The following is an 88,772-nucleotide window of genomic DNA, read 5'->3' as shown; positions in this document are numbered from 1 at the left end:
CGGCAGGCGCCCGCGACCTCGCCTGGGCCGCCGAGGAGCGCGTCGGCCCGTCCTGGCGGCGCGTCCGGGCCCATGCCCTGCTCGTGCAGGGGCGGTCCGGATGGGCGTTGGGCGACCGCGGCGCGGCCGACCGGTTCGAGGACGCGGCGGCCGAGCTGGCCGCCCTCGGCGCGGACCGCCAGGCGGCGAGCGTCCACCTGGAGCTGGCGGATCTGTACGAGGCCGACGGCGAGGTACGGGCCGCGCTCGCCTGCTACCGGCGCGCTTCCTCCGTGGCGGGACTGCTGCCGTCCGAGCGGCGGGACCGGGACGAGCAACGCGACGGCCTGCCCTCCTCCTGAGATCCCGGCGCCCGGCCGCCGGAGGACGAGACCGCGCCGACCACCGGCCGGGCGCCCGCCGCCCGGCCCGTCGGCCTGCCCGGCGCCCCTGTTCCCGTGCCACTCATGCCATCTGCCGATCCATTGATGCGTACCGGCTATAAGTGCGGCTCAAGAGCTATTTCTGTCTCTCCGCCGGGTCGGGCACCATGATCTGGATATGCGATGCACGGGGGAGATGCATGGCTTCACCGGGGTGTACCACGCGCCGCTCCAGGACCGGGAGCAGCCCCTCATCCGCTGCGCACACGGCGCGACCGGCGCCGCCGCGCACCGGCGATCCGCTCGACCACCGTGGCCCTCTCGCCCGGTGCACGTTCCGCCTTTGAGCACGTCCTCGCAGTACGGCACCGCTTACGGGTGCCGCTTCCGGCACGCCACCGGCACTCCCCCCTTGAGACCAGGAGATCTGGGTGAGCACGAGGATGAATATCGCCGTCATCGGTACGGGTCCGCGCGGGCTGTCCGTCCTGGAGCGGCTGGCGGCCAGGGTGGCGGTGGCACGGGACCGGCCGCGGTCGGTGACGGTCCATCTGATCGACCCGTACCCGCCGGGGGCCGGCGCCGTGTGGCGGACCGACCAGTCCGGCGCGCTGCTGATGAACACGGTCGCCTCCCAGGTCACGGTGTTCGCCGACAGCACGGTGGGGCGGGACGTGCCGGTGCTCAGCGGCCCGAGCCTGCACGAGTGGGCCGGCTTCTCGGCCCGCCCCGGCGAGGCCGCACCCGGACCCGACGACTACCCGACGCGCGCGTTGTACGGCCGGTATCTCTGCTGGGCGCTGCGGTACATCGTGAGCCGGCTGCCGCAGGGCATGACGGTACGCATCCACCAGGACCGCGCCGTACGGCTCTTCGAGGACGCGGCGGGGCAGGGCGTACGGCTGGCCGGCGGTCCGGTGCTCCTCGGTCTGGACGCGGTGGTGCTGGCCCAGGGGCACATACCGATGGCCCCGACGGAGGCCGGGACCGAGCTGGGGGTGTACGCCGAGCGCAACGGCCTTCGGTACATCGGCCCGGCCAACCCCGCCGACGTCGATCTGACGGGCATCGCGCCCGGCAGCTCCGTGCTGCTGCGCGGCCTCGGCCTCAACTTCTTCGACTACATGGCCCTGTTCACGCAGGGCCGCGGCGGATCCTTCGTCAGGGACGCGCAGGGCAGGCTGGTCTACCGGCGGTCCGGCCGGGAGCCGGTGCTGTTCGCGGGCTCCCGGCGCGGTGTCCCGTACCACGCCCGCGGCGAGAACGAGAAGGGCGCCCACGGGATGCACACGCCGCTGCTGCTGACCCCGGCGGCGATCGCCCGGCTGCGCCGGCGCGCCGCCGAGCGGCGCGATCTCTCCTTCCGGCGGGACGTGTGGCCGCTGGTCGCCAAGGAGGTGGAGACCGTCTATTACGGCACGCTGCTGCGGGCGCGGGGCACCGCCCCGGCCGGCGTCCGCGAGTTCCGGGGCCGGTTCCTGACGGCCGAGGGCGGCGGGCCGGGGGAGGGCGCCCTGCTCGACGCGTACGGGATTCCCGCGGGGGACCGGTGGAGCTGGCGGCGCATCGCCGAGCCGTACGCGGGGCTGTCCTTCGGCGGAGCGGCCGACTACGGCGTCTGGGCGCGGGAGTACCTGCGGCGGGACGCCGAACGCGCGGGGCGCGGCAATGTCTCCGACCCGGTCAAGGCCGCCCTGGACGTGCTGCGGGACCTGCGCAATGTGATCCGCCGGGTCGTCGACCACGCCGGGATCACCGGCGGCTCCTACCGTGCCGAACTGCGCGGCTGGTACACGCCGTTGAACGCCTTCCTCTCCATCGGGCCGCCCCGCCGGCGTACGGAGGAGGCGGTGGCGCTCATGGACGCGGGGGTGCTGCGGCTGCTCGGCCCGCGGCTGCGGGTCGAACCGGACGCCGACGGGCGGGGGTTCCTCGCCACCTCGCCCGTGGTGCCGGGGGAGCCGGTGCGGGCCGGCGCGCTGATCGAGGCGCGGCTGCCGGAGTCCGACGTCCGGCGCACCGCCGACCCGCTGCTGCGGGACCTCCTGGCACGCGGCGAGGCCACCTCTTTCGTTGTCCCCGACCCGGAAGGGCCGGCGTACGACACGGGCGCGCTGGCCGTGACCGGCCGGCCGGGGCGCCTGGTCGCGGCGGACGGCCGCGCGCATCCGCGAAGATTCGCGCTCGGCGTCCCGACGGAGGGGGTGCACTGGGTGACCGCGGCGGGGATCCGGCCGTGCGTCGGCTCGGTCACGCTGGAGGACACCGACGCGGTCGCGAGCGCGCTGCTGGGCCTGGGGGCCGCGCCGCGTCCGGTGGACCGCAGCGAGGTGGCCGTATGAGCGGCTCGCTCCCGCGGACGGTCCTCGCGGGCCGGGCGGGGCAGCCGTCCGGCGCCCGTGACCCGCGGCCCCGGGCGGGCCGCGGCCTCGGCACCGCGTGGCATGTGGCCGCGGTGACCACGCTCACCTCGATGCCGGTCTTCCTGCCGGGCGCCGCCGACAGCCTGATCTGCCGTGAACTGCACTGGACCACCGGCACGTTCGGTGCCCTGCTGGCGGTCTACTGGCTGGGGTCGCTGCTCGGCGCCTGCGCCAGCCGGTCGGCCAGGATCCCGGTGGACGCCGGGACGGTGGTCGCCGCGGCGCTGCTGGCCACCGCGGCCGCGCTCGCCACGGGCGCCGTGGTGCCGGGCACGGGCCTGTGGGCCGGTGCGGTGCTCGGCGGCTGCGCGTACGGCTTCAGCCAGCCGTACACCAACTTCTTGCTGATGCGCCGCTGTCCGCCGGGCGCGCAGGGGCGGGCGTTCGGCCTCAAGCAGGCCGCGGTGCCGGCCACGACGCTGCTGTGCAGTGTCACGGTCCCGCTGTTCGCGGTCCCGCTGGGCTGGCGGGCGGTCTTCGCGGGCGGCGCGGCCGTGTGCGGCGGCTACGCGGTGGTGCTGCTGGCGCGGGTACGCCGCGAGCGCACACCGGAGCCGCGGGGCGGCCCGCGGGGCGCGGTGCCGTGGGACCGGCGGCTGGTGGCACTGGCCGCGGCGGGACTGCTGGGCGCGGCGATCGGCAACAGCCTGGGCGGATTCCTCGTACTGACCCTGGAGGACGACGGGTTCGCCCTCGGCACGGCGGGCTTCCTGGCGGCCGGGGCCGCGGGACTGTCCGTACTGGCGCGGCTCGGCGCGGGCTGGCTGACGGACCGGGCGGGGCACCGGACGTGGCGGCTGCTGTGGGTGATGTTCGCGGTGGGCACGGCGGGTACCGCGCTGCTGGCCGGGGGCGGCGCGGTGGGCAGCGCCGCCGGGGCCTTCCTCGCCTACGCGGGCGGCTGGGGCTGGGCCGGGGTGCTGCACCACGTCGCCGGGGCCTCGTATCCGGGCCGTGAGAAGCAGGCCACCGCCGTGACGCAGATGGGCGTCTCGCTCGGCGCGGCGGCCGGTCCGTTCGCCTTCGGGCGGCTCTACGAGCAGTTCGCGGGCGGGGCGTGGGTGCTGCTGTCGGCTGCGGGGCTGGCGGCCGTGGTGTGCGTGGTCGCGGCCCGCCGCGACGGCCCCATGTGACAACTGAATCCCGGATTTTGACTGGCCCTGGTCTCTGTCAATGACAGTATTGACAGAGACCAGGGCCGACTGCTTGCATAACGGTCGACGGCGGCCCGTTCCCGGAGGGAAGCGGTATGAAATTCGGAACCGACGTGCAGATACGGGCAGTTGGGGCATGGACTCCGCCGGCCCTGGACACCGCCGCCCAGGCGGTGGCCGAAGGCCGGCTCCTCCCTGAAGTGGCCGAGCGCATGGGCATCACGGCGCTCCCGGTGGCGGCGGACATCTCCGCGCCGGACATGGCGGTACGGGCGGCCCGGATCGCGCTGGAGCGCGCCGGCTGGGACGGCGGCGAGCTGGACCTGCTGGTCCACAGCTGGATCTACCACCAGGGCCACGACATGTGGTCGCCCCCGCACTACATCGCCAAGCTGCTCGGCGCCGCCGACTGCCTGCCGCTCGCGCTCCACCAGGGCTGCGACGGCGGCGGGCTGGCCCTGCAGGACGCCGCCCTGCGGCTCACCGCCGACCCCGGCACCCGCAAGGCCCTGGTCGCCAGCTCCGACCGGTTCGTCCTGCCGGGCATCGACCGCTGGAACTTCCAGCCCTCCATGCCGCTCGGCGACTCGGGCACCGCGATCCTGCTCGACCGCACCGGGGAGCCCGGCGCCGCGTTCGCGCTGCGCGCGGTCAACACCTACGTCGCGCCGGAGCTGGAGATCCTGGTCCGCGGCGACCGGCCGTTCGCCGACATGCCGATGCAGGTCGAGCTGCCCTTCAGCGTCCTGGACTCCGCCCGCGCCGGATCGGAACTGCTGTCCTCGGTCGCGTACGACCACATCACGAGCCTGGTCAAGGCGACCCTGGACGACGCGGGGACCGGCCCCGGCGACCGCAGGCTGCGGTACGTGGTCCTGCCGCGCATCGGGACCTCCGGCGTGAACTCCCTCTACCTGCCCGCGCTGCGGGACCTGCTGGACGTCGAGTATCTGCGCTTCGACGACCTGACCGGGCATCTGGGCTGCGGCGACTGGGGCGCCGACCTCAACGACCTGTACGAGCGCCGGATCCTGGCGCCGGGCGAGATGGCGCTGCTCATCGGCGCGGGAGCCGGCCTCACCTGGGTCTCCGCGATCGTCCAGGCCCCCGAACACGCGACTGCGCAAGGAAGGTGACACATGCTCACTGATTCGACGGCCGGCCGGGCAGGCGCCCCGGCGGCGGACGGTACACCGGTCACCCTCGCCCACGGCTATGTGCCCGTGATCGACATCTCCTCGGCCCGCAAGGGCGACCCCTTCCGGCGGCTGGCGGTCGCCCGCGCGATCGGCGAGGTCTGCGAGAACAGCGGCTTCATGGCGATCACCGGACACGGCGTGCCCGAGTCCCGGATCCGCGAGGTGTACGAGGCGACCAAGCGGTTCTTCGCCCTCGCGCCGGAGGAGAAGCGCCGGCTGCTCGCCGACCCGGACGACCCGCTGATGCGCGGCTTCGGCGTCGAGGGCAACCTCGCGGCGGCGAACGACGGCGTGGACGCCGAGCAGGCCAGAAAGCTCGCCGACCTCTCCGAGACGTACACCTACAACCGGCTCGGCGACGTCGGCGCGACCGGCATCCCCGACGACGCGCGGCGCGGCCTGGTCAGCCTCAACAAGTGGCCGGTGCTGGACGGCTTCCGCGCCGCCTACCTCGCGTACTACCGCGAGATGGAACACCTCGCCCGGGAGCTGGCCCGGCTGATGGCGCTGGCGCTGGAGCTGCCCGAGACCTGGTTCGACGACAAGATCGACCACCACATCTCGAACATGACGGCCAACTACTACCCGGGCCAGGAGAACCCGCCGCAGCCCGGCCAGCTCCGCAAGGGCATGCACAGCGACTGGGGCCTGCTGACCATCCTGTACCAGGACGGCGCGCCCGGCGGCCTTCAGGTACGGGACAAGGCGGGCCGATGGCTGGACGTGCCGGCCGTCGAGGGCACCTTCGTGGTCAACATCGGCGACCTGATGGCCGTGTGGACCAACGACCGCTGGGTCAGCACCGTGCACCGGGTCGTCAACCCGCCCCGCGAGGTCGCCCACCGCGAGCGCTACTCCCTCCCCTTCTTCCTCCAGCCCAACTACACGGCGCCCATCGAGTGCATCCCCACCTGCACCGGCCCCGACAACCCGCCGCGGCACGCCCCGACCACGTCGGGCGCGTACCTCGTCGGCAAGCTCAGCGCCGCGTACGGCATATGAGCACCGGCACACGGAGCGCCCGCGTACGGCGGCCGGGGCCGGCGGTGCCCCGGGCCGCCACCGTCCGGGCGGTGGCCGTGGCCCTGGCGGTCGCGGCCGGCGCGGTGCTCTCCCTCCAGGCGTGGGTGAACGGCAGGCTGGGCGGCCGAGTGCACGACGGTGTGGCCGCCGCGGCCCTGTCGGACGGCGCCGGACTGCTGGTCCTGCTGCTCGTCTGCCCCTGGCTGCCGGCCTTCCGGGCCGGTGTACGCCGCCTGGCGGCCGCCCTGCGCACGCCGCCCGGCGCGCCCGGCAGGCTGCGCCCCCACCACTTCCTCGGCGGTCTCGTCGGCGGCGTCGTCGTCCTCTCCCAGGGCGTCAGCACCGGCGCCCTGGGCACCGCCGCATACACGGTCGCGCTGGTCGGCGGCCAGACTCTGAGCGGCCTGTGGGTCGACCACTTCGGGCTCGGGCCCGGCGACGCCTGCCGGGTCACGCCCCGCCGGATCGCCGGTGCCGCGCTCGCGCTGGCGGCGGTGGCCGTACCGCTGCTCGGCTCGCTGGCCACCGGCGCCGTATGGCTCGCCGCCCTCCCCCTGCTGGCCGGCATCGGGCTGTCCTGGCAGATGGCGGTCAACGGCCGGCTCAACGTCGAGGCCCGCACCCCCTACCCGTCCGTGACCCTGAATTTCCTGCTCGCGGCCGTGGTGCTCGGCGCCGCCCTGTGCGTCGACATCGCCCGCGCCGGCCTCCCGCGCCACTGGCCCGGCGACCCGCTGCTGTACTCCGGCGGGCTCCTCGGCCTGGTGTTCGTCCTCGCCTCGGTCCTCCTGGTGCGCCGCATCGGCGTGCTGGTGACGGGGCTGGCCATGGTGGCGGGGCAGACCGTGGGCGCGCTGCTCGTCGACGCGCTGTTCCCCGGGGACGCCGGCACCGGGCCGGGGGCGGTCCTCTCCTCCCTCGCTGTCCTGCTCGCCGCCGTGCTGGCGTGCCAGTCGCCGAACGCCACCGCACGCACGGCACGCGACGAGCGTCCTTCCCTCGAACCGGAGCTCACGGCTCCCTGACAGAAGCAGGCGGACAACCATGACGTCCATGACCGAAACCCCGGTGACCGTCCCGTCGCTCGACCTCGACACCGGTACCGACATCGAGCTGTGCAGCGACATCACGGTCGAGCTGGTGGACCACCGGGCCGACGACATCGGTGTCGTACGGGCCGCGCGGGTGTCCACCGCGGGCGAGCGGGCGCATCAGGAGGAGCGCGGCGACTCGTATGCCGCGGGGCTCATCAACTACCTGATGCGCAGCCGCCACGGCAGCCCTTTCGAACACAACTACATGACGTTCCTGATCCACGCGCCGATCTTCACGGTGCGCCACCTCATGCGCCACCGCACCTGGTCGTTCAACGAGGAGAGCGCGCGCTACCGGGAGATGAGCCCCGTCTTCTACGTCCCCGACGGCGCCCGGCTGCTCCGCCAGGAGGGCAAGCCGGGCCACTACCACTACGTGCCGGGCGCCCCGGGCGACCTGGAGGAGGTGGTCTCCTCGGCGCGGTCCGTGTACGGGGCGGCGTTCCGCGAGTACAGCCGGATGCTGGACGGCGGCATCGCCCGCGAGATAGCCCGCATGGTGCTGCCCGTGGCGACGTACTCCTCGGTGTACGCGACCTGCAACGCGCGGGCGCTCATGCACTTCCTGGGGCTGCGGACCAACCGGCCCGACGCCGCCTACCCGTCCTCGCCGCAGCGGGAGATCGAGCTGGTGGCGGAGGGCATGGAGACGGAGTTCGCGCGGCTGATGCCGCTCACGCACACCGCGTTCGAGAAGTTCGGCCGGGTCAGCCCGTAATCGCGGAAGAGACCGTACGCGGCCGGGACCGGTGCGGCACCGGTCCCGGCCGCGTACCCCACCAAGGAGGTCCAGATATGCGTGTCACCCTCTACGCCGGTTCCTCGTCGGGCAGCCGGCCGGCCTTCGCCGAGGAGGCGGGACGGTTCGCGGCCGGGCTCGCCCGGCAGGGCTGCGAGATCGTCTACGGCGGGGGCAGCGTCGGCCTGATGGGGGTGATCGCCGACGCCGCGCTGGCCCATGGCGGCAAGGTCACCGGCGTCATCCCGCAGTCCCTGGTCGACGCGGAGGTCGCCCACACGTCCCTCACCGACCTCCGGGTGGTGGACACCATGCAGGAGCGCAAGGCGCTGATGGCGGAGCTGGGGGACTGCTTCGTCGCACTGCCCGGCGGGGTGGGCACTCTGGAGGAGCTGTTCGAGGTGTGGGCGGGGCTGGTGCTCGGCCATCACCGCAAGCCGCTGATGCTGCTGGACACCGAGGGGTACTGGAACCGGCTGGTCTCGCTGGCGCTCAAGGCCGCGAACCACGGCTTCATGAGCGCCGAGGAGAGCCGGTCCCTGGTCCCCATCCGCACCGCGGAGGACTTCTTCGCGGCCGTCAGGGAGTGGACTCCGCCCCGGCCGCGCTGGTCAGCTCCGTCAGCGTCTGCCGCAGCCAGCTGAGCTCCGCCTTCGAAGTGGCCCGCGCGATGGTCAGGATGCCCTGGCGGAAGGGGTCGTCGAGGTCCTGGGCACGCAGCGGCCGGTCGCCCTCGTAGAAGTAACTGCTGGGCTCGCTCAGGAAGTCCAGCCGCCGCTGCAGCACCTCCGCCTGCGCCGCCGGGTCCGCCAGGTGACGCAGGAAGGCGAGCAGCACGAACCAGCGGTTCTCGTCGGTGATGAACGGCTCCTCGGGCTTGCGCAGCAGCTCCATGAGCCGTTCCTCGCCCTGCCCGGTCAGGGTCAGCACATGGCGGGGCGCCGCCGCGGCCCCCTGTTCCGGCGAGCGCCGCAGCAGCCCCGCCTTCTCCATGCGCTTGATGGCCGGGTAGAGCGTGCCCTGGCTGACGGCACGCACGTGCCCGGTCAGCCGGGCGAGGCGGACGCGCAGCTCGTACCCGTGCAGGGGCTCTTCGTGGAGGAAGCCCAGTACGGCCAGATCCAGTGTGCTTGACATGGCTCACGAGCATACGGCTAAACTCGCCATAGGTCGATACGACATACAAGGCTCGCGACATACAAGTTTCGCGATGTACTAAGTCAACGACATAGAGCGTGTCGACATAAACGCAGGCCGGGAACGACGGTCGAACCGAGCGACCGCGGCCGGCCTCATGGCTAGGAGGTCACCCCCTTGTCCGCCTCATCGAATCCGCAACCCACGGCCCTGGCCCCCGACGACGGGGCCGGCGGCCCGGCGGTGCCCGCGGCCTCCGCCACGGCTGCCGATCCGGCGGCCGAGCGGTTCTCCGTCGTACCGCTGCTCGCCCTCTCGCTCTCCGTCTTCGCCCTCTGCTCGGCGGAGTTCGCATTGATCGGGCTGCTCCTCCACGTCTCCCACGACCTGCACGTGACCGTGGCGACGGCGGGCCAGCTGCTCAGCGCGTACGCGTTCGCCGTCGCCATCGGCGGCCCCATCGTCACCGTGCTCACCGCGCGCGTCGCACCGAAGACCCTGGCCCTCGCGCTGCTCGCGGTCTTCGGCGTCGCCAATGTCCTCGGCGCGCTGGCGCCCACCTTCGGCATCCTGATGGGCGCCCGGACGATCGGCGCGCTCACCCACAGCACCTTCGCCGCCGCGAGCATCCTGCTGGCGGTACGGCTCTCGCCCCCGGGCCGGCAGGCGTCGGCCATCGCCTGGGTCGCCGGCGGCCTCGGCCTCGCGACCGTACTCGGCGGCCCCATCGGCACCGTGATCGGTGAGACGTGGGGCTGGCGGGCCACCTTCTGGACGGTGGCGGTGGCCGCCGTGGTCGGCGTGCTGGCCATCGGCTTCCTGGTGCCCAACGGGCTGGGCGGCGGCGCGAAGGTGTCCTTCCGCGCCGAGGTCGGCGCGCTCGGCAGGTCCCAGGTCCTGTGGGCGATGGGCGTCACCGTCGTCTCGCAGACCGGCTGGTTCCTGCTCTACAGCTACATCACCCCGCTGCTGCGCCAGGTCACCGGCTTCAGCGAGGGCGTGGCGGCCGCCATGCTCTTCGTCTTCGGACTCGGCGGCTTCATCGGCAACGCGCTGGGCGGCAAGCTCGCCGACCGGTCCCTGCGCGGCACGATCGCCGGGATGCTCGCCGTGCTCGCCGCGATGCTCCTGCTGATCGGCTTCGGCGCGGGCGCCGCGGTCCCCACCGTGATCGCGGTCCTGCTGATCGGCCTGGCCTCCGGCGCGCTCGTACCGCCGCTGCAGGCCTGGGCGCTGGGTGCGGCGGGCGGCGGCTCGACCCTGGTCCTCGCGGCCAACACCTCCGCCTTCAACCTCGGTAACGCCGCGGGCTCCTGGACCGGTTCACGGATGCTCGGCTCCGGCGCCGCCGTCAACACGCTCGCCTACGTGGGAGCCGCCATCGTCCTGGTCTCCCTGATCGGCGCCCTGGTCGCCCTCCGCGCCCGGCGCGCCTCCGCAGTAGCGGCCGACGGGTCCACCGCCTGACGGCCGCACCCGACGCCGCACTCCACGGCCCAAGACGGCCGCCTCCCGCGGCCCGAGAAGAGAGAAGCGACATGAGCGTTGACCAGTACGACGAGATCGGCGTGGCCTACGAGGGCTTCAAGTCGCTGCCGATGATCAGGTACTCCGAACTCCCCAGCTTCCTGGGCATGTTGGACGACGTGGTCGGGCGCTCGGTCCTGGACCTGGCGTGCGGCACCGGGTTCTACACCCGGCGGATCAAGGCGCTGGGCGCCGCTGACGTGCTCGGCGTCGACATCTCGCCGGCCATGATCGAGGCGGCCCGCGCCATCGAGGAACAGCGGCCCGCAGGGGTGCGTTACGCGGTCGCCGACGTGGCCGCCATGACGCTCCCCGACGCCCCCTTCGACCTGGTCACCGCCGCCTATCTGCTCAACTACGCGGAGAGCGGCACCGCCATGAAGCGGATGTGCGAGGGCGTACGGAGCGCCCTCGCACCCGGCGGGGAATTCCTCACCCTCACCCAGAACCCGGACTACCGCTTCGACGGCCCGTCCACCCGGAAGTACGGCTTCCTGCACGAGTTCGACGAGCAGGCCGAAGCGGGCCCCCGCGCCTCGATCACCGCGCTCCTGGAACCCCCTGTCACGATCACCGCGCACTTCCCGCGCCGCGACGTCTACGAAAGCGCCCTGAAGGCCACCGGCTTCACCGACATCACCTGGGAGCCGGTGCACATCGCCCCGGAGGGAGTCGCCGCCCTCGGCGACGCCTACTGGGACGACTGGCGTGCCAACCCCACACTCGTCCTGCTGCGCTGCCGCGCAGCGTAGGCCCGGGGTCCGCCCGGCCCATGCCGCGCGGCCACTGTCCCCGGCCCCCACAGACCGCCGGAGTGCTTCGCCGACCCCCGCGACGGAGCACTCCGGCCCACGGCCCACCCCGCACCTCCCTCTCCGCCACCGAGCCGGCAGCCGCCGCAACCCCTGGGAGCGCCATGTCCCGCCGTCTGTTCACCTCCGAATCCGTCACCGAGGGCCACCCCGACAAGATCGCCGACCAGATCAGCGACACCGTCCTCGACGCACTCCTCGCACAGGACCCGGCGTCCCGGGTCGCCGTGGAGACGCTGATCACCACCGGTCAGGTGCACCTCGCCGGCGAGGTCACGACGCGCGCGTACGCCGACCTCGCTGCCCTGGTCCGCGAGAAGATCCTCGCCATCGGCTACGACGCGTCGGACAAGGGCTTCGACGGGGCCTCCTGCGGCGTCAGCGTCTCGCTCGGCGTCCAGTCCCCGGACATCGCGCAGGGCGTGGACACCGCGTACGAGAAGCGGGTCGGCGGGGGCGGGGACGCGCTCGACGAGCAGGGCGCCGGCGACCAGGGCCTGATGTTCGGCTACGCCTGCACGGAGACCCCCGAGCTGATGCCCCTGCCAGTCCAGCTCGCGCACCGCCTCTCCCGCCGGCTCACGGAGGTACGCAAGGACGGCACGCTGCCCTACCTCCGTCCCGACGGCAAGACCCAGGTCACCGTGGAGTACCTGGGCAGCAAGCCGGTCCGGCTGGACACCGTCGTGGTCTCCTCGCAGCACGCCGCGGGCCTCGACCTCGACTCCGTCCTCGCACCCGACCTCCGCACGTACGTCGTCGAATCCGTCCTGAAGGACCTCGCCGAAGCGGGCCTGGACCTGGAGACGGACGGCTACCGCCTGCTGGTCAACCCGACGGGACGGTTCGAGACCGGCGGCCCGATGGGCGACGCGGGCCTCACCGGCCGCAAGATCATCATCGATACGTACGGCGGTATGTCCCGGCACGGCGGCGGCGCCTTCTCCGGCAAGGACCCCTCCAAGGTCGACCGCTCCGCCGCGTACGCGATGCGCTGGGTGGCGAAGAACGTCGTCGCGGCCGGGCTCGCGACCCGCTGCGAGGTGCAGGTCGCCTACGCCATCGGCAAGGCCGAGCCGGTCGGCCTGTTCGTGGAGACCTTCGGCACGGCCACCGTCTCCCAGGCCCGCATCGAGCGCGCCGTCACCGAGGTCTTCGACCTCCGCCCCGCCGCGATCATCCGCGACCTCGACCTGCTGCGCCCCATCTACGCGCAGACCGCCGCCTACGGCCACTTCGGCCGCGAACTCCCCGACTTCACCTGGGAACGCACCGACCGCGCCGAAGCCCTCCGCAAGGCCGCCCGCCGCGCCTGACCACCGCCACTACACAACGCCGAAAATCACCGGCACAAAACGCCGCAAAGGAAAGCACCCCATGCGCACCATGACCGACACCGAATGGAAGACATTCGTCTCGGCCGGCACCCGCACCGGGAAGCTCGCCGTGACCCGGGCCGCCGGCGAACCGCACGTCACGCCGGTCTGGTTCCTGCTCGACGAGGTCCCCGACGCCACCGGTACCGGGACCGTCACCGAGGTCGTCTTCACGGTCTGGGGCGACTCCCTGAAGGCCCGCGCCCTGCGCCGCAGCGGCCGCTTCAGCCTCTGCGTCGACGACCAGACAGCCCCGTACGCCTACGTACAACTCAACGGCACCGCCCGCCTGGCCCCCGCCCCCGCCCCCCTCCTCACCTGGGCCACCCGCCTCGCCGCCCGCTACATGGGCCCGCAGCACGCCGAAACCTACGGCCGCCGCAACGCGGTCCCCGGCGAATACCTCGTCCGGGGGCGGGTGGAGAGGGTGGTGGCACAGGTGGGCATCGCGGAGTGACCCCGGGGGCCGTCACCGCCCAGCAGCGTCCGGGGAGTTCCCGCTACTGGGTCCGCGTCCCGGCAAGGAGGGCTTGTGCCTGTTCGCGGGCATGGCGGATGGGGTCAGGAAAGATGCTCAGGCCGTGGGCGACGAGCGCTCCTTCGTGCAGCAGCATGAGCGTCCGGGCCAGCTGGTCGGCTCCGTCGGGGGCGATCTCCCCGGCGAGGCGGCTGAACAGGTCGAGCATCCACTGCTTCTGCCCGGTGATGACCGGATGGGCCGGGTGGGCCGGATCGCTGATCTCGGCGTGGGCGTTGACCATGCTGCACCCCTTGGAGCTGTGCTCCGACGACCACGCGTGCGAGGCGTCGAAGACGGCCAGGACACGTGCCGACGGCGCCGGGTCCGCGGCCGCCAGGCGCTCGGCGAGGAAGGCCCGCCAACGCTCGTCGCGGTCCGCGAGGTACTCCACGACGATCTGCTCCTTGGAGCCGAACCGGTCGTAGAGGGTCTTCTTGGTCACCCCGGCCTCGGCGGCGATCAGGTCCACGCCGACGGCATGGATCCCGCGCTCGTAGAACAGCCGTGCAGCGGCCTCCAGGACGCGCAGCGCGGCAGGCGTCATCCTGATCCGCCGCGACTTCTCCGTAGTACCCATGCCCAAAAGTATACCGATCTGTATAGTGAAGGGTGAAGGGGTATACCGATCTGTTTACTGGAGGGTGAGACGTGCACTTCCTGCTCTCGATCGCCTTCGTGCTGTGCTGGAGTTCCGGGTTCATCGGGGCCAAGCTCGGGGCCGGCAGCGCTTCCGCGGTCACGGTCCTGATGTGGCGGTTCCTGCCGCTGACCGTCATCCTGATCGCCGTCGCCGCGACCGCCGCCAGAGCGTCGTGGCGGGGCCTGGCGGTGCGGGACGTGGCCAGGCAGGCCGTGGTCGGCGTGCTGTCGCAGAGCGGCTATCTGCTCACCGTCTACTACGCGATCCAGCTCGGGGTCTCCAGCGGCACCACGGCCCTGATCGACGGTGTCCAGCCCCTCGTCGCCGGAGCGCTCGCCGGCCCGTTGCTGCGTCAGTACGTCTCGCGCACGCAGTGGCTCGGCCTGTGCCTGGGGGTGAGCGGCGTCGCCCTCGTCACCACGGCCGATGCCGCGGCGCGCACCGGCGTGGCCTGGTGGGCCTACCTCATCCCGTTCCTCGGAATGTTTTCGCTGGTCGCGGCCACATTCCTGGAAAGCCGTTCCCGCACGCGGGTCGCGCCTGCGGTGTCGATGACCGTCCACTGCGTCACCAGTACCGTCATCTTCACGGCGCTCGCCGCGAGCACCGGAGCCGCGAAGCCCCCCGCCGAGCCCTCGTTCTGGGCCGCGATCGCCTGGCTCGTGGCCCTGTCCACCTTTGGCGGGTACGGGTTGTACTGGCTCATCCTGAAGCGCTCCGGAGTCACCGAGGTCAATACGCTCATGTTCCTCATGGCCCCTGTCACGGCGGTCTGGGGAGCCGTCATGTTCGGTGAGACGTTCGGCCTTCAGACCTTGCTGGGCCTGGCCATCGGCCTCGCGGCAGTCGTCATCGTCCGCCGCGGCGGCACCTCGCCCACGAGGGCGTGTGCGCGGGACAGGGACGCGGACCCGGCCGGGGAAAGGGTCAGTGGATGTGTGACCCGCCGTTGATGTCGTAGGTGACACCGGTGAGGTAGCCGGAGGCCGGGCGGGCCAGGAAGGCGATGACGTCGGCGACATCGGTGACGCTGCCGGCGCGGCGCATCGGGATGTCGTCGATCATCGCGGCCTTGCGTTGCGGGTCGAGCTTGCCGGACGTGATGTCGGTGTCGATCAGGCCCGGGGCGACGGAGTTGACGGTGACGCCGGAGGGGCCGAGCTCGCGGGCCAGGGCGCGCGAGAAGCCGAGCAGGGCCGCCTTGGCCGCCGAGTAGGCCACACCGCCGAAGACGCCACCGCCGCGCTCGGCCGAGACCGACGACAGGTGGATGATGCGGCCGAAGCCGCGCTCGGCCATGCCGGGGGCCACCCGGCGGGTGAGGAGGAAGCTGCCGCGGACGTTGACGTCGAAGATGCGGTCCCACTCCTCGGCCGAGACATCGAGGAAGCGGGTCGGCGAGGTGATGCCGGCGTTGTTGACCAGGGCGCCGACCGGCGGCAGTGCGGCCTCGACGGATTCCACGGCGGCGTGCACGGCGTCGGGGTCGGTCACGTCGGCGGCCAGGCCCAGCGCCTGCACGCCATGGGCCTGGGCCACCTCCTCGGCGGCGTGCTCGGCGGCTTCCTTGTCCAGATCCAGTACGGCGATGTGGTAACCGTCCGCGGCCAGGGCGTGCGCGGTGGCCCGGCCGATACCGCGGAGGGATCCGGCGCCGGTGACAAGGGCGGTGCGAGGAACGGCGGCGGTGGGGTTGGCGATGGAGTTGGCGGTGCTGGTCATGGGTGCTTGCTTCCTTTGCGGCGGTCGAGTGGTACGGATGAAAGAGGAAAGGGCTCTGGGGACGGGTGGCGGAATTCAGTGGTTTCCGGGGCCGGGTGCGCACAACTCGTCCCGTACGCGCGCCTTGATGGCGGCCACGGACAGTCCGTACCGGTCGTGCAGCGTCGGCAGCGCGCCCGCGGCCAGGAAGGCGTCGGGGAGGCCGATCGGTACGATGCGTACCCCCGCTCCGGCGTAGGCGAGGCAGGAGGCCACGGACTCGGCCAGGCCGCCGATGACGGTGTGGTTCTCCAGTGTCACCACCAGCCGCCCCTTCGCCGTCTCGCGCAGAATCGCCTCGCTGTCCAGGGGCTTGATGGTCGGCACGTGCAGCACGGCAACATCGATGTGATCGGCCGCCAGTTCCCGCGCCGCGGTCAGGGCCCGTGTCGTCATCAGGCCCGTGGAGATGAACAGCACGTCGCGGCCGGTGCGCAGCTCCGCGGCCCGCCCCACCTCGAAGCGGTAGTCGTACTCGTCGAGCACGGTCGGCACGGCGCCGCGCAGCAGCCGCAGATAGGTCGGCCCCGGAGTGGCGGCCAGGGCCGGGACGGCCTGCTCGATGTCCACCGAGTCGGCCGGGTCGACGATGGTGAGGCCGGGGATGCCGCGCAGGATGGCCAGGTCCTCGGTGGCCTGATGGCTGGGCCCGTAACCGGTGGTGAGGCCCGGCAGCGCGCCGACGACATTGACGTTGAGTCCCGGCTCGGCGATGTCCAGGCACAGGAAGTCGTACGCGCGGCGGGTGGCGAAGACGGAGTACGTGGAGGCGAACGGCACCAGGCCCACCTCCGCCAGGCCGGCGGCGGCCCCCAGCATGGACTGTTCCGCCATGCCCATCTGGAAGAACCGGTCCGGGTGGGCCGCTCGGAAGACGTGCATGTCGGTGTACTTGGCCAGGTCGGCGGAGAGCCCGACGATCTCCGGGCGCTCCTCGGCGAGCCGGGCCAGCGCATGGCCGAAGGGTGCCTTGGCGGTGCGCTGCCCCTCCTCCGCGATCGAGGCGATCATGGCCGAGGTGGTGAGCTTGCGCGGTGCGGCCTGGGCCGCGGCGGGGGCGTTCATGCGTCGGTGTCCTTCCGGATGCGGTGGTGGTGTGTCCCGTCCAACTGGTCGCGGGCGACCTGCCATTCGTGCTCCTCGACCCGCATGAAGTGCGCCTTCTCCCGGGTCTCCAGCAGAGGCACGCCGCATCCGATCCGGGTGTCGCAGATCAGTACCGAGGGCGAGCCCCGGTGGGTGCGCAGGGTGTCGAAGGCGGTGAGGAGGGCATCGATGTCGTTGCCGTCCACCCGTATGGCGCGCCAGCCGAACGCCTCCCACTTGTCGGTGACGGGCTCGGTGCGCAGCACGCCCGCGGTGGGGCCGTCGGCCTGGAGGGCGTTGACATCGACGATGGCGGTGACGTTGTCCAGACCGTGGTGGGCACCGGCCAGGGCGGCCTCCCAGGTGGAGCCCTCATCCAGCTCACCGTCGGAGAGCAGGTTGTACACGCGTGCCGCACTGCCCTGGTGACGCAGGCCCAGCGCCATCCCCACCGCGACGCCCAGGCCGTGGCCGAGCGAGCCGCCGGAGATCTCCATGCCGGGGGTGTAGGAGGCCATCCCGGACATGGGCAGCCGCGAGTCGTCGCTGCCGTAGGTGGCCAGCTCCGCGACGTCCAGGGTGCCGGCCTCGGCCAGCGCCGCGTACAGGGCGATGGCGTAGTGGCCGATCGAGAGCAGGAACCGGTCGCGCCCCGGCCAAGTGGGCTCGTCCGGACGGTAGTTCAGTACGTCCTTGTAGGCGACGGCGAGAATGTCCGCGACGCCGAGCGCCTGGCCGATGTATCCCTGGCCCTGGACCTCGCCCATGTCCAGGGCGTGGCGCCGGATGCGATACGCCGAGTCGCGCAGCGCGCTGACCCGTTGGGTGCGGTCGGTGGCGTCGGTGGCGTCCGTAGGGGCGGGGCCGGTGCGGAGTGTGGTGTCGGTAGAGCTCACTCTTCGGTGCTCCTTGCTTACTGGGGGAGTGGTGCGGGTTCGGGCGTGCGCGTGTGATCGGCCGGCGTGCGGTCCCCGGGCCCCCACGTCTCGCGGGTCAGCAGCGTCGCCACGAGCCCCAGCAGGCCGTAGCAGCTGAACAGGACGGCGGGGCCGGCCCAGCCCGTGGCGGAGTACAGCGCGGTGGCGATCATGGGCGTGAAGCCGGAGACCACCGCGGAGAGCTGGTACGCGAGGGAGGTGCCGGCGGTCCGCGTCTTGGTGGCGAACAGCTCGGAGAACCAGGCGCCTTGCACGCCGGCCAGCGAGTTCTGGCAGAGGCAGTAGCTGACGACGAAGGTCAGCAGCACCAGCACCGCGCTCTCGGTGCCCACCAGCAAGAACATCGGGACGCCCCACAGCAGTGTGACCGCCGAGCCCAGCAGATAGACCGGGCGTCGCCCGATCCGGTCGGAGAGCGCACCCCAGAAGACGGTGGCGAGGATGCCGAGCGCGGCGGCCGTCACGAGGGCGGTGAGGGAGACGGTTCCGGAGACGTTCGGCGCGGCGTCGTCGTCCAGGTAGGACAGTACGAAGGTGATCGAGACGGCGTAGCCGGCGGTCTCCGCCGTCCGGAGGCAGAAGGCGCGCACCACGTTGCGCCAGTCGTCGCGGACCACCTCCAGCAGCGGATTCCTGGCGACCTGGCCGGTCTCCTTGAGCTCCTCGAACTCCGGCGACTCATCGATCTTCAGCCGGATGAGGATGCCCACGACGATCAGTACGGAGCTGAGGAGGAAGGGGACGCGCCAGGCCCAGGAGCCCTCCAGCGTGCGGGTGCTGACCAGGAACGCCAGGTTGGAGAGGAGCAGGCCGACGGGGAAGCCGGCCTGGGTGATGCCGGTGTACAGGCCGCGCTTGCGCCACGGGGCGTGCTCGAAGGTCATCAGGATGGCGCCGCCCCACTCGGCACCGAAGGCGAGCCCCTGCACGATGCGGACGATGACCAGCAGAATCGGCGCCCACAGGCCGACCATCTGGTACGTGGGCAGGCAGCCGATGAGGACGGTGGCGACCCCCATGATCAGCAGGGAGCCGACGAGCACCGGCTTGCGGCCGATGCGGTCGCCGAGGTGACCGGCGATGATGCCGCCCAGCGGGCGGGCGGCGAAGCCGATCCCCAAGGTGGCGAACGACAGCAGCATCGCGGCCAGCGGCTCGGAACCGGGGAAGAAGACGTCCCCGAAGTACAGGGCGGCGGCCGTGCCGAAGCCGATGAAGTCGTAGGTCTCGATGACCGCGCCGACGCCGCAGCCGACGGCCACCCGGCGGCGTTCCGGTGACCCCTCGGCCCTCGGCCGGGCCGGTGGCGGTGGTGGTGCCGGTGCCGGTGGCATGGAGCTGACCATGCGGATCCTCCTTGATCGCAACGCGCCTGCCTCTCAGTGTTGACTGTTAACAGTCAACAGGCGGTGTCGATACTGAGCGCCGCGATGGCGCTTGTCAACGCCTCGGACGCGCGATTTCTATGACCCGGGCGGCGCCATGCCCACATGGTCGGCGGTCAACAGTTGACAGTAGACTTCCCGAGCCCGCGCGCTGCTGTGTCCGAGCAGGGCGCCGCCGTACATCGCCGTACATCGCTGAAGGGGGAGACGGCCATGACCGTTCCGGCGTTGCCGAACCTCGACCGGTCGACGCTGCGCGAACGCGCCCTGGCGGCCTTGCGTTCCGCGATCACCACCGGCCAGTACCGGCCCGGGGATCACCTGGGCGAGGTGGAGATCGCCTCGCGCATGTCGGTCAGCCGCGGCACCGTGCGGGAGGCACTGCGACACCTGCAGCAAGAAGGACTGGTCGTCGCCGGCGCCCGGGGCATGCTGCGGGTGCGGGCCCTGTCACCGCGCGAAGTGCGCGAGCTGTTCCAGGTACGAGAGGCCCTCGAAGGCCTCGCCGTGGCACAGGTCATCGCCTCCCCCGACCGCCAGGCGGCGGTAACGGCACTGCGCGAGGCACTGCACCGCCTGGAGAAGGCCTTCGGGCCGTCCAACGGCCTGGAGGAGCAGGTGGAGGCGGACCTCGCCTTCCACCTCCTGCTGTGCGAACTGTCGGACAACTCCATGCTGGTGAAGACCTGGCGCCACCTGGAAGGCCCCACGCGCGTCGTCGTGATGAGCGCCGCCGGCGAACAGCGCAAGGTCACCATGTCCGCCGCCCACCACGCCCCCATCGTCGACGCCATCGAACGCGCGGACACCGACGCGGCGCTGGCCATCCTGCACGAGCACATGAGCTCCGCCATGGCCAACCTGCAGACTCCGGCCGAACGGGACGAGCGCTAGCTCCGCCGAGGCCCCGGGCTCCCTCGCCGGAGGAGTGGAGTCCGGGGCCCATAGGGCGGTGTCCGTGGGGAGCATGCCGGCCACGGAGCCGACAGATCTGCCTCAGTTCAGCACCACGACCTTGTGCATTCCCTCGGCGACGTGCGGGTGCCCGGTCTTGTCGTCCGGGACGAAGCAGAGCAGCGCGTACGTGCCCCGGGGAAGGTGATGGTTACTCAGGAGGGCGGTGCGGCCGGGGGAGATGGCGCCGAGACCGAGGGACGGACCGGTGAAGGGCGGCGAGCCGGCCGCGGTGCCGCTGAACGCCTTCTGGATCTGCGCGTCCGTGGTGCCCCGCGGGACGGGCTGGAGCCCCATCTCGTGGATTTCGTCCGACGCGTTGTGCACCAGGATGTTGTCCTCGGCCTTGCGCAGGCCGTGCACCTCGAAGCGGGGACCGGCCTTGGTCTCCTTCGTGGTCACGATGCTGTCGGGGAAGTCGGCGCGGCCCCGGGACGGTCCGCCGCGCAGTTCCAGGGTGCGGGTGACCGGATGGGCCGAGTCCTTGAGGAAGGCGGTGAAGTCCAGCAGGACGACGGTGCCCGCGGTGATCGGAGTGCTGAAGGTCGCCGACACGGACGGGGTGACCTGGGCCCCGCCGTACAGCTCCGCCTCGCCGCGAATCGATGAGACGCCCTTGGCGGCGGCAGCGGGGCTGTCGCCGACGGCCTTGGCCAGGTCGGCGAGCACCTTGTGCGTCGTGACGCCCCGGTGCGGCCGGAACGCCTGGACGAAGCGGCCCTTGGGGTCGTCGGTCTTGACGTGGAACTCGGCCAGCCCGGCCTGCGCGGTGTGCGGTGCCTGGATGCCGGAGGCGCCGATGCTCACCTCGATGGGCTTCCGGGCGTCGTCGCCGTGGCGCGAGGCATCGGCGGTGGCCACGCCGCCGAGCGGGGTGAAAGCGAAGGCGAGGGTGAAGGCGAGGGCGGCGGTCGCAGCCCTCGCCCCGTGTCTCTGCAGTGCGGTACGCATGACTCTCCTGTAGTTGGGTGTGTCCCCCTGCACAGAGAGCACCACTTCTCGAGCTGAGTCCCCGTCAGCCACGCAGAGGACAGGCCCGTTCGAGTTATCGGCCGCGTATCCGCCGGGTCGTGTCGGGTGACCTCCCCCCATCCGTTGACATGTCTATGCCTGAAGGTGGACCGTACTGCGTGAACATGCTCGCAGCAGTGCACTTTCAAGCAAGATTAGACAGCTAGCGTCGGCTTGGAGTTGGTCCTATGCGAAGAATGCGCCGAAGAGTGCGGCACCGTTCACGGTGGGCGGGGGGTGCCACGGCCGGGATCGTCACCGCCCTCGCCGCGGCCCTCCTGGCCGCTCCCACGCAGCCGGCGAGCGCCGCGACACCGGCGAGCGGTGTGCTGGACGGCGACCACAAGAGCGTGACCTGGCAGAGCCCGGTGTACGCCGCGGGGACCGTGAGCGACCCCAAGAAGTGTCCGCCCGCTTCGCAGGACCCGGCCGGCAAGGTCTGTGACCGGTTCGACCTCAAGGTCTCCGTGCCGGACGGCTATTGGGACGACAACCCCGAGGGCGGCGTGCCGATTTCGATCGAGTGGACCGAGCGGCCCACCGACGACTTCGACATGTACGTCTACGACGACGCGGGCAAGCAGGTCGCCAGCGGCGCGGGCGCGGCCGACCCCGAGGCCACGGTGATTCCGAAGGCCAACGGCACGTACCACGTCGTGGTCGTCCCGTACGACGTGCACGACAACTCCTTCGTCGGCAAGGCGTATCTGCCGGAGACGACCGACGCGGGCGACCTGACGTCCTTCGAGGGACGGGACGGCAGCTACCGCTTCGCGGCCGGCCCGCTGAAGGCGAAGGCGGACTTCCTGACAGGAGGTCAACTCCGCCTCCAAGCCGACCCGTCGGGCGACTTCAGCGACCCGGCCGGCTCGCAGATCGTCCGCAAGCGGCCCGCCCTCCAGAAGCACACCACCTCCTTCGACGCGGGTGCGTACTACGGCATCCGGTCTTCCGAAGCGGTGTTGCGCGTCTACAAGAAGCCGCTGCGGTTCGGTCTCTACAAGGCCGACAACAAGACCCGCATCTGGCAGGAGGACAAGCCCCTCCGCTGGTCGACGAGCGGCATGCGGCAGAGCCTGGAGCGGGGGAGCGGCGAGCAGTTCTTCGGGGGCGGCGAGCAGAACGGCTCGTTCTCGCACCGCGACAAGACGGTGTACGTCGCCAACAACACGAACTGGAACGAGGGCGGTTACAACAACTCGCAGCCGTTCTACCTCTCCTCGGCGGGATACGGCGTCTACCGCAACACCTTCGCCCCCGGTGTGTACCACTTCGGCTCCTCGGTGCAGACGGGGCAGCAGGAGCGCCGCCTCGACGCGTACTACTTCCTCGGCGACGCGAAGAAGGTCATCGGCAAGTACACCTCCCTGGTCGGCAAGCCGTTCATGCCACCGGTGTACGGACTCGAACCGGGCGATGCCGACTGCTATCTGCACAACGCCAACCAGGGCGAGCGCCACACGCTCGACTCCCTCAAGGTCGCCGACGGTTATGTGCAGCATCAGCTGCCGCTGGGCTGGATGCTGGTCAACGACGGATACGGCTGCGGCTACGAGAATCTCGCCGAGACCGGCAAGGGGCTGCGGGAGCGCGGCGCCGAGCTGGGCCTGTGGACCCAGGACGGGCTGGACAAGCTCGCCGATCAGGTCAAGGCGGGCCAGCGCGTCGCGAAGCTCGACGTCGCCTGGGTCGGCAACGGTTACGGCATGGCGCTCGACGGCTGCGACAAGGCGAAGGCCGGCATCGAGGACAACAGCGACGCGCGCGGATTCGTGTGGCTGCCGGTGTCATGGGCGGGCGCGCAGCGGTGCGGTGTCCTGTGGTCGGGCGACCAGAAGCTGTCGTGGGACTTCGTGCGCTGGCAGATTCCGACGTACGCGGGCGCGACGATGTCCGGCATCGCGTACAACACCGGCGACGTGGGTTCGATCTACTCCCACGACGCGAAGATGTACGCGCGTGACCTCCAGGCCAAGACGTTCCTGCCCGCCATCATGACGATGGACGGCTGGGCGAAGGACATCAGCACCGGCAAGAAGATCAACCAGCAGCCGTGGGTCGACGGCGAGCCCTACACGTCCATCAACCGCAAGTACCTTCAGCTGCGCGAGCGGCTGCTGCCGTACCTGTACACGCTGGCCGCCGAGGCCGCGAAGACCGGCGTCGGCGGCGTCCGCCCGCTGTACCTGGAATACCCGGACGACCCCCGCACCCTCGGCCCCGACGCAAAATACGAGTACCTCGCCGGCTCCGACTTCCTCGTCGCGCCGGTGTACAAGGATTCCGACACCCGCGACGGCATCTATCTGCCCAAGGGCACCTGGACGGACTACTGGACGGGCAAGAAGTACCACGGTCCGACCACGGTGAACGGCTACCACGCGCCCCTCGACACGCTTCCCCTCTTCGTCCGGGACGGCGCGATCGTCCCGATGTGGCCGCAGGGCACGACGTCGTACAAGACCCGTGACCGGCACGAACTGGGCTGGGACCTGTACCCGAAGGGGCACAGCGGGTACACGCTGTACGAGGACGACGGTGTGACGCGCAAGTACGCGTCCGGCGCGGCGGCGACGCAGCGCGTGACCATGGACGAGGACAGGCACGGCGTCGACGTCGAAGTCGGCGCGAGCAAGGGCACGTACACCGGCAAGCCCGAAGCGCGGTCGTACCGCTTCACGATCCACACGGACGCCGCCCCGCGCCGGGTCTCGCTGGGGGGCCGCGCCCTGCACCGGACCGACTCCGCGGCCTCGCTCGCACAGGCCGGGACGGGCTGGTCCTACGACGCGAAGACGGGAGTGACGACGATCCGCACCGACCGGATCTCCATGGACCGGGAATTCACGGTGACGCTGCGGAAGTGAGCGAGCTCACCCCGGCAAGGCGGGGGTGCACCGCCCCCGCCTTGCATGGTCATGCGTGATGTTGCATAATCTTGCTATGTCCAAGGTCCTCACCTCACTCCCCACCGGCGAGCGCGTCGGCATTGCCTTCTCCGGCGGGCTCGACACCTCGGTCGCCGTCGCCTGGATGCGCGACAAGGGCGCCGTCCCGTGCACGTACACCGCCGACATCGGTCAGTACGACGAGCCCGACATCGCGTCCGTGCCCGGCCGTGCCTCCGCGTACGGCGCCGAGATCACCCGGCTCGTCGACTGCCGCGCCGCGCTGGTCGAGGAAGGGCTGGCCGCGCTCGCGTGCGGCGCTTTCCACATCCGGTCGGGCGGGCGCCCGTACTTCAACACCACGCCGCTGGGTCGCGCCGTGACCGGCACGCTGCTGGTGCGCGCCATGCTCGAGGACGGGGTGCAGATCTGGGGCGACGGCTCCACGTTCAAGGGCAACGACATCGAGCGGTTCTACCGTTACGGGCTGCTCGCCAACCCGCACCTGCGGATCTACAAGCCCTGGCTGGACGCGGACTTCGTCACGGAGCTCGGCGGCCGCAAGGAGATGTCGGAGTGGCTGCTCGCGCACGGGCTGCCCTACCGGGACTCGACGGAGAAGGCGTACTCCACGGACGCCAACATCTGGGGCGCCACGCACGAGGCCAAGACCCTTGAGCACCTCGACACCGGCATCGAGACCGTCGACCCGATCATGGGTGTGCGGTTCTGGGACCCGTCGGTGGAGATCGACACTGAGGACGTGACGGTCGGCTTCGACCAGGGTCGCCCGGTCACCATCAACGGCAAGGAATTCGCCTCCCCGGTCGACCTCGTCATGGAGGCCAACGCGATCGGCGGCCGGCACGGCCTCGGCATGTCCGACCAGATCGAGAACCGGATCATCGAGGCCAAGAGCCGCGGCATCTACGAGGCGCCGGGCATGGCGCTGCTGCACATCGTGTACGAGCGCCTGGTCAACGCGATCCACAACGAGGACACCCTGGCGGCGTACCACAACGAGGGCCGGCGTCTCGGCCGGCTGATGTACGAGGGCCGCTGGCTGGACCCCCAGGCGCTGATGATCCGCGAGTCGCTGCAGCGCTGGGTCGGTGCGGCCGTCACCGGCGAGGTGACGCTGCGGCTGCGGCGCGGCGAGGACTACTCGGTCCTCGACACCAAGGGCCCGGCGTTCAGCTACCACCCGGACAAGCTCTCCATGGAGCGCACCGAGGACTCGGCGTTCGGCCCGGTGGACCGGATCGGCCAGCTCACCATGCGGAACCTGGACATCGCCGACTCGCGTGCCCGCCTTGAGCAGTACGCGGGCCTGGGTCTGGTCGGCAGCGTGCACCCGACCCCGATCGGCGCCGCGCAGGCGGCCTCGACCGGTCTGATCGGCGCCATGGACCAGGGCGGCGCCCAGGCCATCGCCTCGCGCGGCGAGGTCTCGGCCGAGGACGCGGTGCTGGACCGCGCGGCGATGGAGTCCGGCACGGACTGAGGCCGGTCACCGGTCGTACAGCGAACCCCGGCGAAGGCATTCGCCGGGGTTCGCTGTCGGTTGCGTCGTATTCCGCACAGAACCCGGGCTTCCGGTCACGCTGCGGCGTCAACTATAGTTTAGGCTGATCGAGAGGAAGCAGCCGTGGCCGTGATGGACGACCGTGCCGACGCCGGGACGCCGGGGGAGCCCCCCGCGGTTCCCGCGTCCGTGCCCGTTCCCGTCCCGGGACCAGGCGCTTCGTTCGCCGACCGGCTGAACTTCCTCTTCGACCGGGTGCGCGCGCCGGGGACCAAGGAGTTCAGCAACGCGCACGTGGCCCGGACGATCTCGTCGTACGGCGACGACAGCTGCACCGGCGCCTACATCGGCATGCTGCGCAAGGGCGAACGGACTCCGACCATCACCCTCGTGCCGCTCCTCGCGCGGTTCTTCGGCGTGGAGGCCGGCTACTTCGTCGAGGACGAGATCACGCGGAAGGTCGCGGACCAGTTCGAGCTGCTGCGGAAGCTCAGCGAGGCCGGCGTGCGGGAGATCGCCCTGCGCGCGATGGGCCTGTCCGACACGAGTCAGCGCAAGGTCCTGGAGGCGATCGACGCCGTGCGGGAGCAGGAGGGTCTGCCCGCCGACCCCGAGAGGGGCTCGCCGTGACGGGCCCCAGGGGGTCGATCTTGAGAGGGAGCCGCATGTGGCGCAGCCGTCGTGACCGGGGGGCCGACCGCCGTGACCGCGGGGCCGACGAAGTCGAGCGTCGCAGCCGGGCGTTCGTGGCAGAGCTGGACCTGCCGCCCGTGGACAGCGTCCTCGACCTGGTGCCGTTCATGGAGAATCGATTCGGCCGGTCGATCCGGCTCATGCCGTTCTCCCCGGACCCGGCCGACGCGGACTCCCTGGACGCCTCCGCCCCCTGCGGCATGTGGCTCGCCACGGACACCACGGACTACGTCTTCTACGACACGGGCATCAGCCGCGCACACGCCGAGATCATCGTCGGTCACGAGTTCGCGCACATGCTCAGACGGCACCGCGGCAAGACACCGGTCGCCCCAGACAGCCTCGGCGGCCTGATCACCGGCATCGACCCCAGCACCGTTCAGCTCGTCCTGGGCCGGACCCGCTACAACGAACCCGAGGAGTTCGAAGCCGAAATGCTCGGTTCCCTCCTGCAGGAGCACGTGAGCACCTCCCGCGCCACGGCCTCCCATGTCTCCCGGGACGCCGACCCCATCGCCCGTACGCTGCTGCGCTGACCGAATCAGGCCCCGTGAAAGACATCCTCCACCCCTTGTGTCTGGCGATCGCCGGCAGCGGATTCCTCTTCCTGCTGCGCGACCTCGCCAAGAGCCGCCGCGACCGTGCCCTGATCGCGCTGGCCTTCACGTACGGTTTCTCCGCGATCAGCTACGCCGTCTCCCTCACCTGGGTGTGGGTGCGCATCGACGACGTCTTCGGCGTCACCAACATCTCCGTACCGCTCGCCCAGAGCTGCGTGATCCTCGTCTTCGCGCTCCAGGCCACCGTCCTCGCGTACTGGTCGAAGCCGGCCGCCGAAGCCCGCCGCCGCAGCCGCCTCCTGCTCATCGCGGCCGCCGCGGTCATCGCCGGCATGGCCGTACTGTTCGCCCTGCTCACCCCGGCGACGACCCGCCCCGCCGACTTCGCCACGTACTACGCGCACGACCCGTACTACCAGGCGTACGTGCTGCTGTACTTCGGCACCTACACCGTCGCCGAGCTCTACCTCGCGCGGTCCTGCTGGAAGTACGCCCGCACCGCGAGCAACCCCTCGATCACCTGGGGCCTGCGGCTCATCACGGCCGGCGCGATCATCACCCTCGGCTACAGCACCATCCGGATCGGCGCGGTCGTCGGAGCCGAGGCGGGCTTCGGCGTCGAGCAGCTCGACCCGTTCGCCTGGGCGTGCGGCGACATCGGCGCCACCGCCACCCAGATCGGCTACTTCCTCCCCACGCTGGCCCGCCGGACCGCCGCAGCCCGCGACTGGACGACCGCCCACCTCCGCTACCGGCAGCTGCGCCACCTGTGGGCCGCGCTGGACCGGGCCGACCCCGGCATCACCCTGCGCCGCCCGGCCCCGCACCGCGACGACCTGCTGCGCGGCCGCAGCGCCCACTTCCCCCTGCTGCGCCGCCGCGTCGAGATCCGCCAGGGCCAGAAGCTGCTGCGCCGCTACCTCGACCCGGCCGCGCGGGAGACGTCCGAGACCCGGCACCGGGCCGAAGGGCGCACCGGCGCCGACCTCGCCGCGGCCGTCACCGCCGACCAGATACGCGACGCCCTCCTACGGCACCGCGCGAACGACCCCCTCGAAATCCCCGCCGAGTACGCCGACGCGGAGCTGCCCCTCAGCACCACCGAAGACGAACTGACGCACCTTCAGCGCGTCGCCTCGTACTTCGCCCCGCCGCCCGAGAGCCCCCACGCCACCACCTCTCACAGCACCACATCTGGAGCCCGTTCGTGATCCTCCGACGCACCCTCCTCATCGCCTCCACGGCCATCGCCGCAGCGGCCTCCATGGCCTCACCCGCCGCCGCCCGCGCACGCGCCGGCGCGGCGCAGGCCCCGCGCAAGACTCCCCACAACGCTCTGCACCTGGCCCCCGCACGCGAACAGCTCGCCGCGCTGCGCCAGCGCAAGATCACCAGCCGTGCCCTGCTGGAGCAGTACCTCCAGCACATCGCCACAACCGAGGACCTGAACGCGGTCGTCACCCTCGACGCCGACGGCGCCCGCGCGGCCGCCGACGAGGCGGACCGTCACCTGGCCGAGACCGGCAAGCCGCTCGGCCCGCTGCACGGCCTGCCCCTCACCGTGAAGGACGCCCTGGAGACGCGCGGACTGCGCACCACCAGCGGCTCCCCGGACCTCGCCGACCACGTGCCCGACCAGGACGCCGACGCCGTCGCCCGGCTCCGCGCCGCCGGCGCCCTCATCGTCGGCAAGACCAACGTCCCGACGATGTGCCAGGACATCCAGACCTCGAACCCCCTCTTCGGCACGACGAAGAACCCCCACGACGACACCAAGACCGCCGGCGGTTCCTCCGGCGGCCCGGCCGCCGCTGTCGCCGCCGGACTCACCAGCCTCGAAGTCGGCTCGGACCTCGCCGGATCCCTCCGGCTCCCGGCCGCGTACTGCGGCGTGTACGCGCTGCGCCCCAGCTTCGGCATCGTGCCGACCCGCGGCCACATCCCGCGCCCGCCCGGCTGGCTCACCAGCTCCGACATGATCACCCTCGGCCCGATCGCCCGCACGCCCGAGGACCTCGACGTCCTCCTGGACGTGCTCGCCGCACCGGCCCCGGCCGACGCCGCCGCCTGGAAGATCGACCTCCCGGCACCGAAGCACCAGCGCCTCGGCGACTACCGGATCGGCCTCTGGCAGGACGACCCGTACTGCCACGTCGACAAGGACACCCGCGAACTCCTGGCCGCGGTCGCCGAGATCGTACGGTCCACCGGCGCCACGGTCGACGACGCCACCCGCCCCGTGGACCTCGCCGACAGCGACAAGCTGTTCCAGCGCCTCATGTACGCCACGGCGAGCGCGACCGCCACCGACGAGGCGTTCGCCGCCGACGTCGCGGCCGCGGAGAAGACCCCCGCCGACGATCCGAGCGCCCTGTTCCTGCACTCGCGGACGATGCGGCACCGGGACTGGATGCGCGCCAACGAGGAGCGCGAGAAGCTGCGCGGCCGCTGGGCCGACTACTTCGCCGACCACGACGTACTGATCACGCCCGCCGCCCCGACGGCGGCCGTCGACGACCAGACCGCCACCCCGGTTCCCGGCCGGTCCATCACCGTCGACGGCGAGAAGCGGCCGTACTTCGACCAGACGGCATGGCTGAACATGGCCGGCCACGTCAAGCTCCCCGCCGCCGTCATCCCCGCCGGCAAGACCGCCGACGGCCTGCCGCTGGCCATCCAGATCATCGGCCCCTACCTGGCCGACCGCACGGTCCTCGACGTGGCCAAGCACCTCGCACGGCTCCTGCCCGAGCCCGTCCGCCCGCCCGCGTTCACCGCGTGAGCGAGCCCCACTGACCCGGGCTCGTCCCGCCTCCACGGGGGTGGGGCAGGACGAGCCCGTACAAACAGAGGGCCCCAGGTTCACCTGGGGCCCTCTGTACTGCCTGTACTGCCGCCCGGGGCGGCGGGCGCAGAGCCCGGCGCGACCCGGTACGGGTACAGCACGGAAAGAGCCCGGATACCGACGGGGGATGCGGCATCCGGGCCAATGATCAGCTTAGCCCTGCAGAGGCGACTTGGGCCAGTCGGGCCGTCCTGGCCGTCCTGACCGCCCTCCCTGCGCGCCACGTGCGGACGGTCGACGGCAGGGTGGATGACGCACGACCCAGGATCCCGCAACCCCATAACCCCGTAATCCGGGAATCCGGGAATTCCGGCCGCCCGGAACAGTAATGCCATGATGCGTTGACGCAGCGCGTCATACCAGACGCCTTAAGGTGCCTCAAGACGCCTTATCCGGCGGATTTGGTCTCCACGCACGCGCAGTCATTTTCCCCGGTCGGCGGGCCCGGGTGCTCGCTCGCGAATTCCCGGGCCCCGCCGATATCGCGGCCGGTTTCCCCGCCGCGTCGGGAGAACGCCTAGCCGCCGAGGGCCCCGGTGGCCGCCCCGACGAGCGGGGACAGCGTGTCGTCCAGCATCTGCCCGTGAATCTTGAGGTTTCCGGTGGGGTCGGTGAGCATGCTGGTCACCTCCCAGGACGGGTCGCTCAGGTGGTACATCTCGACGTGGTGCCACAGCTGGTCGACCGACTCGCCCACGGGGCTGGTGAGGCTGGACGCGGGTGCCGTCGCGTGGCCCGCGTGGGCGGTCGTCATCGTGGCCGCCGAAGCCGTTCCGGCGCCACCGACGCCCATGACCGCCACCGCGGCCACCAGCGTCCCGGCGACGGTCACCCACCGCCGGCGCCCAGCCACGCCCGATACGGCGGCGGAATCCCGGCTCATTCGGTTCTCACGACGGTAAACGTTCATGAATTACACCTTCCTCGCAGCGCGGCAATCAGCCTGACGGTCTGACGCCCTTGGGTTGCGTTAAGAAGCTCAACATGCCCCCAACCCCGCGTGGTTTCCCTTTCGTTGCCGAGTCGAGAACGGTGACTCACCGTCAAAACGGCGGCAGCAGCAGCCTGATTTAACAGGTGAGTGACTCATGGGACATGAGCGAGCAATCGGGGAGGCGTCTGATCTCGTACCGGCGACCGCAATTCCGTCGCCACCTGCCCTGCTTGAAACGCACCGGCGAATACGCGGAGCTCGCGGCCTTTGCAGCCGTTCAACGCCTGCCCATGTGCCCGCCCATGTGCCTGCCCACGCGCTTGGCCATGCGCTTGCCCATGTGCCTGCTCTCAGGAGAGGGACGATGACGACGATTCAGGAATCCGTACCCGGACCCACCGCCTTCCCGACGGCCCCTCGCTCCCAGCCGGCGGCCACGCACCTCGCTGACCTGCTGCTCCGGGCCGCCCAGCACCACCCGGGCAACGGGCTGCAGTACTGCCTGACGGACGATCCGGCAAAGACCCGGCTCCAGCCGTACCCCGAGCTGCTGGACGAGGCCCGCCGGATTCTGGCGGGACTGCGCGCCCGTGGCGCGGAAGCCGGCCGCAAGGTCGCGCTGCTGCTGGAACGCCCTGACGACTTCCTGCCCACCTTCTGGGCCTGTCTGCTCGGCGGCATGACCGCCTGCCCCCTCGTTCCCATCCGCAATGACCAGGAGCGGTGGAGCGCCCAGCTCGCGCACGTCAACGCCCTGCTGGACGATCCGCTGCTGGTCACCACGGGGCGGCTGCGTGACGAAATGCCGGAGGTACCCGGTCTGGAGGTGGAGGCCCTCGGCGAACTCACCGCCCACGTGGGCGATGTCGCCCCCGCCGACGTGACGATCTCCGAGGCCCGGCCCACCGATGTCGCCCTGATGGTCCTCACCTCAGGATCCACCGGCAACTCCAAGGCCGTGATGCTCACCCACGCCAACCTGCTGGCCTCCATGGCGGCCAAGGCCGACACGCAGGGCCTCACCTCGGCGGACATCACACTCAACTGGATCTCCTACGATCACGTCGCCGCCCTGCTGGAGGCGCATCTGCTGCCGCTGTCGGTCGGTGCGAACCAACTGCAGACCACCCCGGACATGATCCTCGGCGACCCGGTGCGCTTCCTCCGGCTCATCGACGCGCACCGCGTGACGATGACCTTCACGCCCAACTTCCTGCTCGGCCTGATCAACCAGGCGCTGGACCAGCTGCCCGACAACGCGTCCGACAGCCTGTCGCTGGACCTGTCCACGCTGGACCACATCGTCTCCGGCGGCGAAGCCAACCTCGTCACCACCGGAGTGGCGTTCCTGGACAAGCTCGCCAAGTACGGCCTGGCCCGCGACGTGCTGTGGCCGGCCTTCGGCATGACCGAGACCTGCGCCGGCAGCATCTACAACCGTGAGTTCCCCGAGGCCGACCTGGGCGCGGAGTTCGCCGCGGTCGGCCGTCCGGTGACCGGGCTGACCATCCGGGTCGTCGCCGAGGACGAAGCGGAGCGCGTACTGGACGAGGGCGAGGTCGGCGAGGTTCAGCTGAACGGCCCCATGATCACCGGCGGATACTTCAACAACGCCCGGGCCACCGAAGACGCGTTCACCGCCGACGGCTGGTTCCGCACCGGCGACCTGGGGCGCCTCGTCGACGGCAGGCTCACCCTCGTCGGGCGCAGCAAGGACAGCATCATCGTCAATGGAGTGAACTACTTCAGCCACGAGCTGGAAGCGCTGCTGGAGGACCTCGACGGAGTACGGAAGTCCTACGTCGCGGCCTTCCCGACCCGCCCCGCGGGCAACGACACCGAGCAGCTGGTGGTGGCCTTCGCGACCACCCTCGACCCGGACGACGAGGCCGGTCTGCACCGCCTGCTGATCGCGGTGCGCAACAGCGTCGTCATGGCCTGGGGCTTCCGCCCGGCGCTGCTGCTGCCGCTGCCCGCGGACGCCTTCCCCAAGACCAGCCTCGGCAAGATCCAGCGTTCCCTCATGCGAAAGCGCCTGGAGGCCGGCGACTACGCCGCGCAGCGGACGGCCGTCGACGACGTGGTCACCCGCCACCTCGGGGGATACACCGCCCCCGAGGGCGGGACCGAACAGGCCCTGGCGGAGATCTACGCGGAACTGTTCGACATGGAGCCCGGGACGGTCAGCGCCACGGCGAGCTTCTTCGACCTGGGCGGCACCTCGCTGGACATCCTGCGCATGAAGCGGCTGGTGGGCAGCCGGCTCGGCGCCGTGGACCTGCCGGTCCTCGCCATCCTCACCGCGCCGAGCGTCCGCGAACTGGCCAAGCGGCTCACGGTGGCCGAGGACGCCGACCCGGCCGCGTACGACCCGATCGTCCCGCTGCAGACCAGTGGCGACAAAACGCCGCTGTTCTGCGTCCACCCGGGCGTCGGCGAGGTGCTCGTCTTCGTCAACCTGGCCAAGTACTTCGTACAGGAACGCCCCTTCTACGCGCTGCGGGCACGCGGCTTCAACCCCGGCGAGAAGCCCTTCGAGTCCTTCGACGAGATGGCCCGTACGTACGCGGACGCCATCCGCGCGAAGCAGCCGCACGGCCCGTACGCGCTGGCCGGTTACTCCTTTGGCTCGGCGGTGGCCTTCGAGATCGCCAAGATCCTGGAGGCCGAGGGCGAGCGGGTCGACTTCCTCGGCAGTTTCAACCTCCCGCCCCACATCAAGTACCGCATGGACGAGCTCGACTACATCGAGACCGCCGTCAACCTGGCGATGTTCCTGGAGCTGATCTCCAAGCAGCAGGCCGCCGAGCTGCCCGCACAGCTGCGGCCGCTCGGCAAGGACGAGCAGCTCAAGCACCTGATCGAGATCGCACCGCCGGAGCGGCTGACCGAACTGGACCTCGATCTGCCCCGGTTCACGGCCTGGGCCGACCTCGCCGACGGCCTGACCGCACTCGGCCGCACATACCACCCGAGCGGCACCGTGCGCGCGATGAGCGTCTTCTACGCGATCCCGCTGCGCGGCACCAAGGAGGACTGGCTCAACGACGAGCTGCGCCGCTGGGACGAGCACACCCGCGAGGAGAACCGGTACCTCGACGTGCCCGGCGAGCACTACACCCTCATGGGCCCCAAGCACGTCGCCGCCTTCCAGACCATCCTCCGGTCCGAGCTCGACCGGTCCCTCGACGGCAAGTGAGCACAGGAGACATGACGTGACGTTGACGCGCGGAAAGAAAATTCTGATCACCGGTGGCACCGGTCAGGCGGCCCGCCCGGTCGCCGAGGCCCTCGCCGCCGACAACGAGGTCTGGTGCCTCGGCCGCTTCACCACCCCCGGCGCCGAGGACGAACTGCGCGCCCGCGGCATCACGACGTACCACTGGGACATGGGCGGCGACGACCCCCTCGACACGCTGCCCGACGACTTCACCCACGTCATGCACTCCGCGGTGCACCGCGGCTACGACGGCGACTTCGACACCGCCATCGAGGTCAACTCGGTCGCCGTCGGACGGCTGATGACGCACTGCCGGAAGGCGGAGGCATTCCTGCACGTGTCGACCGGCGCCTTCTACAAGCGCCAGACGCTCGACCACCAGTACAAGGAGACCGACCCGCTGGACGGCGTGGCCGACTGGCTGCCGACCTACCCCATCTGCAAGATCGCGGCGGAGGGCACAGCCCGCGCGTACGCCCGCACGCTCGGCGTCCCCACCACCATCGCGCGCCTCAACATCTCGTACGGACCGGCCTCCTACGGCGGCGTACCCGTCATGTACTTCAAGAAGATGCTCGCCGGCGAGCCGATCCCCATCCCCCTCGAAGGCCAGAACTGGGCATCCCTCATCCACACCGACGACCTCGTGCACCAGGTACCGCTGCTGTGGTCCATCGCGAGCACGCCCGCGACCATCGTCAACTGGGGCGGGGACGAGCCGGTCGGCATGACCGACTGCGCCACGTACATGTCCGAACTCACGGGCATCGAGGCGAAGTTCGAGAAGACCGCCGTCACCCGCGAGACGTACGCCTTCGACAGCACCAAACGGCGGTCGCTGATCGGCGACTGCACCGTCGAATGGCACGACGGCATCCGCCGCACGCTGCGGGCACATTTCCCCGACATCGCCTTGAGGGACGACATCGCCCTGAAGGACGCGACGAAGGTTTCCGTGTGAACGCCACCGACGCGAAGAAGGTTTCCTCGTGAGTGCCACCGACGTGGAAAAGCGCATACGTGCCGCATACGACGCATTCCACCGCCGGGACATCGACGCCATCCTGTCCTGCTTCGACCCCGCGGTCGTCTGGGTGCACCCCGACGGCATGCGGGAAGTGGGCCTGGGCGGAACCAAGTACGGGCACGACGGCATGCGGGAGTTCCTCGCCCGAGTGCCCGGCGTACTGGGCGGGATGATCCTCGACCCGCACGAGTTCCTGGTCGACGGCGACCGGGTGATGGTGCTCGGGGACCGGGAGGTCACCTCCCGCGACGGCCGCAAGGCGACCCTGCGTTTCGTCCACTCCTGGACGCTCGGCGCGGACGGCCTGGCCGTGCACTTCGAGGACTACTTCGACACCGTCGACATGCTCCGCCTGATCGACCCGGACTCGATCCGCGCTCCACGGCTCGAAGCGGGCGCCTGACCGCGCCGATTCACGATGCACCGTGAGCCGCGTCGATTCACGGTGCACGCACCAAGGAGGCTCCGTCCCGATGCCCACCGCCTATCTGGGCCCGTCCGGTTCGTTCACCGAAGCCGCGCTCGCCGGCCTGAAGGTACGGCCCGGCGAGGCCGTACCGTACCCCGGCGTCCGCCAGGCACTCGACGCAGTCCGCAGCGGGGCGGCGGACACCGCGGTCGTGCCCTGGGAGAACTCCGTCGAGGGAGCCGTCACCGCCTCCGTCGACGCCCTCGCGCACAGCGGCGACCTGCGCATCACCGGAGAAACACTGCTGCACGTCCAATTCGCGCTCGCCGTACCACCGGGCGGCACACTCTCCTCCGTACGCCGGGTACTGACGCACCCACACGCCCACGCCCAGTGCCGCCCCTGGATCGACACCCACCTCCCGCACGCCGAATTCGTCACGTCCTCCTCGACCGCACAGGCCGCCCGCGAAGTGCGGAATTCACGGACACCTGATACCGCGGCCATCGCCTCACCGAAGACCCTGAGGAGATACGGACTCGAAATCGTCGCGCAGGACATAGGGACCCGTCCGGACGCAATGACCCGATTCGTGAAGGTGGCCCGACGCAACAAGCGGTCAGCGCCGCCGACGGGTGCGGACCGCAGCACCATGGTCGTACCGCTGGCGGGCAAGGTCAGCGACCTCCACGACGTACTGCACGAGTTCGTCCGCACGTCCGTGCCGCTGACATCGGTGCTGTCCAGACCCAGCGGCGCCGGCTTCGGCGGCTACTCCTTCCTCCTCGAATGCGAAGGCCATATAGACGAGCCCCCCGTCGGTTCCATCGTCGCCGCCCTGCGCCGACGCAACGCCCGGACCGTCTTCCTCGGCAGCTACCCCCGCGCCACACCCGCCCCCATGTCCATGTCCACACCTACATCCAATACATCCAACGGTTCTCTTATTTCACGAGGTGAAACGCTTTGAATTCCATGATTTCCCCCCTCGCCACTGACGCGCAGAACCTCCTCTTCAAGGAGGCCCACACCGCGAACACCTTCACCGACGAGCCGGTGACCGACGAGCAGGTCACCGCCATCCACGAGCTGATCAAGAACGCTCCGACCTCGCTCAACAGCCAGCCCCTGCGCGCCGTCCTGATCCGCAGCGACGAGGCACGCGCACGACTCGTCGAGCGGATGGCACCCGGCAACCAGCCCAAGGTGCGCCAGGCGCCGCTCGTCGTCGTCCTCGCCGCCGACCTCGATTTCCACGAGAAGCTGTCCAAGGTCGCACCGCACGTACCGAACGCCCGCGACCTGTTCGCCGACGAGACCATGCGGCACGACACCGCCGTGGTCAACGCCTCTCTCCAGATCGCCTACTTCATCGTCGGAGTACGGGCCGCCGGCCTCGCCGTGGGCCCCATGGCGGGCTTCGACGCCAAGGCCGTCACCGAGGAGTTCTTCCCCGACGGCCAACACCGCGCGCTGGTCGTGGCGAACGTCGGCCGCCCGGGCCCGGAGGCCTTCCGCCCCCGCGCACCCCGCCTGTCGTACGACGAGGTGTTCAGGAGCGTCTGACGGGACATCATGTCCTAGCCCTGCACTGTCACCGCTCCGACACCCGAAACTCAAACGGTACTGCGCCCGGGTCGACGATGGTGGTCCCGCCGTCCGCGGTGAGGGTGGTGCCGTTGACGTAGGAGGAGTGCGGGCCGAGGAGCCACAGGACGGCGTCGGCGATTTCGTGGGGTTCGGCGGGGCGGCGTTGCGGTACGAGGGCGGTGACCTCGGCGTAGGACTCCGCGACGCCGAGCCCCAACGGCCCGCCGAATTCCCGCATCTCCTCATCCGCCATTTCGGTACGCGTCCAGCCGGGACACACGGTGTTGGCACGTACTCCACGCGGCCCGAACTCGGCCGCGAGAGTGGCGGTCAGCATGGCGGCACCGGCCTTCGAGGCGGCGTACGCGGACATCCCTCCCGAGGCACGCAGCCCGGCTATCGAGCCGACCGTCACGAACGACCCCTGGGAGTCGATGAGATGGGGGAGCGCGGCACGGGCGAGGAGGAAGACAGAGGTCAGGTTGGTGCGCAGGGTCGCGTCCCAGTCCTCGTCGGTCAGATCGAGCACCCCGCCCGGGCGCATCACGCCCGCGTTGGCGACAACACCGTCGAGGCGCCCGTGATCCCGTACGACGGCGGCCACCAACTCCTCGACCTGCGCCCGGTCGGTGACATCCGCGACGTACGCCGTGGCCCCGCATTCGTCCGCGACCTTACGCAGCACGTCGCCCCGCCGTCCGCAGACGGCAACACGCGCACCGGACGCCGCCGCCTGCACAGCCACGGCGGCACCGATACCACTGCTGGCTCCCGCCACCAGGTGCACGGGGGCGGGGGAGGGGGGCGACGACGGGATGGGGCGCTGCATCAGTGAGTACTCCCTTGCCTACGGTTGCTGACGGGCAGTCACAGTGAGCGTGACCGTGGTATCTGGATGCGTTGAGTGCAGTCGGACACGGGCGATGCCGTTCGCGATCCGCACCACGGCGTCCGGCGTCTCGTCGACTGACACCCTGACGCCGTGCGGATACGCCGTGGCAGGGAGGGCGATCTCCGTCCACGCCCGGCGCGTTGTCCGGTTGGCGGTCAGGGTGAGGCGGTACTCGCCGGTCGCCGGGGTGTACGACTCGCTCTCGGGAACGCCCGCGACGGCACGCGCGTACGGGCCGAACACCGCTTCCTTGCCCGGTGCCGGGCGACCGTCGGCGCCTCGTACGCAGTAGCCGCCCCCTTGGGGTGCGTCGCAGTCGTACCACATGGCCCATCCGGAGGCGAAGCCCGGCATCGAACGCAGCTGTCGGCGGATCAGTTCCGCGTTCCCAGGTGTGGTGGCCCGGGGCGGCCCCCACTCGCCCACCAGGACGGGCAGTCGGTGTGCGGCCGGGTAGGTGCCGATGGCCGCCTCGTAGTGCTCGATGAACCCTCCGGTCGGGTCCCAGTCCTTCCCCGATTCCACGGCCGTGTCGTAGTAGTGCGGGGCGTAGCCGATGCGGCCGGCGCCGGGGCGCGGATCGTGGAAGCCGGGCAGGCTGGTCGGGACACCCTGGCCGACCAGGACGGTCGGTTCCACGAAGAGCCACGCGTTGCGGTCGACGGCTCGCACGGCGCGGATCAGGCGCCGGTACATCGCGGGCAGCCGGTCCTGTTCGAGTGCTACCGATGCGGCGAGTTGGTTGGCAGGGTCGGTGGGGTCACCGGGGACCGGGCCGAAGGGCTCGTTGAACAGGTCGTAGCCCAGCAGTGAGCGGTGACCGCGCAGCGTCGCGGCGACCCGGGCGTACGCGGCGGCCTGGGCGGCGCGCAGGTCCGCATCGTCGTACAGGTGGGTGAAGGCGGCCTGGACGGCGGGCTGGAAGTAGTCGGAGAACCAGTCGTCGGGGTTCGGCTCGAAGGGCAGGCCGTCGGTGCGGGTGGCCCAGGTGGGGATGCCGTTGTGCCCGAAGGCCGGGCCGAACACGTCCTGGTGCCAGTCGACGAGTACCAGCACTCCGTACCGGTCGGCCCAGCCCAGTACTTGGTCGAGATGGCGCAGGTAGGCGGTGTCGTAGTGGCCGCCACGCGGCTCCAGCTTCTCCCACTGGATGTTGAGCCGCATCAGTGTGAAGCCCTCGGAGGCCAGGCGCGCGACGCGGTGCTCCGTGACGGTGTCGGTCTTGCCGAGGTTGAGGCCGCGCAGAGTGAGGACCCGTCCCTGCCGGTCGGCGAGCCGGGTGCGGCCGTCCGGAGTGGTCACCGTGCCGGAGGGCGTGCTGATCGTGTGCGTTTCGATACCGGCCCACGTCGAAGTCTCCGGCAGCGCCGACGCCGAAGCCTCCGGTGGGGACGACGCCGAAGCCTCCGGTAGCAGGGCCGTGCCGAAGGCGAGGGAGAGGGAGAGGGACAGCAGGGCGAGGACGGTGCGGCTCGGACGCATGTGGCCTCCGGTGGGGACGGTCGGCGCGTGGGCCAAGGGCCCCGTCGGTTCCCGCATCTTGACGTCCGGGAGGCCGGGCGGCAAGGGGACGGCTGAGCCGAAGTGAGGCGTGTGGGACGAGGCACCGGCGAGGCGTCGGCGAGGCGTCGTGTCAATGTCTTCGGCGGTTATCCACAGGAGGCGGCCTCCGGAAAACGGCCAACTCGCTTTCCCGCTACCGTCGGTGACATGAACGGAGGACTGCCGGTCATCGGCATCAGCACCATCGTCTACGGCGCGATCGGCCTCATCGCCCTCGCCGCCACTGGAATCCGCAAACTCGGGGGAGTAGGCCATGTACAGCGTCACCGCCATCGTCCCAGCTCATAACGAAGAAGCCGGTCTGCCCGCGACCCTCGCGGCGCTGCGGCGCCAGACCGTCCCGCCCGACCGCGTCATCGTCATCGACGACGCCTCGACGGACCGCACGGCGGACGTCGCCGCGTCACACGACGTAACTGTCCTGCGTCCGCCCCGCCAACTCGGCAGCAAGGCCAGAGCCCAGAATCACGCACTGCCGCACTGCGATACGGACCTGATCCTCGCGGTCGACGCCGACACCGTCCTCGCGCCGGACTACATCGAGCGCGTCACGCCGGTCTTCGCCGACCCCACGGTCGCCGTGGCCGCCGGCAATGTCCAGACCCGCCACACCCGCACCCTCTGGGAGCGCGGCCGCTCCACGGAATACCTCTTCGGCTTCCACTTCCACCGCCCCATCCAGGCCCTCGCAGGCAGCCCCATGGTCTGCTCCGGATGCTGCTCGGTCTTCCGCCGCGCCGACCTGATGGCCTTCGGCGGCTTTCCCGAACGCACCATCGTCGAGGACATGGACTTCACCTGGTCCCAGCAGATCCAGGGCAGACGGGCGCGCTACGTCCCCGACGCCACGGCCTGGGCCGCCGACCCGGAAACCCTCACCTACCTCCGAAAACAGGTCTGGCGCTGGATGGCCGGCTTCTGCCAGAACGTCCGCCTCCATCTCGGCGAGCTCATCGTCCGCAAACCACTGCTCGCCGTCTGGGTGCTGCTCGCCCTCCTGGAAATCCTCACCGCTCCGCTGTGGTGGGCCACACCTTTCGTGGCGGCCGCGACGACGGATCAATCGCTGGGCACGACCCTCGCGTGGTGGTCCGGCGCCGAACTCCTCCTGACCACCCCACCCTTGCTCTACGCCGCCCGCAGACGCCGCCTCCGCCTCGCCACTGTCCTCATCAACCTCCCCTGCGTCTACGCCACCAAGATCGTCAACCTCGTCTACGCCTGGAAGGCCCTCTTCGTAGAACTACTCCTGGTCCCCCTCGGCTGCTCTTCGGGCCTGACCATCTACGAAAAAGGCCGAGCCGACACCCCACCTCGCCCATCAACTCCCGCACCCCCACGCCGATCAATCCCCAAACCCTCGCCCGCCACCTGATCTCGCCAAGGACATAAGGACACGAGAAGGAGGAAATGAAGAGAGGACGACGCGGCCGCGTCATTGCCGCCTGGTGGGGTGGGTGACTTTCAGGTGACCGCACCGTCCAGGGCCGCCGGCGTCACGATTAGCCGGCGGACGCGTGCCGAGTTCTGACGTCGGGACCTTGAAGGTCTCCCGCAGACCCCAGGCGCAGAGTGCCAGGATGACTGCCGCTGCGCCGGAGTAGATACCGACGCCGATCGGATTGCCGTCGAAGGCGATGAAGAGGGCGGTCGCGGTGGTGGCCGCTGTGCCGCCGCCCAGTGCCGCGCCGGTCTGGTAGGTGGCGGAGATGGCGGAGTAACGGGTGGCGCTCGCGAATTGTTCGCCCAGGAAGGCCGGGATGCAGCCCTGGGGAGCGGCCATGAGTACGTTCACCAGTATGTAGGCGACGGTTGCCAGCACCAGGATGTGCCCGTCCACCATGGGGAAGTAGGCGAAGAAGAACGCCCCGTAGGCGAGGGTGCCGAGGATCACCACGGGCTTGCGGCCGATCCGGTCGGAGAGGAGGGCCATGACAGGTACGGCGAGGGTGAAGGCGATGGAGCCCGCCGCCTGCAGCAACAGTGATTCGGTGTGGCTGTAGCCGAGTTCCTCGGCGTAGGTCACGGTGAAGATCGTGCCGATGTAGGCCAGGGTGTTGTAGCCGAAGGCCACGCCGATGGCCAGCAGCATCTGGCGCGGGTGCCGCTTGATGGATTCCAGGATCGGCACCCGGGGTGCATGCTCGGTGCGGCGCTCCTCCCGGGGCATACGACTGCGGGCCACGACGCCCGCCAGGACCAGCAGGCCGCCCAGCCAGAACGGCACGCGCCATGCCCAGTTCTGCAGTTGCTTCTGCGACAGCAGGGTGATCAAGGTGAACACGCCGGTACCGAAGAGGCTGCCGACCCCGATGCCGGCGCTCGTAAAGCTGCCCCACAGGCCACGGCGGTTCTCCGGGGCGTTCTCGATGCCGAACAGGGACGCGCCGCCCCACTCGCCGCCGGCCGCGAAGCCCTGAATGAGACGGAGGACCACGAGCATGATCGGCGCGGCGACGCCCACGGTGCGGTAGTCGGGCAGGCAGCCGATGAGGAAGGTACTGGTTCCCATGATCAGGAGCGTGAGCACCAGCATGGCCTTGCGCCCGATCCGGTCGCCGAAGTGGCCGATCACGATGCCGCCGAGGGGGCGGGCGATGAAGCCGCTGCCGAAGGCCGCAAAGGCGACGAGAGTGCCCACCGTGGGGTCGAAGCTGGGGAAGAAGAGGGTCGGGAAGACGAGCGCGGCGGCGAGGCCGTAAATGATGAAGTCGTAGAACTCCAGCGCTGTTCCGAAACCGGAGATGAAGAAGGTGCGCGTGGCTGTGGCGACCTGTGCCTTCAGGCCGGGTCTGACGGTCTCCGTCATGGCAGATCCTTCCAAGGGCAAGGGAGGGAAGGTCGGGAGGGGGAAGGTCGGGGGAGGTCGAGGGGAGGGAGGGCGAGGGGGAAGGAGGTGAGGGGAAGGGAGTGAGGAGGGAGGGGAGGGGGAGGGGCGGGGGCGGGGGGGAACCCCCCCCGGGGGGGAGCTCCGGAGCGAGGGCCCGGGAAGAAAAGATCAGAAGAGGAACAGCCAGAGGGGAAACGTCGCCGTTCAGAACCGAGCGAAGCCCTGCCGCGCAGCCTCGTCCGGCGTGCCCGCCACGTAGTCCAGCGCGCACCGGTCGACGTCCAGGCCGATGGTGAGCAGGGTGCCCCACTGCTCGTGCAGCGGCTTCGCCGTATCCGGCCGCATACAGACAACAGCGTCCGCTCCGGCGTCGCCGCACAGCGCCTTCGCCCGCTCGGCGGGAGCGAGGCCCGGCAGCGCCGAGCGGACCTTGCGCAGGTGCGCGAAGCGTTCCGCCGTCGACGAGTCGGCCCGGCCGGTGTCCCCGGCACTGAGCCCGGGGTCGAGGAAGTGATTGGTGTGCAGTAGCCAGCCGTCCTCGCCGGCCGGTACCACCGCGAGCCCGGCCGGGGACAGCTCGAGACTCGCAGCCGGAGAGTCGTCGGTGACCACGGTGAGCGAGGTCGAGGCGCTCACCGGCGCTGTCGAGGCGAGCTCGATGGCCTGGTCGAGGGTGTCGGCTTCGTCGAGGATGCGGCGGGCGATCGCGTGTACGGGGATTCCACCGGCGTCGGAGTCGGAGCGGTGGAAAAGGATGTTGAAGTGCACACCAAGACCGGCGCTGTTGACGCCGATCTTTGCCGGTGCGCCGAACTCGGTGAAGAGCTTGACCGTGCGCCCCGTACTCGGGGTCAGCTCGTGCAGCAGGGCGTCCGGTACGAGCGACTCGTGCCAGTCCCACGTCTGTACTGTCTCCGGCGCGGCTCCCGCGGGCGTGAATACCGCCGTCGAGCACTCGCCCTCCTTGGCCGGCGGACAGGCGGCGAGGATTTCGGTACGGGCACCGACGGCAGCCACCATCCAGCGCTCGATGCCCGCCGCGTCGGCGCAGGCGTCCGATTCCTCGGCCAGAGCCGGCGCCCAGGCCCGCAGGGCCTCATGGCTGCGGTCGGCGATGTCACGCGCCCGTTCCGCCGGGATGCCCAGTACGGCGAAGTGCTCCAAGTACAGCTCCGTGGCACGCCGGACCTGGGCGCCGAATCGTGTGCCGAGCAGGTACCCGCGTTCGCGGGGATCCGTCGTCTCGGTCCTGAGGGTGTGCAGCTCCACGGGGTTCCTCCCGGGCTCGGGGACTCGGGCGCCCAGTGACGTCGCTCCCGACGTCTGTCTGTTCTGTGCGGCGCGGAGTCACGCTAGGAATGTAAAACGTTTTATACAATGCTGGACGGCGCATTGATTTCCGCGACTCCCGAGATCCGTCTCCGAGAGCAGCCCCCGAGATCAGTCCCCGAGATCAGTCCCCGACACCAGCCCCCCCGACCCGACCCGACCCCAGACCCCAGGCGGCGCCATGGCACGGACGCACGGCATCACCATCAAAGACGTGGCTCGGCGGGCCGGTGTCTCCATCACCGCCGTTTCGCACGCCCTCAACGGCAAAGGCACCCTGAGCGAGGCCACGCGTGCGCACATCCGCACCGTCGCCGACGAGATGGGTTACGAGGCCGACGCGCTCGCCCGTGGTCTGCGGCGGTCCACCATGGGTGCGGTCGGGCTGGTACTCCGTTCCCTGGACGCCCTGGGTGACTACGCCCCGGTCGGCGTGGACGTCTTCGAGAGATTCGTGGGCGTGGCGGCCTCGCAGGCGCTGGCCCGGGGGCTGAGTCTCATGCTCGTACCGGATCTGACGCGGACGCCGGTACCGCCGCTGACGTTCTCGATGGACGGCTACATCGTCACCAACCCACACCTGGACGACCCGGTCGTCGCGCTGTTGGAGAAGCGCGGCATCCCCTACGTCACCTATGGCCGCGTCCCCGGACGCCCGGACTTCTCGCACTGGGCTTCGGAGGACGACGCGGCCTCCGCGCGCCAGGTCCTGGCCCATCTGGAGGCCGGGGGTGCGCGCAGTATCGCGCTGGTGCGCGGCACCGACCCGAACGCGTGGAACCTCGAGCACCAGGACACCTACCTGAGCTGGTGCGCCGAGCGGGGAACCACGCCCCGGCTCTACGAACTGGCCGAGCGGGCAGGCGTCGAGGGCGGCGTGGAGCTGGCAGGCCGGATCGTCGACGACGGTATACCGGATGCGGTTTTCTGTCTCACCGGGCGGCATGCGGCTGGTGTGCAGCAGGGGCTCATGGCGCGGGGTGTCGGGGTGCCTGAGCGGACCATGGTGGTGGCCGGCTCGGATTCCGAGCATGCGCGCAACAGTCGCCCTGCCATCTCGGCGGTGGAGCTGAATCCGGTGGAGAGTGTGGGAGCCCTGCTGGACATCCTCCAGGCCCTTGTCGCCGGCGAGGAGGCCCGCTCACCACGGCTGACCAAGGCTCGTCTCCGGCCACGGGGCTCGACACGGCGATAGGAGCGGCGGGGAGCCGCCCCCGGCCCCGGTTCGGTGGCACGAGGTGGCATGTGGTGGAGTGGCGGCAGGAGGGTGGACGCGGCGCGGACCCTCTGCGCGGGAACATCGGGCCCGCGGCGGCGAATTGATTGCCGTCAGGTCTCGGGCCTCGGGCCCTATGAGCTCGTAAAACGATCACGGGCGGGCCTTCTTGAGGCGTCTCCAGCAGATGAGACTGCAGGCCAACGAGAAGAAGGCATCGTGGAGTTCGGTTCGGCGTTCCCAGCGGACGGCAAGGCGCTTGAACTGGTGGAGCAGGGCGAAGGTCTGCTCCACGACGTAGCGGAGTTTGCCCAGGCCCTTGATGTTCGGGGTGCCCTTGCGGGAGTTGACCGGCAAGATCCGCCGCTTGCGCAGCTCCCGCCGGTTGGGATTGGAGTCGTAGCCCTTGTCACCGAGGAGTGAGTCGGGGTGACGGCGCGGGTCGGCCGGGTCGTCCGGCCACGGGCGGGATGCCATCGACCAGGGCGAGGGCCTGGGTGACGTCGTTGACGTTGGCCGCGGTGGTGACGACCTTGACCGGGGTGCCGCGTCCGTCGCAGATCAGGTGGTGTTTGCTGCCCGTCTTTCGTCGGTCGACCGGCGACGGACCAGTGTCGGCGCCCCCTTTTTCGCGCGGATGTGGGAGCCGTCCACGCACGCGCGGGACCAGTCGAGTTCGCCGACCGCGTGCCGGACCCGGGCACTTCAACGAGATCAAGTTACGAGCTCGTAGGACGCGGTCTAATACTGCAACCGTCTATGGCGTGACTGGTTGCCAGGCTGTTCGCCGACCTGGGCATGGATGGGGATCTTGGTGATGTCAGGGCGTAACGGGGAGGCTAGCGAGGTGCCGCGAGTACGTCCCGGAGTACGTTCTCGAGCGTGACGCGGGCCAGCTCGTGTCTCAGGGTCTCCTCGATGCCCTCGTAGACGCCCTGCATCGCCGGCTGGATGCCGTAACCCACCACGCATCCCTGGTCCGGGGTGGTGCGGTGCATCGCGAACAGCGGGCCGGGTTCCACTGCCTCGTACACGTCGAGCAGGGTCATCGACCCCAGCTCGCGCGCCAGCGACCAGCCCGCGCCCACACCCCGCCGGGACTCCACGAGCCCGGCCCTGCGCAGCTCGCCGAGCAGCCGCCTGATCACCACGGGGTTGGTGTTCGCGCTGGTCGCGATCTGCTCGGAGGTGGCGACCTCATGGCCCTGGCGCTGGTAGAGACCGATCCAGGCCAGCGCGTGGGTGGCAAGGGTCAACCTGCTGTTGGCGCTCATGAACTCCTCCTCTCGGCCGCAACGCTTTATGTTACGACAGCGCAGTCGTAACAGCGATAGTTGCAACAAGGTGTCGTAACAATTAGCGTTACGACTATCGGGGAAGGGTCAATCAACGAGGTGAGAAGAATGAGCAAGCCACTCACGGGCAAGGTCGCCCTGGTCACCGGGGGGTCGCGCGGACTGGGAGCCGCGACCGTACGACTGCTGGCCGAGCAGGGCGCCGACGTCGCCTTCACCTATGTCAGCTCCGAGAAGCAGGCGCAGGCCGTCGTCGACGACGTTCGCCTCAAGGGAGCGAAGGCCATCGCCTTCAAGTCCGACCAGGCAGACATGAGTCAGGCGCCGGCGCTGATCGACGACGTGGTCGCGCACTTGGGCGGCCTGGACATTCTCGTCAACAACGCGGCGATCTCGGTGGAGCAGGGCCGCACGGTGGACGACCCGGACGCCGACACCGCCGCACTGGACCGGATGCACGCCACCAACTACCTCGGCGTGATCGCCGTCATCCGGGCCGCCTCCCGAGTGCTGCGCACGGGCGGCCGCATCATCACGGTGAGTTCCGGCCTGGGCTCCCGGGTCGGCGCCCCCGGCCTTGCCGACTACTCGGCGACCAAGTCCGGGATCGAGAGGTACACCATGGGCGTCGCACGCGACCTCGGGCCCCGGAACATCACGGCCAACGTCGTGGAGGCCGGACTGATGGAGGGCGGCATGCAACCGCCGGACCCCGAGACCCTCAATGCCCTGGTCAGCTCGCTGTCCCTGCAACGCATGGGGCACCCTGACGAAATCGCCGCGGCGATCGCCTTCCTGGCGAGCCCCGCCGCGTCGTACGTCACGGGCGCGGTGCTGGACGCCCACGGCGGCTACAACGCCTGAACCCGAACCCCTGCCGCGCGCGCCGAAGGACATCGCGCCTTCGGGGCGCGCACCGCCAACGACCCGCGCGTGCGTGGACACGCCTCAAGAAGCCCGGATCGTGATCGTGTTACGAGCTCTATGGGGCAGGCTCGATGTTCTGGTTGGTGTGGAAGAGGTTGTGCGGGTCGTAGGTGCGTTTTACCGCGGCGAGGCGGTCGTAGTGGTCGCGGTAGGTGGCCTTCACCCGTTGCTGGGACTCGCCCGCGCCGATGAAGTTCACGTACGCGGCGCCCATGGAGTGCGGGTGCAGAGCTTCCCAGTAGTCGACGGCCCACCGCTTGATGGTCTCGGCGTTGGCCGGGTCGGGGTCGATGCCGGCGATGACGCCGGACCAGACGGCGTCGCGGTAACCCCACGCGGTGTCCTCGTGGTTCACGCGGTGGGCGGCGCCGTCGATCGGATAGAGGTGGAGAGTCGACAGGGCGGTGGGGTTGGCCTCCGCGTACTTGGCGTGGGCGTCGATGGAGTCGTCCGTGATCCGGTCGAACAGGTCGCCGCGCCAGTACCACTGCAGGCCGGTGGGGATCAGCTCGTCGAACATGCTCTGCAGCGCGGGGTAGGGCATCGGTGCCGCGAAATGGAAGGCCGGTGGAGCGGGCTCCTGTACCGGCGCGAACACCTCCTCCAAGCGGTCGAGGTCACCCGTCCAGCACCACACCACGCCGCACATCTTGTGCCCGTGGATCTCTTCGGGGAACGGCGGAGCGGGCGGCACGACGAGCTCCGCGAAGAAGCCGTTCAGGTCCTCGGTCGCCTGCGGCAGGAAGTCGCGGTACCACTGCAGTACGTCGCGGATGCGGTCCAGCGTCCATAGGGTGACCGCGACGCCCACGGTGTGCACCGGGTGCAGTTGGAAGGTGAACGACGTGACGACGCCGAAGTTCCCGCCGCCGCCCCGCAGTGCCCAGAACAGGTCCGGGTGATCCCTCTCGTTCGCGGTGACGAAGCTGCCGTCGGCGAGTACGACGTCCGCGGCCAGCAGGTTGTCCACGGTCAGGCCGTACTTACGCGTGAGGTGGCCGTGCCCGCCGCCAAGGGTGAGGCCCCCGACGCCCGTCGTCGACATGATGCCGGCGGGGGTGGCGAGGCCGAAGCCGTGGGCGGCATGGTCGAGGTCGCCGAGCAGCGTACCGCCGCCGACCTGGGCGGTCCGCGCGACGTGATCGACCCGCACCCCGCGCATCGGTGACAGGTCGATGGTGACGCCGTCGTCCACCAAGGACAGCCCGGCGCCGCTGTGTCCGCCGCCCCGGATCGCGAGTTCGAGATCGTGATCCCGGATGAAGTCGACAGCATTCATCACGTCAGCGGCGTCCGTGCAGCGCACGAGGGCGGCCGGCCGCCGGTCGATCATTGCGTTGTAAATCTTGCGGGACTCGTCGTACTCCGAGTCCTGTGGAGCGATGACCGGGCCGCGCAGTGCGGTCCGCATCCCTTCCAGAGTGGTGCCGTCCATGACGCTCTCCTCGCAGCGGCGCGGTACGGTCCTGTCCGCAACCCGCTGGGATACAGCCCGCAATCCGCCGGGCATTTCCCCTGCTGGGGACGCCGGTGGTGCAGGTGCGCGCCGGTGCCCCGGCGCCGTCAGCGGCCGGGAAGCACACAAAAGACACCACAGGGCTTACATGACCAGCGTCCTCCTGGGCGACGGCATGTGCAATCGCCACCGCTCTACGTGCAATGGCCACCGCTGTACGTGACCGGGCCGGGCTGAGCGCGCACCATGGAGGCATGGATGACGGCCGCGACATTGACCCCAGTGCGGACCTCACTGCGGACCCCAGTGCGGACCCCACTGCGGACCTCACTGCGGAGCTCAGCGCGCCGGCGCGGCTGGCAGCCCCCGCGGAGGGCATCAGCCTGGCGGAACTCGCGCTCGCGGCCCGCAATCACGGGCTGCCGCTGGAGGCCCTGCGCTACGACCTCACCCCGCCCGGGCTGCACTACGTACTGGTGCACTACGACATCCCCGCAGCCGATGCCCGCACGTGGAAGCTGACAGTGCGCGGCCGAGTACGTACCCCGCTGACCCTGGACATGGCCACCTTGCGGTCCTTCCCGGCCGTCACCCAACGGGTGACGATGGAGTGCGCCGGCAACGGCCGGGCCCGGCTCACGCCACGGCCCGTGAGCCAGCCGTGGCTGGTCGAGGCGGTCGGCACCGCCGAGTGGACCGGGGTACCGCTGCGCACGCTGCTCGACAGGGCGGGCGTGGAGCCGGACGCGGTCGAGGCCGTCTTCACCGGCGCCGATCACGGCATCGAGCGCGGCATCGAGCAGGACTACCAGCGAAGCCTGCCACTGGCGGACGCGACCGGCGGCGATCCGGAGGTGCTGGTGGCGTACGAAATGAACGGCGCGCCGCTGCCGCCACAGCACGGCTGTCCGCTGCGGCTGGTGGTCCCTGGCTGGTACGGCATGGCGCACGTGAAGTGGCTGCGGGACATCACCCTCGTCGACAGCCCGTTCACCGGATTCCAGCAGGACGTGGCCTACCGCTACCGGCAGGAGGCCGAAGAGCCTGGTGAGCCGGTCACCCGGATCGCCCCGCGGGCCCTGATGATCCCGCCCGGCTTCCCGGACTTCATGACGCGCACCCGCGTCGTACGCCCCGGCCCCGTGCGCCTGGAAGGCCGGGCCTGGTCCGGCCGCGCCCCGGTCACCAAGGTCGAGGTGAGCACGGACGACGGGCACTCCTGGCGTGACGCCTCCCTCGCGCCGCCGGACGGGCGCGACTGGGCCTGGCGGTACTGGCAGGCGCCCTGGACGGCCACGCCCGGCCGCCACGTACTCAGCGTCCGCGCCACCGACGCCTCGGGACATACTCAGCCCGTCACCCAGCCCTGGAACCGCGGCGGCTTCGGCAACAATCTCGTACAGCGGATTTCTGTGTGGTGTCTGGAGGACGGCCTCCGGAGATGACCTTCGGGACGGCTGAAATCTACTCTCCCCGCACCCGCTCCACGCCGCAGAGCGCCAGGAGGATTCCCGCGGCGAAACAGGCCACGCTGATCACTGTGCCGATGCGCATACCGTCGACGAAGTCGGGGGTCTGGGTGATCAGTGCGCCCAGCAGGGCCACGCCCACCGCGCTGCCGACCTGGCGGGCGGCGTTGAGTACGCCCGATGCCACCCCGGCCCGGTGGGCGGGCGCCGATTCGACGACCGCGGCGACCGCAGCCGGCATGGTGAAGGCGGTGCCGAAGCCGATGGCGGCCAGTGGCAGCACCAGTTCAAGGTACGGCGTTGACCGGCCCGCCAGCAGCAGCCCGACGAATCCCAACGCGCCCAGCCCGAGTCCCAGCAGCATCGGTTTGCGGGGCCCGGTGCGTGCCGTCATCCGACCGCCGAGCGTGGAGGCGACGGCCGCCATGGCGGTCTGCGGCAGGAGTGCGAGCCCTGCCCAGAGGACCGCGTAATGGCGGTACTGCTGGAAGTAGAAGCTGACGACGAACAGCTGACCGTAGAAGCCGATGTTCAGGAAGAGGCCGACGGCCGTGGCGCTGGAGAAGGTGGCGTCGCGGAACAGCCCGAGTGGCAGCATCGGGTCGGCGGTGCGCTTCTCCACCAGCAGGAAGCCCGCGCCGCAGAGTACGAAGAGGGCCAGCGAGGAGAGGACGAGCGGGTCCGTCCAGCCGGTGTGCCCCGCCTCGATGATGCCGAACGCCACCGCGACCAGCGCCAGGATGCCCAGTACCTGTCCGGGCAGGTCGAGTGCGGCGCCGCGCTTGCGCCGCGGTGCCACGACGTAACGTGCCGTCAGTACAAGTCCGAGGATGCCGAACGGCAGGTTCACGTAGAACACCGCCCGCCAGCCGAAGGCCGCGACCAGCAGACCGCCCAGTACCGGGCCGGAAGCCGCGGCCAGGCCGCCGATCCCGCCCCAGAGGCCGATCGCCTTGGCGCGGTCCTTCTTGTCCGCGTACGAAGCGTGGATCAGCGCCAGGGAAGTCGGTACGACGAGCGCCGCCGCCAGCCCCTGCAACAGCCGCATCACGACGAGGAACCACAGGGACGGCGCGAAGCCGCAGCCGGCCGAGGTGACGACGAACAACGCCAGCCCGGCCTGGAACGCGGAGCGGCTGCCGAGTTTGTCGCCGATGGATCCGGCGGACAGCAGCAGTCCGGCGAACGCAACGGTGTACCCGTCCGCCACCCACTGGACACCGGTGAGGTCACCGCCGGAACCGAATTCCTTCCCGATGGGAGGAAGGGCCACCGTGACGATCGTGGCGTCCAGTATGACCAGGAAAATGCCCATGCACAGGGCGATCAGGGGGAGTTGTGACGGGCGTCCGTACACCTGCCGAGCGGTGGTGGCGGATCCGGACTCGTGCACTTGTGCGTCCGGCACGTGGCACACCTTTCTCTGCTGCTCACTGTTGACGGGGCGTCAGGCGGCGGGCGTCAGGCATCGGACTCCCCGTCGGCCCGCTCACCGTAACCCCGTATTTCTTCGGTCCCGGCCGAAGCGTGCCGACATCGATGCCGCGGAGAATCGCATTACCTTCATCGCCGAGAATTTACTGATTCCATGCCGCGGGAAAACTTACATAGCGGCACACGCAGCAAACCGTCACTTTTCGCCTGGCGATTGCTTTCCGGTTGGCATTGCTCAACGTCTCTGTTTATCTTGTGTTATGAGTAGACCGTCAGGTCTCTCGACGGACCAGGTCTCTTCCAGGCTTCTTGATGTACGAGGGGGAAAGTCAAGCCGATGCGTGATCTCGCCGGCGACGCCAATTTCGTTGATCCCGCAGCATTGATCGGCGACAGGACCCGGGCCCGCATTCTTCTCGCGCTGCTCGACAAACGCTCGCTCCCCATGTCCATGCTGGCCTCCGAGGCCGGCGTGGCCCTGTCCACGATGAGCGGCCATCTCAGCCGGCTCGTGGACGGCAGGATGCTTCGCGTCCAGACGCAAGGGCGGCACCGCTACTACAGCCTGGCTTCTCCCGAGGTGGCCCGCGCCATCGAGTCCCTGGCCCGGCTGGCCCCGCCGTTCGAGCCGAAGTCGCTGCGCTCCGGCACCCGCGCCCGGGCGCTGCGCGTCGCCCGTACCTGCTACGACCACCTGGCCGGACATCTCGGCGTGGGCGTCATGCGGGCCTTGATCGACCGTGAGGCAGTGGTCGGCGGAGACGGCCGCCATGACCCGAACCGCGCAATACAGGACAAGCTCTCCTCCCGAGGTAAGGACCTCGAATACCGCGTCACCCCGCGAGGCTGGGACATGCTCGCTGAGATCGGCGTGACGCTCCCGGAAACCCGCAGGCCGGTCGTGCGCTACTGCGTGGACTGGACCGAGCAGTGCCACCATCTGTCAGGCGCTGTGGGTGCCGCGGTGCTGAACGCGTGCGTCGACCGCGGCTGGCTGGAACGCTCACCCAACAGCCGAGCACTCCGCATCCTTCCCGCCGGCGAAGCGGGCCTGCACTCCTGGCTGGGCCTGGACACCAGAAGCTTCACCCGGGCCTGACGGCCCCGCCTGCGGGTGTGGGCGACTCCGGCGAACTGCGGAGCCACGCTCCGTGCGAGTTTCACCGCGTCCGTGTAAGCCTCGGCACGCCTGGAGGAGCCGCGATGGCTTATGTGTACTGTGAAACTATGAGTGAGAGTGCATCCATGAGCGACCTTCTCCGTGACGCTCCGAGCAACTGGGGCAAGTGGGGGCCCGACGACGAGGTCGGTGCGCTGAATTATCTTGACGCGGCCGAGGTGCTGCGCGGCGCCGCCCATATCCGCTCCGGGCAGGTTTTTACCCTGCAGCGGCTGATCGGGGATCCGAAGGGGGATCCGGTGTGGCCGGGGCGCGCGCCCGCCGAGCGCACCATGGTCATGGACGAGTCGAGCTGGGACGGTCCGGACGCTCCGGCATCTCCCAGCGGGCTGCACTACGCCGACGACAAGATCGAGGCATTCCTGCAAGGGTCGACGCAGTACGACGCGCTCGGTCATGTCTGGTACGGCGGCCAGATCTGGAATGGATACGACGCGCGGACGACAGTCGGCGGTATGGACAAGGCCGGTGTCGAGCCGATCGCCGAACGCGGTGTGGTCGGCCGCGGAATTCTCCTCGACATGGCGCGCTTCCGCGGCAAGAAGAATTTGGACAAGGGTGAGCCCTTCACCCACGAGGACCTGGAAGCCTGCGCCGAGGCTCAGGGTGTCACCATCGAGCCGCGCGACATCCTGCTGGTCCGCACGAATTTTCTGCGGCTCTTCCATGAGCAGGGCGACGCGTTCTACGAGGACTTCTGCGAGCCCGGCCTGACGTACAGCCCGGAGCTGGTCCGGTGGTTCCAGGACAGGGAAATCCCCAACCTCGTCACGGACACCTTCGCCAACGAGCGCACTCGCGACCCCGAGACCGGCTTCGCCCTGTCGCTGCACTGCGCCCTGATGCGTAACCTCGGTATCGCCTTCACCGAGATCTGCGACCTGGAGAAGCTCGCCGCGAACTGTGCGGAGGACGGTCGGTACGCGTTCCTCTACACGGCGGCGCCCCTGAAGGTGCACCGCGGGACCGGCGCCCCCGTCAATCCTGTGGTGATCAAGTGAGCGCCTGGGCCGAGTAGATCCAGCGTTCCAGGCTGACGTGATACGTCGACGGCCCGATAACTCGGAAGAATGCCTAGTACGAAGTTTCTCCTTCGCGGTGAAGAGTGCTTGCGTTACTGCCTTTTCTCGGGCCGGCGTGGCACTCTTTGCTGGATCGTTGGGTCTGAGTCGTTGGGTCTGAGTCGTTGAGTCTGAGCCGTTCGGGACGTTGGTGTTGAGAGTGAATGTTTCGCTTCCTCCTGGCACGGAGTTCTTCGTGCCGGAGCTTCCCTCGGTGTTGCCCGTGGAGTGTCACGCGGACAGCGAGCGGATCGAGGAACAGTGCGGTGAGTGGGTCCGGCCGTATCTGACCGCCTACTTCGGGAAAGCGACGCTCGCAGAGCGCTATATCCGCCAGCGCATGCCTCTATGGGCCTGTGTGTTATCCGCATACGAAGGAAGACCGTGCCTTCACGCTTCCGAACCTGATGATTCCCTCCGGCATCGTCGACGATGCCTTCAGTCGTCCGGGCGTCCAGGAGAGTGTGCGGGCCGCCGCCCGCTTGCGGGACCGGTACCTCCGCGTGGTCGACGGGGAGCAGGCCGGAGATGACTTCCCGGCCGGGCGGATGCTGGGCGACGCGATGGCGTTGGCCATCCCGCAGATGACACCGGCCGTTGCTCGTCGCTACCGGGACGCCTACCGGGACATCCTGCACAGCGCGGTCCAGGAGGCCGAAGAGCGCAAGGACGGCAGCTTGCCGGACTTCGCGACGTACATGCAGGGGCGCCGGACCAACCTCTTCGGATACTGGGCGACCATCCAGACGGAGTTCGCGCTCGGCCTCGACCTCGGCCGGAAGCTCGACGAGAGCGAAGACCTCGCACTGGTACGTGACCTGACGATCGATCACATGGTCCTGGTGAACGACCTGTACTCCTTCCCCAAGGAGTACGACGCCAGGGAGGTCATGAATGCGGTGTGGATCTTCGTCGTACGGGAGGGTCGTGCGCTGCAGCAGGCCATCGACAGGCTCGCGGAGTTGATCGGTGAGGTGGAGGACGCTTTCGTCGCGGCCCGCCGGCGGATCGCCGAAGGGCCTCTGGCCGGGCGAGCGGACATCTCCCGCTACGTCACCGAACTTGGCCACCTGATCAGTGGCAACGTCTATTACCACCAGCGAACCACCCGGTACCACGGCGACGAGCACGGTGGTCAGCGCGTGGCCGCCACTCGCGTCGCCACGGTGCGCCGCCCAACGGTCCACTCCTAAGGCGCTGAGCTGTCAGGAGGGTGGCGTGGAGCGGGCTCGGGCTCGGCGTCGGTTACTGCCCGGGTATCGGGACGAGGCGGTAGCCGGAGGTGTCGGGGCGGACGAGGCCGGCGGTGGGCGGGGGGAAGTGGCTGCCGAGGACGAGTGTGTCGGTGCCGGCGAGGGATGCGAGCAGGTCGTGGCGGGTGGCCGCGGCGCGGGCCGGGTCGATGTCGACGCAGCTGCTCAGGTCGGGGCGGCTGAGCTGGACGGGGTGGTGGATGCAGTCGCCGGTGATCAGTGCCGACTGTCCGGCGTCGGTCAGCCGGACGGCGACCTGGCCGGGGGTGTGTCCAGGAGTGGGTACGAGGGTCACGCCGGGGGCGATCTCCGCGCCCGCGGCGGGGACGTCGATCGGGTCGAGCAGGCCGTGCTCGTGCACCGGGTGGACGGAATCGCGGAACATCTGCTGCCTCGGGGCGTCCAGTTCGGCGGCTGACCAGTACGCCCACTCGTCGCGCGCGACCAGATAACGCGCGTGGGGAAAGGTGGGGACCCATGCACCGTCGCGGTAACGGGTGTTCCAGCCGACGTGATCGGTGTGCAGGTGGGTGAGGACGACCAGGTCGATGGACTCGGGTGGGAAACCTGCCTGTTCGAGGCGGGCGAGGTAGTCCGTACGGAGGTGATTCCAGGCGGGGTTGGCGCGGTCCTTGCCGTTACCGATGCCGGTGTCGACGAGGATGCGCCGTCCACCCGCGCGCACGGCGAAGGAGTGGCTGGCGAGGCGCAGGCCGTTGTCGGGACGGGCGAAATCAGGGCGTAGCCAGGGGGCTGCGGCGACCACGTCCGGGGTGGCGTCGGGGAGCAGCCAGGGGCCGGTCTCCGGCGGGAGTTCGGTCTCGTCGATGCGGTGGACGGTGATGTCGCCGATGGTCCAAGTGGCGGGAGTAGGGGTGGGGGTGGGAGCGGGGGCAGCCATGAGGGTCCTTGAGGGCGAGAGGCGAGTGTGGGAGCCGGGAACCTTAAAGCACAGGCATTGCGTTAATGGTAGAAGAGGCAGGCCATTAAAGCAAATAGTTTGCGTTAGTGGTGGATGGCGGCCTACCGTCGGACTCACGACCACACTCACGAGCACTCATGACCACTCACGAAAGATGCGGATCAGCCATGGCCCTGACGCACGTTCCTCCGCTCCCTCCCCCCTCTCCCCTCCCTCCCCTTCCTGGTCATACTCCGCAGAGCGCCGCGGCGGCGGCCGAGCGCGCCGGGGTTCCGCTGCGCGGTGACCGGCATCCGGTCGTGGCCGCCACCGCCGACCACATCCTGAGCGTGGTCAGCCGCCTCCGGGAGCTCGACCTGGCGGACGTCCCGCCCGCCCCCTCCTACCGCGCCGACGAGCGGTGACGGCCGTGCAGCCCTACGAGCTCTCCCTCGCCGAGGCGGCCGACGCGATCGGCGGAGGCCACCTGTCCCCGGTGGACCTGACCGAATCCGTCCTGGCGCGCATCGAGGCGACCGAGCCGCTCGTGAACGCCTACGCGGCGGTCACGGCGGACTCGGCACGCGAGCAGGCCGGCGCTGCGGAGCGGGAGATAGCCGCGGGGCGGCGCCGCGGCCCGCTGCACGGCATACCCATGGCACTCAAGGACCTCATCGACACCGCGGGCGTGGTGACCGCGTCCGGTTCGGCCGTCCGCGCCGGCCGGGTACCGGACCGGGATGCCGCCGTCGCCGCGCGGCTGAAGCGGGCGGGCGCGGTGCTGCTGGGCAAGGCGCACACGCACGAGTTCGCCTACGGCCTGACGACGCCGCAGACCCGCAATCCGTGGGCGCCGGACCGGGTGCCGGGAGGTTCCAGCGGCGGATCGGCGGCCGCGGTGGCGGCCGGGTCGGCGACGTTCGCGCTGGGGACGGACACGGGCGGCTCGATCCGGGTGCCCGCCGCGCTGACCGGAGCGGTCGGTCTGAAGCCGACGTACGGATTGGTGCCGCGGGAAGGGGTGGCGGCGCTGTCCTGGTCGCTGGACCACGTCGGCCCGATCACGCGTACGGTGCGGGACGCCGGGTTGGTACTGGACGCGATCGCCGAGCGCGGCCCGGACGGACACGGACACGGGCACGGGTACGGATTCGGAGGGGACGGGTACGGGATACCGCGAGGCGTAGGCGGCGGGCTGGACGGTGTCCGCGTGGGCGTCCCCAGCGACTACTTCTTCGACCGCGTCGACCCGCAGGTGGAAGCCGCCGTGCGGGCCGCCCTGGACCGCATGGCCGACCTCGGGGCCCATCTGGTGGACGTGAAGATCCCGCTGCACCGCTACGTCCAGGCGGTCCAGTGGGGGCTGATGGTGCCCGAGGCGACCGCGTACCACGCCGAACAGTTGGGCCGGGCGCCCGAGCTGTACGGGGACGACGTACGGGTGTTGCTGGAAGCGGGGGCGCTGCTGCCCGCGGTCGACCACATACGTGCCCAGCGGGCCCGCACGCTGATGCGGCGGGAATGGGAGGGGCTGTTGGGGCAGGTGGACCTGATCGCGGCGCCGACCGTACCGGCGACCGCCGCGCAGGCCGGGCAGGAGGCGTTCGTCTGGCCGGACGGGACGGCGGAGGCGGTGGCCGACGCGTACGTACGGCTCTGCGCGCCCGCGAACATCACCGGGCTGCCGGCACTGTCGCTGCCGGTGGGACTCGACCTGCACGGATTGCCGATCGGTATGCAGTTGATCGGGCGGCCGTACGGCGAGGCCGCGCTGCTGGGCGCGGCGGGTGCGTACGAGAAGGAATGCGGGCCTGCGCCGCGGGCAGCGGTGGACGCCCACCTTGTAGCAAAGAAGTAGCGTTAACCTAGGAGAATGGGAGCAAAGCCGAGGAGCCGCCCGGGCGGGCGGAGCGCACGCGTTCAGGAGTCGGTGCACCGGGCCGTGCGCGAGCTGGAAGCCGAGGTGGGGCGTGCGGCGCTGACGGTGCCGCTGATCGCGGCGCGTGCCGAGGTCACCCCCTCGACGATCTACCGGCGCTGGGGGGACCTGCAGGAACTGCTGTCCGATGTGGCGGTGGAGCGGTTGCGCCCGGACGGGCCGCCCGCCGACCGCGGCAGCCTGGCCACGGACCTGGAGACCTGGGCGGCGGAGTGGCTGGAGGAGATGTCCTCGGCGGCCGGCCGCGCCTACATTCAGGACGCGCTGGCCGGTGACCGGGAGGGCGGTAACGCCGGGCAGTGCTCGGCATACGCCGTCGAGCAGGTCGCCGTGCTCCTCGACCGTGCCGCCGAGCGGGGCGAGCCGGCGCCCGACGTGGACACGGTCCTCGACCATCTGGTGGCGCCGATGATGTACCGCATCCTCTTCCGCCCGGGGCTGCTGGACGCCGAGTACGCCCAAGGACTCGCCCGTACCGTTCTCACCCGCTTCCCGACCGACGAAGCGGGCTGACGATTTCCGGCGGCCCGGCGGCCAAGCGGCTAGGCGAGCCGGGCCGAGCGGGCGGGCTCCCCAGGGCGCCGCGGGCGACCTCGGACTCCACCTCGTCCCACACCGGGTCGTCGTCGGGCATCGGCGCGAACTCCCGGCAGATGACCGGGTGCCAGGGATACGGTGCGGTCGTCTCCAGGCGCGCCGTCAGCAGCACCTCGGGATACGGCCGGATTCCCTCAGGCGCCGCCCGTACCGCCACCCGTACCCGTGCCCGTGGCGTTCTCCAGGCGCAGGCCTAGGCGTAGGCCCGGGCGCAGCAGGCCGATCCATCGCTCAGAAACAACAGCGCCTCTCGGCCGTTCGAAACATTGTGCGGCGTGGAGGGGGGCCTGGGGTGCTCGGCTTTGGGGGCCAGGTCGGCGGGGTTCGTCGCCTGGATGCTCAGCCCTCGTCCGCCGCTGGTCCGGCTGCCCTGGGAGTGGTCTCGCTGATGATGCCGGCGAGGCGGTGCAGCTGTGCGGCGAGTACGTGCCGCTCCTGCGGAGTGAACTGCGACAGGGCCGCGTACTGGCGTGCGCGCAGCTGGGCCTGCATGACTGCGAGGTGTTCGGCGCCTTCCTGGGTGAGGCGGATGAGGACCTGGCGCTCGTCGTGCGGTGAGCGGCGTCTGGTGACCACGCTTTTGCCCTCCAGTTGCTTGAGCATGCGGGTGGCCGTGGGCACGCTGACCTCGGCTCGAGCGGCCAGGCGGCCGACGGGCAGGCCCTCACCGTCGGCGTCCTCGGCCAGGGGGGCGAGCAGGGCCAGCTGCGCCATGGACAGGCCGGCGGCGGACTGGCCGACGGTGGCGGACCGCGAGCGTCGCATCGCGTAGAAGAGCCGGTCGGCGGCCTGGGCCAGATCTTCGACGCCGGGCTCCACGGGCAGGTCGGGGGCGTTGCCGGTCTCGGGTTTGCCTGCATCTCGCATGACTGTTAGCTTACTAAACGAATGTTGTTAGCAAGCTAAGCATTAGGGAGCGAAGCAATATGTCTTTCGCCGCTCGCATCGACGTCCACCAGCACATCGTTCCGCCGGTTTGGGCCAAGATCCTCGCCGCACAGGGCCTCGACTCCGGCGGCTGGGCCATCCCGGACTGGAGCCCGAAGAGCGCCATCGCGATGATGGACGAGCAGGGCATCGCCACCGGCGTTCTGTCCGTCACCGCTCCCGGCGTCCATCTCGGCGACGACGTGCAGGCCCGGGATCTCGCCCGTGCCGTGAACGAGTACGGCGCCGAGGTCGTCAAGGACCACCCCGACCGCTTCGGCCATTTCGCCAGCATCCCGCTGCCCGATGCCGACGCCGCCGTGGCGGAGGCCGTCCACGCGCTGGACAACCTGCACGCCGACGGCGTCGTACTGATGTCCAACGCCCGCGGCCGCTACCTCGGCGATCCCGACTTCGAACCGCTGTGGGCCGAGCTCGACCGCCGAGGCGCAAACGTCTTTATCCACCCCGCACAGCCCCCGATGGACCTGCTCCCGGGCACCCCAGCCCCGCTCGCCGACTACGTCTTCGACACCACTCGCAGCGCCCTCAACCTGGTACTGAACGGCGTCATGAACCGCTACCCGAACGTGCGGGTGATCCTCTCCCACGGCGGCGGCTTCCTCCCCTACGCCGCGTACCGCTTCACCGGCCTGACCTCCACCGTCGTCGACCGCGAGCGCAAGGCCGAGGACATCCTGCGCGACCTGAAGCGGTTCTACTTCGACACCGCCCTGTCCGCCAGTCCCAGCGCCCTACCCGCCCTCCTCGCCTTCGCCGAACCCGGCCACGTCCTCTACGGCAGTGACTGGCCCTTCGCCCCGCAGGAGGCCGGGAGCTACTACAACCACTACCTGGAGACCTACCCCGACTACGCCCCGGGCCAGGCCGACGCCATCAACCGCAAGAACGCCGAGATCCTCTTCCCCCGCCTCGCCCGCTGACCCCACGGACCCTACTGACCCCACCGGCAGGGCACTGCGAAACCGCCGCGGGCCGCGACTCTGTCCGTAACTCCTGCGATAGATCCCAGGGTTGGACGCAGCCGTCCTCGGGTCATGGCAGCAGGCGCTGTTCCTTCGCTACTGCCACCGCTCCGGCCCGGGTGTCCACGCCGAGTTTGCCGTAGATGCGGCCCAGGTGGGTTTTCACCGTTGCCTCGCTGATGAACAGGGCCTTGGCGATGTCGCGGTTGCCCAGGCCCTGGGCGAGCTGGGTGAGGATGTCCCGTTCGCGGTCGGTGAGGGTGGGGCGGGGTGTGCGCATGTTGGCCATCACGCGGCTGGCGACCGGGGGCGAGAGCGTCGTGCGGCCCTGGGCCGCGGCGTGGATCGCGGCGAAGAGTTCCTCGGGGCGTTCGGCCTTGAGGAGGTAACCGGTCGCGCCCGCCTCGATGGCGCGGGTGATGTCCGCGTCCGTGTCGTACGTGGTCAGGACCAGTACATGAGGGGGCTGGGGAGACTGGGGGGATTGACCCGTGGCGGTGAGGCGGCGGGTGGTTTCCACGCCGTCGATGCCGGCGCCGAGCTGAAGGTCCATGAGGACGACATCGGGGTGGAGCTTCGCGGCGAGGGCGAGTACCTCCTCGCCGGTGCCCGCCTCCCCGACGACCTCGATGTCCGGGGCGCTGTCCAGCAGGGCCAGGAGGCCGGCCCGTACGACCACGTGGTCATCGCAGAGGAGGATGCGTACGGGGGGCCGTTCCGGGGCCGTGGGCGCGGTCGGCGTGGTGGGGGTCGGGGGTGGAGGCGGGGGCGTCGTCACTGTGGCTGCTCCAGGGAAAGCGAGGGCCGCTCCAGAGGAATCGCGGCGGTCAGTACGGCGCCTTCGCCGGGGGCCGACTCGACGGTGAGGGTGCCGCCGAGCTGCTGGACCCGGGCGCGGATCGCCGGGATGCCGTGGCCGCGTACTCCGGTGGGCGCGTCGGGTAGCACCGCCGGGTCGAAGCCGCGGCCGTCGTCGGCGACGTCCAGGACGACCTGGTCGTCGAGGGTGGTGAGGGTGAGCGCTGCGGTGGTCGCGCCGGAGTGTTCGCGTACGTTGGCCAGGGCGCCCTGTGCGATACGGAGCAGCGCCGACTGCACCAGGTCGGGCAGCGGGGTACCGGTGGGGTCGTCGATGTGGACGCGGACCGCGAGGCGATCGTGGCTCTCGCGGCCGGCAAGGGCGCGCAGGGCTTCAGGGAGGCCGCCTTCGGAGAGGTCGGCGGGGGCCAGGTCGTGGACGAAGCGGCGGGCTTCGGCGAGGTTGTGCTCGGCGATCGACGCGGCGGTACGGACGTGGCCGCGGGCCTTGGGCGGGTCGGCGTCCCAGGTGCGCTCGGCGGCCTGGAGCAGCATCCGCTGGCTGGACAGGCCCTGGGCGAGGGAGTCGTGGATCTCCATGGACAGGCGCTGGCGTTCGGCGAGGGTGCCTTCGCGGCGTTCGGTGGCGGCCAGTTCGCGGCGGGTGCGGACCAGGTCGTCGATCAGGACGCGCTGCCGGGCCGCCTGCCGCTGCATGTACATGAAGATCGCGGTCGCGAAGGTGGCGACGGCGGCCGGGCCGATCACCAGGTCCAGGTCGAAGCGGCGAGCCAGGGTGAGCTGCGCGATGATCACGAAGACGGTGAGAACGGCGACCAGGACGTACGCGGCCAGCGGCGGCAGGGTGCGCAGCGCCGCGTAGAACAGGGGGACCGCGACCCAGGCGAAGCTCGGGGCGAGGTCGACCAGTACCGCCCACACCACGACGACCGCGCCCAGCCACACCAGGCGGCGGGCCGGCGGCCATGGCGCCCGGGCGCCGGGCGGCAGCTGGGGGATGGCCGGGGCGCCCCGGCCGGGCCCGGTCACGTACAGCCCGGTCACGTAAAGCCCCGCCACATACAGCGCGGCCAGTACCACCGCCAGCGCGATCACCCAGGGCGCGATCACCCAGGGCGCGGGCGCCTCGCCGCCGTGCCGCTGGATGAACCGGGCCATGGACGCCCCGAGCAGCAGAAAGAAGGTCACGTGCATGACGGTCGCCAGCCGGCGGGCGTCAGGATCGTCGTCGCGGGGCTGCGACTGCCCACCTGCGTGCACTGTGTACCGCCTTCCTGACCGGCCGGACCAAGCTGTCCATCCCGCTGTCCATCCCACTGAGCTGGCGGAACATTCCCATTGTCCGCCGGGTGGGCAGGGGCGGGGTCATCCGATCGGTTGACCCCGATGTCCACCGTCCCGCGCGCCGTATGCAGCCGGTACGACGACGGGGAGCAGGGGGATGCCGCCCCAGGATGGATCTCAGAGCCGGACAGCACGGACACGTACCGGCACCGGCACCGGTCCCGGCCCCGGAACCGGCCCCGAGAATCTTAGGAGTTGGCACCCATGAAGCACGTCAAGCACGGCATGAACGATCACGACGTCAAGCAGGTCTCGAAGCGCGTCCGCGTCATCAGCGGCGGTGCCCTCGCCGCCGCCCTCGTCCTCGGCGGTGTCGGCGCCTGGTCGGCGAGCGCCTCCTCGGCGGCCCCGGCGGCCGTCAAGGCCGGCGCGCAGAGTGACAACGCCACGTCGACCGACAAGCTCATGCAGTCGACCCATCTGACCGTCGCGGCCGCCACCGACGCCGCCGAGGCCGTCCTCGACGCCGCGAAGAAGGAGAACCAGCGCGTCTCCGTCGCCGTCGTGGACCGCAACGGCAACACCATCGTCGAGCTGCGCGGCGACGGCGCGGGCCCGCAGTCCTACGAGTCGGCCGTGAAGAAGGCGTACACCGCCGTCTCCTGGAACGCCCCGACCTCCGAGCTGGTCAAGCGCCTGGAGAAGGCCCCGACGCTGAAGGACATCCCCGGCACCCTGTTCCTCGCGGGTGGCGCCCCGGTCAGCGCCAAGGGCGCGCCGGTCGCCGGTATCGGTGTCGCCGGTGCCCCGTCCGGCGACCTGGACGAGAAGTTCGCCCGGGCCGGCGTCACCGAGCTCGGGAAGCTCGGCGGGTAATCCTCCCGCGGGGGAGCGGCCACTGGGTAGCGCGGTCCTGTGACGGGGCGGCCTTCGATGGCCGGTCGGCGGCGGAGAAAACGCGTTGTCCCGGCCGGGCGATGCGCACTAAAGTCCCTCGGGTGACTGCCGGGTCGGCCGTGGGCCAAGTACGAGTGACGCGCCCGGCTTTGGCGTGAGCGCGTGGCGGGCAAGAGCCCCGCCCCTCTCTCCGCGTCTTCTCCCGGCGCCCGCACGTGGCGCCCCACCCCAGTGGCCCCAAGACCCGGAGACTCCTCACCCATGCCGTACAACCAGCAGAACTCACCCTCCCACTCCCACTCGCCCTCCCGCGAATCCGAGCCGCCGACGGCCAGCGACCAGACCACCGACCAGACCACCGACCAGACCACCGACCAGACCACCATCCAGCTCAACCACACCGTCGTCTACGCCAGCGACCGGCAGCTGTCGGCCGAGTTCCTCGCTGGGATCCTCGGGCTGGAGGTCGGTGCTCCGTTCGGGCCGTTCCTGCCCGTCGACCTGGGCAACGGCGTGACGCTCGACTACTACGAGAAGCGGGACGAGCCGATCCAGTCGCAGCACTACGCCTTCCTCGTGCCCGACGCGCAGTTCGACGCCATGATCGCCCGCCTGGAGGCGGTCGGGGTGACCTACCACGCCGACCCCAGCCATACGGAACCGGGCCGGACCAACGGATTGTTCGGCGGTCGTGGCGCGTACTTCGCCGACCCCGACGGCCACAACATGGAGATCCTGACCCGGCCCTACGTCCGCCCCTAGCGAGCCGCCTCGCGGCGATCCTTTCGGGTTCCCGGGGGCCGTGCGAGAGACGATGAGCGGGATACCCGCATGTCGAACGTCGTTTTCCGCCGGCCCCCGACAGGAAGAGCGCACCAATGACCGGCACTGAGGCCGAGCACCAGCCACAGCCCCAGTCCCACCTCCGGCCGCAGCAGGAGGCCGCCCGCCGGCGCCGCTGGCGGGCCTGGCTGCTCGAAGGGCTGAGTGAGCAGACCGCACGCCACCCGGGCCCCCACGGCACCCCGCCCGCCGAGCACAAGGGCCACCGGTGGTGGCGGGTGATGTGCCTGACCGGTGTGGACTACTTCTCCACCCTCGGCTATCAGCCCGGCATCGCCGCGCTGGCGGCCGGGCTGCTCTCGCCGCTGGCGACCCTGGTCCTGATCGCGCTCACGTTGCTCGGGGCGCTGCCGGTGTACCGCCGGGTCGCCAAGGAGAGCCCGCACGGCGAGGGCTCGATCGCGATGCTGGAGCGGCTGCTGCCCTGGTGGGCGGGGAAGCTCTTCGTCCTGGTACTCCTGGGTTTCGCGGCCACCGACTTCATGATCACGATCACGCTGTCGGCGGCGGACGCCTCGGCGCACGCCGTGGAGAACCCGTTCGCCCCGCACTGGCTGCGCGGCGAGAACATCTGGATCACCCTCGTCCTGATCGCCGCGCTGGCCGCGGTCTTCCTCAAGGGCTTCCGTGAGGCGATCGGCGTCGCCGTCGTCCTCGTCGGCTGCTACCTCACCCTCAACCTCGTCGTCATCGCCGCCTCCGCCTGGCAGGTCCTCAGCCACCCGGCGAAGATCGGCGACTGGACGGACGCGCTGGCCGCCGGCCATTCCTCACCGCTCGGCATGATCGGCGTGGCGCTGCTGGTCTTCCCCAAACTGGCACTGGGCATGTCCGGGTTCGAGACCGGTGTCGCGGTGATGCCGCAGGTCCGCGGCGATGCCGGCGACACGTACGAGAAGCCCGTCGGCCGCATCCGCGACACGCGGAAGCTGCTGACGGTCGCCGCCGTGATCATGAGCTGCTTCCTGCTGCTCTCCAGCCTCGCGACGACCATCCTGATCCCGCAGAAGGAGTTCGAGAGCGGCGGCTCGGCCAACGGCCGGGCGCTCGCCTACCTCGCCCATGAACGCCTGGGTGAGGTGTTCGGCACGGTGTACGACGTCTCGACCATCGCCATCCTCTGGTTCGCCGGCGCCTCCGCGCTGGCCGGGCTGCTCAACCTCGTACCGCGCTATCTGCCCCGGTACGGCATGGCCCCGGAGTGGACGCGCGCCGTGCGCCCGCTGGTGCTGGTCTTCCTGGCGATCGCGGTCTTCATCACCGTGTGGTTCAACGCCAGCGTGGACGACCAGAGCGGCGCGTACGCCACCGGCGTGCTGGTGCTGATGCTCTCGGCGTCCTTCGCCTCCGCCGTCGCGGCGCGGCACACCGGTCACCGGTATGCGATGTACGGTTTCGCGGCCATCACCGCCGTCATGGCCTACACGCTGGTCACCAACGTCGTCGAACGCCCCGACGGCATCAAGATCGCCTCGCTCTTCATCATCGGCATCCTGCTCACCTCCTTCGCCTCCCGCCTCCACCGCGCCTTCGAACTGCGCGCCGTGGACGTCACCTTCGACGAAGCCGCCGCCCGGCTGATCGACGAGGCCGCCCGCTCGGGCCCGCTGCGCGTGATCGCCAATGATCCGGACGAACGCAGCGCGGCGGAGTACCGCACCAAGGAGTACAGCCAGCGCGAGGAGACCCACATCCCCGGCGGCCGGCCCGTCCTCTTCCTGGAAGTCTTCGTACAGGACTCCTCCGACTTCACCGCCGACCTGGCCGTGCACGGGGAGGAGGCGTACGGCGTACGGAGGCTGCGGGTGGAGGGCCCCGTGGTGCCCAACACGATCGCCGCCGTACTGATGGAGCTGCGCGACCGTACCGGGCGGATCCCGCACGCCTACTTCACCTGGACCGAGGGCCACCCGGTCGGTCACCTGCTGCGCTTCCTCGTCTTCGGCGAGGGCGAGGTCGCCCCGGTCACCCGCGAGGTCCTCCGCCGCGCGGAACCCGACCCGAAGCGCCGGCCGCGCGTGCACGTCGGCTGAGACGAAAGCTGCGCCCTAAGGGCGTTGGGCCGCGGGCAGTACTGCCTGGACGTGGGCGGCCAGGCGGGCCCGGATGTCGTGCGGTGTGCGGTGTTCCGTCTCGGTCAGGTGGGTGATCAGGTCGGCGCGGACGGCGGACAGCAGTGCGTGCGCGAGGAACGCGGCGTCGTCGGGGGCGGTCAGCTGCTCCAGGCTTTCGCGCAGGACCGTGTGCCACCAGGTGTAGCTCGGGCTGCGGTAGGGGCTGGCCGTGCCGGCCTCCTCCAGTGCCAGGTAGAGGCCGCGGTTGTCGAGCTTGAAGTGGGCCAGGGCGTCGAGTACCGCCGGGACGCGCTCGTGCGGGGGAGCCGTGGGACCCAACGGAGCGGGGCCTTCGGTGATGGCCTGGCGCAGCGGGGCGGAGCGACGTTCGGCGAGGGCCTGGAGGAGGCCGGTGCGGTCGGTGAAGGCGCGGAAGACGGTGCCCTTGCCGACGCCCGCGGCCGCTGCGACGGCGTTCATGCTCACACCTTCGGCACCTGAGCGGGCGAACAGGGCCTCGGCGGCGTCCAGTACGGCTTCGCGGCTGCGTACGGCGTCGGCGCGCTGCCTTGGTTCCGGCATCGGTGATCTCTCCTTGCCCTCTCCTTGTTAAACGGACCGCCGGTCCGTATCGTTAAAAGCGGACCGCCGGTCCGTATCGTAGCGGCCTGCCGCGCGCGCCAGCGTCCAGGACCCCTGCGCCGACGAAGCAGATGAAGGAGAGCGGCATGGCCCCTCATGGCACGTACTACCCGTACTACCTGGTCACCGGCGCGACCGGGAACACCGGCACGCGCCTCACGGCCCGGCTGGTACGGGACGGACACCCGGTCAAGGCCGCCGGTCGCAAGGCGGCGCCCGTCGCCGGTGCCGAGCCGGCGGCCTTCGACTGGTTCGACCGCTCCACCCACGACGCGGTACTGGAAGGAGTGCGGGCCGTCTACCTCGTGCCGCCCGTCGGGGCGGCCGACCCCGCCGCCGTGATGCTGCCCTTCCTCGACCGCGCCCGCCGCGCAGGAGTACGGCGGGCGGTCCTGCTCAGCTCCTCCCGGATTCCCGCCGGCGGGCCCGCTACAGGGGTCGTCCACCAGGCGCTGCCGGACCTTTTCGAGGAGTGGGCCGTGCTGCGCCCGTCGTGGTTCATGCAGAACTTCACCGGCCGTCACCAACACGCCGACAGCATCCGCGCCGAAGGCCGCATCACGACGGCCACGGGGCAGGGGCGGGTGGCGTTCGTCGACGCCGACGACATCGCCGCCGTCGCCGCCCACGCGCTGACCGACCCCGTACCCCACAACACCGACTGGGTCCTCACCGGACCGCAGGCCCTCAGCTACGACGAGGTCGCCGCCGTGCTCTCGGAGGTCACCGGCCGCCGCGTGCGCCACGAGTCCGTGACCGAGGAGCAGATGATCGCGCGGTACCTGCGGGAAGTGCCCGAGGACTTCGCGACGATGCTCGCGCGCATGGACACCCTGATCGCCGAGGGTGCCGAAGACAGGACCACGGACGCCGTCGAGCACGTCACCGGCCACCGCCCGCGCTCCTTCGCGGAACATGCCGGGCAGGTCCTCATCGCCTCCGCGGTTAGCCGCAGTTAGCCGCGATGAGCCGCGGTCAGCTGCGGAAGTAGAGCTTTCTGGTGGTCTCGACGACCTCCCACCGGCCGGACCAGCCGCGTGGCAGTACGAGTACGTCCCCGGGGCGCAGTTCGGTGGTGCGGCCGTCCGCGTCCGTGATCAGGCTGTGCCCGTGCAGCATGTGGACGAACTCGGTGTACGGGATGTCCCGCAGGGGCCAGCTCCCGGGGGTGCACTGCCACAGGCCCGCTTCGGGAAGAGCGCGTTCGGTACCGACGAGCCGCAGGCCGTGCTGCTGGGGCGCGCCCCGGTCGGCTCCCGGGCGGAGGCCCCAGTCCTGCAAGTCGTGCGGGTCCGGGAAGGTGTCGGGGAGGGACCAGCTCTCGTGAGGGGGACGGGCGTTCATGTCGTGCTCCTGTCGGTGGTGCGGACGGTGCCAGTGCCGGTGCCGGTGCCGGTGCCAGTGTCCGTGTCGGTGAGCGGGGCGGTGCTTGTTTCGGTGGGGGCTGCGGCCTCCTCCAGGCTCTTGCCGCGGGTTTCCTCGGCCCAGAGCACGCTGATCAGCCAGCCGATCAGGAGGACGACGGCGCCGATGAGCATCGTGAAGCGCGGGCCGATGTGGGACAGGGAGAGCGGGATGAGGTACGTACCGACCGCGGCTCCGATGCGGCTCCACGCCACGGCGTGGCCGACGGCGGAGGCCCGGATGGAGGTCGGGAAGACCTCGTTCGGGTAGATCCACTGGAGGATTCCCGGCGGGCCCTGCAGGATCGCGTAGGCGGCGAAGCACAGCAGTACGGCGGCCGGTGACGCGTCCGGCCAAATGGCCAGTACGAGAAAGGGAATGGCCGACAGCGCGAACGACCAGATGTTGCTCGGCCGGCGGCCGACGCGCTCGATCAGCCACATGGCAGGAAAGCACCCCGCCAGGAAGAACACGCTCAGCAGCAGCGAGCCGAGATTGCTGTCGTTCCCCGACCCGAAGCCCAGCGACTTCAGGATGGTGGGGCCGAAGATGTACATCGCCCACAGCGGGATGATGTTGCAGGTGTAGAAGCCGGTGCAGTAGAGGATTCTCCGGAGGTACGTACCGCGGAATCGCGCGCGTGCCTGCGGGTGCGTCGGTGCTTGCGCGGCCCGTCGTATGTCCGCGTCGGCCACCTTTACCGACAGGACTTTCTCCACCAGTTCCTGTGCTTCCGCGAGCCGGCCTTTCGACGCCAGCCAGCGTGGCGATTCGGGAGTGCCCAGGCGGAGCAGCAGGACGATCAGGGTCAGCAGTGCACAACTGACCTGCATCCAGCGCCATGCCGAGTCGCCGACGGTTTCGACGAGCAGATAGCCGATGAGGTACGACAGCATGGCGCCGACGAACCATCCCACGATCAGCGTGCCCATCATCCGTCCGCGCGCCCGCCGGGGCAGCCATTCGGCCATGAGTGACGTGGCGATCGGATAGTCCGCGCCCACGGCCATGCCGATGACGAAACGCAGGGCGATCAATTGCCATGCCTCGGTGGCCAATGCACTCGCGAGCGAGGCGACGAGGAGGACGACCAGGTTGGCCAGATAGAGCAGGCGGCGTCCCAGGGCATTGCACAGCGGGCCGATGACGAGCCCGCCGAAGAACATCCCCACCAGCGCGGCGACACCGACCAGTCCGGCGGTGACATCGGTCAGCGAAAGCTGTTTCGTGACACCGGTGAGGGCGACTCCGATGATGGTGAGCAGGTATCCGTCGAGAAGTGGACCGCCACTGCACGACACGGTGAGTTTTCTGTGGAAACGTGTGGTGGGGGCGTCATCGATGGCCGTCAGTTCCATGGTTTTTCCGCACCTTTCCGTGGTGGTTCTCAGTGGCCGCCGATGAGCTTGCTGAACAGGCGGGCGCGCTGGGAGGGGCGCTCCTTCCGGGCCTCGCTCCGGTCCGCGCTGTTCATGACCCGCAGGCCGGCGTTGATGCCGAACCACCGCAGCGGTTCCGGCTCCCACCGCGGGGAGCGGTGATTGGCGATGAGCAGCTTCGTCAGCTCGGTGTCGCGCTCCAGGATCAGATCGCGCAGGATGCGCGCCGCCAGATTGGCCGTGGCGACACCGTCCCCGACGTACGGGCCGGTCCACGCCAGACCGGTCGCCCGGTCCAGCCCGACCGACGGGTGCCAGTCGCGGGGGATGGCCACCGGGCCGCCCCAACGGTGGGTGAACTGCACGCCGTTGAGCTGCGGGAACAGCTCCAGCAAGGTGTGCCGCAGCCCGGCGTGGATGCCATCGTGCCGGTCGAACCCGGGGCGCACTGCGGACCCGAGATGGTACGGAGCTCCCCGCCCGCCGAAGACGACGCGCCCCGAAGCGGTGCGCTGGCCCCAGATGCGGATGTGCCGCAGGTCGTTGAAGGCCGGCCGGGTGTCCATGCCGAGCTCGGCCAGTACCGGTTCGGGCAGCGGCTCGGTGGCCACGGCCAGTGCGTAGACCGGTGCGACGGTGCGCCGGTGGCCCTGGAGGCTGCCCGTGTACGCCTCGGTCGACCGGACGACGTGGCGGGCGCGGACGGTGCCGTACGGGGTGACCGCGCGGCCGGGCTCGATACGGGTGACCGCGGTCCGTTCGTAGATCCTGACCCCCTTGTCCTCGACCACCCGCGCCAGGTTGCGCGTCAGCTTCGCGGGATCGATGACGGCACAGTGCGGGGTGAAGGTCGCGCCGAGGACGTTCGTCGCCGGGGCGAGCGCGCGTGCCTCCGAGGCGTCGAGAAACCGCAGCTGCTCGTCGTCGAAACCCCAGCGACGCGCCTCGGCGATTTCGGCGTGTGCCCTGAGCAGTTGGGCGCGGTTACGGGCCAGGGCCACATAGCCGCCCTTGGTGAAATCGCAGTCCAGTGGCTCGGTCGTGGAGACGTGGCCGATCTCGTCGACCGTCGCGTTCATCGCCTGTTGCAGACGGTGTACGGCATCCGGGCCGTGGCCGGCCGCGAGCCTTCCCCAGGAGGTCGGGAATATCGCGGAACACCAGCCGCCGTTGCGCCCCGACCCGCCGTAACCGGCGGTCTCCGCCTCCAGTACGGCTATACGGAGGGAGGGGTCGGCCTGCTGGAGGTAAAAGGCGGTCCACAGGCCGCTGAAACCGGCGCCCACAATGGCGACGTCTACCTCCACATCACCCCGCAACTCCGGCCGGGGGGAGAGGTCGTGGGAAATTTCGTCCATCCACATCGAGAGCGTCCCGTAATCCGCGGCACTCTGGTGAAAACGCACATGGGTCATCGACTGGGCCTTTCGGGAATGACATACGCGGGGCCCTTGGCGGGCCGCTGCCGCGCGTATGCCGAATGGGCTCGCCGCCCGGTGAGTGACGGGATCGACCGCCGCAAGAAAACCGGGCCCTTGGTGGTGGCAACGAGTGTGTGGCCCAGCACACTCGTTCATCAAGAGCGATCAGCCGAACGCACTGTTCGGCCCAACCGAACAGTTACGAAGTGACGCGGAACCCGTCGATGATGCGCTCGCGCAGCCGTACCGCCGCGGGCGCGAGCGTCCCGTGCTGTGCCCAGGCGAGGCCGAGGACGCGGTCCGGGCAGGGGATGTCGGTCGGCAGCAGTGTCAGCCCGTCCTGGGCCGCGCGCTCGTGCGTCAGGATCGAGTACCCGACCTTGGCCCGGACCAGCCCCGAGACCGTCTCGTCCACCGAGCTCTGCATGGCGACCAGCGGGTCGAGCCCAGCTCGTCGGCAGAAGTCCTCCGCGATGGTGCGGAGCGCGAAGCCGTGCACGAACGTCACCAGCGGCACGTCGGCGAGCTCCTCGGCGGGCACGCTCGGCAGCTTGGCGAGCTCATGATCGGGGGCCACGGCGACCCCGGTGTGGCTCAGCGCCAGCTCGGCCGTGCTCACCCCGGTGGGGGTCCGCTCCGCGGGCCACGCCGCCACCGACAGATCGAGCTCGCCCTTCTGCACCGCGTGGATCAGGTCCTGGATCGTCGTCTCCGCGAAGATCAGCTCGATCGCGGGGTAGGAACGCCGGAACGCCGAGAGCACGTGCCAGATCCGCTGGGTGACCACCCCGGCCGGCAGGCCCAGCCGCACCGTGCCCCGCGGCTGCTCGCCGGCCTCGCGTACCGCCTCCTCCATGCCGGACAGGTCCGCCAGCAGCCGCGCGGCGTGGTCGATGAAGACCCGTCCGGCCGGGGTCAGCCTGACGCTGCGCGTGGTGCGGTCGAACAGCCGTACTCCGAGGCCGCGCTCGATGCCCCTGATCTGTTCGCTCATGGTCGCGCGCGACACCCACAGCGCGTCGGCCGCGCGCGCGAAGCTCCCGCGCTCCGCCACTTCGAGCACCGCGCGCAGGTCCCGCACCGTGACGTTCGCGTCCATCGCCCCTCACTCTCACCGGACTCGCCCGGATGGCAGGCCCACTCTGCATCGTGGCGGGCGCCACCGGAACACCCGTTGATCAGCGCCGCGTGAAAACAGCTGCCTTGGCGCAGCCGGACCAGGACACCACCCCGCCCGATAAAAGCACTAAGCGCGTGACACGGCGAATTGCCAAGAAATGTGGTTTTTGTATGGCTTAGGGTGAGTGCGCCGCAGTCACCGACAGCAGAGGCCAGGTCATGCGCCCACCTTCCGGCTCTGTTCCCACGAGGTCGCGTCGGCCCGGCTCCGTCCCGGCCGGGCCGGTGGTCCTTGCGGCGGAGGTGGTCACGCCGCCGTACCGCTACCGGCAGGAGGAGATCACCTCGGCCTTCGCCGAGGCGTGCTTGGGGCACGACCGGCCGGCGCGGCAGGTGCTCGAGAAGATCTCCGCGAACGCGGGCGTCCGCACCCGGCACATGGCGCTGCCGCTGGAGGAGTACCGCAAGCTGGACGGCTTCACCGCGGCCAACGAGGCCTGGCGGACGGCCGCCCTGGACCTCGGCGAGCGGGCGTTGCGCGGGGCCTTGGAGACCGCCGGCATCCTCCCGGAGGAAGTCGATGTGGTGGTCAGTACCACGGTGACCGGCCTCGCCGTTCCTTCCCTGGAGGCGCGGCTCGTACAGCGGCTGGGGCTGCGCGAGGACGTCAAACGGATTCCGCTGTTCGGTCTGGGCTGCGCGGCCGGCGCGGCGGGCGTGGCCCGGATGCACGACTACTTGCGCGCCTTCCCGGACCAGGTGGCCGTGCTGCTCTCCGTGGAGCTGTGTTCCCTGACCGTGCAGCGGACCGACGCGTCGACGGCCAACCTGGTGGCGCTGAGCCTGTTCGGTGACGGGGCCGCGGCGGTGGTGGCGGTGGGCGAGCGACGGGCGGAGGGCCGAGGGGGACCCCAGGTCGTGGCGACCCGCAGCTGTCTCTACCCGGACAGCGAGGACGTGATGGGGTGGCGCATCGGCGCCCACGGTTTCGGCATCGTGCTGTCGCCGGACGTGGCCACGGTCGCGGAGGACCAACTGCCCAAGGATGTGCATGACTTCCTCGGGGATTACCGGCTGACGCCGGAGTCCATTACCAGCTGGATCTGCCATCCGGGCGGGCCGAAGGTCATCCAGGCCGTGGAGCGCGCGTTCGGTCTGCCGCCCGATGCGCTGGCGCACACCCGCGACTCGCTGGCCCGCCGCGGCAACCTCTCCTCCGCCTCCGTACTCGACGTCCTGCGCAGCACGATGGCGGCGCCGCCGCCGGCCGGGAGCTGGGGCCTGCTCACCGCGATGGGCCCGGGGTTCGCCAGTGAGCTGGTGCTGCTGCGCTGGTGACGTCCCTGCAGGGCTCATTGCATACATCACGCACATCATGCAGAGGAGTTGTCCATGTCGTCCGTATCAGGTCCGGATCTGCAAGAACGCCTGGTGGCCCACATCGCCGAACTGACCGCGCTGCCGCCCGAGGAGCTGCTGCCCGAGCGGACCTTCCGGGAACTGGACATCGATTCGCTCGCCCTGGTCGAGCTGATCGTGGCGATCGAGAACGACACCGGCCTCGACCTGCCGTCCGACCTGCCCGGGGTGGACCGCGACACGACACTCGCCGAGGCGGCCCGCGTCCTCGAAACGCTCAGCGTGACGGCCGCCGACGGCCCGGGCGGGGCCGACGCAGGTGTTCCCCATGCGCGCGGATGACGTCGCGGTAACCGGTCTGGGGCTGGTGACCGCCGCGGGAACGGGCGCCGGAGAGTTCTGGCGGACGCTGTGCGCCGGACGGTCGACGGCACGGCCCGACCCCGCGCTCGCCGCCCTCCGGCACACCTTCTCCTGCCGCGCCGACGGCTTCGACCCCGAACGGGAGCTGGGCGGCCGGCTGAGCAGGCGGCTGGACCGCTTCACCCAACTCGGCCTGTCCGCGGCACAGCAGGCGGTACTGGACGCCAAGCTCGACCCGGGCGGATGGGCGCCCGAGAGGGTGGGCGTGGTCCTCGGTGTGGGCAGCAACAGCCTGGAGCGCTACGCACCCGAGTTCGGCCGCCTGGCGGCGGGCCGGCCCACGAAGATCTCCCCGTACGCCCTGCCCCGCAGCGTCCCCAACATGGCCGCCGGAGAGGTGGCGATCCACCTCGGCTGCCGCGGGCCCAACTTCGTCACCAGCAGCGCCTGCGCCTCGGGAGCGACCGCGATCGGCGTCGCGCGCGATCTGGTGCGCTCGGGAACCTGCGACGTGGTACTCACCGGCGGGACCGAGTCGGGCCTGGCGCCCATGGCCGTCGCGGGCTTCGGGCAGCTGGGGGTGCTCTCGCGAGGCGGTACGGACGGGCCCGGCCGCGGCGAGCCGTCCTGCAGGCCGTTCGACGCCGCGCGCGACGGGTTCGTACTCGGCGAGGGCGCCGCCGTCCTGGTACTGGAGTCCGGTGCGCACGCCCGTGCGCGATGCGCCCCGGTCCGGGCCCTGCTGCGCGGCTACGGCGCGTCCGCGGACGCCCACCACGCGACGGCCCCGCATCCGGAGGGGCGCGGAGCCGAACAGGCGGTACGCAGCGCGCTCGCCGACGCCGGCTGCGCTCCGGGCGACGTCCACCACGTGAACGCGCACGGCACGGCGACCGTGGTGGGGGACGCCGTCGAGACGGCGGTACTGCGGCGGGTCTTCGGCGAGCCGCCGCCCGTCACCGCGACCAAGAGCGTCACCGGCCACGTCCTGGGGGCCTCCGGAGCGATCGAAGCGGCGGCCACGGTGCTGGCTTTGCAGGAGCAGACGGTGCCGCCGACCGGGAACCACCTCCGTCGCGATCCGGATCTGGACCTGGACGTGGTGGCGGGGCGTCCCCGCCCGGTGCCGATGGACGCCGCGCTGACCTCATCCTTCGGCTTTGGAGGGCAGAATGCCGTTCTGGTCTTCACCACGGCCTGACACGGGCCTCGCGGCGTTCCCGTCCGTGCCGGTCTGGTTCACCGTGCTGCTGCTGGCTATTGCCCTAGAACGGCTGGCGGAGCTGCTGGTGTCGGTACGTCACACCCGCTGGGCACGGGAGCGGGGCGGCGTCGAGTACGGCAGCGGGCACTATCCGGCGATGGTCGCCGTGCACACCGGACTGCTGATCGGCATGTGGGCGGAGGTCGCCTTCGCCCACCGCCCGTTCGTCCCGGCGGTCGGCTGGCCGGCGCTCGGCGTCGTGGTGGCCACGCAGGTGGTGCGCTGGTGGTGCGTGCGCTCCCTCGGCCCGCGCTGGAACACCCGGGTGATCGTCGTGCCCGGGCTGCCGCTGGTGGCGCGTGGCCCGTACCGCCGGCTGCGGCACCCCAACTACCTCGTGGTGACGCTGGAGGGGATCGCGCTGCCGCTCGTGCACACGGCCTGGCTCACCGCGCTGCTGTTCACGGTCGCCAACGCCGTCGTGCTGGCCGTCCGGCTGCGGGTGGAGAACGCGGCGCTGGAACCGGCCTCGTGAGCGTGCCCGGTACCGGATACGACACGGATGTACTGGTCGCCGGGGGCGGACCGGCGGGTCTGGCCAGCGCTGTGTACGCGGCGCGCGCCGGGTTCTCCGTACTCGTGTGTGAGCCGCGCACCGCCCCGGTGGACAAGGCGTGCGGCGAGGGAATCATGCCGGGCGGCGTGCGCGGGCTCGCGGAGCTGGGAGTACGCCCCGTCGGCATGGCATTCACCGGTATCGAGTACGCCGACCTCGCCGGCCGGCGCGTCCGGGCGTCCTTCAGCGCGGGGCCCGGTCTGGGAGTACGGCGCACCGAATTGCACACCGCGTTGGCGCGGGCCGCCAAGGAGGCCGGTGCGCAGTGGAGCACCGCCCGCGTCACCCATGTCGCGCAGGACGCCTCCGGCGTCACGGCCGCGGGCGTGCGGGCGCGGTGGCTGATCGCGGCCGACGGCCTGCACTCGCCCGTCCGGCGCCACCTGGGCATCCCCGTCCGGCGCGGCGCACCCGCGCGCTTCGGACTGCGCCGGCACTGGCGGCTCGCCCCGTGGACCGACGCCGTCGAGGTGACCTGGGGGCGGCACGCGGAGGCGTACGTGACGCCCGTCGGGCCGGACGAGGTCGGCGTCGCCGTGCTGTACCGGCGGGGGAGGACACCGCCCGCGTACGGACCGGAGGCCCCCGACACCTACACGGCGCTGCTGCGAGGCTTCCCGCAGCTGGCCGAGCGGCTCGCCGGAGCCCCGGCGGCTTCTGCGGTACGCGGTGCGGGACCGCTGCGGCAGCGTCCGCAACGGCGCGTGCAGGGACGGGTCCTGTTGGTCGGCGATGCCGCGGGCTACGAGGACGCGCTGACCGGCGAGGGTGTCAGCCTGGCCGTCGCCCAGGCGCGGGCCGCCGTCGACGCCCTGCTGGCAGGGGCGCCCGGCGGCTACGAGCAGCGCTGGCGCCGACTCACCCGGCAGTACCGGCTGCTCACCCGGGGACTGGTCGTGGCGACCGCCACCGCCCCCGTGCGCGGCCTGTTGCTGCCCTGCTGCGCCGCCGCGCCCGGCGTCTTCCGGCGGACCGTCGATCAACTGGCCCGATGAGGGCCGAAACGACTGGCCTGATGAGGGTCGAAACGAATGGCCCGATGAGAGTTGGCCAACCGGCCCGATGAGAGGGAGGTTCGCCCGTGCGCATGGTCGTCCGTGGCGAGACGTTGCGGGAACGCGTCGCGCTGCGCACGCGCCTCGCCCCCGTGCCCGCCTTCGAGTCGCTGGCCGGCATGGCGCTGTCGGGCGCGCTCATCGCCGGCGTACGGCTGGGCCTGTTCGAAGAACTCGCCCGACGGCCCGCCACGGCCGAAGAGCTGGCGTCCCGGCTCTCCTTGCGTGCCGACTCCACCCGGCTGCTGCTGGACGGCATCCAGGCGCTCGGCTACCTGCGCAGGCGCCGGGGCCGCTACGTACCGACCGGACGGGCCCGCCGCTGGCTCCTGTCGGCGTCGCCCAGGTCCGTCGCCCATTTCGTCGCCGGCCACCAGGACTACTGGCGCTGGTGGGCGAGCCTGCCGGACGTGGCCCGCGGCGGCACCGTCGTCGACCATCACACCGCGGCGGCGGACGACCCGTACTGGCGCGAGTACATCATGGGCCAGTACGAGCTGGCGCGGTTCAGCGCACCGGAGCTGGCGGCGGCGCTCCCCGTGCCCGACGGCGCCCGCCGGGTACTGGATGTCGGCGGCGGGCACGGCTGGTTCGCGGCGCAGCTGTGCCGCCGGCACCCCGGGCTGCGTGCCACCGTGGTCGATCTCCCGGGCAGCGCGGCCGTCGGCAGGGACATCATCCGCACGGCGGGCTACGGCCACCTGGTCGAGCACCGGGAAGGCGACGCCCGCAGCGCCGACTTCGGCTCCGACTACGACGTGGCGCTCTGCCTGAACCTCATCCACCATCTCCAGCCGGACGAGATCACCGCTCTGTTCCGCCGGATCCACGCGGCGCTGCGGCCGGGCGGCGTCATCGCCGTCCTCGACCTCTTCAGCGACTCCGGCCGGCCGCACAGCCGGCCGCACCGCCCCGACGCCGCGGCGAGCTGCCTGGGCCTGCTCTTCCACCTCACCTCGGGCGCGTCCCTGTACAGCCCCGGACAGCTCACCGAGTGGCTGCGCGACGCCGGCTTCACCCCGCCGCGGCGGACCCCGCTGCGCCGCATCCCGGCGCAGTCCCTCTACGCGGCCACCGCCACCTGACGGCAGCTCTCCACCGGTCGCGGGTCACTGCGCGCGGTAGAGCGAGGTGAGCAGTTCGACCACCGCCGGGGTGGTGGGGTGCGGGTCGTCCCGCCACCAGGCGAGGCGTACGGCGATCGGCTCGGCGTCGCGCACCGGCCGGTAGACGACGCCGGGACGGGGATACTGGTGGGCGGTGGCCTCCGCCGTCATGCCCACGCAGCGGCCGGTGGAGATCGCGGTGAGCCAGTCGTCGACGTCGTGCGTGTCCTCCGTCGACAGTCGGGCGTCCGGCGGCCACAGCTCCGTCGTCGTGGTGCCGGTCCGCCGGTCGAGGAGCAGCGTACGTCGGCCTATGTCGGCGAGCCGGACCGACCGGCGCCTGGCCATGGCGTCGTCGGCGGCCATGGCGCACAGGCGGCGTTCGAGGCCGACGATGGCCGAGTCGAAGCGGCGGTCGTCCAACGGCCTGCGCAGTACGGCGAGTTCGCAGGCGCCTTCCGCCAGCCCGGCGGTGGCGGAGTTGACGCGGACGAGCTGCAGCTCCGTCTCGGGGCGCGCCTCGCCCCAGCGGCGCTGAAAGGCCAGCGTGTGGCGGCCGAGCGCCGACCAGGCGTAGCCGATGCGCAGATGGGTGTGGCCCGACGTGGCCTCCCGGACCAGCGCGTCCATCTCGGCGAGCACCCGCCGCGCGTGGGAGACGACGCGCAGCCCCGTCGCCGTGGGCGTCACCTCACGCGAGGTACGCCGCAGCAGCCGCACCCCCAATCCGCGTTCCAGCGAGGCCAGTGTGCGGGACACGGCCGCCTGCGAGACGCCGAGCGCGATGGCGGCGTCGGTGAAGCTGCCCTCGTCGACGATCGCGACGAGACAGCGCAGCTGCCGCAGCTCCGTCTTGTCCATACGCCCAGCGTATAGATAGGGACCCTCATGCATTATGTGGAATCGGCGGGCCCCCGCACGATCGGCGCATGCACGCAGCCTCCGCACGCACTGCCGCATCTGCCGCCGCCGCGCACCACTCCGATCCCGCCGACCCCGCGGGCTCCGCTGCCTCCGGTCCGGGCGCCGGCGGTGGGCGCCTGGCCGGAGTGGTCACCATGGCCGCCAGCGGCCTGTCCAACCAGGTCGGTGCCGCGGTCGGCTCGCTCGCCTTCCCCGTGCTGGGCCCGATCGGCGTCGTCGCGGTACGCCAGTACGTCGCCGCGCTCGTCCTGCTGGCCGTCGGCCGGCCCCGGCTGCGCGCCTTCACCTGGCGGCAGTGGTGGCCGGTCCTGCTGCTGGCGGTGGTGTTCGGCACGATGAACCTGTCTCTGTACAGCGCCATCGACCGCATCGGCCTGGGGCTGGCGGTGACCCTGGAGTTCCTCGGGCCGGTGACCATCGCCCTGGCCGCCTCGCGGCGCCGCGTGGACGCGTGCTGCGCGCTGGTCGCCGTGGCGGGCGTCGTCGTGCTGATGCGCCCGCGCCCGTCCGCCGACTACCTCGGAATGGGCCTCGGACTGCTGGCCGCCGCCTGCTGGGCGTCGTACATCCTGCTCAACCGTACGGTCGGCCGCCGCATCCCCGGTGCGCAGGGATCGGCGGCCGCGGCCGGACTCTCAGCGCTGATGTTCCTGCCGGTCGGGATCGTCATCGCCGTACGGCATCCGCCGACCACGGGAGCGATGGGCTACGCCGTGGTCGCCGGTGTCCTCTCCTCAGCCGTGCCGTACCTCGCGGACCTCGTCACCCTCCGCCGCGTACCGGCCCAGCTCTTCGGCCTCTTCATGAGCGTCAATCCCGTACTGGCCGCGGTGGTCGGCCTGCTCCTCCTCGACCAGCACCTGGGCTGGACGGAGGCGGCCGGCATCGCCGCCATCGTCGCCGCCAATACGTGCGCCCTCTTCACGCGGAGCCGACGCCGTACGGGACGCGCCGGGGAGCAGCCCGCGCTCCCGTGAGGTGAGGCCTTCCCGTGAGGTGCGGTCGGGAAGCCGGAAGGCCATGACGACGGGCACGACGAACACCGCGAGCAGTACATGGAATACGGTCGGCAGTCCGCTCGTGTCGGCGAGCCGGCCGAACGCGGGGGAGCAGAGGCCGCCCGCCGCCATCGCCAGCCCCAGGGTCAGCCCGCTGGCCGTGCCGGGGCGGTGCGGCAGGTAGTCCTGGGCGAGCGTGACGTGCGCGGCGAACGGCAGGAACATCGCCACGCCGAACACCGCGGTACTCAGCACGAGTACGGGGAACGTCGGTGCCCAGGCGATGCCCGCCAGGGCGGGGAGCGCCACGAGGTAGCCGGCCCGCAGCGAGGACCTGCGGCCGTACCGGTCACCCACCCAGCCGCCCAGCAGCGTGCCGACCGCGCCGGCCGCGGTGTATGCGGTGAGCACGGCGGCCCCCGCCGCCGCCGACTGGTGCAGGTCCCGCTGGGCGTGCAGCGACACCATCGACGTGACCGTGACGTACGGGATGGACCAGCCGACGATGACGGCCACCAGGCGGGTGAAGGAGCGCCAGTCGTCCGTCCGCCGGTCCTCGCCCGTCCCCGGCACCGCCGTCGCGCCGATCGCCTGCGGGGCCGCAGCGGCGTGCCCCCGCCACCGTGTCCAGGGGCCCTTGAGGGCCCACAGTACGGCCATGACCAGGGCGGGGACCGCCAGCAGGAAGCTCCCGGAGAAGCCCGCCGAGCCGATGACGAGGGTGACCAGCGCCGGCGCGAGGGCGCCGCCGATCGTCCCGCCGACCGAGAAGACGCTCATGGCCCGCTGCGACGATCCGCCGGCGGCCCGGGCCTGACTGGTCGCGGGCGGGTGGTAGGCCGCGATGCCGATCCCTGCCAGCGCCACACACAACCAGGTGAGCAGGTAGCTCCCGGACAGCCCTGCCGCGGCCACGCCCAGCGCCGCCGTGCCGAAGCCGGCCGGCACCAGCCACGGCCGCGGCCTGCGGTCGGAGACCACGCCGAACAGCGGCTGGAACAGGCTGGAGATGCCGCTCGCCGCGAACGCCAGGCCGGAGACCGCCGCGTAGCTGTAGTGCCGCTGCGACATCAGGAAGGGCAGCATCGCGGGGATCGCGCCCTGGTAGAGGTCGTTGACCAGGTGCGTACCGGCCAGGAAGCCGAGTTGTCCCTTCTTCATCGGGCGCCATCCGAGCACTCGGCGCGGTTGACGGCGGCCATGACGGCCTGCACCGATGCGGTCAGCAGGGAGGTGTCCCAGCCGGCGCCCCAGCGGGTGACGCCGTTGACGCGGCACTCGGCGTAGGCGATGGCGTGGCTGCCCGGACCCGTCGTGGTGGCGTGTTCGGCGTACTGGATGATGTCGACCGTGCGCCCGGCCGTGCGGAGGGCGTCGGCGAAGGCCGACAGCGGACCGTTCCCGGCGCCCCGGCAGTGCCGTTCCTCGTCGTCGATGCGGAGCGCACAGGAGAAGTGGTGCTCACCGGGACCGGCTTCGGTCGCGCTCCAGGAGATCAGCTCGACCGGGCCGCCCTGGCCGCCATGACCGCCCCGGCCCGGCGCGATGTACGTCGCGTGGAAGAGGTCCCACAGGTCCTTGTGCGACAGCTCCTGACCGCCCGCGTCCGTGGTCCGCTGCACCGTCCGGGAGAAATCCGGGCGCATCGTCGTGGGCAGCTCCAGACCGTGGTGGGTGTGCAGCAGGTGGGCCACGCCGCCCTTGCCGGACTGGGAGTTGATGCGGATGACCTCCTCGTACGTACGGCCGATGTCACCCGGGTCGATGGGCAGATACGGCACCGCCCACGCGACCTCTTCCGCGGGCACGCCCCGCTCGGCCGCCTGCTTGGCGTGCTGGGCGAGGCCCTTGGCGATGGCGTCCTGGTGCGTACCGGAGAAGGCGGTGTGCACCAGGTCGCCGCCGTAGGGGTGGCGCGGGTGTACCGGCAGCCGGGTGCAGTGCTCCACCGTCTCGCGCACGGCGTCGATGTCGGAGAAGTCGACCATCGGATTCACGCCCTGCGCATACAGGTTCATGGCCAGGGTGACGAGGTCGACGTTGCCGGTCCGCTCGCCGTTGCCGAACAGGCAGCCCTCCACCCGCTGCGCCCCCGCCAGCACGGCGAGTTCGGCGCAGGCGACACCGGTACCGCGGTCGTTGTGCGGGTGCACGGACAGGATCACCGACCCGCGCCGCGCCAGATGACGGTCCATGTACTCGATCTGGTCCGCGTACACGTTGGGAGTCGCCACCTCCACCGTCGCCGGCAGATTGTGGATCACCGGCCGGTCGGGGCACGCGTCCCACAGCTCGGTCAGGCCGTTGCAGACCTCCAGGACGAAGTCCGGCTCGGTGAGGTTGAAGACCTCGGGGGAGAACTCGAACCGGATGTCGGCGCCCGGCTGTTCTTCGGTGCGCCGCATCAGATAGGTGGCGGCGTCCCGGATCAGCGCGTGCACCTCGGCGCGGGACCGTCCCAGTACCACGTCGCGCCACGTGGGCGCGGTGGCCGTGTAGAGGTGCACGACGGTGCGCGGCAGACCTTCGATCGAGGCGATGGTCCGGTCGATGAGGTCGTGGCGGGCCGCCGTGAAGACGGCGACGGTCACGTCCTCGGGCACGGCACCACTGGTGGCCAGGTGGCGTACGAAGTCGAAGTCGGTCCGGCTCGCGGAGGGGTAGCCGACCTCGATCTCCTTGAACCCCATGGCGACCAGCAGGTCGAACATCCGGCGCTTGCGCGCGGTGTCCATCGGCTCGGCCAGCGCCTGGTTGCCGTCGCGCAGGTCGACGGGCACCCACAGTGGGGCCCGCTCGACGCGGCGGGACGGCCAGGTGCGGTCCGTGAGGGGCAGCGCGACCCGGTCGTGCACGGGCTGATACCGGCGATGCGGCATCGCGCTCGGCCGCTGGGGATTCCACGCCGGCGCATCCGCCGGGACAGCACCGGACGGGGTGCGCAGCGTGGGGAACTTCGTGGTCTCGCGGATCGGGCGGGGATCGCGGGTCTCGCTGGGAGCCATGTGGCGGTACTTCTTTCCCTCGGCCATCGGTGATGACCGGCGCAGCCCGGAACCCCGCTGCGGGGTGCCGGTCGGATCAGGCCCCGCAGCGGCGGCCGAGAAGAAGAAGCTCGCGCAGCGACATGCCGGGTACCGTAGCCGCAAACAACTCCTCAGACAACCTGAGGTGTGGCGAGGAAGTGGGTCCCGAGTGTGGTCAGGAGCCTGCGACGACCGGCCGAGTAAGCTGTCCGGGAACTCTTGTCGGACAACCTGAGAGGTGATGGCGGGTATGCCGCTCGGTGCCCTCCGCCGCAGTCCCCTGGTCGAACAGGCCACCCAGCACCTGCGCGTCCAGATCACCGAAGGGCAGTGGCCGGTCGGCACGAAGCTCCCCGCCGAAACCGCCCTGGCCAAGACCCTCGGCGTGGGCCGCTCCACCGTGCGCGAGGCGTTGCGCGCGCTGGCCGGGGCCGGCCTGCTGGAGGCGCGGCAGGGGGCCGGCGTCTTCGTCATCGCCACGGAGCCGGACGAGGACTGGCCGACCCGGCTGCGCCGCGCCGCGGTGACCGATGTCTACGAGGTCCGCATGCTCGTCGAGGTGCAGGCCGCGCGCCTGGCGGCGGAGCGCCGTACGGAAGCGGACCTCGCCGCCCTGCGGACGGCGCTGGAGGCCCGTCGTGCCGCTGCCGCCGGTGCGGACGCGGCCTTCGTCGACGCGGACATCGCGCTGCACGCCGCAGTCGTCGCCGGCGCACACAATCCCGTACTCAGCGACCTGTTCGCCGAATTCGTCCCCGCGCTGCGCAACGGGCTGATCGACCTGCTGGACATGGTCGGCCTGCGGACGGACGAGCCGAACCACGGGGACGAGTCACACGCCGCGCTGGTGCGGGCCGTCGAGCGCGGCGACGGCGACGCCGCGGCACGCACCCTCCAGGCCGAGCTGGAACAGACCCTCGCGCGCCTCCACCGCCTGTAAGCGCTGCACGAAGCGTCAGGACGCCAGCGCCTTGAGTACTTCGTTCAGCACCGTGGCGTTGTACGGCATGCTCGCGTGCGGGGTGTGGTCGTCCGGGGCGATGTCCTGCAGGACGATGTTCTTGACGTAGTGGCCCTCGGTCTCCGCGAGCGCACAGGAGGTGTACGGGGTGACCACGTCGTCGTACTTGGTGGCGATGACCGTGTAGCGCACGCCCTCCGCGGTCTCGCCCAGGTCGGCGAGCTCCCGCTGGAACGGGTGGTCCTTCTGGAGCTGCGGCCAGGCGGGCACGGTCACTTGGACGGCGCCCTGCTCGACCAGTTCCTTCGCGCCCGGGATCTGGCGGGCGAGATTCATCAGGCCCTGGGCCGTGATGCCGTGGTTGCTGGGGGAGAGCCCGACGAAGTTGTGCACCTTGGGCGCGCCACCGAGTGCGCTCAGGTAGTAGCGCGGCATCATGCCGCCCTGCGAGAAGCCGACCATGTCCACCTGTTGTGCGCCGGTGCGCTGCAGAACCTCGTCGACGAATTTCCCGAGCTGTTTGGCGGATTCCTTGATGTCGCCGAGCCCGAAGAGCACCGGGTTGAGGTGCTGGCCGTAATCCGGGCGGAAGATCCGGTAGCCGTTCTGCCGCAGCAGCGGGGCGGCCTTCGTCCAGGTGTAGCCGCGGTTGCCGAAGGTGCCGTGTACGAGCACCACCGGGCGGGGGTGTTCCTCGGTCAGCGGGAGGTCCCAGTCGTCCTCACCCGCTTTTACGTCGACGGTGGCGATGAGCTGCCCCTCGGCGGCCTGCGCGAGTCCGCTCACGCGGTGCGGGGCCTCGGTGAGGTCCGTTGTGACGTCGTCCGTGTTGAGCCCGGGGATTTTCCGATTCGGATCCGGGAAAATCATGGCGAATTCCTTTCCCGCAGGAAGGAGCCTGCGGATTTCCGTGATGTCGGTGCCGGTGCCGGTGCCGGTGCCGGTGCCGGTGCCGGTGTCGTCGCATATCGCGCGGCCGCGGCACGCAGCAGTCGTACGTACGGACTCCACCTGACCGGGCGGGCCACCCGGCCGGTGAGTGCACGCTCGGCGCAGTCCAGGCAGTGCTCGAACGCCGCGTCGTGCAGGGGCCGGAAGAACAGCGGCCAGCCGAGCCAGCGGATTCCGCGGGGACGGAGGACCAGGGTGTTGCGCAGGACCGTGCGGCCCCGGCCGTGCGGCTCGACGCTGAATTCGTGGAAGCCGTGAAAGTCCTTAGGCCCGGTGAAGGCGAAACGCACCCATCGGCCCGGCACGTAATGGCTCACCACGTACCGGACAGGGCCGTGACCGCCCCGTACTCCGACGGCCAGCGGGCCGGCGAAACGTACGGGAGGCCAATCCGGCGGCCAGAGCCGGTCGTTCTCGCTGCCGAGGGAGTCGAGCAGAGCGCCGACGGCCTCCGGCGGAGCGGGGAGCGAGCGTTCGTGGACATTCAGCACGGCGATCACGGGTTCTCCCTTCGGCCGTCCCGCACGGTGAGGTCCGCCGGTGGAGTCTTTTACGGGGGATTACGGCGCGGGAAAAGCGGAGCCCCGTCACGTTCACACCTATTGGGGATACGCCTTGGCGTGCCGACAGGGTCGCCGGAACCCGGAGCGTAAGGAGAGATGAGACCGGCGACCGGCGCGGTGGACAGGCGAGGGGGACAGGGGCAATGGGGGTTCCGCAGGAGGTCTTTCCGGACGCGTGGCGCCCGCTGCTCGCACAGCCGGCCCTGGCGAAGCTGCGCGAGCAGCCCCTCGTGGACGAGGCGCTGAGGGAACTGCACCGGCTCCTGCCGCCCCGCCTCGCGCTGCACTCGTTGCGGACGTTCCTGCTGGCCGACGCGTACGCGTCGGCCCGGGGGACCGGGTACGACCGCGTGGGGCTGCTCGCCGCCGCGGCGTTCCACGACGCCGGGCTGACCGGGAGTGCGCCGCGGGTGCGCGGTGGATTCCCGGCCCGTTCGGCGGCGCTGCTCGACCGCTTCCTCGCCGAGCACGAGGTGGCGGACGCGCGGCGCCGGGCCCTGACCGGCGCGGTGCGCCGGCACATGCGGCCGTTCCCCGCTCGGGACGCCGGCCCCGAGGCGCTGTTGCTGCACTTCGGGGCCTGGCTGGACGTCACCGGGCGGGGCTGCCGCCGGCTGCCGGGCGAACGGCGGCGACTGGCCGAACTGGCGCCGACCCCCTGGTTCGCCGTCTCCTTCTCCGCCCGGGTGGCCACCTGCGGGCTGCGCCGGGTGCTGCCGGCCCCTTCGGGCGCTGCCCGCTGAATGCCGGACGTACCACTCGTTTCCCCGTCCCGAAAGGACCGTGAAGATGCAGGAAGACCAGCGTGTGTTTGATGTCGGCATTGTGGGGGGCGGCATCGGCGGGACGATGCTGGCGGCGATCCTCGCCCGCCACGGCGTACGCGTACTGCTGCTGGAAGGAAGCGGCCACCCGCGGTTCGCCATCGGCGAGTCCACGGTGCCGGAGACCACATTCGGGCTGCGCGTCCTGGCGCGCCGCTATGACGTCCCGGAGATCGAACATCTGGCGACCAATGGAGCGCTGCGGCACCACGTTTCGTCGAACTGTGGCGTCAAGCGCAATTTCAGCTTCGTCTACCACCGCGAAGGCGAGCCCACCCGGCCCAAGGAATGCACGCAATACCCGACATGGGGGCCGCCGCTCGGGCCCGACTCGCACTACTTCCGGCAGGACGTGGACGCCTACATGTTCCACGTCGCCGTTTCCTACGGCGCGACCGCCTACACCCACACCGTCGTCGACGACGTGAAGTTCGACGACGGCGGCGCCACCATCGTCACCCGGGAAAGGGGCGACTTCCAGGCGTCGTACGTGGTCGACGCCGGCGGCATGCGGGCCGTTCTCCCCGAACGCCTCGGGCTGCGGCAGGAGCCGCCGTACCGCACCCAGTCGCGCACGATCTTCACGCACATGGTGAACGTGCGTCCTTTTGACATCGTGGCGCCCGCGCGTGAACAGCACGAGATGCCCAGTCCGTTCAGCGAGGGCACGCTCCACCACCTCTTCGAGGGCGGCTGGATCTGGGTCATCCCCTTCGACAACCACGCGTCGAGCACGAGCGAGCTGTGCAGTGTCGGCATCAATCTCGATCTGGACCGGTATCCGCGGCCCGACGGCCTGTCGGCGGAGGAGGAATTCTGGCGGCACGTCCGGCGATTCCCGAGCGTGGCACGGCAGTTCGAGCACGCCCGTGCCGTGCGGCCGTACGTCTCCACCGACCGTACGCAATTCTCCTCGCAGGAGGTGGTCGGCGACCGCTGGTGCCTGCTGCCGCACGCCAGCGATTTCATCGACCCGCTCTTCTCCAGCGGGCTCGCGGTCACGGTGATGGCGCTCAACGCACTGGGGCACCGGCTCATCGAGGCGGTGCGGCAGGACGACTTCGACACCGCCCGGTTCGCGTATCTCCAGGAGTGGACCAAGCGGATGTTCCGCTTCTACGACGATCTGGTGTCCTGCAGCTACGTGTCCTTCGACGACTTCGAGCTGTGGAACGCCTGGAACCGCGTCTGGACCATCACCACGCTCTACGGCACGAACGCCCAGAACCAGACCGCCGTGGCCTTCGAGAAGACCCACGATCAGGGGGTCTTCGACGCGCTGGAGAAGGCGCCCTACCGGGGGCTCCAGGGCGTCGACAATCCATGGGTCGAGCAGCTCTTCCAGCACTCGCGCGACGCCGTACTGGCGTACCGCGCGGGCGAGCTGACGAAGGACGAGGCCATTGCGCGCATTTATGAACTGCTGCGGGAAAGCGGGCTGTGCCCCGCCGTGTGGGGCACCCTCGACCCCGAAGACCGCTGCCCGGCCGGCGTGTTCACTCTCTGGCCCCTGATGAAAATCCTGCTGTGGGGCAAATTCCGCTCGCCGCGGCACGTACGGGGCAAGTACTTCACCGGCGGCGCACGGCTCGTGGGCAAGGAGGCGGTGCAGAGCTACACCACCGAATTGCTGCGCAGCACCTCCCAAGTGCACCAGACCGTACGGGACATGTGGTTCAACTGGAACCGCGACTGGACGCGGCGGCCGGCTCCGCGCTCGGCGCCCGAGCCGCGCAACTGACCATTTCCTGCGAATACCGGAAGGGAGTTCATATGCCAAGCTGACAGTACCGCTCCAGGTCGCCCCAGGTGGCGCCCGCATGAGTGTCAGAAAATCGGACGGTGAATGAAAAATCATTCCTGCTCATGCGGAAGAGAGAAGTTCCGGTTTGTCGCCCCGGCGCCTCGGGTAGGAAATCCATACGGCCGAGAAAAGGAAATTCGACCGTGGTTTCCCCTGTTTGACCGAGAGGTAATGGGCCACGATTCCCATGGCGCAAAATACCGCTGGCCAATCACTCTCCGCGTGCTCCTGGGAAGAGCTTTTGCAGCATCGGGACCGTCTTATGCGATTGGTTCGCCGAAGACTGCCGAGTGCCCAGGACGCCGAGGACTGCGTACAAGAGACCATGGCGCGCGCGGCGGCCCACTCCGCATTGGACAGAAATCGGCTGGGCCCCTTTCTGACATCCGTCGCGCTCCGCCTCTGCATCGACTTCTACCGGGACGTGGAGCGCCGCAGGCGCCTGCTGCAGCGTGCGGCCATCCTGGACGAGCCCTGGACGACCGAGGAGGACGTCTGTGACGAGGACTTCGGCAGATGGCTGCTGGCGCAGGTCCGCCAGCTGCGCGGCCGGGAGCAGGAGGTAATACTCGCGCGCGCCGCCGGTATCTCCACGGCGGAATTCGCCCGGCGGCACAACATCTCCATCAAGGCTGCGGAAGGCGCTTTCACCAGAGGGCGCGCGCGGCTTCGAACGGCCTGCGCGAAGGCCCTGGAAGGCCGGGCGACATGACTTTTCGCGATAACCCTGCGCTCCGGACCGAAATCCCGCTCCGGACAGAAATCCCTGTGTGCACGGTGGCGCAGCGCCGTGCACGATCACGCGGCATCACGAACGAAAGGAACTCCGCTCATGTCGAGCAACAAGAACATGCAGGACATCTTCAAGGACCTGGCGGGCGATATGGCCGACAGCGGCAAGCAGGCGTTCGACGACATCCTCAACCGGCCGGGAAAGAAGTCCGACTCCGACAACCCCGTACAGACCCTGGCCGGGCTGCCCGGGAACGCGCTGGGCGCCCTCTCCGGCGCCGTCAACCCGGCCGCCGCGCTCGCGGGCGCGGCCGGCCCCCTGGGTGCGGTGGCGGAT

Annotated in this window: 80 protein-coding genes and 2 pseudogenes; 51 read left to right on the top strand and 31 right to left on the bottom strand. The window is 70.6% G+C overall.

The features are described from left to right. The 8 genes from ABT381_RS07690 to ABT381_RS07655 all read left to right on the top strand — a co-directional run. Nucleotides 1-341 (top strand): hypothetical protein (locus ABT381_RS07690; protein ID WP_351589246.1); only part of this gene is annotated, 341 nt, incomplete at its 5' end. Between the two features lie 452 nt (nucleotides 342-793). Continuing rightward, nucleotides 794-2,704, top strand: coding sequence for an FAD/NAD(P)-binding protein (locus ABT381_RS07685; protein ID WP_351589243.1), 1,911 nt, complete (start codon nucleotides 794-796; stop codon nucleotides 2,702-2,704). Next, entirely contained in the window at nucleotides 2,701-3,918 is a 1,218-nt protein-coding gene (locus ABT381_RS07680) for an MFS transporter (RefSeq protein WP_351589240.1), read from the top strand. The genes ABT381_RS07685 and ABT381_RS07680 overlap by 4 nt, the downstream gene beginning before the upstream one ends. Nucleotides 3,919-4,034: 116 nt before the next feature. Continuing rightward, nucleotides 4,035-5,075 (top strand): ketoacyl-ACP synthase III family protein, encoded by a 1,041-nt coding sequence (locus ABT381_RS07675; RefSeq protein ID WP_351589237.1) that lies wholly within the window; start codon nucleotides 4,035-4,037, stop codon nucleotides 5,073-5,075. Between the two features lie 3 nt (nucleotides 5,076-5,078). Further along, a complete protein-coding gene (locus tag ABT381_RS07670; RefSeq protein ID WP_351589234.1) occupies nucleotides 5,079-6,140 on the top strand; it encodes an isopenicillin N synthase family dioxygenase in 1,062 nt (353 codons plus the stop codon). Next, on the top strand, nucleotides 6,137-7,186 hold the full coding sequence (locus ABT381_RS07665) for a DMT family transporter (RefSeq protein WP_351589231.1): 1,050 nt from the start codon (nucleotides 6,137-6,139) through the stop codon (nucleotides 7,184-7,186). The genes ABT381_RS07670 and ABT381_RS07665 overlap by 4 nt, the downstream gene beginning before the upstream one ends. 28 nt (nucleotides 7,187-7,214) lie before the next feature. After that, nucleotides 7,215-7,973 carry an FAD-dependent thymidylate synthase gene (thyX, locus tag ABT381_RS07660; protein ID WP_351589228.1) on the top strand — a complete coding sequence of 253 codons (759 nt, stop codon included), beginning with the start codon at nucleotides 7,215-7,217 and terminating at the stop codon, nucleotides 7,971-7,973. Nucleotides 7,974-8,050: 77 nt separating this feature from the next. Beyond that, entirely contained in the window at nucleotides 8,051-8,638 is a 588-nt protein-coding gene (locus ABT381_RS07655; protein ID WP_351589226.1) for an LOG family protein, read from the top strand. Here the strand turns inward: ABT381_RS07655 and ABT381_RS07650 are convergent. After that, nucleotides 8,574-9,131, bottom strand: a complete 558-nt coding sequence (locus ABT381_RS07650; RefSeq protein ID WP_351589224.1) for a PadR family transcriptional regulator — start codon at nucleotides 9,129-9,131, stop codon at nucleotides 8,574-8,576. The genes ABT381_RS07655 and ABT381_RS07650 overlap by 65 nt on opposite strands. A gap of 177 nt (nucleotides 9,132-9,308) precedes the next feature. Between ABT381_RS07650 and ABT381_RS07645 the strand changes: the two genes are divergently transcribed. The 4 genes from ABT381_RS07645 (at nucleotide 9,309) to ABT381_RS07630 (ending at nucleotide 13,303) form a co-directional block, all read left to right on the top strand. After that, nucleotides 9,309-10,598, top strand: a complete 1,290-nt coding sequence (locus tag ABT381_RS07645; protein ID WP_351589222.1) for an MFS transporter — start codon at nucleotides 9,309-9,311, stop codon at nucleotides 10,596-10,598. Nucleotides 10,599-10,669: 71 nt separating this feature from the next. Continuing rightward, nucleotides 10,670-11,410, top strand: a complete 741-nt coding sequence (locus ABT381_RS07640) for a class I SAM-dependent methyltransferase (protein WP_351589220.1) — start codon at nucleotides 10,670-10,672, stop codon at nucleotides 11,408-11,410. Between the two features lie 164 nt (nucleotides 11,411-11,574). Beyond that, complete coding sequence (gene metK, locus ABT381_RS07635; RefSeq protein ID WP_351589218.1) at nucleotides 11,575-12,786, top strand: methionine adenosyltransferase; 1,212 nt, start codon at nucleotides 11,575-11,577, stop codon at nucleotides 12,784-12,786. Between the two features lie 61 nt (nucleotides 12,787-12,847). Continuing rightward, nucleotides 12,848-13,303: a PPOX class F420-dependent oxidoreductase gene (locus tag ABT381_RS07630; RefSeq protein ID WP_351589216.1), complete on the top strand. Its 456-nt coding sequence runs from the start codon at nucleotides 12,848-12,850 to the stop codon at nucleotides 13,301-13,303. Nucleotides 13,304-13,346: 43 nt separating this feature from the next. Here the strand turns inward: ABT381_RS07630 and ABT381_RS07625 are convergent, their stop codons facing one another. Next, on the bottom strand, nucleotides 13,347-13,943 hold the full coding sequence (locus tag ABT381_RS07625; RefSeq protein ID WP_351589214.1) for a TetR/AcrR family transcriptional regulator: 597 nt from the start codon (nucleotides 13,941-13,943) through the stop codon (nucleotides 13,347-13,349). 71 nt (nucleotides 13,944-14,014) lie between these two features. Here ABT381_RS07625 and ABT381_RS07620 point away from each other — a divergent pair, with 71 nt between their 5' ends. After that, complete coding sequence (locus ABT381_RS07620) at nucleotides 14,015-14,959, top strand: DMT family transporter (RefSeq protein ID WP_351589212.1); 945 nt, start codon at nucleotides 14,015-14,017, stop codon at nucleotides 14,957-14,959. Here the strand turns inward: ABT381_RS07620 and ABT381_RS07615 are convergent. The 4 genes from ABT381_RS07615 to ABT381_RS07600 all read right to left on the bottom strand — a co-directional run bounded on the left by ABT381_RS07615 (nucleotide 14,934) and on the right by ABT381_RS07600 (nucleotide 19,137). Then, complete coding sequence (locus ABT381_RS07615) at nucleotides 14,934-15,728, bottom strand: SDR family NAD(P)-dependent oxidoreductase (protein WP_351589209.1); 795 nt, start codon at nucleotides 15,726-15,728, stop codon at nucleotides 14,934-14,936. The genes ABT381_RS07620 and ABT381_RS07615 overlap by 26 nt on opposite strands. A 75-nt stretch (nucleotides 15,729-15,803) precedes the next feature. Further along, the gene (locus ABT381_RS07610) at nucleotides 15,804-16,832 is read right to left on the bottom strand and encodes a transketolase family protein (protein ID WP_351589206.1); all 1,029 of its coding nucleotides are present in this window, start codon (nucleotides 16,830-16,832) and stop codon (nucleotides 15,804-15,806) included. Next, entirely contained in the window at nucleotides 16,829-17,749 is a 921-nt protein-coding gene (locus ABT381_RS07605) for a transketolase (RefSeq protein WP_351589203.1), read from the bottom strand. Before ABT381_RS07605 ends, ABT381_RS07610 begins: the two co-directional genes overlap by 4 nt. 17 nt (nucleotides 17,750-17,766) lie before the next feature. Then, complete coding sequence (locus ABT381_RS07600) at nucleotides 17,767-19,137, bottom strand: MFS transporter (protein WP_351589200.1); 1,371 nt, start codon at nucleotides 19,135-19,137, stop codon at nucleotides 17,767-17,769. Nucleotides 19,138-19,389: 252 nt separating this feature from the next. Here ABT381_RS07600 and ABT381_RS07595 point away from each other — a divergent pair, with 252 nt between their 5' ends. Then, a complete protein-coding gene (locus ABT381_RS07595) occupies nucleotides 19,390-20,070 on the top strand; it encodes a GntR family transcriptional regulator (RefSeq protein WP_351589197.1) in 681 nt (226 codons plus the stop codon). A gap of 102 nt (nucleotides 20,071-20,172) precedes the next feature. Here ABT381_RS07595 and ABT381_RS07590 read toward each other — a convergent pair whose 3' ends face one another. Continuing rightward, entirely contained in the window at nucleotides 20,173-21,081 is a 909-nt protein-coding gene (locus ABT381_RS07590) for a hypothetical protein (protein ID WP_351589195.1), read from the bottom strand. A gap of 257 nt (nucleotides 21,082-21,338) precedes the next feature. On the opposite strand from ABT381_RS07590, the gene ABT381_RS07585 reads away from it, so the two are divergent. The 6 genes from ABT381_RS07585 (at nucleotide 21,339) to ABT381_RS07560 (ending at nucleotide 29,589) form a co-directional block, all read left to right on the top strand. Further along, on the top strand, nucleotides 21,339-24,008 hold the full coding sequence (locus ABT381_RS07585) for a glycoside hydrolase family 31 protein (RefSeq protein WP_351589192.1): 2,670 nt from the start codon (nucleotides 21,339-21,341) through the stop codon (nucleotides 24,006-24,008). 76 nt (nucleotides 24,009-24,084) lie between these two features. Beyond that, the gene (gene argG, locus ABT381_RS07580; RefSeq protein ID WP_351589189.1) at nucleotides 24,085-25,533 is read left to right on the top strand and encodes an argininosuccinate synthase; all 1,449 of its coding nucleotides are present in this window, start codon (nucleotides 24,085-24,087) and stop codon (nucleotides 25,531-25,533) included. A 153-nt stretch (nucleotides 25,534-25,686) separates the two neighbouring features. Beyond that, complete coding sequence (locus ABT381_RS07575; RefSeq protein ID WP_351589266.1) at nucleotides 25,687-26,184, top strand: hypothetical protein; 498 nt, start codon at nucleotides 25,687-25,689, stop codon at nucleotides 26,182-26,184. A gap of 116 nt (nucleotides 26,185-26,300) precedes the next feature. Next, nucleotides 26,301-26,783, top strand: coding sequence for a hypothetical protein (locus tag ABT381_RS07570; RefSeq protein WP_351589186.1), 483 nt, complete (start codon nucleotides 26,301-26,303; stop codon nucleotides 26,781-26,783). A 14-nt stretch (nucleotides 26,784-26,797) separates the two neighbouring features. Continuing rightward, nucleotides 26,798-28,018 (top strand): MAB_1171c family putative transporter, encoded by a 1,221-nt coding sequence (locus ABT381_RS07565; RefSeq protein ID WP_351589183.1) that lies wholly within the window; start codon nucleotides 26,798-26,800, stop codon nucleotides 28,016-28,018. Beyond that, entirely contained in the window at nucleotides 28,015-29,589 is a 1,575-nt protein-coding gene (locus tag ABT381_RS07560) for an amidase (RefSeq protein WP_351589181.1), read from the top strand. Before ABT381_RS07565 ends, ABT381_RS07560 begins: the two co-directional genes overlap by 4 nt. Before the next feature lie 580 nt (nucleotides 29,590-30,169). Here the strand turns inward: ABT381_RS07560 and ABT381_RS07555 are convergent. Then, a complete protein-coding gene (locus ABT381_RS07555; protein WP_351589178.1) occupies nucleotides 30,170-30,535 on the bottom strand; it encodes a hypothetical protein in 366 nt (121 codons plus the stop codon). Between the two features lie 415 nt (nucleotides 30,536-30,950). Here ABT381_RS07555 and ABT381_RS07550 point away from each other — a divergent pair, with 415 nt between their 5' ends. From ABT381_RS07550 to ABT381_RS07530, 5 genes are all read left to right on the top strand, one after another. Next, entirely contained in the window at nucleotides 30,951-33,785 is a 2,835-nt protein-coding gene (locus ABT381_RS07550) for an AMP-binding protein (RefSeq protein ID WP_351589175.1), read from the top strand. A gap of 22 nt (nucleotides 33,786-33,807) precedes the next feature. After that, nucleotides 33,808-34,767: an NAD-dependent epimerase/dehydratase family protein gene (locus tag ABT381_RS07545; RefSeq protein WP_351589263.1), complete on the top strand. Its 960-nt coding sequence runs from the start codon at nucleotides 33,808-33,810 to the stop codon at nucleotides 34,765-34,767. Between the two features lie 28 nt (nucleotides 34,768-34,795). After that, nucleotides 34,796-35,236: a nuclear transport factor 2 family protein gene (locus ABT381_RS07540; protein ID WP_351589172.1), complete on the top strand. Its 441-nt coding sequence runs from the start codon at nucleotides 34,796-34,798 to the stop codon at nucleotides 35,234-35,236. Between the two features lie 70 nt (nucleotides 35,237-35,306). After that, nucleotides 35,307-36,212 carry a prephenate dehydratase gene (pheA, locus tag ABT381_RS07535; protein WP_351589170.1) on the top strand — a complete coding sequence of 302 codons (906 nt, stop codon included), beginning with the start codon at nucleotides 35,307-35,309 and terminating at the stop codon, nucleotides 36,210-36,212. 5 nt (nucleotides 36,213-36,217) lie between these two features. Next, nucleotides 36,218-36,808 carry a malonic semialdehyde reductase gene (locus ABT381_RS07530; RefSeq protein WP_351589168.1) on the top strand — a complete coding sequence of 197 codons (591 nt, stop codon included), beginning with the start codon at nucleotides 36,218-36,220 and terminating at the stop codon, nucleotides 36,806-36,808. A 28-nt stretch (nucleotides 36,809-36,836) separates the two neighbouring features. Here the strand turns inward: ABT381_RS07530 and ABT381_RS07525 are convergent, their stop codons facing one another. Further along, nucleotides 36,837-37,661, bottom strand: coding sequence for an SDR family NAD(P)-dependent oxidoreductase (locus ABT381_RS07525; protein WP_351589165.1), 825 nt, complete (start codon nucleotides 37,659-37,661; stop codon nucleotides 36,837-36,839). Between the two features lie 18 nt (nucleotides 37,662-37,679). Further along, nucleotides 37,680-39,206 carry a cellulase family glycosylhydrolase gene (locus ABT381_RS07520; protein WP_351589162.1) on the bottom strand — a complete coding sequence of 509 codons (1,527 nt, stop codon included), beginning with the start codon at nucleotides 39,204-39,206 and terminating at the stop codon, nucleotides 37,680-37,682. Between the two features lie 334 nt (nucleotides 39,207-39,540). On the opposite strand from ABT381_RS07520, the gene ABT381_RS07515 reads away from it, so the two are divergent. Next, on the top strand, nucleotides 39,541-40,662 hold the full coding sequence (locus ABT381_RS07515; protein ID WP_351589159.1) for a glycosyltransferase family 2 protein: 1,122 nt from the start codon (nucleotides 39,541-39,543) through the stop codon (nucleotides 40,660-40,662). A gap of 60 nt (nucleotides 40,663-40,722) precedes the next feature. Here ABT381_RS07515 and ABT381_RS07510 read toward each other — a convergent pair whose 3' ends face one another. Continuing rightward, nucleotides 40,723-42,096: an MFS transporter gene (locus ABT381_RS07510; RefSeq protein WP_351589156.1), complete on the bottom strand. Its 1,374-nt coding sequence runs from the start codon at nucleotides 42,094-42,096 to the stop codon at nucleotides 40,723-40,725. A 225-nt stretch (nucleotides 42,097-42,321) separates the two neighbouring features. Further along, nucleotides 42,322-43,386: a C45 family autoproteolytic acyltransferase/hydrolase gene (locus ABT381_RS07505; protein WP_351589153.1), complete on the bottom strand. Its 1,065-nt coding sequence runs from the start codon at nucleotides 43,384-43,386 to the stop codon at nucleotides 42,322-42,324. 241 nt (nucleotides 43,387-43,627) lie between these two features. On the opposite strand from ABT381_RS07505, the gene ABT381_RS07500 reads away from it, so the two are divergent. Continuing rightward, a complete protein-coding gene (locus tag ABT381_RS07500; protein WP_351589150.1) occupies nucleotides 43,628-44,641 on the top strand; it encodes a LacI family DNA-binding transcriptional regulator in 1,014 nt (337 codons plus the stop codon). 174 nt (nucleotides 44,642-44,815) lie between these two features. On the opposite strand, the gene ABT381_RS07495 is transcribed toward ABT381_RS07500, so the two are convergent. The 3 genes from ABT381_RS07495 to ABT381_RS07485 all read right to left on the bottom strand — a co-directional run bounded on the left by ABT381_RS07495 (nucleotide 44,816) and on the right by ABT381_RS07485 (nucleotide 45,936). Further along, complete coding sequence (locus ABT381_RS07495; RefSeq protein ID WP_351589147.1) at nucleotides 44,816-45,139, bottom strand: transposase; 324 nt, start codon at nucleotides 45,137-45,139, stop codon at nucleotides 44,816-44,818. Continuing rightward, nucleotides 45,072-45,320 (bottom strand): transposase, encoded by a 249-nt coding sequence (locus tag ABT381_RS35875; protein WP_467754414.1) that lies wholly within the window; start codon nucleotides 45,318-45,320, stop codon nucleotides 45,072-45,074. The genes ABT381_RS07495 and ABT381_RS35875 overlap by 68 nt, the downstream gene beginning before the upstream one ends. A gap of 181 nt (nucleotides 45,321-45,501) precedes the next feature. Continuing rightward, a complete protein-coding gene (locus tag ABT381_RS07485; RefSeq protein WP_351589144.1) occupies nucleotides 45,502-45,936 on the bottom strand; it encodes an Rrf2 family transcriptional regulator in 435 nt (144 codons plus the stop codon). A gap of 129 nt (nucleotides 45,937-46,065) precedes the next feature. Between ABT381_RS07485 and ABT381_RS07480 the strand changes: the two genes are divergently transcribed. Continuing rightward, a complete protein-coding gene (locus ABT381_RS07480; protein WP_351589141.1) occupies nucleotides 46,066-46,821 on the top strand; it encodes an SDR family NAD(P)-dependent oxidoreductase in 756 nt (251 codons plus the stop codon). 118 nt (nucleotides 46,822-46,939) lie between these two features. Here the strand turns inward: ABT381_RS07480 and ABT381_RS07475 are convergent, their stop codons facing one another. After that, the gene (locus ABT381_RS07475; protein ID WP_351589138.1) at nucleotides 46,940-48,319 is read right to left on the bottom strand and encodes an FAD-binding oxidoreductase; all 1,380 of its coding nucleotides are present in this window, start codon (nucleotides 48,317-48,319) and stop codon (nucleotides 46,940-46,942) included. Between the two features lie 275 nt (nucleotides 48,320-48,594). On the opposite strand from ABT381_RS07475, the gene ABT381_RS07470 reads away from it, so the two are divergent. Continuing rightward, the gene (locus tag ABT381_RS07470) at nucleotides 48,595-49,785 is read left to right on the top strand and encodes a sulfite oxidase (RefSeq protein ID WP_351589136.1); all 1,191 of its coding nucleotides are present in this window, start codon (nucleotides 48,595-48,597) and stop codon (nucleotides 49,783-49,785) included. Nucleotides 49,786-49,804: 19 nt separating this feature from the next. Here ABT381_RS07470 and ABT381_RS07465 read toward each other — a convergent pair whose 3' ends face one another. After that, complete coding sequence (locus ABT381_RS07465; protein ID WP_351589133.1) at nucleotides 49,805-51,217, bottom strand: MFS transporter; 1,413 nt, start codon at nucleotides 51,215-51,217, stop codon at nucleotides 49,805-49,807. A 363-nt stretch (nucleotides 51,218-51,580) separates the two neighbouring features. Between ABT381_RS07465 and ABT381_RS07460 the strand changes: the two genes are divergently transcribed. The 3 genes from ABT381_RS07460 to ABT381_RS07450 all read left to right on the top strand — a co-directional run bounded on the left by ABT381_RS07460 (nucleotide 51,581) and on the right by ABT381_RS07450 (nucleotide 54,677). After that, nucleotides 51,581-52,342 carry an ArsR/SmtB family transcription factor gene (locus ABT381_RS07460; protein WP_351589131.1) on the top strand — a complete coding sequence of 254 codons (762 nt, stop codon included), beginning with the start codon at nucleotides 51,581-51,583 and terminating at the stop codon, nucleotides 52,340-52,342. Between the two features lie 146 nt (nucleotides 52,343-52,488). Beyond that, nucleotides 52,489-53,424: a cyclase family protein gene (locus tag ABT381_RS07455; RefSeq protein WP_351589129.1), complete on the top strand. Its 936-nt coding sequence runs from the start codon at nucleotides 52,489-52,491 to the stop codon at nucleotides 53,422-53,424. 467 nt (nucleotides 53,425-53,891) lie between these two features. Further along, complete coding sequence (locus tag ABT381_RS07450) at nucleotides 53,892-54,677, top strand: terpene synthase family protein (protein WP_351589126.1); 786 nt, start codon at nucleotides 53,892-53,894, stop codon at nucleotides 54,675-54,677. A gap of 52 nt (nucleotides 54,678-54,729) precedes the next feature. Here ABT381_RS07450 and ABT381_RS07445 read toward each other — a convergent pair whose 3' ends face one another. Further along, the gene (locus ABT381_RS07445) at nucleotides 54,730-55,638 is read right to left on the bottom strand and encodes an MBL fold metallo-hydrolase (protein WP_351589123.1); all 909 of its coding nucleotides are present in this window, start codon (nucleotides 55,636-55,638) and stop codon (nucleotides 54,730-54,732) included. A gap of 430 nt (nucleotides 55,639-56,068) precedes the next feature. Here ABT381_RS07445 and ABT381_RS07435 point away from each other — a divergent pair, with 430 nt between their 5' ends. Then, on the top strand, nucleotides 56,069-57,496 hold the full coding sequence (locus ABT381_RS07435) for an amidase (RefSeq protein ID WP_351589117.1): 1,428 nt from the start codon (nucleotides 56,069-56,071) through the stop codon (nucleotides 57,494-57,496). Between the two features lie 15 nt (nucleotides 57,497-57,511). Then, complete coding sequence (locus ABT381_RS07430) at nucleotides 57,512-58,090, top strand: TetR/AcrR family transcriptional regulator (RefSeq protein WP_351589114.1); 579 nt, start codon at nucleotides 57,512-57,514, stop codon at nucleotides 58,088-58,090. Nucleotides 58,091-58,513: 423 nt separating this feature from the next. Here ABT381_RS07430 and ABT381_RS07425 read toward each other — a convergent pair whose 3' ends face one another. Next, a complete protein-coding gene (locus ABT381_RS07425) occupies nucleotides 58,514-59,041 on the bottom strand; it encodes a transcriptional regulator, SarA/Rot family (protein ID WP_351589111.1) in 528 nt (175 codons plus the stop codon). A gap of 59 nt (nucleotides 59,042-59,100) precedes the next feature. Between ABT381_RS07425 and ABT381_RS07420 the strand changes: the two genes are divergently transcribed. Next, nucleotides 59,101-60,045 (top strand): amidohydrolase family protein, encoded by a 945-nt coding sequence (locus ABT381_RS07420; RefSeq protein WP_351589109.1) that lies wholly within the window; start codon nucleotides 59,101-59,103, stop codon nucleotides 60,043-60,045. A 112-nt stretch (nucleotides 60,046-60,157) separates the two neighbouring features. Here the strand turns inward: ABT381_RS07420 and ABT381_RS07415 are convergent, their stop codons facing one another. Together ABT381_RS07415 and ABT381_RS07410 are read right to left on the bottom strand one after the other, a co-directional pair. Continuing rightward, nucleotides 60,158-60,787, bottom strand: coding sequence for a response regulator (locus ABT381_RS07415; RefSeq protein WP_351589260.1), 630 nt, complete (start codon nucleotides 60,785-60,787; stop codon nucleotides 60,158-60,160). Between the two features lie 74 nt (nucleotides 60,788-60,861). Beyond that, complete coding sequence (locus ABT381_RS07410) at nucleotides 60,862-62,100, bottom strand: sensor histidine kinase (protein ID WP_351589257.1); 1,239 nt, start codon at nucleotides 62,098-62,100, stop codon at nucleotides 60,862-60,864. Between the two features lie 354 nt (nucleotides 62,101-62,454). On the opposite strand from ABT381_RS07410, the gene ABT381_RS07405 reads away from it, so the two are divergent. The 3 genes from ABT381_RS07405 to ABT381_RS07395 all read left to right on the top strand — a co-directional run bounded on the left by ABT381_RS07405 (nucleotide 62,455) and on the right by ABT381_RS07395 (nucleotide 65,963). Next, nucleotides 62,455-63,066, top strand: a complete 612-nt coding sequence (locus ABT381_RS07405) for a GlcG/HbpS family heme-binding protein (protein WP_351589106.1) — start codon at nucleotides 62,455-62,457, stop codon at nucleotides 63,064-63,066. A 282-nt stretch (nucleotides 63,067-63,348) separates the two neighbouring features. Continuing rightward, nucleotides 63,349-63,849, top strand: a complete 501-nt coding sequence (locus ABT381_RS07400) for a VOC family protein (RefSeq protein ID WP_351589103.1) — start codon at nucleotides 63,349-63,351, stop codon at nucleotides 63,847-63,849. Between the two features lie 116 nt (nucleotides 63,850-63,965). Then, nucleotides 63,966-65,963, top strand: coding sequence for an APC family permease (locus ABT381_RS07395; RefSeq protein WP_351589100.1), 1,998 nt, complete (start codon nucleotides 63,966-63,968; stop codon nucleotides 65,961-65,963). 15 nt (nucleotides 65,964-65,978) lie between these two features. On the opposite strand, the gene ABT381_RS07390 is transcribed toward ABT381_RS07395, so the two are convergent. Further along, nucleotides 65,979-66,566, bottom strand: a complete 588-nt coding sequence (locus ABT381_RS07390) for a TetR/AcrR family transcriptional regulator (protein WP_351589097.1) — start codon at nucleotides 66,564-66,566, stop codon at nucleotides 65,979-65,981. 146 nt (nucleotides 66,567-66,712) lie between these two features. On the opposite strand from ABT381_RS07390, the gene ABT381_RS07385 reads away from it, so the two are divergent. Beyond that, nucleotides 66,713-67,585: an ergot alkaloid biosynthesis protein gene (locus ABT381_RS07385; RefSeq protein WP_351589094.1), complete on the top strand. Its 873-nt coding sequence runs from the start codon at nucleotides 66,713-66,715 to the stop codon at nucleotides 67,583-67,585. A gap of 16 nt (nucleotides 67,586-67,601) precedes the next feature. Here ABT381_RS07385 and ABT381_RS07380 read toward each other — a convergent pair whose 3' ends face one another. From ABT381_RS07380 to ABT381_RS07365, 4 genes are all read right to left on the bottom strand, one after another. Further along, a complete protein-coding gene (locus ABT381_RS07380; protein ID WP_351589091.1) occupies nucleotides 67,602-67,970 on the bottom strand; it encodes a cupin domain-containing protein in 369 nt (122 codons plus the stop codon). Next, nucleotides 67,967-69,388, bottom strand: a complete 1,422-nt coding sequence (locus ABT381_RS07375; protein ID WP_351589088.1) for an MFS transporter — start codon at nucleotides 69,386-69,388, stop codon at nucleotides 67,967-67,969. The genes ABT381_RS07380 and ABT381_RS07375 overlap by 4 nt, the downstream gene beginning before the upstream one ends. 29 nt (nucleotides 69,389-69,417) lie before the next feature. Next, entirely contained in the window at nucleotides 69,418-70,767 is a 1,350-nt protein-coding gene (locus tag ABT381_RS07370) for an NAD(P)/FAD-dependent oxidoreductase (RefSeq protein WP_351589085.1), read from the bottom strand. Nucleotides 70,768-71,029: 262 nt separating this feature from the next. Beyond that, a complete protein-coding gene (locus tag ABT381_RS07365) occupies nucleotides 71,030-71,929 on the bottom strand; it encodes a LysR family transcriptional regulator (protein WP_351589082.1) in 900 nt (299 codons plus the stop codon). A 305-nt stretch (nucleotides 71,930-72,234) separates the two neighbouring features. On the opposite strand from ABT381_RS07365, the gene ABT381_RS07360 reads away from it, so the two are divergent. The 6 genes from ABT381_RS07360 (at nucleotide 72,235) to ABT381_RS07335 (ending at nucleotide 77,631) form a co-directional block, all read left to right on the top strand. Then, nucleotides 72,235-73,287, top strand: a complete 1,053-nt coding sequence (locus tag ABT381_RS07360) for a type III polyketide synthase (RefSeq protein WP_351589079.1) — start codon at nucleotides 72,235-72,237, stop codon at nucleotides 73,285-73,287. A 54-nt stretch (nucleotides 73,288-73,341) separates the two neighbouring features. Further along, a complete protein-coding gene (locus ABT381_RS07355) occupies nucleotides 73,342-73,650 on the top strand; it encodes an acyl carrier protein (protein WP_351589076.1) in 309 nt (102 codons plus the stop codon). Then, nucleotides 73,637-74,872: a beta-ketoacyl-[acyl-carrier-protein] synthase family protein gene (locus tag ABT381_RS07350; RefSeq protein ID WP_351589074.1), complete on the top strand. Its 1,236-nt coding sequence runs from the start codon at nucleotides 73,637-73,639 to the stop codon at nucleotides 74,870-74,872. The genes ABT381_RS07355 and ABT381_RS07350 overlap by 14 nt, the downstream gene beginning before the upstream one ends. Continuing rightward, a complete protein-coding gene (locus ABT381_RS07345; protein ID WP_351589071.1) occupies nucleotides 74,844-75,410 on the top strand; it encodes an isoprenylcysteine carboxyl methyltransferase family protein in 567 nt (188 codons plus the stop codon). Before ABT381_RS07350 ends, ABT381_RS07345 begins: the two co-directional genes overlap by 29 nt. A 2-nt stretch (nucleotides 75,411-75,412) precedes the next feature. Next, complete coding sequence (locus tag ABT381_RS07340) at nucleotides 75,413-76,486, top strand: NAD(P)/FAD-dependent oxidoreductase (protein ID WP_351589254.1); 1,074 nt, start codon at nucleotides 75,413-75,415, stop codon at nucleotides 76,484-76,486. 92 nt (nucleotides 76,487-76,578) lie between these two features. After that, on the top strand, nucleotides 76,579-77,631 hold the full coding sequence (locus ABT381_RS07335; protein WP_351589252.1) for a class I SAM-dependent methyltransferase: 1,053 nt from the start codon (nucleotides 76,579-76,581) through the stop codon (nucleotides 77,629-77,631). A gap of 24 nt (nucleotides 77,632-77,655) precedes the next feature. On the opposite strand, the gene ABT381_RS07330 is transcribed toward ABT381_RS07335, so the two are convergent. Next, entirely contained in the window at nucleotides 77,656-78,513 is an 858-nt protein-coding gene (locus tag ABT381_RS07330; RefSeq protein WP_351589068.1) for a LysR family transcriptional regulator, read from the bottom strand. 68 nt (nucleotides 78,514-78,581) lie between these two features. Here ABT381_RS07330 and ABT381_RS07325 point away from each other — a divergent pair, with 68 nt between their 5' ends. After that, the gene (locus ABT381_RS07325; protein WP_467754415.1) at nucleotides 78,582-79,553 is read left to right on the top strand and encodes an EamA family transporter; all 972 of its coding nucleotides are present in this window, start codon (nucleotides 78,582-78,584) and stop codon (nucleotides 79,551-79,553) included. 48 nt (nucleotides 79,554-79,601) lie between these two features. Here the strand turns inward: ABT381_RS07325 and ABT381_RS07320 are convergent. After that, nucleotides 79,602-80,735 (bottom strand): annotated as a pseudogene (locus tag ABT381_RS07320) (MFS transporter); the annotation flags it as partial. Further along, nucleotides 80,732-82,579 carry a 2-isopropylmalate synthase gene (leuA, locus tag ABT381_RS07315; protein ID WP_351589065.1) on the bottom strand — a complete coding sequence of 616 codons (1,848 nt, stop codon included), beginning with the start codon at nucleotides 82,577-82,579 and terminating at the stop codon, nucleotides 80,732-80,734. The pseudogene ABT381_RS07320 and the gene leuA, both read right to left, overlap by 4 nt. Nucleotides 82,580-82,850: 271 nt before the next feature. Here leuA and ABT381_RS07310 point away from each other — a divergent pair, with 271 nt between their 5' ends. Continuing rightward, nucleotides 82,851-83,540, top strand: a complete 690-nt coding sequence (locus ABT381_RS07310; RefSeq protein WP_351589062.1) for a FadR/GntR family transcriptional regulator — start codon at nucleotides 82,851-82,853, stop codon at nucleotides 83,538-83,540. A gap of 15 nt (nucleotides 83,541-83,555) precedes the next feature. Here ABT381_RS07310 and ABT381_RS07305 read toward each other — a convergent pair whose 3' ends face one another. Next, a complete protein-coding gene (locus ABT381_RS07305) occupies nucleotides 83,556-84,431 on the bottom strand; it encodes an alpha/beta fold hydrolase (RefSeq protein WP_351589059.1) in 876 nt (291 codons plus the stop codon). Then, entirely contained in the window at nucleotides 84,428-85,012 is a 585-nt protein-coding gene (locus ABT381_RS07300) for an SRPBCC family protein (protein ID WP_351589056.1), read from the bottom strand. Before ABT381_RS07300 ends, ABT381_RS07305 begins: the two co-directional genes overlap by 4 nt. A gap of 206 nt (nucleotides 85,013-85,218) precedes the next feature. Between ABT381_RS07300 and ABT381_RS07295 the strand changes: the two genes are divergently transcribed. From ABT381_RS07295 to ABT381_RS07280, 4 genes and pseudogenes are all read left to right on the top strand, one after another. Further along, nucleotides 85,219-85,818 carry an HD domain-containing protein gene (locus ABT381_RS07295; RefSeq protein WP_351589053.1) on the top strand — a complete coding sequence of 200 codons (600 nt, stop codon included), beginning with the start codon at nucleotides 85,219-85,221 and terminating at the stop codon, nucleotides 85,816-85,818. A gap of 46 nt (nucleotides 85,819-85,864) precedes the next feature. After that, nucleotides 85,865-87,640 (top strand): NAD(P)/FAD-dependent oxidoreductase, encoded by a 1,776-nt coding sequence (locus tag ABT381_RS07290; RefSeq protein WP_351589050.1) that lies wholly within the window; start codon nucleotides 85,865-85,867, stop codon nucleotides 87,638-87,640. Between the two features lie 325 nt (nucleotides 87,641-87,965). Next, a complete protein-coding gene (locus ABT381_RS07285; RefSeq protein WP_351589048.1) occupies nucleotides 87,966-88,415 on the top strand; it encodes an RNA polymerase sigma factor in 450 nt (149 codons plus the stop codon). A 120-nt stretch (nucleotides 88,416-88,535) separates the two neighbouring features. Further along, nucleotides 88,536-88,772 (top strand): annotated as a pseudogene (locus tag ABT381_RS07280) (hypothetical protein); the annotation flags it as partial.

The organism is Streptomyces sp. NPDC000151 (assembly GCF_040301705.1).
Taxonomy (GTDB): Bacteria; Actinomycetota; Actinomycetes; order Streptomycetales; family Streptomycetaceae; genus Streptomyces.
Note: the sequence above shows the minus strand (reverse complement) of the source record. Positions and strands in the feature narration are given on the sequence as shown.

Excerpts from the sequence above, each read along its gene's own strand:
- ABT381_RS07310 (WP_351589062.1), top strand. The coding sequence starts at position 82,851 with ATGCCGCTCGGTGCCCTCCGCCGCAGTCCCCTGGTCGAACAGGCCACC.
- ABT381_RS07520 (WP_351589162.1), bottom strand. The coding sequence starts at position 39,206 with ATGCGTCCGAGCCGCACCGTCCTCGCCCTGCTGTCCCTCTCCCTCTCC.
- ABT381_RS07665 (WP_351589231.1), top strand. The coding sequence starts at position 6,137 with ATGAGCACCGGCACACGGAGCGCCCGCGTACGGCGGCCGGGGCCGGCG.
- ABT381_RS07575 (WP_351589266.1), top strand. The coding sequence starts at position 25,687 with ATGGACGACCGTGCCGACGCCGGGACGCCGGGGGAGCCCCCCGCGGTT.
- ABT381_RS07485 (WP_351589144.1), bottom strand. The coding sequence starts at position 45,936 with ATGAGCGCCAACAGCAGGTTGACCCTTGCCACCCACGCGCTGGCCTGG.
- ABT381_RS07445 (WP_351589123.1), bottom strand. The coding sequence starts at position 55,638 with ATGGCTGCCCCCGCTCCCACCCCCACCCCTACTCCCGCCACTTGGACC.
- ABT381_RS07675 (WP_351589237.1), top strand. The coding sequence starts at position 4,035 with ATGAAATTCGGAACCGACGTGCAGATACGGGCAGTTGGGGCATGGACT.
- ABT381_RS07380 (WP_351589091.1), bottom strand. The coding sequence starts at position 67,970 with ATGAACGCCCGTCCCCCTCACGAGAGCTGGTCCCTCCCCGACACCTTC.
- ABT381_RS07355 (WP_351589076.1), top strand. The coding sequence starts at position 73,342 with ATGTCGTCCGTATCAGGTCCGGATCTGCAAGAACGCCTGGTGGCCCAC.
- leuA (WP_351589065.1), bottom strand. The coding sequence starts at position 82,579 with ATGGCTCCCAGCGAGACCCGCGATCCCCGCCCGATCCGCGAGACCACG.
- ABT381_RS07325 (WP_467754415.1), top strand. The coding sequence starts at position 78,582 with ATGCACGCAGCCTCCGCACGCACTGCCGCATCTGCCGCCGCCGCGCAC.
- ABT381_RS07495 (WP_351589147.1), bottom strand. The coding sequence starts at position 45,139 with ATGGCATCCCGCCCGTGGCCGGACGACCCGGCCGACCCGCGCCGTCAC.
- ABT381_RS07590 (WP_351589195.1), bottom strand. The coding sequence starts at position 21,081 with ATGCGTACCGCACTGCAGAGACACGGGGCGAGGGCTGCGACCGCCGCC.
- ABT381_RS07480 (WP_351589141.1), top strand. The coding sequence starts at position 46,066 with ATGAGCAAGCCACTCACGGGCAAGGTCGCCCTGGTCACCGGGGGGTCG.
- ABT381_RS07370 (WP_351589085.1), bottom strand. The coding sequence starts at position 70,767 with ATGGACGAAATTTCCCACGACCTCTCCCCCCGGCCGGAGTTGCGGGGT.
- ABT381_RS07345 (WP_351589071.1), top strand. The coding sequence starts at position 74,844 with ATGCCGTTCTGGTCTTCACCACGGCCTGACACGGGCCTCGCGGCGTTC.
- ABT381_RS07650 (WP_351589224.1), bottom strand. The coding sequence starts at position 9,131 with ATGTCAAGCACACTGGATCTGGCCGTACTGGGCTTCCTCCACGAAGAG.
- ABT381_RS07295 (WP_351589053.1), top strand. The coding sequence starts at position 85,219 with ATGGGGGTTCCGCAGGAGGTCTTTCCGGACGCGTGGCGCCCGCTGCTC.
- ABT381_RS07525 (WP_351589165.1), bottom strand. The coding sequence starts at position 37,661 with ATGCAGCGCCCCATCCCGTCGTCGCCCCCCTCCCCCGCCCCCGTGCAC.
- ABT381_RS07500 (WP_351589150.1), top strand. The coding sequence starts at position 43,628 with ATGGCACGGACGCACGGCATCACCATCAAAGACGTGGCTCGGCGGGCC.
- ABT381_RS07375 (WP_351589088.1), bottom strand. The coding sequence starts at position 69,388 with ATGGAACTGACGGCCATCGATGACGCCCCCACCACACGTTTCCACAGA.
- ABT381_RS07290 (WP_351589050.1), top strand. The coding sequence starts at position 85,865 with ATGCAGGAAGACCAGCGTGTGTTTGATGTCGGCATTGTGGGGGGCGGC.
- thyX (WP_351589228.1), top strand. The coding sequence starts at position 7,215 with ATGACCGAAACCCCGGTGACCGTCCCGTCGCTCGACCTCGACACCGGT.
- ABT381_RS07595 (WP_351589197.1), top strand. The coding sequence starts at position 19,390 with ATGACCGTTCCGGCGTTGCCGAACCTCGACCGGTCGACGCTGCGCGAA.
- argG (WP_351589189.1), top strand. The coding sequence starts at position 24,085 with ATGTCCAAGGTCCTCACCTCACTCCCCACCGGCGAGCGCGTCGGCATT.
- ABT381_RS07550 (WP_351589175.1), top strand. The coding sequence starts at position 30,951 with ATGACGACGATTCAGGAATCCGTACCCGGACCCACCGCCTTCCCGACG.
- ABT381_RS07285 (WP_351589048.1), top strand. The coding sequence starts at position 87,966 with ATGCGATTGGTTCGCCGAAGACTGCCGAGTGCCCAGGACGCCGAGGAC.
- ABT381_RS07615 (WP_351589209.1), bottom strand. The coding sequence starts at position 15,728 with ATGACCAGCACCGCCAACTCCATCGCCAACCCCACCGCCGCCGTTCCT.
- ABT381_RS07515 (WP_351589159.1), top strand. The coding sequence starts at position 39,541 with ATGTACAGCGTCACCGCCATCGTCCCAGCTCATAACGAAGAAGCCGGT.
- ABT381_RS07385 (WP_351589094.1), top strand. The coding sequence starts at position 66,713 with ATGGCCCCTCATGGCACGTACTACCCGTACTACCTGGTCACCGGCGCG.
- ABT381_RS07670 (WP_351589234.1), top strand. The coding sequence starts at position 5,079 with ATGCTCACTGATTCGACGGCCGGCCGGGCAGGCGCCCCGGCGGCGGAC.
- ABT381_RS07430 (WP_351589114.1), top strand. The coding sequence starts at position 57,512 with ATGGGAGCAAAGCCGAGGAGCCGCCCGGGCGGGCGGAGCGCACGCGTT.
- ABT381_RS07530 (WP_351589168.1), top strand. The coding sequence starts at position 36,218 with ATGATTTCCCCCCTCGCCACTGACGCGCAGAACCTCCTCTTCAAGGAG.
- ABT381_RS07405 (WP_351589106.1), top strand. The coding sequence starts at position 62,455 with ATGAAGCACGTCAAGCACGGCATGAACGATCACGACGTCAAGCAGGTC.
- metK (WP_351589218.1), top strand. The coding sequence starts at position 11,575 with ATGTCCCGCCGTCTGTTCACCTCCGAATCCGTCACCGAGGGCCACCCC.
- ABT381_RS07305 (WP_351589059.1), bottom strand. The coding sequence starts at position 84,431 with ATGATTTTCCCGGATCCGAATCGGAAAATCCCCGGGCTCAACACGGAC.
- ABT381_RS07425 (WP_351589111.1), bottom strand. The coding sequence starts at position 59,041 with ATGCGAGATGCAGGCAAACCCGAGACCGGCAACGCCCCCGACCTGCCC.
- ABT381_RS07585 (WP_351589192.1), top strand. The coding sequence starts at position 21,339 with ATGCGCCGAAGAGTGCGGCACCGTTCACGGTGGGCGGGGGGTGCCACG.
- ABT381_RS07600 (WP_351589200.1), bottom strand. The coding sequence starts at position 19,137 with ATGGTCAGCTCCATGCCACCGGCACCGGCACCACCACCGCCACCGGCC.
- ABT381_RS07455 (WP_351589129.1), top strand. The coding sequence starts at position 52,489 with ATGAGCGACCTTCTCCGTGACGCTCCGAGCAACTGGGGCAAGTGGGGG.
- ABT381_RS07680 (WP_351589240.1), top strand. The coding sequence starts at position 2,701 with ATGAGCGGCTCGCTCCCGCGGACGGTCCTCGCGGGCCGGGCGGGGCAG.
- ABT381_RS07335 (WP_351589252.1), top strand. The coding sequence starts at position 76,579 with ATGGTCGTCCGTGGCGAGACGTTGCGGGAACGCGTCGCGCTGCGCACG.
- ABT381_RS07460 (WP_351589131.1), top strand. The coding sequence starts at position 51,581 with ATGCGTGATCTCGCCGGCGACGCCAATTTCGTTGATCCCGCAGCATTG.
- ABT381_RS07655 (WP_351589226.1), top strand. The coding sequence starts at position 8,051 with ATGCGTGTCACCCTCTACGCCGGTTCCTCGTCGGGCAGCCGGCCGGCC.
- ABT381_RS07640 (WP_351589220.1), top strand. The coding sequence starts at position 10,670 with ATGAGCGTTGACCAGTACGACGAGATCGGCGTGGCCTACGAGGGCTTC.
- ABT381_RS07510 (WP_351589156.1), bottom strand. The coding sequence starts at position 42,096 with ATGACGGAGACCGTCAGACCCGGCCTGAAGGCACAGGTCGCCACAGCC.
- ABT381_RS07630 (WP_351589216.1), top strand. The coding sequence starts at position 12,848 with ATGCGCACCATGACCGACACCGAATGGAAGACATTCGTCTCGGCCGGC.
- ABT381_RS07395 (WP_351589100.1), top strand. The coding sequence starts at position 63,966 with ATGACCGGCACTGAGGCCGAGCACCAGCCACAGCCCCAGTCCCACCTC.
- ABT381_RS07410 (WP_351589257.1), bottom strand. The coding sequence starts at position 62,100 with ATGCACGTGACCTTCTTTCTGCTGCTCGGGGCGTCCATGGCCCGGTTC.
- ABT381_RS07365 (WP_351589082.1), bottom strand. The coding sequence starts at position 71,929 with ATGGACGCGAACGTCACGGTGCGGGACCTGCGCGCGGTGCTCGAAGTG.
- ABT381_RS07330 (WP_351589068.1), bottom strand. The coding sequence starts at position 78,513 with ATGGACAAGACGGAGCTGCGGCAGCTGCGCTGTCTCGTCGCGATCGTC.
- ABT381_RS07420 (WP_351589109.1), top strand. The coding sequence starts at position 59,101 with ATGTCTTTCGCCGCTCGCATCGACGTCCACCAGCACATCGTTCCGCCG.
- ABT381_RS07555 (WP_351589178.1), bottom strand. The coding sequence starts at position 30,535 with ATGAGCCGGGATTCCGCCGCCGTATCGGGCGTGGCTGGGCGCCGGCGG.
- ABT381_RS07400 (WP_351589103.1), top strand. The coding sequence starts at position 63,349 with ATGCCGTACAACCAGCAGAACTCACCCTCCCACTCCCACTCGCCCTCC.
- ABT381_RS07470 (WP_351589136.1), top strand. The coding sequence starts at position 48,595 with ATGGATGACGGCCGCGACATTGACCCCAGTGCGGACCTCACTGCGGAC.
- ABT381_RS07450 (WP_351589126.1), top strand. The coding sequence starts at position 53,892 with ATGATTCCCTCCGGCATCGTCGACGATGCCTTCAGTCGTCCGGGCGTC.
- pheA (WP_351589170.1), top strand. The coding sequence starts at position 35,307 with ATGCCCACCGCCTATCTGGGCCCGTCCGGTTCGTTCACCGAAGCCGCG.
- ABT381_RS07475 (WP_351589138.1), bottom strand. The coding sequence starts at position 48,319 with ATGGACGGCACCACTCTGGAAGGGATGCGGACCGCACTGCGCGGCCCG.
- ABT381_RS07625 (WP_351589214.1), bottom strand. The coding sequence starts at position 13,943 with ATGGGTACTACGGAGAAGTCGCGGCGGATCAGGATGACGCCTGCCGCG.
- ABT381_RS07350 (WP_351589074.1), top strand. The coding sequence starts at position 73,637 with ATGCGCGCGGATGACGTCGCGGTAACCGGTCTGGGGCTGGTGACCGCC.
- ABT381_RS07610 (WP_351589206.1), bottom strand. The coding sequence starts at position 16,832 with ATGAACGCCCCCGCCGCGGCCCAGGCCGCACCGCGCAAGCTCACCACC.
- ABT381_RS07390 (WP_351589097.1), bottom strand. The coding sequence starts at position 66,566 with ATGCCGGAACCAAGGCAGCGCGCCGACGCCGTACGCAGCCGCGAAGCC.